Genomic DNA, 115,343 nt, shown 5'->3' on the forward strand with positions numbered 1-115,343 from the left:
AAGAAGAGATGAACGCGGGGCCGCTAACGCCGATTGCATAGGTGACATGAAAATCCTTAGTCCCTCTGCCTTCATAGAAGACAGACCAGTGGATCCCTGCTATGTCACCTCGCAGGGATAGAAAGAACGATCTTATCCTAGCGCAGGTTTCGACAACTTAGCCAATACCGTCAACACTCGCTCAAACTCTTCGTGCGCAGCATCAATATCCACGCTTTCGACAAGGCGAACCGACGGATCTCTCCCCCAATGCCCACGTAGATCCGCTACCGTTGTCCCCCGCATCATGCCCTCACACTCAACATCCACAGTGCTCAGCCTCCAAGTGGTTTCCACCTTACCTAGGGCAACCATCACAGTGAGCAGATCGTGGACCTGAGCCAGATACCCCTCACCCTGAGCCTCGTGAAATTCGAAATAGAAACGCAAGGCCTCTCTCAGCACCTTGGCAATGGGGTGCGAACCCACAATCTCACCATAGCGATCCAGTCGCTGCGGGGTAATAACCATCTGCTCAGTGACACCAAGCGAACACACAGTCACCCGCTGGTCTCCGGGGGCCAGAGCAAAAACATCTTTAGCAGCATGCGGATCAACCCAGGTATTCCACTCAGCAGTAGGAGTCGTATTACCAGGATAAAAATACGCCCCGCCCATAATCGTCACCGTGCTCGGCCATGGACGATCGGCCAACCACGTAGCAAGATTCGTCGCAGGACCAGTCACAATCACATGCGCACAAGAATCGACCGCCTTTTGCCACAACTTTCTCCACGCAGCGGGAGCATTTTCGAGGGATATCCCTGGGTAGGACGACTCCGCGGGCTTCGAGGTCTCCGAAACATCTGTGATGTATCCAAGCCCGCGGGGACCATGCGTTTCTGGGGTGGTGACCAGATCAACTACCACGGGTTGATGCTGCCCAACCGCTATGTCGACCCCTTCGACTCCCACGCGGGACAAAATATACGCGCTATTTTCAGCACATAGGTCAGCCTCTGCATTACCGGCAGTGGTGGTCACTGCCTGCAATTCGATCTCACCTGCTCGGTGTAAAGCTCCGAGATAGATCAACGCTAGAGCATCATCGATACCAGTATCACAATCAAGGAGAACCCGAGGAACAGATCTGAGCGCGTAATTCATACCTTAAGCCTATGGCCTACACGTTCTAGCTCACAAGGAAAGTATGAATCCTAGTAGTTGGGAGCGTCGGGATCGTCGATATCTTCAACCTCTGCTTCTGCTTCGATATCATCGTCATCTACATCGTCGACTGGATCAGTAGTGTCGTCTTCTCCCAGTTCATCCTCGTCGTATTCATAGAAGAAATCATCATTATCATCGTCGTCTTCGCCGAAAAGATCGTAGACCTCTGGCTCGTCGTCCTCGCCTTCGAGAGCTCCTAGTTGCTCTTCCCAAGCCTCAGCTTGATCGGCGGCAAGCGAGATAACGTCGAATAGTCGATCGAAGTCCACGAAGGACCCCAGTTCCAACACTTCTTTATGCTGATCAACTACCGCGTCGAGGTAATCTTCGAGGAGTCTGGAGATTTCATGTTCGGGAAGATCTGAGTTTTCGGCAAATTCGAGGAAAGAATTAGTGGCGTGGTCGAGAGTATTGCCAAATCCGGCACCCACAGTGATAAAGGCCACGGCAGCTGAGGGAAGGCCGCCTTCAACAGAGAAATCGACGCGCACCAATCCACCGTCTGTCAGAGGAGCCCAAACAGCGTTCTCTTCCTCGGGGTCTTGTTCGAATTCGATATCTTGTACGCGCTCATCCGCACCCTCCATAAGGTCGCGCATTACGGTGATGATACTATCCGTCGCAACGTTTTGAGCGATAGTGTCCACAGCATCCTCGACGGAGAACACTACGGAAGTGAGCACAGCGTCAAAGTCATCATGGTCATCGGCGGTGGCTATATAAACATTGGCGGCGGGCATATGGGGATCGATCTCCACAAACTGAACTTCTAGCTCCGAGGAGATAGGAACGAATAGGATGTCATTGTGGACCCTGGACTCAATGCCTTCAGCGTCAAGTGCAGCTGCGATATCTTCAAAAAATCTCAACGATTTTGTCCTTTACCTCGATTAACTCGAAAAGGGTGAGCGGCACCCACCTCCAGATTAGCGCTAAACAGGCATCTTAGCCGCCAAAAGTCTGCATATTTTGAGCGCCAGCTAGAGTGATCTGCGGCTCAGCCTGCACCACTGATGCCTTTTCTGCCCCTTTTTAAGGGTCGACGGTTAGAAGAACTGCGCACTTGCAACGATGGCGGCATCGCGTTGCGCTCGAGGTCTCTTAGGGCACGATACGCAATAGTCAGAATGCGGGGAGCGATAGATCATGCAGCAGCTACTGCGATATGCAGCAAGAAATTCGGGCTCCTGTTTGGTGGTGAGATCCAACGGGACAACGTCCTCGTCAACAACGTCAACAAAGTGGGGTCTCGGAATTTTCACCTCAGCAACTTCGCATATACCTCGGTGGAGTTCTCGGGCGATATGCAGTGCCTTTAATTGCTCAAACTCTTCATTACCGGCGCTCATGGCTGGTTGCACAAGACCATCTGCAACGATCGCCCATAAGGGCGCTGGCCGCATTGCATAAACTTCACAGAGCTTGTTAATTAAGGGTTTGAGATTGCTCGCTAAGTGACGGGCGGAAGCAGCGTAGGACTCTGCTGGGTTCTGGGGTCGGAAACCAAACCAATACGTTGAATCTTCGCGTCTAAAAAGTGTGCCGGTCCTCAAATCAAGATCAATGATATCGTCGCCGTGGATCATCGCTGCAACTGCTGGATTACACACCGATCCCATGAGGGAAAAGAGCCAGATCCTAGCAGCATGAGAGTGCTTAGCCACCCCATATTCCTGCTCGCTTTGAGAGATCGCTGCGGTAATAATCGACTCATCGCACAGATCATCTGGGCTCATAATTAGTGCTTCGTCAGACGGCTCTACACTAATGGCATAGCGTGGGGTAGCCGAGACTACCTGGGCCAGAGATCCAGCTACACTCACAGGTTTCTCCTTTAGAATTACGAGGCTCTTGATAAGAACAAAGCACTCGTGGCCAACGACCTAAAAAATCAGAGATGCCTCATCATTATCCTTCGTAAAAATCCTAGTCGAGGACTCCAAAAACCGCAGTGTCCTCGACTTCGCCTTACTTTTATCCGCTGATTTCTGGGAGCCTTATCTGTAAGGAACTCTCGAGTCGATATCACCTACAGTGGACGTATGGATTCCACTCGTACATTGACAGTCAACCGTGAAACTACCTTGTGTATCTCCCTAGCAGCACGCCCATCCAACCACGGTGTGCGTTTTCATAATTACCTTTACCGTCGACTCGGATTGAATTTTTCTTATCATGCCATTGCTCCTCAAGATATTGATCACGCAGTGGCAGGAATTCGTGGGCTTAATATCCGTGGAGCTGGGATATCTATGCCGTATAAGCAGGCTGTAATTGACCTCATTGATTCCCTCGACCCATCAGCCGAACGTATTGCGGCAGTCAATACCATCGTTAATACAAATGGGCATCTGCGTGGCTATAACACCGATTATCTTGCGGTCTCTCAGCTGCTTCGCACCCACCACGTGGATCCCAGCCTGAAGGTGAGTATCTGCGGAGCCGGCGGGATGGCCAAAGCTGTCGTAGCGGCTCTGGCTGACCACGGATTCGAGGCTTCACGGTGCACTGTGGTCGCTAGGCGTGCTGAAAAAGCCAAGGAGCTGGCCGAGAAATATCGGTGGTCTTACGCTACGAGGGTCCCGAGGGATCAGGATATGCTCATCAATGCCACTCCCCTGGGCATGGAAGGCCCGCACCGCCAACAGTCTGCCTTCGACCACTCCGATATAGCTCGGGCGGCAGTGATTTTCGATGTCGTGGCTCATCCTAGTGAGACACCCCTTATTCGGGCAGCTCGCGGGTCGAGCCCAATATCTCCGCGGACGGTTATAACCGGCGACGAGGTCATTGCCTTGCAGGCGGCGGCGCAATTCACACTCTATACTGGGGTAACTCTCGATCCCAAGCTGGTTAACGAAGCCGAAGCTTTTGCTCGTGGAAAAAATAGCCCCACTATATAGCCTCGTAGATTTTCTGGGCTCGTAGGATGAACGTACCCCAGAATAATTGTAGCGGAGGTGCTCAATCTAAAAGATTTTGTGCTCCGCGGATCTTGGTTCACCTCTACACTCCCTCAGGGCTGCACCACGAACGGTATTGGGCCGAAGATTGTGCTATGGGCCTATCCCAAGCTTCGCATCGTTTAAGCGGGATGACAATGGTCTGTAGGCCTAGCGATGAGGCAGCTGAGCGGAGGTACTATAAGACAATATTGATCATCCTATTAGGGAGACAGGTTCAGATGCCCTCGACTCATATCCGTCAAGCGACCAGCGCCGATCTTGAGCGCGTCACCGAGCTTTTTATTGCCTATCGCGCTTTTTATCGGCGCTGCGACGATAAGGAGCAGGCGCGCTCATTTATGACCGAACGCTTTGAGCGTGGCGATTCACTCATTCTCGTAGCCGAAGATGACACCACGGTGTGCGGTTTTGCCCAAGTGTTCTATCACTTTTCTTCCCTCCAACTCCGCACAATTTTAACGCTGAATGATCTATTCGTTGATCCGCAGTACCGCAATAACGAATCGGGGCGCAAGCTCGTCGACCGCGTCATCCACGTCGCCACTGCTCAGGGTGCCTATAGCGTGAGAATTGAAACGGGTACCAATAATATTATCGCCCGCGGGCTTTACACCTCCCTCGGTTTCGTAGAAGTTGATCATGACGATGAGTTCATGGTGCTAGAGCTCGTGCTGGAAAAGTGATAACCGAGTCTGGTAGGCGCGACATAAGCGCGAGCATTTACTGCGAATATACGGGCAATTGAGCGCGATGGATAGCTTCATACTAAAATTGCGAACACATCAATAGCTCTTAGTTTGTCTACTCTGCCGCAGAGGTATTGTGCCCCTCAAATATCGCTGCGAAAAGCGATACCAGCATTTCTGGGCGAGAGGTAGATACAACCCCGAATGGTCTTGAAAGGATCACCTGTAAATATATGTCTCCCGAATTACAACACACCCACGACCGCGATCTCGATAGAACATCCGATTCTGCGGATTCCACCCACGAGTTACTCAGCGATCTCTCTGAAGCCGATCGCGGCCCCATGGCCACTGTGTTGGTGACAGTTCTCGAAAAAGTTTCCGGAATGACCAGCGGAGTGCTGACGAATTATGTGGATAATCTCCGCGAGAAGAACCCGGAGTTTAACAACCACGATATTCAGAAAGCATTGGATAAGAACTTCTTGCGAGCGGTTACTGGCAGTGGCGCGAGCGCTGGTATGGCCTCCGCGATCCCGGGTGTTGGTTTAGTGGTGGGGTCGGCTGCGATTGGGGCCGAGAGCTTCCTTTTCCTAGATTTTGCGGCCTCCTACGCTCTCTCATCGGCTTATGTGCGCGGTATCGATATCGATTCACCCGAGCGTCGGCAAGCGATAATTTTGGCCGCGGTTCTCGGTTCGGAAGGCAATGCCCTCACCGATGCTACGTTCGGCGGGGCCTCTATTACCCAGGTAATTAAGGGTGCCAATGCTCAGAATATGGGCTACCTCAATAAGATTATGATGCGCAGCGCTGTAAAGAGGCTCCGCAAGTCAGCTCTATTTTCGTGGATCGGGAAACTGCTCCCCTTAGGTGTCGGCGCCATGATTGGTTCAGTGGCTAACCGCAAGCTAGGGCGCAAAGTCATCACCCACGTCGAAAGTACCCTAGGCACCATCTAAGCCTTGAGCCTCAGGCTAGTAAAGCGACAAGGAGCGTATTCATGCGGATGAAGTTTAAAGATTCCCCCTCCTACAAGCTCATTGCAACGCTCTGGCACACGCCCGTCGCCTTAGTGCTCACTCTAAGCTGTACGTTTCTTATTACGCTTTTCGACGCCGCTATTCCCCTCCTGACTGGCTCCGCGATCGACCAGGCAATCGCCTCCGATCGAAGCGGTATATCCGCTATCATCATCACCTTGGTCGTGGTGAGCCTGGGTCGCTACCTGTTTCAATTTGGGCGGCGGTTTTTTGCCGGTTATATCTCCAACCACCTTCAGCACCGCCTGCGGGTCGGTATATTAGAAAACCTGCTTCACCTCGACGGCCCCGCCCACGATCGCCTCCGTACCGGCCAGGTGGTTTCCAGAACCATTTCTGATCTGAACACGGTACAGATCATGATTGCCATGCTGCCGCTGATGATCGGCCAAGCCTTTAAGGTCATCCTTTTCACCGGCATCCTCATGTGGATCTCCCCCGTACTCAGCGTGTTGGCTCTTATCACGATTCCAATTTTGGTCTGGCTAGGACAAAAATCTCGCAAAACTCTCTTCGCGGCCACGTGGGCGGCGCAGCAGAAGATCGCCGATATGAGCACTCATATCGAGGAGACGATCCAGGGAGTTCGGATAGTCAAAGCCTTTCACCAAGAAAATCGCGAAATTGATACCCTACAGCAGCAAGCCACCGAGGTATACGGTCACAAGCTTCGTGTCGCTCGGTTAAGCGCCCGCTTTAAACCCCTGCTCCAAAATATCCCGACCGTTACCCTCGTCCTCAGCATTGGTATCGGTGGTCTACTCAGTCTCAACGGTGCCATTACCATCGGGGAATTTCTTGCCGCGAGTGTCTACCTCTCCGCACTCTCCAGTGTGATCTCCATGCTCGCCGCCATGTCCGTTCAAGTCCACATGGGCCTATCGAGCGCCGATAGGATATTCGAAGTTTTAGAGCTTCGACCTGAATATACAGAGCCTGAAAAACCTCAAGAGCTTAACCCTCATGCTCAGGCTTTAGGCCTACGCATAAGCAATCTTCATTACTCAGATGTCCTCAACGGGCTCGACCTCGACCTAGCGCCTCGAAGCTATACCAGTTTGGTTGGTCCTGCCGGCTCTGGTAAATCCATGCTCATTCAGCTTTTGGCGGGTTTCTATCAACCAGATAGCGGCAAAATTTCCCTGATAGAGGAAGGGCCTAACCCTGCTACTCGTAACTATACTGACCTTTCTCTATCTAGCATTCGCTCCTCTATTGCTTGTGTATTCGATGAACCTTTCCTCTCCCACGCCACGATCAGGGAGAATATTGATGCTGGCCGACATCTCAGCGATGAGGAGATTCTATGTGCCTGCCGTATGGCCTGTATCGATGATTTCATTGAGCGCGCACCCAACGGTCTGGATAGTCTCATCGGCGAACGCGGGCTGACCCTTTCGGGAGGGCAACGGCAACGGGTCGCTCTCGCGCGGGCTCTAGTCGCTCACCCTAAGGTGCTACTCCTCGACGACACCACCTCTGCTATCGACAGTGCCACCGAGGCACGCATCTACGCCAATCTGCGCGAGCACTTTCCTCATACCACGGTCCTGGCTATTACTCACCGCCATTCCACCCTCGCCCATTCGGATTATGTGGGCTTGATTCACAAGGGCCATATGGTGGCTATTGACTCCCCCGAGCGTATTGCGGACAATCCTCAATTCTCGGAACTTATGGACGTGGAATTGGACACCAACGACCTTGATCTAAGCGCGACGCCTCAGCTAACTGCCCCTCCTGAAGGACTTATCGCCGAAGCGATACGATCACCTCAATTGAGCGAGACAGAGGAAACCACCGGTCTCGATTCTCTTAGCGACACAGAATTGGAGGAGCTTTTGTGGTCGAGTCGGTCTTATGATGAAAAAGAAAGCTCTAACCGAACTACCACTAGCGGGGCTTTAAAAGCCGCGGCCTCTCTTGCCGGCGCTAAGGGGATGAGTCACGGCGCTGCTTTTGCGGCCATGGCTGGAGCCACTCCTGCGACTAAAGATCTCCTCGCACGGGTCGATCGGCTTCCTTCAATCAAGGATCTGCCTCCCCGAGGCGGAGCAGATTCTTTCCGGCAGAAGATGCGCGTCGTTAATGCTCGCACTCTCTTCTTCTCAGTCCGCTACTACCTTATGGTACTCATCGCCCTGTATATCCTCGGGGTTATTGCGAGTCTCGCTATCCCTACCCTGATCGGGCGAGCTATCGACGAGGGCATTAAGCAAAATAATGTCTCCACCTTATTAACCCTCACCGGGATCGGTCTCCTGGCGGTGGTGATGAGCTGGCTAGCCACGATAGCATCCGAATTTCTCAGCGCTCGTACCGGCGAAAGCTTATTGTACGAATTGAGAATCCGCAGTTACAGCCACCTCCAGAGGCTTTCGCTTGGGTTCTACGAGAAGGTCATGTCGGGAGCCATCATTACTCGAATGACTACTGATATCGATGCCCTCAATGGATTCCTGCAGAATGGCTTCACCGTCTTCGTCGTCTCTTTGAGCACAATCGCCGGTATTGTTATTTTGCTCGTGGCCACATCGGTCAAACTCTCGCTGATTGCCGCTATTGGTATTCCACTTATTGCGGTAGCGACTGTGGTTTTTCGTTCCATCTCGTCCAAGCTGTACACCCAAGCACGGGAGGAAGTGTCGACGGTAAATGCGCATTTCCATGAGTCGATGTCAGGGTTGCGCACCGCCCAGCTTTTTAATCAAGAAGCTGAAGTTTTAAAGGATTTCGAACGCCAGGCCGCTCACTATCGGCGTACTCGCATCAAAGCCCAGACTGCGGTAGCCGTTTATTTTCCAGGTATTAACGCCACCACTGAGATCCTCAGTGCGAGCGTCCTTGGCGTGGGGGCTCTCATGGTTGCCGATCAAACGCTCTCAGCTGGTGTCCTCGTTGCTTTTCTGCTGTACTTGGAGCGCCTTTTCGGCCCCGTTCAGCATCTCTCGCAAGTATTTGATGCTTATCAACAAGCGGCGGTGGGTTTCCGTCGTATTTCTGATCTCTTGTCCACCGAAAACTCCGATGCGGCCGAGCAGCAAGAAGAGACGACTGATGCTCACCGTACCCTCCAGGTACAGCGATCGTACTCGAGTACAGATATCCGCCGTCTGGCTCGCGAGGCAATCGATTTTGAGCAGGTGAATTTCCACTACCGCGATGTTGACGAGGCCGCACTTAGCGATATCAATCTCCATATCGAGCCTGGAACCACCGTTGCCATCGTGGGGCCGACGGGGTCGGGCAAATCAACTCTGATTAAATTGCTTCTTCGCTTCTATGATCCTATCTCCGGGAGGATCAAGGCGGGAGCCCAGCCGCTTAGTGATTTACCCGTGGGATTGTGGCGCGAGACGATCGGTTTTGTGCCGCAGGAAACCTATCTATTCCACGGGACCATTGCCTCCAATATCGCCTACGGCAAGCCACAGGCCAGTCGCGCGGACATCACTCAGGCAGTGAAAAATGTTGGCGCCTTGAAGATCTTTGCCGCTCTTCCTGATGGTCTTGCTACCCCGGTGCGCGAGCACGGTCAGGGCCTGAGCTCCGGGCAACGCCAATTAGTGGCTCTGGCACGAGCAGAACTAGTCCAGCCCTCGATCCTCGTCCTCGATGAAGCTACAGCCACCTTAGATCCAGCCACCGAGAAGGTCATCGTCGAAGCCTCGCACCATGTGGCGCATACCCGCACTGCTTTTGTGGTAGCTCACCGGCTTGCAACTGCGGAGAATGCCGATCGAATCCTTGTGGTGGATAAGGGGCGTATCGTAGAAGACGGGAGCCATAACGAACTCCGCTCATCTGGGGGTACCTATGCCACACTTTGGAAGGTTGCGCGTTCTCAGAGTGAGCCCCCACTAACCCCGAAAGTGAAACCGCGCACATTGTAAGAAAAAAATAGCTATCGTCTATTAAATACGTTCCAGTTACAGTGACGAACGTGGACAATACCCCTAAGAATTCCTTAACTAAAAGAACTTCCCACAGAAATGAGGCGAGTACCTGCCGTGAGCAGCGCTAGTACTTTTGGCCAGAATCAATGGCTGGTCGATGATATGTTCCAGCAGTTCCAACACGACCCAGAGTCAGTTGATAAGGAATGGCGTGAACTATTTACCAAACAGGGTGGCCCCCGCCCTCAGACCGCTTCAAGTTCGCAGCGTACCTCCGACCAATCGAAGGTGACCGCACCCGATACACCTGATTCAGTAGCGACGAAAGCTGATCAGCACCGCGAAGCGGAGGTAAGTAAAGAGGCTAAGGATAAGGCCACCGCAAAGAAGCGCTCTCAATCCCCACTAGCGCGCGCCGCTGAGATGCCTACAGCGGGAGAGAGAACCCTCAAGGGCATATTCAAAGCGATTGCAAAAAATATGGATGAATCTCTAACGATTCCCACTGCCACATCGGTACGCGATATGCCTGTGAAGTTGATGTTCGAGAATCGCGCGATCATCAACGAGCACCTGCAGCGCACCCACGGCGGCAAGGTTTCGTTTACCCATATCATCGGTTATGCCCTCGTGAAGGCGATTATGGCTCACCCTGATATGAATAACTCCTATGCTGAGATCAATGGGAAACCCACCGTTGTCACCCCGGAGCATATTAATCTCGGTCTAGCTATAGATCTGCCCCAAAAGGACGGTTCCCGCGCACTTGTGGTCGCAGCCATCAAGGAATGCGAAAAGCTTGATTTTTCCACCTTCGTGGAAAAATACGAAGATATTGTCAAGCGAAGCCGAACAAATAAGTTAGGGATGGATGATTTTTCGGGAGTCACCGTTTCCCTCACAAACCCAGGCGGTATTGGCACTCGACACTCCGTCCCTCGCCTCACGCAAGGTCAAGGCTCCATTATCGGTGTCGGCTCGATGGACTATCCAGCAGAATTCGCAGGCGCATCCGTAGATAGGCTTGCGGAATTGGGTGTTGGCAAATTAGTGACCATCACCTCTACCTATGATCACCGCATTATTCAGGGCGCCGAGTCTGGTCACTTCCTCAAGACCATGAGCCAGCTCTTTATCGATGATTCGTTCTGGGATGAGGTTTTCTTCTCCCTCCACATCCCATATACCCCTATGCGCTGGGCCCAAGATCTACCCAATACTGGGGTGGATAAAAATACCCGCGTGATGCAGTTGATCGAAGCCTACCGTTCACGTGGACACCTTATCGCCGATACAAATCCCCTGCACTGGTCACAGCCTGGTATCCCCGTGCCAGATCATAGTGATCTTGTCATGGAATCCCACGGTCTAACTATTTGGGATCTTGATCGTACTTTCCACGTAGGCGGCTTCTCGGGTCAGGAATCCATGACTCTGCGCGAAGTGCTCTCGAAGTTGCGCAAGGCCTACACTCTAAAGGTCGGTGCGGAGTATACCCATATCTTGGACCGTGACGAGCGTACTTGGTTGCAAGAACGCTTGGAAAAGGGTATGCCTAAACCCACTAGTGCAGAGCAAAAATATATTATGCAGCAGCTCAATGCCGCCGAAGCATTTGAGAATTTCCTGCAAACTAAATATGTAGGCCAGAAACGCTTCTCTCTCGAGGGCGCCGAGGCGTTGATTCCGCTTATGGATTCCGCCATCGATACCGCTGCGGGCCAGAATCTCGACGAAGTGGTTATTGGCATGCCGCACCGCGGCCGGTTGAATGTGCTCTTTAATATTGTAGGCAAGCCATTAGAAACTATCTTCTCCGAATTTGAAGGAGATATCGAGGCCAAAGCAGCTGGAGGTTCCGGCGATGTGAAGTATCACCTGGGAGCCGAGGGCACACACTTACAAATGTTCGGCGATGGCGAGATCAAGGTAACCTTGACTGCCAATCCTTCCCACCTTGAAGCCGTTAACCCCGTGATGGAGGGTATTGCGCGCGCTAAGCAAGATTTGCTCGATAAGGGGGATCAAGGGTACACGGTTATGCCGCTGCTTCTCCACGGCGATGCTGCTTTTGCAGGCTTGGGCATTGTGCCAGAAACCATCAACTTAGCGCAGCTTCGCGGCTACACCGTCGGTGGCACCGTGCATATTGTGGTCAATAACCAGATCGGCTTCACCACTACCCCAGATTCCGGCCGCTCCTGCCTCTATTCAACCGATATGGCTAAAGCCTTTGGTTGCCCAGTCTTTCACGTTAACGGCGACGATCCAGAGGCTGTGGTGTGGGTCGGTACCCTCGCGACGGAATACCGGCGTCGATTCGGAAAAGATGTCTTCATTGACCTCATAGCCTATCGCCGCCGAGGCCATAATGAAGCTGATGATCCATCAATGACTCAGCCAAAGATGTACGAGCTCATCGACGGCCGCAAGACCGTGCGCGATCAATATATCGAGGATCTGCTCGGCCGCGGTGAACTATCAAAAGAAGATGCCGAGAAAGTCTCCCGCGACTTCCACGACCAAATGGAATCGGTCTTCAATGAGGTCAAAGTGGCCGAGAAGAAGGTCTTTACTCAGCAGGAGGGCATTACCAAGGCCCAGGAACTCCCTCGCGGGTTAACTACTAATATCTCCAAGGCAGAATTTGCCGAGATAGCAGAAGCCTACGGGCGCCTCCCTGAAGGCTTCACCCTGCACCCTCGAGTGGCGCCGGTAGCCCACAAGCGCGTGGAATCTATCTCAACCGGTGGCATCGACTGGGGTTGGGGCGAACTCATTGCCTTCTCCTCCTTGGCTAACTCCGGCAAATTAGTCCGTCTAGCAGGTGAAGATACTAGGCGCGGCACTTTCACCCAGCGACACGCGGTGGTTTACGATCCCCGGACCGCCGCGGAATTTAATCCTCTGCATGAATTGGCAGAATCCAAAGGCAACGGCGGTAAATTCCTCGTCTATAACTCTGCGCTCACCGAGTATGCTGGCATGGGTTTTGAATATGGCTACTCGGTTGGCAACCAAGAGGCCGTCGTGGCTTGGGAGGCGCAGTTCGGTGATTTTGCCAACGGCGCGCAGACCATCATCGACGAATATGTCTCATCTGGCGAAACAAAGTGGGGACAGACTTCCTCTGTGATCCTGCTGTTGCCCCACGGCTATGAAGGTCAGGGGCCAGACCATTCGTCTGGCCGGATTGAACGCTACCTGCAATTGTGCGCTGAGGGCTCCATGACCGTGGCCCAACCATCGACTCCCGCTAACTACTTCCATCTATTAAGGCGCCACGCCTTGGGTGGACTCAAACGCCCGCTCGTTGTATTCACTCCCAAGTCGATGCTGCGCATGAAGGCTGCAACCTCTGAGGTTTCTGAGTTCACCGAGATCACCACTTTTAAGTCAGTCATCAACGACCCACGTTTCTTTGATAAGTCCGGATCAACAGTCGGTGACACCTCGAGTGTGAAGACGATCTTGCTGGTATCCGGAAAGCTCTACTATGAGCTGGCGAAGCGAGCTGAGAAAGAGAGCCGCAATGACGTCGCTATTATACGTTTGGAGATGCTCCATCCCATCCCATTCAACCGTCTCAAAGAAGCTTTCGACGCTTATCCTAATGCGACTGAGATTCGCTTCTGCCAAGATGAACCCGCCAACCAGGGGCCATGGCCCTTCCTTAGTGCCCACTTACCTGACCTTATCCCAGGAATGTTGCCCTTGAAACGAGTATCGAGGCGCGCACAGGCATCGACCGCCACAGGCTTGTCAAAGGTGCACCAAGTAGAACAACAGGAACTCGTTGACTCAGCCTTCAGCGAATAGATCCGTCAGCAATTAAGGTGAGGGTGCCGTAATAAGCGGCACCCTCACCTTTTTGAATGGATTTTTATAAGTTGAAGTCGCCGCTATATCTATCTAGAAATTCCTCAGCCGCTTGGTGAGCAGAACCAACCTTCTGGGCGCGCTCGATGATGTCCTGCAAAGAATCGGTTGTGAGGACCCCAGAAACTGTATTGATTGCTCGCCTACTGCGACGATCTAAGTCCGAGGTTCGGTAGATCGGCATAATGTGCTCGGGCAGACCCGAGTCGGAGTCGACACATCCGAGCGCATTGGAGGGGTCTGTGGCAGTTGTATTATCAAGCAAGGTAGACATGGCTGCGGCGTAAACTATTTCCCGCTGCTCGTGAGGGTCAGTTATATCCCGCGCGAAACGCTGCCGTAAATCCTCTGCTAGACCTGAATTCCGCGCCTGGACTAGTGTTCCGGTACAACTAATCACGAGGTCTGCTGAGCCATAGCTGAGCCGATCCACGCCACTATAATAACCCGACTGATCCAAGCTTAGGATCGCCTGATGGCCGGCCCGTTCGAGGGCTTGTTCGTATAATTCTGCCAAGACCAGTGCCTCAGTGGTGTGGGGCTGGACGGCAACGATAATCACCCGATCGGGGCTCGCAGCCTTATTATTCGTAAAGTCAAAGGGATCGAGGTAACCATTACCGACCACATATCCTGCGCCTAGGGTGCTGAGCGCCGCGATCGCCGCAATCCCACGCTTAAGAGCTGCAGAGGGCACGATGGGGTCCTTTCCCTAGTTCGGGCGCTTATGAGTGAATTCGCTGATGAGATCACGTGCTTGGGGGGCTGTTGCCGGATCGCATAGGATATCGTATCTGCTGGCTACTATTTGGGTGGTAGACGCAAAGTCACGTTTGCCCCTTGAGGCCGCGTACTGGATGGCTGCCGCGCTGGTATAGAACACTGAACCTAGGAGGACGCCGAAGATTAGCGAGCTCGACCAATCGCCCGTGACCACTCCTAGAAGCGTTCCCATAAATAGGCCCACCCAGCCACCTGAGGCAAGACCGCTCAATAAAACTTTCGGCCATGTCAGGCGCCCCAGCACGTTTTCGCACTCCATTAAATCAACGCCGACGATTGAGACTGCACTGACATCGAACTCTTTATCCGAGAGCATATCGACGGCTGCCTGTGCCTGCGCATAGGTGCTAAAGGAGCCGACTGGCCACCCCTCGGGGATAATTCTTTGCCGCCCATTCAGCTCAGGGTTGGGCCTCGAGAAAAAAGTCATACCTGTGTTCCTTGTCAGTTCGTTCAGGTCTAGAGTGGCTTGCGCAACACTCAAATACTGTTCACTATATCGCAGTTGTTCAGCGCCAGGATACGTGTTAGGGAGTGCCCTGGAGAAACAGCTACACTTATCAATTATGAGTGAAGTTACCCGAGTTTATGCTGGGCGCCTAGCGGGCATGATTGTTCGCGGTCCCGAAACTGATGCAATCGGTCGCGTGCGTGATGTCATTGTTAATATCCGGCCCTACGGACATACCTCCCGAGTGCTTGGTCTCGTGGTTGAAATGACCAATAAGCGCCGCATTTTTCTTCCCATGCTCCGGGTGGCCTCCATCGATCCTCATGAGATTATGCTGGTCTCTGGTTCGGTCTCACTGCGATCGTATAAGCCTAGGGCCGGTGAACTCGCTATCGTCGGCGATGTGATCGGGGCGAAGGTCCACGTGGATGATCCTGAATTGGAGCAGCTGCACTCTAAGCCGGTCGAGATTGCCGATGTGGAATTAGAGCGTACCCGTACTCGCGACTGGGCCATCTCTGCGGTGGCCGTGCTCAAGGAACGTGCCACTTTCGCTCGCCGGCCGGAACTGTTTGTGGTGCCGTGGAAGCACGTCCATGGTATCAGCGCTGCGGGTGTTGGTATGTCTGATGCCTTTGCTGAGTTGTTGGCGGAGTTCGAGGATATGCGTCCGGCAGATATCGCCTCGGTGCTCTATGACTTGCCCGAGAACCAGCGCACCACGGTCGCTACGGAGCTGGACGATGAGCGCCTCGCCGATATTCTCCAAGAGATGAGTGAGGATCGCCAGGCCGAGCTATTAGAAACTCTTGACATCGAACGTGCAGCTGATGTGCTCGAGGAAATGGATCCTGATGATGCTGCCGATCTGCTTTCTGAGCTCGACGATGAAAAAGCCGATGTCTTGCTCGAACTCATGGATCCTGAGGAATCAGCCCCAGTGCGGCGCTTAATGAGCTTTAGCCCCGACACGGTAGGTGCGCTGATGACTCCAGAACCTTTGATCCTCAGCCCTCAAACGACCGTCGCTGAGGCGCTCGCCCAAGCCCGCAACCCTGATCTTCCTACCTCCCTATCCTCTATGGTCTTTGTGGTGCGACCGCCCACCGCCACCCCGACGGGGACTTATTTAGGTTCTGTGCATTTGCAGCGGCTGCTCCGTGAACCCCCGTCGATGCTCGTTTCTGGCATTTTGGATCCGGATCTACCGCCCCTTTATGCTGATGATTCCCAGGAAACTGCGGCGCGCTATTTTGCTACCTATAACTTGGTCTGCGGACCTGTGCTGGATAACGATAACCACCTACTGGGAGCGGTGGCAGTTGATGACCTTCTCGATCACTTATTGCCGGAAGATTGGCGTGATTCGGGTATCCGCCCCGATTCGACCATTGTGAAAGGAGACCTAGCGCATGGCTGAGTTAGATACCCCACGGCTGCCCGGGAAAAAGAGGCTTTTCAGACTTGATGACGATTCCATTGGCGCCTACGCTGAGCAGGTCGCCCGCTTTTTTGGTACCGGCAGTTACCTGATGTGGCAGACGGTTTTCGTCGCTATCTGGATCGTGCTGAACCTCGGCGCCTTCTGGTGGCAGTGGGATCCCTATCCCTTCATCTTGCTGAACCTGGCATTTTCCACACAGGCAGCCTACGCGGCGCCGCTGATCTTGCTGGCACAGAACCGACAAGAAGATCGTGATCGTGTTTCTCTCAATGAAGATCGCCGCCGTGCTTTTGAAACCAAATCGAATACCGAATATATTACCCGCGAGCTCGCTGGCTTGCGTCTAGCGCTGGGTGATATGGTCACTCGTGATTATCTGCGGCACGAATTGGAAGATCTTCACACCATGATCGAACGCATTGAAGCTAAGCTGGACGATGAAGCCGCTGAACGGACTGCATACCGCCATCAGCAGGGACTCGATGACGCACACCACGATCTTAGTGACCCGATTCAGGGACGCACGAGTGAGCGTCGTTAAGCAAAATACGAGGGGAAGTACTTAGAAAAATAATGACCACTATTACTGAGCATGACGTGCGGCAGGCGCTCTCGCGCGTAGAAGATCCAGAAATTGGTAAGCCGTTAACAGAACTCGGCATGGTGAAATCTATCGCCCTCAGTGGCGTAGATGTTGAGGTAGAAATATACCTCACGATTGCTGGGTGTCCGATGAAAAACCTGTTGGTGGAAAACTCACGCGCTGCCATCGCAGATCTCCCGGGCGTTGGTGAGATCACCGTGACTACCGATGTCATGGATGATGAACAGCGCAAGAGCCTGCGGCAGCAGTTACGCGGCGATACCCACGAGCCGGTGATTCCCTTTAGCCAACCTAACTCCACAACCAGAGTCTTTGCCGTCTCTTCTGGCAAGGGGGGCGTGGGCAAATCCTCGATGACCGTTAACCTTGCAGCCGCACTAGCTGCTCGCGGATTGCGGGTCGGGGTGCTTGATGCCGATATATACGGGCACTCAATACCGGGCATGCTCGGGTGCACCGATCGTCCTCATGCCGTAGACGAGATGATCATGCCGCCCATGGCTCATGGCATAAAACTCATTTCGATTGCACACTTTGTTGAAGGTAATGCCCCTGTGGTGTGGCGCGGCCCGATGTTACACCGCGCCATTCAGCAGTTCCTTGGAGATGTATTCTGGGGTGACCTCGATATTTTGCTTCTCGACCTTCCCCCTGGAACTGGCGATATCGCCATTTCGGTAGCCCAACTCCTCCCCAATGCCGAGCTCCTCGTGGTGACGACCCCACAGAGCGCCGCGGCTGAGGTGGCCGAGCGCGCCGGGACTATCTCGTTGCAAACCCAGCAGAAGCTCGCGGGTGTCATCGAGAATATGAGTGCCATGATTTTGCCCGATGGATCGACGTTAGAAGTCTTTGGCTCAGGTGGAGGCGAAGAGGTCTCGCAGCGCATCTCGACGCTTACTGGAACGAAGGTTCCGCTTCTCGGATCGGTTCCGTTAGATCCTCAGCTTCGCGAGGGAGGCGATCACGGCACCCCCATTGTGCTTGCCCACCCCGAGTCCCCCACTGCGGTAGCGATCAAGGCTATTGCAGATCAGCTCGTTCTTCGACCTGAATCACTTGCCGGTAAGCCCTTAGGCCTTGGGGTGACTCGGCACGACTAGAAATCTCCTATCCCCTGCCTGATTGGATAGGGGCTATAGGACATCATCCCAGCTAAAGTCCCGGTTTCTCGGGCCGGATACCGCGTTATTGGGTATATCGGCCTGGGAGGCTTGACGGTCGGGACTAAGTTCGGTGCGTGCGGCACTAGTTGGCGAATCAAGCTCACCGAGCTGTTTCTTCAGGTCGAGAGAATCGATGGCCTCAGAATCTCCATCAAAGAGCACTTTAGTTAATGCGGCTTTGGGACCCATTCGCTGCAAACCAGCGATCTGGTTAATGGGAGCACGGAAATCTTCGAATTCCTCCAGGTACTCCCCATTTAGTTCAGCTTTAGCATTATTGATGGCGCGGCGAGCAGCAAAAATAGCAGCACGGGCATCCTCAATGACGCCAGGGAGCTTTTCGGGGCCAATGAAAATCATAGCGAGGATGAGAATCCAGAAAATTTCTCCCCAACCAATTGAGCTAAACACTTAAATAACCTTACCCTGCATGTGCGCTATTTCCATCTCATCAGCCGAATCTTTGACATCTTCGATCGCAAGGGATGCTGATCCGACTCTACACAGTCAGCAATTTGATGCAGGCGTCTCATTAGCTCCGAGCTGGCTTCCAATGATTGGCAACAAGAATTGCGTAGGCGCTGCGATGCTAGCCGTTGTTTCTCTACCTCGAGACGACACTCGTGGCAGTGAACTAGATGTATATGGGCTCGGTGTGTGGCAGCGGGACACAACTCGTTATCTGCCAAGGCAGCTATGGCCTCAGGATTGAGATGGTCAATCGCTGATAACTTTCGGACTTGGGAGGAAATATCAAATGTTCTGGAACGCTGCGGCTTGTCTCGTTGCGCCATAGCCCACCAGCTTTCTCGATTCGAATCACAGGTTTATAACCTAGAGGTCATAAGTGGAACGAACCGCATATGCCGTTAGTTCCCCACTGTCCACTATAAGAGAAAGACTCGCCATATGGTTGTGGCGAGTCAGTGTTTAGAGTTTAGTGTTTAGCATTAGCTGCGAATGAGCAATTGCGCATCAGCGTCAACTTCAGCCTTCGCCTCCAGCATCGCTCGCAACTGACTCCTGCCCCGGTGGATACGCGAACGCACAGTGCCCATCTTGACGCCCAAAGTTGCGGCTATCTCCTCGTAGCTCATACCCACCACGTCGCAGAGCACTACTGCCACTCGAAAATCGGGGGCCAGTGCGTCGAGCGCTTCCTGCAAAGCTGGGTCAAGGTTGGCCACGTTATAGGCTTGTTCAGGGGTCATATCGGTTCCCGGAACTCGCTCGTAGTCCTCTGGTAGAGCTTCCATGCGGATTTTCGTGCGGCGCCGCACCATATCTAAAAAGAGGTTAGTAGTAATACGGTGCAACCAGCCCTCAAAGGTACCAGGTTGATATTTATCCAGGGAACGGAAGACTCGCATAAAGGTTTCTTGGGTGAGATCCTCAGCATCATGTTGATTGCCACTGAGTCGAAAGGCGAGCCGGTATACGCTGTCCGCATGCTCAGAAACGAGATCGCTCCAATCTGGCATGGAACCTACGCCTGCATCAAAGGCCGCGGTTCCGGAAAGGTCCGCAGCATAAGCGCCGGCATCAGTCGGGCGAGGCGTTGTGGTCATGTGGTCTATTGTTCCCGAACTGTCTTCAAAAAGCCAGAAAGAACTCTGTGAATTAGCTGGGAGAGCGAGAATATCTCGGATGTGGAGAAAGGGGGTGACTATATCAACACTCCATCGAAGCTCCGAGGGGAAGTTGAACTATAGAGTATCGGTGTTTTGCGAAGGATAAAACAGTCGAGAAACTCTATGCTTAGAGGTGTGACTGAAGAACTACGCTCCTATATCGAAGCCATTAGCCCTGCCGATACTACTCTCGAGCTAGCCTACGAGACGGCCGAGGAATTTGGGCTCAGTGCGCCCGATATCCACACCGGTCAATTATTGAGCACCCTAGCAGCCACGAGTAAAGCTCAAGGGGCCATCGCTATTACCCCCGCGAGCGCGGTCGTCGGTTACTTCTTGCTGCAGGGAATGAATTCTCAGGGCACTCTCACCTGCATCGACCCGGAGCCAGAATATCACCGGCGCTCCGCTGAGATCTTCCGTAATGCATCCTTCTCCCCCACTAGAGTGCGCTTTTTACCATCCCGCCCTCTCGATGTCATGGGGCGCCTAGCTAAAAAGTCTTATCAAATTATTTACGGAGAAGTATCCCCCATTGATGCGAGAGCTCTTATTAGTGCCTCGCTCCCCCTTTTAAGTGCAGGTGGGAGTGTAATCATCCCCGATATCCTGCTCGACGGTACCCCCAGCGACCAGACGCGACGCGACCGAGAAACTGTAGCTGCCCGCGACCTGCAGGACTACCTCAATTCGCTGGAGTCAGTTCAGGTCACCAGGCTTCCCCTAGGTGCCGGCCTAGTCATCGTGACTGTGCAGTAGTCAAAAAATCCCGCCCCCCAAATAATTTTTGAGTGGGGCGAGATTCCTCTTCTCATGTGATCTTTAAACGACTACATTCTTTCCTACAACAACAACCCCGCCGGGACTAATGGCGAAGCGCTCTGCATCCCGCTGATGGTCCACACCAATGAGCGTTCCGTCCGTAACTACCACATTCTTGTCGAGGATAGCGTGGCGCACGACAGCCCCCTTACCGATGCGAACTCCCGGCATCAGAACCGAACCCTCCACCGTGGCTCCCTCCTCGACTATGACACCGGTCGATAGCACCGAGTTGCGAACCGTAGAGGCCGAAATAATGGAGCCCTGGGCCACCATCGAGGATTGCGCAATGCCGCCTTGCACAAATTTAGCTGGAGGTAATTCCGTCAGGTCAGTTGAGCGGATCGGCCACTGCTGGTTATACAGGTTAAAGATCGGGTGAACCGAGATCAGATCCATATGAGCCTCGTAGAAGGCATCGATGGTACCCACGTCACGCCAGTATCCCCGATCACGATCCGTGGATCCTGGAACTATATTGTTCGTAAAGTCATAAACGTGTGCATCTCCGCGCTCAACAAAATACGGGATGATATCCCCGCCCATATCATGCTCGGAATTTTCGTTGATACCGTCCTCCCGTAGAGCTTCAACGAGGGCGTCCGTAGTAAATACATAATTGCCCATTGAGGCAAAGGTGACGTCTGGATCGTCGGGTACAGCTGGAGGGTTCTCGGGCTTTTCCAGAAATTCCGTAATATTTCCTGCCTCATCGGCTTGAATGCAGCCAAAAGCACTGGCCTCAGATCGGGGCACCCTGATACCAGCTACAGATACAGCTTTGCCGGAGGCGATATGCTCGTCGACCATTTGCTCCGGATCCATGCGATAAACGTGATCAGCGCCAAATACCAGCACATAATTAGGGCGTTCATCGTAGATGAGATTCAGTGACTGCAAAATTGCGTCCGCTGAGCCCCGGTACCAGTGCTTGCCTCGACGCTGCTGCGCCGGCACCGACGCAATATACTGAGCGGTCGGGCCATAAAATTGCCACGCTTGTGAGATGTGACGATCTAGCGAATGAGATTTGTATTGAGTAAGAATGCAGATCTTCATATAACCGGCATTGACCAAATTGGACAAAACAAAATCGATCAATCGGTAAGTGCCGCCGAAGGGAACGGCAGGCTTAGCGCGGTCTTCAGTCAGAGGGAAGAGACGTTTCCCTTCTCCGCCGGCCAAGACGATGGCAAGGACATTATTTTGACTTTTCACAGTGTCTAATTTAATGCGAAAGTTCTACCACCGTTAGGGTATTGAGAAAAATGCGATCCACGCCACCTTTCAAATACTCAGCGCCCTAGCCTCATTGCCACTACCGTTATCTTTATGAAAGTCGCACTATTAACTAAAGAATATCCACCAGAGATTTATGGAGGTGCTGGCGTCCACGTAGCAGAGCTCACTCGCTATATGCGAGAGATCGTACCCGTAGACGTACACTGCATGGGGGCACCCCGTGACGAGGACAATGTTTTCGTCCACAGCGCCGATCCTGGCCTGCGTGATGCGAATCCGGCTATCCAGACCCTTTCGACAGGTCTCTATATGGCCGAAGCCTGCCGCGATGCTCAGGTCGTACATACTCACACCTGGTACACGGGTTTAGGAGGACATCTCGCTTCCCAGCTACACAATATTCCCCACGTTGTCACGGCTCACTCACTCGAGCCCGATCGCCCGTGGAAACGCGAACAACTCAATGGTGGATATGATATTTCGTTGTGGTCCGAACGTAATGCGATGGAGTATGCTGATGCAGTCATTGCGGTGTCACAGAAGATGAAAGAAGCTGTCCTCGAAGCGTATCCGCGTGTCGATGCCGCCAAGGTTCACGTGGTTCTTAACGGAATCGATACCACTGTGTGGCAGCCGCGCCCAGCCTTTGAGGGTACTTCTGTTCTACACTCCTTGGGTGTCGATCCTACTCGCCCGATCGTCGCCTTTGTGGGGCGCATAACGCGGCAAAAGGGGGTGGAACATCTCGTGCGGGCGGCGGCCCACTTTGACCCCGAGATTCAGCTGGTGCTCTGTGCCGGTGCCCCCGACACCCCCGAGATAGCCAGCCGGATTTCCACTCTGGTCACTGAATTACAGCACCAACGAGCTGGAGTATTTTGGGTGCAGGAAATGCTGGACAAACCTAAAATTCAGGAAATTCTAAGCGCTGCTGACGCCTTTATTTGTCCCTCCATCTATGAACCCTTGGGAATTGTTAATCTTGAGGCGATGGCCTGCGGTACCGCCGTGGTGGCCTCAGATGTCGGCGGCATCCCCGAAGTCGTAGCCGATGGTCAGACAGGCCTCTTAGTGCATTACGATCCAGCCGATACCACGGCCTTCGAGCGCGATCTCGCCGCAGAAGTTAATGCACTCATAGCCGACCAAGAGCGGGTCAAAGCCTTCGGCCTGGCGGGGCGTACACGCGCCGTGGAGCTTTTTTCTTGGGACAAGATAGCCACGCAGACGGTGGAAATCTATCGCTCCCTCCTTTAGTGTCGATATCTGCAGTCGTGGGCTTTTGCTACTACGCTGGGAGGCATAACAGCCTTCGTCAACTGGCAGGAGCCCACAACAATTATGTATCGCCCCGAACTGCATATCCACCCTGATCACGGCATTCTGGACGCCCCCGCTGGAGCGCTGTACGACGGCACCTACTGGCATCTTTTCAACCAATACCGTCCAGATCCCACCCAACCCTCTAGGTGGGCCCACTTAGTTTCTTCCGCCACAGCTTTCGATTTCGAAATCTGCACCGATGTACTCGCCTCCACCAAAGACCACGAATCCATCCGGGCTGGCTCGGTAGTAACAACGGGCGATTCCACCACCTTCTACTACACTCACGTGGTGGGCAATGAGCGCACTATTAAGGCCGCCCGAGTCGATGACCTAGGCGAAACAATCGCGGACTTAGATGATGATGACCTCATCCTGGACGAGCATATTGTTGATATAGGAACAGTTGTCGCTAACCAGGAAGGGTTGTCACGTTTTCGTTCTCCCTGCGTGATTCCGGTGGATAGTGGATATCTGATGGTCGCGGTGGCGGGTTCATCCTCAGATCCTGTACTCGTCGTTCTAGATTCCGCTGATGGCCAACACTTTAAGATGCGCGGGCCGTTGACGATTCACGGCGATTCTGGCATTGCTTCCACATTTGTGGTGGCGCCTCGTATTTTCCAACTTCGCGATGAAATAGATCAGCATCTGTACGATATCCTGCTCGTCACGATCGACGAGAACGGCAGAGATATTGCGGGCTGTCTTGTGGGAAAGCTCAATGGTACCTCGTTCGAGGTGGCGAAGCCTTTCCAGCGCATGGATTATGGACACGATTTCGGACGCCCCCGAACTGTAAACTGGGCACCCGATGCCGACAATAAAGAGCACACTGTGATCTTTGGCCTTCTCAATAGTGCCTCCCGCCAGGATGACGGGAGCGCGCACCTGAGTTTCCGCGCTGAAGGGTGGGCGAACTGCCTCAGCCTCGCGCGCGAGATTACCCTTCAGGGGGGCCATATTTACCAGACCCCTACGAGCGGCATCATCGCTGCCATTGAGGAATCAGATCGTGCCTCTATGTGGACGGGTATTAGCGAGATTCCTCGTGGCGAACATCAAACCATCACCGTTCTAGATATTAACGATCAGATTATATGCACGATCACTCATTATGGTGATCACATCACCTTAGATCGCTCGATGAATCCGAACCACGCGGGCGATGCAGTCGCTAGCGCACCTCTTCTTTATGATGCAACGAGCTCGATGACAGTCATCATTGATGGCTCAACAGTGGAAGTATTCGGCAACGGTGGACAAGTAGCCATGGCTAGCCGAGTTTACTTTGACGGACCCACCACGCGATTCATTCTCCACAACTCGGAGCAGGTAGAGGTAGAGAGATCCACCCTTATTAAACCCTTGCCAGAGATCTTTCCGGCTTAGGGCTGTATTTTTCGAAGCCGTGTGATGGTTGCGCTTGCTGTAACCATCATGACCGGGTCTAAAGAGGAGATGCGCGCTTCTAAATCTGCGGGTGGAATATGACGTGCTGATGGACTCATACCAATCTGGGCAGCGATGCACTCCTGGTCTAGACGCATCGAGAATTCGACCTCGTGGCCTTCATCCGCCACGTCAAAATATTTAGCTGACTGTTCGAGCATCCGATGGATTTTATCTTTTTCCACTCGCAAAATCCCGAGCGGTTCTCGCAGTTCCTGCAAATGATTCGGGTTAGGGCTTAAAATCACTACTTCACCGTTAGTCTTAAGTACACGCGAGAACTCCTGGGGGTTACGCGGCGCAAAAACAACGGCGATAGCGTCAATACTCTGTGGTCTGATAGGCAGAGTTTTCCAAGCATCAGCCACGACGGCACCAACGCGAGGGTGACTCTTCGCCAGTGCCTTAGCCGCGGGGGTGGAAATATCGAGACCCACCCCTCGGGAGTCGGGGATCGAATCTAAGATATGGGAAAGGTAATAACCGGTACCCGCTCCAATCTCGAGAATGACTGGTTCACGAGCTTCAACTCCGGATAGGGCTTCGTCGATCCCGGTCGACACCGTCTCGACGAAAGGAGCGAAATGGCCTAACGCGAGAAAGCTTTCACGGGCTCGCACCATCGCTAGATCGTCTCCATGGTGTCGAAGACCAGATCCTCCAACTAAGGAAACATAGCCTTGTTTGGCCACATCATACGTGTGTCCGCTCTCTGATGATAAGTAGCGACCGTTTTCGCTAAGAAATAGTCTGGTTCCATCTTCTGGATCGGCGAGAACGTCGACGATATGGGAGAGCATTGCAGTATCCAGTCTGAATAAGAGAATGTTGCTAAAGAAATGAGGTTCCGCTTCCCCTGTTAGCGGAACCTCTAGGTGGGATGGTCTAGCTACCTACTGCGGCTAGATGTTCAGCGAGCTCTGCAGCCTCACTGTCATTGAGCTCGATAACAAGACGCCCACCACCATCGGTGGGAATTCGCATGACAATCTTGCGATTTTCTTTGACTACTTCCATCGGACCATTACCCGTACGGGGTTTCATGGCTGCCATATTCTCTCTCATTCTTTTTTATTTCAGTCCTAGTATTTAAGTCTACCTTAAAGGTCAATACAAAATACAGATCTCACATGAAAATACGGAGTAAAGAGCAGGTTTAAATTACTCTGGTATATCTTTATCGGTTGCCTGCGGGAGCTCTGTTAAGGAAGAAGTGTGAGATAGCTGGTCAAATAGCTCCCGTAATACCGCGTCAACCTCACGCTTGTCGTAGCCCGGAACCCCATCGTGGAACTGAAGACCTGCAGGATTACGCTCGCCAATAGCGCGCTTATTTACTGCAGTGACATCAACTTCAATAGGTTGCGGCTTAAAGGCTGCGCCGTCGCGTTTTTTCAGAACCAGATATATGATTCCCGAGGCGGCAATAGTCAGGACCAGCAGCAGTGCAACCATGATAATAACGGTGGTAACAGCAACCATGTTCATAGTTATATCCTACCCCTCGTGCCCTGCCAGTTCGCATAACGTGTCTACAGCCACAGAGGCTTAATCATAATCATTGAGAGGGGGACGCATATCCACCTCACAGAGTCCTGCCTTGGCCAAAATAGCCTGTGCCACGTCCTCAGCTACACCTTGCACTTGCTCCAAGGGGCGGTTTCGATGAACGCGCGGAGGCAAGGCTACTTCAACGATATGGGAAGCGTCTATAAGCAGGCCTATCTCCACCCCGTAGCCTGAAATAAAGGAAACTCGGCGGACAAAGTCCCGCCGCACCGCGTACTCCCCGGCCAACGGCTGGGCAATATGAGCTAGATGCGGGAAAAGGATACGCATCAAAGGTTTTGCACACAGTTCCGTTACCCGGCCTCCCCCGGTAGAATAACCGAGGTAAGTACGCTGATAGTTGGCCTTAACGAGGTCTACTGATGGATCGGCGAAAGGTTTAGCTAGCGAGTTCACTGATTCTGAGGTGAGTCCTCGGACATCGGCATCGACAAAAACGATGACAGGACTTAAGGCGGCCGCCACCCCACGCCATAAAGCCTCCCCCTTGCCTGGCCGCGGTGGGATATCGCTGAGAACCTCACGCCAATTTATCACCTGCGCACCAGCTATCCGCGCACGCTGGGCGGTCTCATCGGTGGAATCTGAGTCAATGACGAATACATTGCAAGCCTGCGAGCCGAGGGCAGCACCCACCACATCAGCAATGGTATCTTGCTCATTCAGGGCGGGAATTACTACATCAAAGTCACTCATACCAGGCCTCTCGTCGCGCGTAACGGCGGCTGTATGCCCGCAATGGCTGCGGTCATACGTATAGTATCAATGGTTTCAGCTACCTCATGGGCCCGAAAGCAGGCTACTCCCCGCTCTGCAGCCCATGCTGTTGCAGCTAGAGTCCCAGCGACTCGCTGTTTAACAGGGCGATCTAGAGTTTCTCCAACAAAATCTTTATTACTCAAAGCCATAAGTACCGGCCAGCCTGTTGCCACGAGCTCATCAATGCGGCGTAGTAGCTCCAGGCCGTGATAAGTATTTTTACCGAAATCATGCGTGGGGTCGATAAAAATTTTGTCCTCGGGAACCCCTAAATCTACTGCCCTCGTTGCCAGCGAGGTAGTTTCAGCGATGACATCGGATACAAGCTCATCAAAGTGCACGCGGTGAGGGCGCGTGCGCGGGATAGCCCCACCTGTATGGGAGCATATATAACCTACTCGAAAGTGGCCTGCCACCTCGATCAACTCAGGGTCGTGGCCCGCCCACGTATCGTTGACCAAAGTAGCCCCATTTTCGATCGCAACCGCAGCCACCTCAGCTCGCCACGTATCCACGGATATGGTGATATCTGGAAACCGGTCATGAATCCTCGCAATAAGCGGTACCACGCGGTCAATCTCTTCAGCAGGACTGATCACCGCCCCTGGCCCCGCCTTGACTCCCCCTATATCCACAATGCGCGCACCCTGGTCGACCACCATAAGGGCACGATCAAAGGCACGATCAACATCGTGAGTTGCTCCTGCATCATAAAAAGAATCGGGGGTGCGATTAATGATGGCCATGACAATGGCGATGGACGAATCGCGGGGCGCAAAAGCACTGCGTATTGGAGGTCGAGAAGCCGAAATCACAATTTACTGCTCCGCAGCAGCGTGGTATGCACGGATATGAGCGACAGCTTCAGCAACCGAATCCGTTACTAGGAAGAGATCCATATCCGATTCACTAATGACTCCTGCATCAACCATGCGGCTACGCATCCAGTCCACTAAACCAGCCCAAAATTCCGTCCCGAGTAGCACAATAGGATAGTTCGTTACCTTGCCAGTCTGCACCATGCATAGAACTTCAAAAAGCTCATCCATTGTTCCCAAACCGCCTGGCAGGCATACAAATCCTTCAGAGTACTTCAGAAACATAGTTTTGCGGGCGAAGAAGTACCTAAAATGAACACCCATATCTACATAGTCATTCATGCCCTGCTCATGGGGAAGCTCGATACCCAGGCCCACGGATAGACCCTCGGCGTCACTGGCACCCTTATTGGCTGCCTCCATGAGGCCTGGGCCGCCACCAGTGATGACGGCATAGCCGGCCTCTACTAATTCCTGGCCAACTTCTTCGCCCAGGCGGTACCACGGATGCTCGGCCTGCATCCGTGCAGAACCAAATACAGCTACTGCCCGGGGAAGCTCACTAAGGACATCGAAACCAGTGATGAATTCACTCTGGATACGCAAGACCCGCCACGGATCGGCGTGTTTCCAGTCGTGATTTGCCCCGACCTCAAGGAGCCGCTGATCATAGGTAGAACCAGGCTGGTTCATGGAGTTCTTCAGCAGCACTGGGCCACACATCATACGTTCTTTTTTTTCCATGTCGTCCAGATTAGATGAGGCTTTATAACTTTGTCGCACACTTAGGCCACCAAATAGCGCCTCAGCACCTCAGCAAGTTCAGTAATCATCTCCACTGGGCATTGTTCATCCTTCTTGTGGCAGAAACTGGGGTCGCCAGAACCAAAATTCACAGCGGGTATCCCTAGCTCGCTAAAGCGTGCAACGTCTGTCCATCCGAATTTGGCGCGCGGTTCTTGCCCCGTGGCAGCGATAAGGTCTTGGACCACATGCTGGTCCAAACCTGGGCGTGCACCAGGAACGGCGTCGTCGATCTCGTAGTCCACAGAATCTGGGAGATCTAGAACCTCAAGGAGGTGCGCCATTGCTGCATCAAGATCACGGTGCGGAGCAAATCGGTAATTGACGTATAGCCACGCTTCATCAGGGATCGTATTGGTAGCCACCCCCGACTCACAGTGCACGATATTCAGACCTTCGTGGTAGTAACACCCATCAACGTCGACCTCGCTGGCTTTATAGGCAGCAATATTTGCAATCACGGGGGCTAGAAGGTGCATTGCATTCAAGCCTAACCAGCTCCGTGCAGAGTGCGCGCGCACCCCTCTCGCGCTCACCTTAAGCCGAATCGAGCCCTGGCAACCTGCCTCAATAATGGCTTCTGATGGTTCTCCCAAAAGCGCGAGATCACCTCGTAGCCATTCGGGGTGCTGCTCGGCGATAAACTTTAGGCCATTGTAGCGCTCCGCTACCTCCTCGGCTTCGTAACAGACCAAGGTCAGATCGTATTTAAGATCAGGTGATTGGCTGAGGGTGGCAAAAGTGTGGGCATACACTGCTAGCCCCGATTTCATATCGACACTGCCTAAACCAAAGAGGGTATCGCGGCCGCGTGAGTCCAACCCCCTTCGTGCGGGTAGGTTCTCGGCTGGGGGCACAGTATCTATGTGGCCGGCGAGGATGACCCTCGCCGGTAAACCGCGATTGGTACGTGCCACGAGACTGTTACCTAAGCGCAAAACTTCAACGTCTGGCAGTTTCCGGAGAGAACCTTCTAATTCATCTGCGAGAGCTTCTTCGTGATGGCTGGGGCTCGGAATATTCATCAAAGCCTCAGTTAATTCGACAGGGTCCATGCTGAGATCAATCATAGGTTTTAGTGTAGACCGTCATGAGTGGGAGGCAGCTGAGACGGTTTTATTTCTCAAGCTTTCAGCCACTAAAGTTAGGCGCATGCTAAAACACGGTGCAACGGGCGTTGGTATCGCAAATATTTCGATGGATGGGGATGTCTTAGATGTTTGGTTCCCCTCTCCGGCACTTATCGATCCTGCTTCTTATAGCGCTGGCACGGAACGTCTTGGAGCCCAGGATCTCCCTGTGCGGCTGCTCAATCTGGTGAAGCTTGATAATGACCGCATGGTTGAGCAAGTAGCTGTTCGCACTGTCATTCGCGATCTCAGTTTAGAACCTCAAGATCCTTATGACGTGTATCTGCGGCTGCATCTACTCTCCCACCGCTTGGTCGAACCCAATACGATTAATATGACGCAGGCCTTGGAAAAGCTCTCCGTGGTGGTGTGGACTAACAAGGGTCCGTGTCTGCCCGATAATTTCGAATTCATGCGCACCTCACTGCGCTCTCGGGGTTTGATCCACGTCTACGGTATCGATCCTTTGCCGCGCATGGTGGACTATGTGGTGCCATCCGGTATCCAAATTTCGGAGGCAGAGCGGGTACGTTTGGGGGCTTACCTGGCCCCTGGAACTCGCGTTCTGCGGGAGGGCTTTGTCTCCCATAACGCTGGTACGCTCGGCGCGTGCACCGTTGAAGGGCGCATCTCCTCAGGCACTGTTATCGATGCTGGGTGCACGTTAATGCTCTCGTCATCTCTGATGAGCTCCAAGCCACAGCCCATGCGCATTGGAAAAAACTGCACCTTCGGAGTAAGCAGTTCGGTTCTGGGTCTCGACCTTGGCGATCGCTGCCATATAGGTCATAAAGTCGTCCTCGAGCCTGGCACTCTCCTCCGCTTTGCCGATACTGGTGGCATCGCACCCGCTCAGGTCATTGCCGGGCAATCCGACTGGTCGATCACCATGCATCCGGACTACCGGGAACCATTTGCGGAAAAAATCGCCTCCTAAAGTATTTTCGGTTCGGATTTATTAGTCTCCGCAGCAAGCGGGATACTAGAGTATTCCCTATGGAAAATCCCCCTTCAATAACAACGACAGCGACCAAGAGTTTAGGTAAAGGCTTAAAAACCCGACACCTAACCATGATGGGTCTAGGATCCTCAATCGGTGCCGGACTCTTTCTTGGTACCGGCGTAGGAATTCAAGCCGCCGGGCCCGCGGTTATTCTCGGCTATATATTTGCAGGCATCATCGTTGTGCTTTTCATGGAGATGCTCGGCGAGATGGCCGCCGCACGCCCGACCTCGGGATCCTTCTCTGTCTACGCCGAACAAGCCTTCGGACACTGGGCTGGATTCTCCTCCGGGTGGCTCTACTGGTTTATGCTCACCATGGTTATGGGGGCAGAAATGACCGGGGCCGCGGCAATTATGGGAGAGTGGTTTGGAGTCGCCCCGTGGATTCCTGCCCTGATCAGCGTGGCTATCTTCGCTGTCATCAACTTGGCGCACGTGAAGGGATTCGGTGAATTCGAATTTTGGTTTGCCCTCATCAAAGTCGCCGTCATTATACTTTTCCTTATTGTGGGCGTACTGCTCGTATTTGGGTTACTACCTGGTACTGAGTACGTGGGCATGCGCAATATACTTGGCAACGGTTTTATGCCTAATGGCTTCGCCGGGGTAGCCACAGGCCTTCTAGCTGTAGCCTTCGCTTTCGGTGGAGTAGAAATTATCACAATTGCAGCGGCCGAATCCGAAGATCCCGCCTCCTCCATATCGACCGCCGTCCGCTCCGTCATCTGGCGTATATCCTTATTCTATCTCGGCTCGGTGCTCGTTATCATCGCCTTATTGCCATTTGAGAGCATTACTGGAGCTTCTAACGCAGCCGAATCACCATTTACCATTATTCTGGGCCTGGCCAATATTCCCTATGTTGTAGGTTTCATGGAGGCCACGATCGTTTTGTCGCTCCTGAGTGCCTTTAATGCGCAAATCTATGGGACCTCCCGCCTCATCTTCTCCCTCGCGGAACGCGGCAATGCACCTCGAATCCTTGGTGTTATCAGTAAACAAGGGGTGCCGATGAACGCGGTGATCCTCTCAATGTTCTTCGCCTTTGGCTCTGTCGGTTTGCAGTTCTGGAACCCGCCAGGATTGCTCACATTCCTGCTCAATGCCGTAGGTGGCTGCTTGATCGTCCTCTGGGTCATGATCGCAGCCAGCTGGATGAAACTGCACCCCGAACTAGTTCGAAATAATGAAATCACCAAAGTGCGGATGCTAGGCCACCCGTGGAGTGCGATTATCTGCCTGGCCATGCTAGCCACACTCGTAGGATTAATGCTGATAGACGAAAGCGCACGAGGACAAATTTGGTCCGTCGCTATTATCTTTGCGCTGACAGTCCTCGCGAGCTTTATCACTAAAAAATCATCAGCTTCGAAAGGACTCTAGCACCCATGACTGCATTCACCGCTACTGGTTTAGCCACCATCTATGAAGACGGAACCGTCTTAGATGCTTGGTTCCCCAACCCAACCATGACCGACACACCTGAGTCACCGGGTACGGTCCAGCTTGCTGATGCCCCGGATGAATTTACTAATCTTCTTGTTTTTGATCCAGATCGTCGTACCACCCGAGTAGCTATCCGTACGACGATTGAGAACCTCGACGAGGCACCAATCGATGCCTATGATGCCTATCTGCGCCTGCATCTGCTCTCCCACCGTTTAGTTAAACCGCACGGACAAAACCTTGATGGCATTTTCGGTCTCCTGGCCAATGTGGTGTGGACTAATTTTGGCCCTTGTTCTCCAGAGAATTTTGAAATGACGAGGCAATTACTCTCCCTGCGCGGCCCCGTCACAGTGTTCTCGGTGGATAAGTTCCCCCGTATGGTCGATTATGTGATGCCCAGCGGTGTACGCATCGGCGATGCCAACCGTATCCGCCTCGGCGCTCATCTAGCCGAAGGTACTACCGTCATGCACGAGGGCTTTGTGAACTTTAATGCTGGCACACTCGGCGCCTCTATGGTGGAGGGCCGTATATCGGCTGGGGTTGTTGTTGCAGATGGCTCTGATATCGGTGGTGGAGCCTCGATTATGGGTACCCTCTCGGGCGGTGGCAAGCAGGTCATCTCGATTGCTCAGAGATGTCTGCTGGGTGCCAATGCGGGACTAGGAATCTCTCTTGGCAATGACTGTGTTATTGAGGCGGGCCTTTATATTACAGCCGGCGCCAAGATTATCGTGCGCGGCGACGTGGCTCGTGCCCTCGAGCTTGCCGACGGCGATACCATTAAAGCCGTCGAATTATCGGGAGCCAGCAATATCTTATATCGCAGAAATTCCCTGAGTGGCGCGATTGAAGCGGTAGCCCACGGTAAAAATCCTATTGAGCTCAACGCCGCACTGCATGCCAATTAAAAAAATATCCTCTCACAACGAGAGGATATTTTTTAATTCAAAGCTTGGGGGTCAACGTCCTTGATGATCGTTATTGGTTTGGGCTTAAAAGTCCAGAGCTTGTTAACGACGAAGTTAACTGGCATGCTCAAACCGATAGCGATGATCAGCGCCCAGTAGAACTTGGTCCGCAGCCCGGAGGAATCATCGAAAATCTCGGTGGGAAGAGCCACAGGGCTCAGAGGATTCATCAATAAGGTGGCCACCACTTGGCTGACCAGAAATGCCAAAAGGCCGGTGGCGAGAAAAGCAAAAAATCCCCTCCACCACTTGGATAACCGGTCTGATTTAAAGGTCCACATTCGATTGAGTTGATAATTCCACGTATTGGCTACAAGGAAGGCTACCGTCATAAAGACGTGGTACCAGCGAATGTGGTAGCGACTGCCCAAAAGATTCAGAAAGGCATCATGCTCGCTGATATTAAAACCATAGGCAGCGCATTTCTTGGCTATATAGACAACGACCAGGTTGACTACGATCCCCGAGCCTCCCACCAGTCCAAACTGGAGGAATTGCCGAAGATGTGAGCCAGCCTCGCTCATAGTGATAGCCACTAGACGTTACGCTCCCTTATTCTTTGTTAAAAACAGATTTTCCCTATACTACTCTGCTGCAAAGTTTCTAAGCGAATTAAAACGTGCCGTTAGTTTATCTCTCATCAACACCAGTAATCACAAGGGCCTGAGGTCGGGATGCATCGGTAATATCCGTTTGCACAAAAGCGCGGACAATTTCACGGATATAGGAAATTCTTGGGTACTCTCCACTTCCCCACCCCACTAATAGCGCGCGCTTATGCATCTAGGACATCAGCTGCAAAAACAGACCCAATTAGTTTTATTGCCGGAAGCAGTAGAGCACTCAGAATTCTCCTACTCAAGAGCATTCGCAGCACATAGCTTCACACGCAGGCACCATAGCCTGGGTCGACTCCACGTTTGCGATCCGATGAATGTAATAAGAGTGGCACAACTGGCTAGGAGGCGATATCTAAGCGCCGCGCAGCACTGTCGATATCCTGATCGGTCGCAGTTAAAGCAAGACGGACGAATGGCGTGGCTGTAGGGCCATAAAAAGAACCCGGCGCTACAAGAATGCCGCGCTCGGCAAACCATTCGACACTTGTCCAGCAGTCCTCTCCGCGGGTGGCCCACAGGTACAGCCCAGCAGAAGACTCCTCGACTTGGAACCCAGCGTGAAGAAGCGCAGTAAGCAAGACTGTGCGGCGACGGGCGTAGCGCAGTTTTTGCAGAGCTTCTTGGTCATCGTCGGCAAGCGCAGTTACCATCGCAGCTTGGATGGGTCCGGGTACCATCAATCCCGCATGTTTGCGAGTCTCGGTGAGCTCCGCGATGATATTATCCGCTCCCGCTAAAAACCCGGCGCGGTAGCTTGCAAGGTTCGATGTTTTTGAGAGCGAATGGATGGCCAAGAGATTGCGGTGATCGTTATGGGAAATCCGCTCATCAAGAATGGACATGGCCTCGCCTTCCCACACGAGCCCTAGGTAACATTCGTCAGAGGCCACAATAATATCGTGTGCTCTAGCGAAAGTGATTAACTGTCGGAGTTCCTCAGGGCTAAGCACACGGCCAGCGGGATTCGACGGCGAATTAATGAAGATCAAATCAATAGTGTCAGGGTCGTCTACATCCCACGGAGTATCGCTGCGTATTGGTTGCGCTCCTGCGAGCAGCGCCCCTACCTCGTAGGTGGGATAAGCAACAGTCGGAATCACAATCTTTCCACGACAGCCCAGCAGAGTGGGCAACCATGCTATTGCCTCTTTAGTACCCACGACAGGCAAAATACCCTCGACTTGAGGGATATTATAACGCCTGGCTAGAGACTCTTTGATAGCTGCACGTAGCTGGGGTGTCCCCACCGTCTGAGGATACCCGGATGCTTGACCTGATTCAGCAAGGGTTAATTGAATACCGGGAGCCACAGGATCGACGGGCGATCCAACCGATAAGTTGATGAGCCCATCAGGATGGGCGCTAGCTCGCTTCTTTGCGGGGAGTAATGAATTCCAAGGAAAATCTGGAAGGACTTCAGCGAGTGATTGACGGGCCATGGGAATATCCTTGATCGGGTAAGAGTAGGGGCGAGAAAATTCTCACTTCAACAGTTTAACGGATGAAAGGCTAAGGCCCCTGGGTCGAAACCAGGGGCCTTAGCGGACGATCTATTGGTTTTGTGGAGGCAATTTTTCAACCAGCGGTGGATCGAAGTCTTGGGGGCCAAGACCCATCGCCCCGCCAGGTGATCCGAGATCATCAAAGAAGGCGGCATTGGCCTCGTTATAGTCGATCCATTCATCAGGAACATCATCTTCATAGAAGATTGCTTCTACGGGACAGGCGGGTTCACAAGCCCCGCAGTCCACGCATTCATCTGGGTGGATATAAAGCGAGCGTTTGCCTTCGTAGATGCAGTCAACTGGGCATTCTTCAACACACGCTTTGTCCATCACGTCAACGCATGGCTGGGCAATAGTGTAAGTCATTACTTTCCAACTTCTTCTCAACTAACCATTCTTGACTTCATCAAAGGCAGAAAACCCCCGATTAGTCCCGCAAACATCAACACTATACTCCGAATACTCGAGCCTACCAACTGATCCCCTGTTAGGTTCGGCGCCATCAGCATGAGGAAATAGCCAATCGTCCAAGCCCATAGTGGAATCCCAGCGATCGCTAAATTCTTTGACCACAAAAGGGCCGTATTACTGAGAACTCTATTAAAAAAGAACGCGATCACGATGGTATAAGGCACCGGGACCCCGAATATCCAGACACCTAGGTAAATCACTTCGAGGAATACGGACAAAAGCGAGGCGAGTGCGAGCCACATGAGCCCGAAGGCCGCCTCCGCCTTGGAGAAATTCGAATAGATATAACGCTGAGGATTCTCGGAGCTCATCTTTCGATACCCTCTATCAGGCTCACAATCTCGCGTAGTCGTCGGGGATCGGAGAACTCAGAAAATTGATAATGCTCATACCGGCTTAATGGCTGAGCAATCATATTAGACAAGCAAAAAGTGAAGGGCGCTCGCTCTGGATCGGATTGCGGGGCATAGGCCGCAACTGGTCGGGTTGCGCAGCTGCTTCCATCAGCCACCCAAATTTGCGTAGCGTGGGCTTTCATAGCGCCCACTTTCCTCGCTAGCACATCATCGCTGAGCCGCAGCGCAAAATCGGAGTAGTCGACACAGGCCAACTCTCCGGCCTTAGGCATACGCCATCCCGCTGGGGCCGATATGACTTTTAGGCCGTCGGCGAGGTGCTCTTGATGGGTCACGCACCATAAAACTGGGATATCTAGATAACGAGCGGCTGCCTCGGTGATCTCGTGAGCTCGGATATGGTCCGGGTGACCGTAGCCCCCATCGGGGCCGTAGCTGATCAGCAGCTGCGGCGGATGATCGCGCAGTTGCTCAATGAGTTGTTTCACAGCCTTATCCGCTGAGTGGATAAAAGCTCTAGGGTGTTCATTCGCAGCATCACCGACCATCCCGGAATCGCGCCAGTATCCCGGGGCCCGGAGAAATTCTCCGCGTATTCCTAGATGCGTCAACGACTCACTAAGTTCAGAAATGCGGAATCCGCCTAATTGGTCGGCGGCGACCAGATTCTGGTAGCGAGAGCCGATAACTTCTCCCTGTTCACCCAGGGTGCAGGTAATAACTTCAACGTCTGCACCGTGTGCCGCAAGATGAGCTAGGAGCCCGCCGGTCCAAATGGCTTCGTCGTCAGGATGGGCATGCACTGCGACGACGCGCAGGTTAATCATATACTCTCCAGGTATCCAAAGATGTTGTGCCTCGAGGGTCGTCTCCCTCAATCGGTTCAGGACCTACAATACCCCTGCCCTTAACCTCGAGACGCGTACCCCGAGCAATGGACGTTCGCAGGGTTTCTTTTCGCTCAATTGCAGCAATATCGTTGAGGAGTTCATCATAGGGGTAACGCCCGGCGTAATAGGCATCGATCCGCTGTTGCAATTCCCTGTCGCAAAAACCCGAGATATTGGAGCCCAACAATCCTTTTGCAGGGCAGGCATAGCGCTCGGGTAACTGTGCACTCGTGCGGTGGACAACCACATCCACCTTACCTTGCGGAATCAGTGCTCCGACAAGGGTGGTCATATCAGCTTGAACGATCGTAGCTGTAATGTTATGGCCCTGTAGAAGAGCCATGAGGGCCTGAGCAGCATTAAAGTCTAATTCTTGAGAGGGATCAACCCCGATTCGCACCGGCGAGATTAGATGCTTGATATGCAGTGTTTGCGGCGTCCGTTCAGTAGGGTCGATATCAAGGTGATTCGTGCGCTCGTAGGCCAATCTTGCGATAGTGGGCGCATCGATTAAGGACTGCAATTCCTGCCGCACAACTGGTTGCAGCTTTGTATTAGCTACGATTTCGAGTTCCAGTTCATCGGACTGTTCCCACACTTGGGTGCCTGGAACTAACTCATACGCCTCGCGCGAGGTCTGGGTGGGGTTGAGATCCAGAAAACTAACTTGTCCGCTATTGAGCATCTCTATGCCCTGAGCCGTGCTGCGAATTTCTCTGAAGGAAAGTGTTTCAACGCGCGCGGGCTCACGCCCCCACCACCGATCATTACGCTTGAGGATAAAAACACCCCGCTGCCGATCGATCGTCTGAACCGCAAATTTTCCTGCTGCAGCGGGCACCCCTCTTGCTAGCACCTCGGAAAAAGGGTCCCCGCGTAGAAGGTGAGCGGGCAAAAGAGCCGAAAATAACGACGTCCATTCATCGTAGGGTTGGGCGAAATCAACGTAGACCGTCTTACCGCCGTTGGCGGAACGGATAGCAGAAATTGCGCGATAACCGCTGGGATTAAGGGTAGCGGGAGTAGCGATGATTGAAGACCACAAATATTCAAAATCCGCGACAGTGATTGGAGTTCCATCACTCCATTGTGCTTCTGGGGCGATATCGTATCGCACAGTAAATGCGAGTGGTCGCTCGCGCTGAAGATCGCCTTGAGTTCTTTCTTCCACACCGCGCGGAATTAAGAGGTCGGCCTTCGTGGCAGAGGTGTGTACAGGCAGCACGTAGGCGTTAGTCAGCAGATCTTTATTTCGCTTTCCGTCAACGAATGCGCTGGGGAGAATAAGCGATGCGAGGGTTCGGGTGAACCTCGAATCGTCGACAAGTAGGTGCGGATTAAATCCGGTTTGCACTTGATCGATCCCGATAACAAGTTCTGTCTGTTGGAGAGTGGGTTGGCCGGTGGTCGTACTGGTAGCCACAGATATCTGGGAAGCCAGCGGATCCTCAACGGGAGGGGGGCCGGGCGAAGCCGAACAGCCCGCCAGAGACACGACGAGGAGTATCCCCCAGTTGAGATCGAAAGCTTTCATACTACAAAGTCTACTTGGTCGCCTGATTCCAACCGAAACAAGCAACCGTGTATGAAACAATTACGAAAACAGAGCTCTAGCCCCCTGCGGGAGGACTAGAGCTCACTAGATTGAAAATACGGTTTTAGAATCTTGGGAGAGGGAGCGAATCAAGGAAGGCGTTGATTCCAGGGATTCCTTGGGCTAGCACTGCCAGCAAGACGCCCAGTATCGCGACAACCGCGGTTACGATGCCTACGATCGCACCGGTACTGAGAGTGTCTTTTTCTTTTTCCTTTTCTCGTTCTTTCTTAAAGGAATCAAGTGCTCGCTCGACGGCGTTAACCTGCGACTCTAGGGCCCTCACCGCACTCACTGATGCTGCTGCATTAACCTCAGCCATCACAGCCTCAGCCTGCTCCACCACAGCATCAGCGCCCACAGCCACAGCACCCGACTTCGCAGCCTCCAACCGCTTCACCAACGGAGCACGAGCAGCATCAACCTTCTCAGCCACAGCATCAGCAACAGCCCGCTCAACCTCTACAACCTGAGCCACCAACTGCTCAAGCGCCTCCACACTCGCAGCAGCATTAACCTCAGCCATCACAGCCTCAGCCTGCTCCACCACAGCATCAGCGCCCACAGCCACAGCACCCGACTTCGCAGCCTCCAACCGCTTCATAAGTGCAGCGCTCTTTTCGGCACGGAGGTTGGCTGAGAAATCCTGAACATCCTGCTCCACCTGCATGATCTTTGCTTCGATTGGTGCTAGATCCTCTGAGTTTTGAGCTGCAGAGAGATCATCGGTAAGCGTGTCAATCTGAGCGAGTATTTCGGTAGCGTTCAGTTTGATCGCTTGCGCTTTTGCACTTTCAAGACGCACAATCAATGGTTGACGTGCAGCGTCAAGCTGGGCCTCGATAAGCTGGGCCTCAAGAGCCGTGACCTTAGATTTTAGGTCTTTGATAGTGTGCACTGTTGAAGAGCCGACTTGGTTGAGGAGATCCGCGGCTTGGCCCTTGAGCGTTTGATTGTCAAGCTGGGTCGCTTTATCAAGGATGGCTTCCAGCCGCTCGGTTAAAGAGGTTTGCGCAGTCGCGAGATAGTTTTCTTCTACGCGAACCTTAATTGCGAGAACACTTTCTTTGAGCTCGCTAGCAGCCACTTTCTTGGTCACAAGTTCTGGCAGATCAGCTTGGGAGAGTGCGCCCAGCATTTGCGTTGCCTGAAGTGCTTTAGCCTGCAATAGGCTCGAGTCTGCTCCCTGGGCGTATACCTGCGTGGCGTTGGCTACTTTAACGGTTTCGCGTAGGATTTCTCCTACTTTTTGATTGAGGCTTGACTGTGCTTCGGCTTTGAAGGGCTCGATCTCCTCGGCGATCCTAGTTACTCCATCGAGAGATACGGCATCGAGTAGCCTGCTGCGTATATCCTCGGCCTTGTTTGAGATCGCATCATCACCGATGGCTTGTACAGCAGCATCAGTAGTAGCTAGTTCTCTTAGAGCCTCGGCTCGATGAGTGTGCACCGAAACATTCAATAAGGCTGTTTCAATCGCGCTGCTCAAACTCTCGAGAGCTGCTCGATCGGTCGCGTCAGCCACGCCTCGTTCAAGTTCGTCAAGTTCATTTAGGATTCGAGTGCGCGTATTCTCGGCGATCTCCACTGCCACGAGCGCGGTGATCTGAGCCCGAGCCTCCTGCAACTTAGTTGTATACACTTGCTTCTGTGCAGCGAGTTCATCGCTAGCAGCTTTCTCGACGGAGCGGGCAAACGCGTTGACTTCTTCGGTGGCCTGCTGTAGCTTCATCTCGGAATCGATGGCTTCGACGGTGGCTGTTAATTCCTCGGCTTTGCTCACAAATTCTTGAGAATCAGCAAGGGCCTGGGCCCGCTCAAGGGTATCGGCTATTTTTTCCTTGAGGTCAGACTTTTGTCGGTCGAAATCAACTTCACCACTATCGGCTGGTTGCAGGGGACCGTGGGCGGCCTCGAGGACACCAGTATTCGTCTGCGCATTCGCTTCTGCGGTCTCGGTAACGAAGTTCTGATCCGCTTTCGACTCGTTGTACTCTACCTTGTATATCTCGAGGTCAGCGAAGTCCTCTTTTTTCGCCCGTTGAGCCGAGTCAGTGGGATATTTATCGGGTACGCCCCAGTCGATGACCGCTGCTATTGGAATGCGCTTAACCTCGACGATTCCATTTGTGTAGGTTTCTAAGATCGCAAGGGATCTCACGATGTCGGTATAACGGGTCTGATACCACGCTTCGGCATTCGGTTGATCTTTGAGTTCCGCAAACTTTTTCTTCGCCTCTGAGAGGATCTCTTTAGCCTTGAGGTCGGTCGCTTCTTTGTATCCAAGCGTTGTAAGATCGAGGGCCCGCGCTTCGGGGAAATCCTCGGCTTGCAGAAGCACGAAAGTGCGGGCAGCAAGGGCTATTCGAGCGTGTTGCTTGGCCCATCCTAGTCCCTTCCAGGAAGCGCGTGGACTGTCGAAAGCGTAGAAGTCTTCGTTCCACTCGGTAGCCGAATCGGCGTAATATTGCCGTGCACGGTAGATGGTATCGAAGCTCGTGAATGCACCTTCGTAACGTGCGGCGTCGGCTGGGGGGTTCAGCAGCTGATCGCTGGGGAGTGATGCAATCTCAGCTGCCTGAGCTGCTACTACACTTAACGCTAGGACTGATGGCTGAGTGACTGCAACGCCTTGCAGCGCGAGGGCTGTGGTTAGGCCAAGGGCGGTCAAACGGGCTGGATTGTGCATCTAAGAAGATCTCCCTGATCGATCGGCAAATGATAAAATTTTCGAAGTTACCATATCTCGGCAACTTAGCCTTGCCTAAATCCTATACCCTCGGATACCCCCGTGAAGGTCCACTCCCTGCCATCGGTCTAGACAAAGCAACCCCCCTTCCACTCTGCTGTGGAAGGGGGGTTCGAGAAGCTACTTATTGCGGTTTTTTTCCCGAGAACGCGAACGAGCTCGCTCTGTAGCATTGAGGTTCACCTTGCGCACGCGCAAGATATTCGGAGTAACCTCAACACACTCGTCTTGACCACAGAACTCCATGGCCTCATCGAGCGATAGCACGTGCGCTTTAGCCAGAGTCACCGTAGCGTCGGCTGTTGCCGAGCGCATATTGGTGAGTTTCTTTTCCTTGGTAATATTGATGTCCATATCTTCATCGCGGTTATTGGCACCAACGACCATGCCCTCGTAGGCTTCCATGCCAGGTTCGACGAAGAAATTGCCGCGATCGGACAATTGCTGAAGGGCATAAGCTGTAATTTGACCGGAACGATCGGCCACGAGGGAGCCCGAGGCGCGACCCTTGATTTCCCCCGCCCATGGGCGAGCTTCGATCGAGTACGAGTTGGCTATGCCTGCACCACGGGTTTCCGTGAGGAAGGTGGTACGGAAACCGATGAGACCACGAGAGGGCACGTCGAATTCCATCCGGACCCAATCGCCCGACAGGTTAGACATTGACGTCATCTGCCCCTTGCGGGCTGCGAGCAACTGAGTTACTGCGCCTTGATACTCTGATGGTGTGTCGATAACCATATGATCATGGGGTTCGTAGATTTTGCCATCGATATGCTGCAGCACAACCTGGGGTTTGCCCACAGTGAGCTCAAAGCCTTCCCGACGCATGGTTTCTACCAGCACAGATAGCGCCATTTCGCCACGCCCCTGCACCTCCCAGGTATCTGGACGCTCGGTGGGCAGTACCTTGATGGATACGTTACCAATGAGCTCCTGGTCCAAGCGTGCCTTGACAACACGCGCCGTGAGCTTGTCGCCTCCGCCTTTACCAGCTAGTGGTGAGGTATTAACACCAATGGTCATAGAGATTGCGGGCTCGTCGACGGTAATGCGAGGCAGCGCAACTGGATGTTCGATATCGGCGAGGGTATCACCGATCATAATATTGTCGATACCTGAGATCGCCGCGATATCGCCAGCGACCATCTCATCATTAGTGGATTCGCGGGACACACCCACGGTGCGCAACAGTTCTGCGATTTTAACGGTTTTAACGTGCTGGTTACCCTCGTCGTCGTAATGGATCCACGCCACCTGTTGGCCCTTTTTCAGGTGGCCGGAGTGAATGCGAACGAGCCCGATACGCCCTAAAAAGGAGGATGAATCCAAGTTTGTCACGTGGGCCTGGAGTGGCGCATCGATGGTTGCTGATGGTTCTGGGAGTGCCTCGTAGATGACATCGAAGAGTGCTTGAAGGTCTGGAGCGTCTGGCACGTTTCCATTCCCAGGATTCTTGGTAGAGGCGCGGCCTTCACGTCCGGAAGCATAGAGCACCGGGAGGTCGAGCAGCTGCTCGGCAGCCTGCGCAGCCTCGGGATCATCAAGAGAAGAGGCCAGCTCGAGGAGCAGATCCTGAGACTCTTCCACAACTTCGTCAATACGAGCATCGGGGCGATCGGTTTTATTGACCACGATAATGACGGGCATTTTGGCGGCGAGCGCTTTGCCGAGCACGAAGCGAGTTTGTGGTAGTGGCCCCTCAGAGGAATCAACGAGGAGAACAACGCCGTCAACCATGGATAGGCCACGTTCGACCTCACCGCCGAAATCGGCGTGACCTGGTGTATCGATAACGTTGATAACGAGGTCTTGGCCGTCTTTGCCTAATCCTTTGCGACGAATGGCAGTGTTCTTTGCCAGGATGGTGATGCCCTTTTCTTTCTCAAGGTCACCCGAATCCATGACCCGATCGGTGACCTCACCGCGGTCACCGAAAACGCCGGACTGCTCTAGCATGGCGTTCACGAGGGTAGTTTTGCCGTGGTCGACGTGTGCGACGATGGCAACGTTGCGAAATTCTGGATGACTCAAGAGGTGCTCCCACTATAAAGGAAAGAAAAATAACGGTACAACCCTACTCCACCACGGCCAATCATGGCTACTTTCGGCCCCATTTAGGTTCCAGCGTGCACCTTTACTTCGCAATGATCGATCGCTCTAGTCACCTCAATCCGCTACTGGAAAACAACCGATCCCTGTTATAAGTGGGACAATTGTGCTAGAAAAGTATTAGATTTGAGAACTTTATCTGAGAGGCCTAGGGGTGAATCCCACACTGCTCAGCAAAGATTCTTCGGACACAATATTCTAAGTCACGGGAAAGGCGATCGACCTTTCCTATCGCTTCCAACCTTTGGCACCTGCAGGAGACGGCCCCACTATGTTCAGAAAAAAAGCTGCATCATTACTAGTTGCCACCGCAGGCCTTCTCATCCCTGCTGCTTTGAGTCCGGTCGCTCACGCCGCGGAGCCCGCCTTATCATCGCAGTCACATATCACTGTGCCTCCAGCGATTGATTTGAGCCAGTATCCCGCTTGGCCCATCGATAATCTAGGGCGCCCGAAGGCTCACCTCCTCGACCAAGCTGCAACCTTTGCACAATCCGCGCCGTTGCCGGATATGCTTCGCACCGCCATCATGGCTGGGGTGGGCTTCTTTAAAGGCGAGGGGGAACCGGGCGTAGATCTTCCGGCTGACGGTCCCCGCTTCTTCCAGTTTGGGTGGCCCACCGTTGCCCGTAGCTGTATAGGGGGAGAGCTAGACTCGGTCGGTAGTGCCATCGCAGTGCCAGGACCCGCCTCGCTCCCCCTACCGGGAGTGGCTGATGGGGAGACCGCTTTCGTCTTTACAGCATTAGGAACTGGCACCTTGGATCGGTCTGATATGCGAGTACGGTGGTTTAATCTCAGCACGCTCACCAGCGGAGAGATCATCCTTGACCAGAAGGGTATCAACCCAGAGGGGCCAGCGACCGCAACTGCCACTGCTCCAACGGGACGCGGGCACATTGTAGCCGTAATGGATGGAGGGATGAGCACGATAGAAGGGGAAAGTGCAACATATTGCACCTTTGCCCCTACTAGCGTAGCTTTCGAGGTTAAATAATGGTCGATCTCCATCCCATCAAGGAAGAAGTATTTGATCTGGAATCCAAGATCAATATCGACCCCAAGGGTTTTAGTCGCGCTGTAGATTCCTACCGCACGACTCCATGTGGACTGTATATGGCTCGCGGCGCCGATCACCCTCAGTTTGGTTACCTAGAATCGTGGTTATTGCCAAAAATAGGCCTACGGGCAAATAAATTTCACTACCGAGACTCGGTTAAAAAGCGTGAAGATATTTATATCGACGTCGTGGACATAGATATCAAAGCGGATACGTGGACCACGCGCGATCTCTACGTGGATCTCATGTGGATCCGTGGCAATAGTATCGAGGTTCTTGATATTGATGAGCTCGCCGCCGCGACGTCGGCAGGGCTAATTTCCGCTGATGATGCTGAGATGGCAATCGAGTCCACGCTGAGAGCTGTAGAGGGAATAACCCGCTATGGGGATGATCCAACACGGTGGATGTACTCCCAGGGGATAGATATTCGATGGGCCAAAGCGGTTACCTTGTCCCCTGCTGCGAATTCCTAAGATCCCTGGAGTCACTTCCTTCACTTCTGAACCTCTCGCGGGTAGACTCCCAGCTATGCTCACCGATATTCGCCGGTTAGACCGCTCGAGATTCCGAGTGAGCTTTAGCCACCCCCACAAACATGGAGCCACACGGCTCCACGAGACTAAAGATGATCCTAACCATAACGACACCCCGACTGGGCCTATGTTGAAGCACTACCGTGTGCGTCCACATGCACGCGAAAGTGCGAGAAAGATAGCCTCCCTCTTTCGGCTGTGTGATTATGGGCGCCACAGAGAAGAAGCCATCAACCTAATACTAGAGCGCGAACTCGTTTCCTAAAGCACCCTAGTTTCACAGACAACCTGGGCGTAGCACTGTCTTGCCCTATAGATAGAGATAGCAGATACTTACTCATGAAAATTATTCGTTTGCTCAGTACCACTGTCATGCTGGGGATATCACTATTATTTGGCTCTAGCCTTGGATCTGTACCAGAAGCGCACGCGGTCATGGGTGGGCGTTATATACCCAACGAATCGGTAGCCTTAGTCGTGCTCGGTCACTCACAATGCTCGGGCACGGTAATCGCCCCAACGTGGGTACTTAGCGCCAAGCATTGTGTGCATCAGGGACCCTCGTTGATCCGAATTAAGGGGGAGAATTTTTATCCCACTGAGGCAGTGCTGCACCCTCATGATGATCTAGCTCTGTTGCGGCTTCATCGCCCTACCTCAGCGCGAGCGGTCCCGCTGTCATCATCCCACCTCCTCCCTGGTGAACATGGCATCCTCACCGGCTTCGGTGCTCACCCCAATGGTCAGGCAACAACCGCTGACGCCCATATCACCCGGCGTGTGCACCGTCTTCCAGCGCCCCTAGATACGGTCACAATTATAGAATCGAACTTTACCGGCGGACGTATTAGCCAGGGAGATTCTGGCGGACCTCTCTTCGACGACAGCGGAGCACTCGCGGGTGTTCAATCCGCCATGACCGAACCTGGCACGGTGGGTTTTATTACCCCAGTGGCCGAGCATAGTTCGTGGATCAGCCGACACGCAGGCATCCCAGCTCCGGTGATCATCGATCGACCTGCCCCGCTTATCGACGCCAGCCAGTCGCCTACTGTTGTTCCTCTCCCCGCGGTCCCCCCGGTGGGCATCTCAGCTATCGAGAGTTTACTTAATTACCAATTCGATATCCGCGTACTCACCCCAGGTGCGATCCTGAGTAGTTAGAGTAGGAAAAAAAGCCCCTTTTTATCAGGGGCTTTTCTCTACCAAGGCGATGGCTTATAAATCGACACCTAGTTCGATACCTAAGCCCGGAACCGAATCGATAAGATCGCGGGTGTATTCTTGCTGTGGATTAAGGAATAGTTGGTCGGCGGTTCCTTGTTCGACTACTTTGCCCTTCTTCATGACAACCACCTCATCAGCGGTCTGGCGAACCACCGCGAGATCATGAGTGATAAATAGATAGCTTAAGCCGAGGTTTTCCTGCAAATCTGCGAGTAATTGTAGGATTTGATGCTGGACCAACACATCCAATGCCGATACAGCCTCGTCCAGGACCACAACTTCAGGATTGAGGGCGAGTGCGCGAGCAACGGCGATACGCTGGCGCTGGCCTCCCGACAATTCATTTGGATATCTGCGCATAGCCGATCGAGGCATTGCCACCATGTCGAGGAGTTCCGCGACTCTGTTTTCCCGCTCCTGTCGATTCCCTACCTTGTGCACGATGAGAGGCTCTTCGATACACCGGTAGATGGAGTACATGGGGTCCAGGGAACCATAGGGGTTTTGGAAAACCACCTGTAGCTTCCGGCGCATGGCGAAAAGTTCCTTCTCGTTGAGAGTAGAAAGATCAGTTCCCTTGTAATAGATTTTACCGGAGCTGGGGTCTAAAAGATTGAGTACCACATTCGCTACTGTCGACTTCCCAGAGCCCGACTCTCCTACGAGGGCGAGGGTCGTACCCTTTTTCAAGCCAAAGCTCACATTATCTACAGCTTTGAGTATCGATTTACTCCCACGCGCGCCGCGAACTTTGAATTCGCGCGTGAGATTCTCCACTCGGATGATCTCCTCGTGGTCATTCTCGCGCTTTCGCCTTAACAGCTCCTTTGGAGTGAGCCCTCGCTTTTGGGCAGACTGGATGCGCGCTGAGGCTAGGGACGGAGCGGCATCCACTAAACGCTGCGTATAGGGATGCTGCGGGTTCTGGAGGATCTCAATAGAAGAACCTGATTCAACTACGCGACCGCGGTGCATAACCACGAGGTGCTCCGCACGCTCGGCAGCCAAACCTAGGTCGTGGGTGATAAAGAGTACGGCGGTTCCTAAGTCTTTGGTGAGATTTCCCAGGTGATCGAGGATACGTTTTTGCACGGTTACGTCAAGCGCAGAGGTGGGCTCGTCAGCAATCAGCAATTTAGGACGAGCTGCTAGGCCCATGCCTATGAGCGCACGCTGGCGCATACCGCCAGAAAATTCGTGTGGAAACTGCTTGGCGCGGCGTTTCGCATCCGGGAGTCCGGCCTCTTTTAAGAGCTCCGCAACCTGCTCGTCCATTTCGGCCTGTGGGACAACTTTGTTTGCTTTGAGCGACTCTTTGATTTGAGTACCCACGCGCCATACTGGGTTGAGGTTACTCATGGGGTCCTGCGGCACCAGGCCAATATCGGAACCTCGGAGTTCATTGAGCTCTTTCTCGGACAGGTGCGTGATATCGCGACCTTCAAATGTAATGCTACCGCCAGTCACTTTTCCTGACCCTGGTAGCAGGCCAATGATGCTCATAGCGGTCGTGGATTTGCCGGAACCAGATTCTCCCACAATGGCCACAGATTGGCCGGGATAGATTGTCAGGTTGATCCCGCGCACTGCCTCGACTGTTCCAGTGGTGGACTCGAAGGAGATCTTGAGATCCTGCAATTCCAGCAACGGGGCGGGCAGGGTTGGTTGTGGTTGGGTCATCTCTTTGTTCTCCTACTTATTACGGGCTTTAGGATCGAGTGCATCACGGACCACATCGCCCATCATGATAAAGCTCAAGACGGTAGCCCCGAGGGCCACAGCCGGATAGAACAACACCATTGGCTGGGTGCGCAATGAGGCCTGTGCCTTGGCAATATCGCCGCCCCAGGAGACAACGGTGGGCGGCAATCCTATGCCTAAAAAGGACAGGGTTGCTTCGGCCACGATAAAGGTACCTAAGGCGACCGTGGCATAGACAATGATGGGAGCAGCGGCGTTGGGGAGGATATGTGAGGTGAGAATTTTCCACCGAGAAGCTCCCACGGCACGCGCCGCCGTCACGAATTCCTCATTTTTAGTTTCCAAAACGGCACCGCGGGTAATACGACCAATTGATGTCCAGCCGAACATGGTGAGTACTAAAACGACGGTGATGATCGTACGATATTCTTTGAACATTTGCATCACCACGATAGCAGCAAGAACGAGAGGTACTGCATAGAAAATATCGGTGACTCTCGACAAAATAGCGTCAATAATTCCACCGAAATAGCCGGCTAGGGCGCCCACCGTGGTACCGATCACAACGACAGCCAAGGTTGTCAAAACCCCCACGGCCACGGAAGCACGCGCCCCGTAGACAACGCGGGCATAGATATCACAGCCCTGTCGGTCAAAACCGAAGGGGTGTCCGGAGCGCGGACTATCTAGTGAGTTAGCCAGCTGACAGAAAGTGGGATCCGTTGAGGTGAAAAGCTGTGGGATTGCTGCGAGAGCGAGAGCTATCAGGATAAGGGACCCCGCGACCCAAAATAGTGGTCGCCGGCGCAAGTAGCGCCACGCTTCACCCCAGACGGAAGTAGGCGCAGATTCATCGGCAACTGCGTCAACGGCGCCAAGGCCTGTCTCATCAGTGTGAGCAATAAAACGCTCTTGGCCTGGAAGAGTACGGGGATTATGAGAATTATGCATAGCGAATCCTTGGGTCCAGCACAGCGTAGAGAAGATCTACGGCGAGGTTAGCGATGATATATACGATCACCAGCACGGTGGTAAAGGAAACGACAGTCGTGGGCTCGCCTTTCAAAATTGCTTGATAGATCGCTCCACCTACTCCGTTGATTCCAAAAATGCCTTCGGTGATAATGGCCCCGCCCATGAGCGCGCCTAAGTCGGCGCCGAGGAAGGTTGCCACTGGTATCAGCGAGTTACGCAGCACGTGACGTCGCGTTACCGTACCGCTGGCAAGTCCTTTGGCCCTGGCAGTACGCACGAAATCTGCGCGGAGGTTTTCACTCACGGATTGTCGCGTGAGTCGCACAACGTAAGCGAAGGATAAGGCACCTAGCACCGCCGCGGGCATGAGGAGGTTGACAAAGGTTTCGCGGGCGCCGACGGTGGGCGGCAGAATCCCCCACTTGACGCCGATGAGAAATTGAAAAAGAAAGCCTATGACGAAGGAAGGCACTGCAATCACGATAAGTGAGGTCACAAGAACCGTGGAATCGAAAATTCCGCCACGGCGCATACCAGCAACAACGCCGAAGAGGACTCCGAGGACGGCTTCAAAGATCAGTGCCATCATGGCCAGTTTGATAGTGACGGGAAAGGCATTTGCCATCGCTTCGGCTACGGGACGTCCGGAGAAGGTCGTTCCGAAATCGAGCATGAATACGCCCTTGATATACAGCAAATATTGGATGATGAAGGGCTTGTCCAGATTATATTCGGCGGTAATTCTCTCGCGGGCGGCGTCAGTGAGCCCGCGTTCGCCCCCTAAAGCCTCTACGGGATCGCCAGGCATGAGAAATACCAAGGCATAGAGCAGCAGGGTGGCGCCAAAGAATACCGGAATCATCTGTAGAACGCGGCGGCCAATATAGCGCAACATTGGATTAGTTCCTTATGAATTGAAGTATTATAAAAGGACTCTGGCCCCGCGCATGTGAGTACGCACGGGGCCACAATCATGAGCTACGAAGGAGCTCTAAGGTATCTAGGCCTTTTTCACCATGTAGTAAACAGGCTGGCTATTCCACCCGAAGGCAACATCTGTGACTTCTTCGCTATAACCAGCGGTGACGTTGGAATACCACAGGGGCAGGACAGGCAAGTCTTGGAGCAGGACTTCCTGTGCTTCCAGGAAGTAGGACCGTCCGTCTTCTACGGTGTCTGCCCCATTACCTAAGGTTAGGAGAGCATCGAACTCGGGATTAGAATATCCGCCATCATTCGACGATGCACCCGTGGCGTACAGTGGAACCAGGAAGTTCGCGAGTGAGGGATAATCTGCCTGCCATCCGGTGCGGTAAGCGCCGGTGACATTGCCAGAGGTGACATCGTCACGCAGGGATTTGAAATCTGGATACGGGGATCCCACCGCCTGAATACCGAGCGTATTCTTGATTTGGTTAGCTACCGCGTCCACCCATGCTTGGTGTCCGCCATCGGAGTTGTAGGCAATAGTAAATTCGCCCTCATAGGGTGCGATTTCATCGGCTTTGGCCCACAGCTCCTTGGCCTTTTCTGGGTTGTATTCCAGCACCTCGGAGCCTTTAAGAGAATCGGAGTGGCCTGGAATGACAGGAGACGAATAATCGGTAGCTGGAGTGCGAGTGCCATCGAAGATAGCTTTGGTCACTTCTTCACGATTAATCGACAGCGAGATCGCTTCGCGGCGTAGCACGCCCTCTTCTCCGGTGAAGTGCTCGAGGCTATAAGGAATGGTAACAGATTGGAAGATAGCCGCAGGTTGGTTGACAGCCCGCTCGCCCAATTCGGATTCGAAGGAAGCAAAGGCGGTGTCGGGGATGGCGTCTAAGATATCAAGGTTACCGGACAGCAAATCAGCATAAGCCGCGTCCTGGGAGGCATAGAAGACAAATTTAATGCCGTCATTTAGTGCCTTACGGGGGCCGTCGTAATTCTCGTTAGGAACAAGAAGGGCGTCTTGGTTGTGATTCCACTCCGCGAGTTTATACGGACCATTACCTGCGGGGGACTCACCGAAAGCCTCGATATCATCGAAGGCAACGGCAGGCAGTGGGTAGAAAGCAGAGTAACCTAAGCGAGAGGGGAAATCGGACTCGGGCTGATTCAACTCGATCTTAAAGGTCTTCTCATCAACTACTGTCAAACCCTCGAGTGGCTTGCCTTCTTCAAAACCCTTGATGGGTTCGAAGAAAAAGGCGTTGCGGAGAGAATTTTCCACACTATAGCTCCAGGTATCCACGAAATCTTGGGCAGTTACTGGAGTGCCGTCCGCGTAGCTGATGTCGTCTTTCAGAGTGACTACATAGGTCTTGTCGCCTTCAAGCTCAATGGATTTAGCCATATCGTTGTGCGTTTCACCCGCCGCGTCATAGTAGAGCAGACCCGAGTAAATAAGCTCGACTATTCGGCCTCCACCAGTTTCGCTGGTATCCGCCGGGATGAGAGCGTTTTGAGGCTCAGTACCAAAAGCGGTGATGTAATTCGTGGCGCTCATCTTTTGATCGTCGGATGCGGAGTTTGAATCGGCGTCGGTAGCACACGCTGCAAGGATAAACGCAAGTGATGTACCTGCGCCTACCGCGATAGTTTTCTTGAGAGACATTAAGCAGCCCTTTCGTTGAAAATAAAAAAGACGAAGCGTACTTCGTCGGTTGCTTATCATCAACCCTATAGGGTGATCTATCTCATGCAAAACAATCAAAAGTTACCTAGGGAACAATTTCAGCTTATACCCCCTTCCATTTCGCTGTGTGCTGCGAAAACATCGTGAACGAGTAGGGGTAATGCTACCCCTACCCCCGGCGATCTTTGTTCGACGAAATTCTTTCAAACGATTGGTATTAGGTGACGCTAGAGAGAGTCTCGGATCCTCGATAACCGTCTCCCCCTATCCCGCTTATTAAAGCGTGTTGCTAAAATCGAAGCCGGCATTGCTGCTATTCTCTCAACCCCGTATGCGCTGGAGATTGGAGAAGTACTGGGCATGAGCAGAGGTAGCAATGAGCTTCTCCAGCTCCTCGAAGTGTTCATCCTCTTGGCGTGCCCACAGATCCCAGTAAGGGGCATAGTCAGGATCACGGTCTAAGGCGCGCTTTTTCCTTTGTTCGGTCTCGAGTTCCAAGAGAATAAGGTGCGTTCTACAAAAACGGCGAGCAGCTTTAATTGCTTCCAGACTGATGGCACCGACCCCTTCAACAATGAGGCCTCGTCGAGGATTTTTCAAGGCGCTCATATCCACTGGTACCCACTCCCCGCGCTTATTCTCCTCCCAATTCCACCGGAAGTAGCCGGCGCGGTTCGCTTGGAGAATTGATCGTGCCACTATCTCTCGACCAGCCGCTAGGCCCTCCCATCCCGGGTAAAAATCGTCTAGGTGAATAACCTCGTAATCTAAAACTCTAGACAATGTGGCAGCTAAGGTTGTCTTCCCGGATCCACTGCGACCATCGATGAGAATAATCATGCGCCAAGAAAATGGAAGGATCCGGTATAGATAGCTACCCCGAGACTCATAAGAGATGCAACGAAGCATCCAACGAGCAGCAGAGTATCTCGAGGGTTCCATGAGGAGACACGGGCCTTGGTGCGCTCAGGGTAGCGGCCGAAACCGCGCGCCTCCATAGCGGTTGCCAATTTAGCACCGCGCCTAAGAGCGAGCACGAGGAGTCCGAATGTTAAAGCGATCGTGGTTGTCAGCACCCCTCTATTATCGATGCCTCGAATACGGCGTGAGCGCCGCATCGTTTCCAAATCTCGCTGGAAGAGGCTGATCAGTCGTCCACCAGCGACCGCCGCGATCACAAAAGTGTGCGGCAGTTTTAAGTTTTGGGTTAAGGAGTCCCCTAAAGCCGTGGGGTCAATTCGACCCATCATAACCAAAACAGGAAGCGCAACCGCGAGGACGCGCACCATAATGGCAGCAGCGAGCTGGAGGGAGTTGTCGGTCACATGAGCGAAGAAGAAAGAGAAATATTCTCTACCCTCAGGCCTTCCGTATAGCGCCATCGATATACCTGCGATGGGAGTGAGGAAGAGAATGGGACGGGCATTTTTCAGCAGAGTCAGTAGCGGCACTCCCAAAAATGGCGCAGCGATCAAGGTGATCAGGAGCGCCACTGCGGCGCTAACAACGTCAACGCTTAGCAGTAAGGGAGTGGTAAATACCGCCACAGCTGCGATACGCGCCACCGGGTTGAAGCGTGAAATCAGCGTGTCGTGATTTTTGGTGGTTGTGGTTGTCATAGTTTGACCTCTTCATCGGCCATCGCCTCAACGAAAAGTCGATCGTGAGAAATTGATACCACGGTGACTCCGTGATCCGTTAGTTCCCTAAGCAAAGTAACGAGCTCTATGAAAGTATTGCGATCTTGGCCGAAAGTCGGTTCGTCGAGGAAAATCAGCTGCGGTGATTTGACCAAGGTTGTTGCTACCGAGAGACGTCGCTTCTGTCCTCCTGAAAGCGTAAAAGGATTAGCCTGAGCAAGGTGATCTAAGCGTAAGCGTTGCAGAATCTCGTCGGCTCGATCATACTCAGCCTGACTAATATCTTTACCCTTACCGTTGCCTGCTCCCACGAGGAGTTCTTCGCGCACGGATCGGGCAACGAATTGGTGCTCTGGGTCTTGGAAGACGCAGCCAATGCGTTGTGATAGTTGTTCTGAACTCCACTGAATAGGCTGCTTTTTCAGGCCGCGAGCAATTTGCTCATGAAAACTGATCGTTCCACCCAAGGGTTTGAGAAGTCCGGCGAGAGTGAGCATGAGGGTCGACTTCCCAGCTCCATTAGGGCCGGTAATCACTGTTGATGACCCTAGGCGTATACGAACATCGCGCTGTGAGAGTGGACGATCCCATCCAGTGACGAGACCTGAGGTCTTTATCGCCCATTCCTGTTTATCGAAGGTGCAGGGGCTTTGTGCTGGTGGCAGCTGTGGGTCGTGTCCTGGCATCCATACCCCTTGCTCGGCGAGCATGCGCCCATGAGAGGTAGAAATTTCGTGAAGTGGTGCATCAGCTTGCAGGATACCGTCGACAAGCACGAGCGCTCGATCGACAGTTCGCGCCCAGGTGTGCACGCGATGTTCGACAATGATGAGGGTGGCGCCGGTTTCCGCGATGACCTGATCGACAGCACGCACGACCTCCTCCACTCCCTCGGGGTCAAGATTCGCGGTGGGCTCATCGAGGAGGATGATATCTGCGCCCATGGCAAGAACAGCTGCTAAGGCCAGACGCTGCTTTTGCCCGCCCGATAACTCAGCCGTAGGGTGGTCTAAGGGAAGATCTAGGCCAACCATATCGAGGGACTGGCGCACTCGAGGCCAAATCTCCTCGGCTGGAACCTGCAAATTCTCGCATCCAAAGGCAATATCGTCTCCGACCTTGGAGGCGATAACTTGTGAATCTGGATCTTGGAGCACCATGCCTACGATCCCTGATACCTCAAGGTGGCCACTTGTATCCCCTTCATCAGCACCGAGTACCCCGGCTAGGGCTGCCAGAAGGGTCGATTTTCCCGACCCAGAGGCCCCAAGTAGCAGGATCTTCTCGCCAGCCTTTATGCTGAGACTTAATTGGTTAAGCGCTGGCTTTTTTCGGCTTGCGTGACGGAAACTAAAGCGATCGAGTTTAATCTGTATATTCACTACTACTGGTCCTCAAGGATGTTCTCACTTTTACTATCTGCGCTTTTCTTCGGAGTTACCGCTGGTTTGGTTGGAGCGGCCACCAGCCTCCTCATCGAGAATATCGCGTGCCTTAACCCGATCTTGCTTCTTCCCGCCGGGGTGGTGGCGGCGGGTGCGTGGCTGATGATCAGCCGCCGTTGGAGTATTAGTGTAGCTTCAGCGATAACTACTGGAGGGCCGCTGCCAGTAGTGCCCACTCTTATCGATGCGACCATGCAACTCCTTCTTGTTGGTCTCGGTGCGTCATTGGGTCGCGAACAGGCGCCTCGGCAGGTAGCAGCCGCGCTGAGCTCACGTATGGACAGGGTCGTCATCGCTGGCGCCGCTGGAGGTGGTTTGGCAGCAGTCTACAATGTGCCACTAGCTGGAGCACTCTACGCGTTTTTGTTGCTCCCTATAACCCGAACCGTGCGGAATTTTCTGGTATGCGCTCTGATGGCTGGCGTAGCCACCCTAACCTCGTGGCTAGTTCTTGATGTAGGAACCATCTATTCAGTTACCGAATCTCCAATCAGCACCGAAGACCTGGGAGCATATCTTTTCACCGCACTGATGGCTATGACGCTGGGATTGTTATTGCGTGAATTAGGCTCGAGGTCACTCCGTGCCACCAGCTCCATCACGCTCCTGAGCATCCCACTAGCTTGCGCAACTGTGTGGATAACAGCAACCTATATTCCCCCGGTAACCGGTAACGGGCAGCTCATTGTGGAACAAGCCTTACTCGGTCTCGACCCCACATATGCTCTGATATTAATTATCGCCAAACTTGCACTAACGCTAGCAATGCTATCGTCGGGCGCTCGGGGCGGAGTGCTCACTCCCGCTTTAGCCTTGGGCGCTGCCGGGGGCGCTATGACCGCCTCATTGTGGAATACCAGCCCTGTGGCTTTGGCCCTATTCGGCGCTTTCTGCGCCTTGGCAATAAGCCAGCAGAGCTGGATTTTCGCGGCTATTTTTGTACTGGAACTAAGTCGACCTTCACTAGCACTCTCCGCAGTGATAACACTCAGTGCCCTTACTGTAGTGACAGTAGGAACCTTCGCTAAGAAGCGATATGCCCGACCTCCGAGATCAGCCACTCCCCCGGATCGGAGCAGCTAATGGCGGACAGCTAGACGAGATTCTGGCGTTCGCGTCCTGCAGCGAAACGATCCAGCGCTCCGGTAGCAGCAAGGGCCTTGACCAGATAGAAGGACAGAACGCCCGCGAGAATGGCACCCGAAACGGACATGGACGCCAAATAAATGAGGTTGAACTCGAAGGTCTTGGCAAGGTTTCCGGATAGGAAAAGTTCTAGAATAAAGGCTCCAACTGCCGCACCAATACCCGATAGTGCAGCTACCCCTAGGCCGAATCGCTTATACACAAAAGCGGCAAAGATGAGTTCTGCTCCGATGCCTTGGGCGAGACCCGAATAGACGGTCTCGATTCCCCACTGGTTACCTAGGCCGGCAGATACACAGGCGGCCAGTACCTCAACGAAAATCGCAGCGCCTGGCTTACGAATGATCAACCCACCGAGGACACCACCCATCAACCAGATACCCACGGAAATTCCGCCGAAACCAGGGGTCAGTGCGTTGGCAGCCTCGTACCAGGCATAACCGATGGAATTCCAGACCCAGAAGATGAGTCCAGTTGCGACACCTAGAACGGCCGCGATGACAATATCAATAACACGCCAATTAAGCATGGTTAGTCTCTCTTTCTCCCTAACGCTGGCATTACACACAGATCAGGTTCAATCGGTTTGATCTCAGCACCTCTTCCTCCGTTTGGCGGCGGAAAAGAGCACCCGGGATACGCTCATTATTATGGCGTACAGCTAGTGATACTAACGGATAAAACCGATGAAGACTACTCATCAGAAGTGGCCAACCTTATCTCTACCCCCACCCGCCCGCGCAGTTAGATTCGCTATAGTAACCACGTAAGTACCACAAATCCCATATATATAAGGACAATTTTATGGCTGGCGGACTCGCTGCACTTCTCGACGATATCGCACTCATCGCAAAAACTGCCGCCTCGAGTGTGGATGATATTGCTGCCTCGGCAGCCAAGACCTCCGCCAAGGCGGCAGGTCTTGTCATCGACGACACCGCTGTTACTCCGCGCTTCGTGGAGGGTGTCAGCCCTGCCAGGGAGCTTCCCATAATCTGGCGAATCACCAAGGGGTCGCTATTTAACAAACTCATTGTTATTTTACCGATCGCCCTGATCTTGAATACCTTAGCGCCATGGCTCCTCGTACCCATTCTAATGCTCGGTGGTTTTTATCTTTGCTTTGAGGGAGCAGAGAAATTTCTAGAGATGATCAGTGGTCATGAGCATCATCAAGAAAAGGCCGCACTCAAGGATGAAAAGGCTCTTGTTCGCGGTGCAATTACCACAGATCTCATCCTTTCAGCGGAAATTATGGTCATTAGTTTGAATGAGGTCGCAGATCAACCTCTCTGGAAAGAAGCAGCCATTCTCGTAGTCGTAGCGCTTGCTGTTACCGTCGGCGTCTACGGGTCGGTGAGCCTCCTTGTGAAGATGGATGATCTCGGCCTTAGCCTCATGACTAGGGATTCTCTTTTTGCCCAACGCACTGGCCGGGCGCTAGTCGCGGGGATGCCCAAGGTACTCGACATCATTTCTGTCGTGGGCCTGTTCGCCATGCTGTGGGTTGGAGGACATATCCTGCTTGCGGGCTTTTCTGACCTAGGATGGTCAGCTCCAATTGATTTTGTCCACCACTTAAGCCATCAAGCCTTGGCATGGGGTGGGTTTGTATCATGGTTGACCGATACATTCTTTTCCTTGGTTGTCGGTCTCGTAGCAGGCACGCTGATCGTCGGAATTTTTAAGGCTTCCAAGAGAGTCATCAACCCTCCCAAGGACTCCGCAAATCCGCGCTTATCTGGAAATTAGTGAATTCTCAAAGACGAGCGTAGGCTAGCCTATATTTGAAATAGTCCTGTCGGAAGGTTTATCTATGTCTGCAGTCGGATGGCGTCGCGCCATTATCGCTGGAACCACCGCTTCCAGCCTCCTTTTCACTCTGCCCGTAGCCCAGGCAGTTCAGGCAGTTCCCAGCGAAAGCACAGTGGAAAGCCCAAGCGATAGTAATGAAACCCCCGAGGCAAGCCGCCCCCGCGTGCTCGCTGACGGTCCAGTTGTCCGCGTGTTTTGGGACGCTATCCCAGGGGCCAAAGGCTATACCGCGACTATCGTTCTACCTTCGAAATCTGGCGAAGTTGTTTCCCCCAAGCACGGTGTATTCACTCAGACTGTGTTTACGGAAGTTCCTGCCGGCACGTACAGGGTGAAGGTTGAGCCCTTGACCAATAACCCGGGCGCCGATACCCCGATTTTCTCCGAGGAGTTTACGGTTTCGCACGACATCACGGTGCCCCAGAAGCCCAATGAGCCGCAGATTGAACTCCTCAAGGGCTCCAAAGCGCGTGTCTGGTGGTCACGGAATTCCAATGGCGGCGCTCGAGTGGAACACAGCATGGTCACACTGATCCCGAACGATGGCTCTCAAGTGATCACCGCCAAAGCTGACGGCGAGCTTAACGAAATTGAAATCGGTGGCCTGAAACTTAATACCACATATACAGCCTCAGTGGCGGTCCATAACGAAATTGGCGACTCTGAGCCGGCCAAATCCAGCGATAGCATCACTGTCACAGCTGACCCAGGTGATATATCCCTTAACCTCAACCCCCCACTGATTGATCCCACCAAAGAGAACACCTTTGTTTTAAGCGGCAGTGGTCTAACCGGCGGCGCTGTGGAAAAAGGCTTCTATGTGGTGGTGTGGAATACCAAGCAGTGGGAGCCAGGATATCGCCCCTGGCTGACCGAGGATGACACTCAACTCAGTTATAAGATGTCAGCCAGTGATATCACGAATGGGACGTTCACCAAACAGATCACAATTCCTGCCGATACTTTCGATATCTCCAAGGGCGACCGTTATATTGTCGGCATTACTGCGGAGAATTTCCGTAATGATCGGCGACTTGACCGAGCCATTGAGATCATTTTCACCCCCCTACCCGTCACCAACGTCACCGCGGAAGCCTCGGATGCTTCAGTTTCTGTCTCATGGGCTCCTGCTAGGGATCACCGCGTTAGAGAATACGTAGTCAAACTCTTTAACGCCGAGACCAATGAATTGGTCAAGAGCATCTCGCGGGGTAAAAATATTACGTCGACCTCTTTTGAAGGCCTCAAGGCCGGTCGCTATTACGCCAAGGTAGTCAGCAATATTCAGAGCGATTCTTCTGGCCAAGCGATTTACTCGCCTGAAGCTCGATCGACAGAAGTAGAGATTGCCAGCTCTAAGGTTAAAACAGTTCCTAGTGCGGTGCAGAGCGTCATCCTCGGTGACGGGAGAGCAGCTGGATCTTTAAAGATCAGCTGGATCGATGGGCCCCGTGAAGCTGGACAGGCCAAGATTACTGGATACCGTATCATCTTCACCGATGGAACTAAGACAGTCACCAAGACTGCTGAGCCATTAGATTCCTTGCTCGAATTCAATGGTTTCACCCAGGGCACCTGGACCGCAACAATCATTGCCGAAAGTGCTGCTGGTGATTCCGCCGCCAGTGCTGTCTCTAATTCTCACCAGATCACTGAGAAGGCCATCGAATTCACTCCTGAATTCCTGCTTTCTAATAATCGCATCAATGCCACCCGTGACACTACGATCAGGCTTAACGGCAGTGGCTATTTTGAGACGGACTCGGTCGATGTTGAGGTGCTTGACCTCGAGGGCACTACCTCGCTGCTAAAAGTCACAGCTCCAGTGTCTGGTGGCGAGTTGAACTATGAGTTGCGCATATCGGCTGGCACCCTAGAACCAGGAAAGAAATACCGCGTACGCACCCAAAAGGGCGATAAGTACCGTGCAACGCAGCTATTGAGCACCGAAGGAACCGAGGTAGCCAATCCACAGATTAGTTTCGATCAGCGGCCGCTTGATCCGACCATGGACAATGTAGTGCGCGTAAATGGCTCTGGATTCTATGGCGACGGCACCGCTAAAGGCGTCTACGTCACAATCCAGCCCCAAAACGCATGGCGTCCAGGCACTCCCGCTCACCGCAAGGGCGAAATTACAGCGCAACATATTTCTGTCGATCAATTGCGCGATGGACGTTTCACCGTTGATCTCATCATTCCAAAGGGTGTTCTAACCTCAAGCGATGCTCCGTATATGGTCAACACCTTCGCAGCCCATGCGCTTTCCCAGACTGACCGTAGCCTGGATTCCAGCACCCCACTTCCCGTCGATTTCGGCTCTGCTGCAACCCCGGATCCAGAAGTTTCGCCTACCCCCACACCGAAGCCCGATCCTCAACCGGCTCCGGAACCTACCCCAGACGACAACTCCGAAGGGTCGAGCCCAGGGATTATTGCGGCTAGTGTCATCGGATCGTTGACTGCATTGGCAGCAATCATTGGTGCTGTGATCAATTTCTTCCCTCAGATCATTCAGACTGTCAAAGGTTTCCTACGGCTGCCCTAACATATCCGACCTGTTCCTATAAAGCGCGTCGCCAAGCGCGACGCGCTTTATCTTTCGTCCCTTAAGGAAGTATCCTCCATGCGATTTTCTCGAGCACTGGCATCAGTTGTTGTCTCTTTCTCCCTGCTCAGCACCGGAATTGCTCACACCCAAGAAGTGTCCGCCTCGAAGCCCATCATCAATCAGGGCGATGCCATTAAACTCCAGGAGGGACCCTCCACATTCACCTGCACGGTTGGCTTCGTTGATAGAGAGAATCGGCGCATCTGGACTGCAGGTCACTGCGCCAGAGATAACTCTTTCGTTTTCACGTCAACTGGAACCGAAATTGGCGTGATAAAACATCCCTACGACGTGGATCCAACGATCGATCCGCGGGTGTCCGAACTCGAACGAAGAAAATTAACTGCCGACTACTTCTTCCACGATATTGCCTATATTGATCTCTCCGATAAGGTGACTCCAGGAAGCAATAAATTCTCTGGTGATCGCTATTACCAACCGAGCGTGGGCGACGACATTTGTCGATTTGGAGCCACGACTTTCGACCATGTTTTCTGCAGCAAAGTGCTACATATTGACGATCACTTAGCCTACGCTGCCGATCTTGGTACCAAAGGCGGCGACTCGGGTGGTCCAGCGTGGGTACCAGGGAAAGGCTATGTAGGCCAAGCAGTAGGTGCTTTTAACTTAGTGAGTGCCAGTGGCGCTCCCGCAGTGATGTCGATTATTCACCGCGCCGACTTTAATCAACAGATTCCGCAGCGCACCAAGGCTGAGGGTTTCGATCATTACTTCCCCTCGGCGGATAACCTGCTGCTCCAAAAAGCGACGTTGAAGGAGGTAATGGGAAACCACTTCGGGAGCGATCTTCCTAGTGCGGCGGAATACAACCGCATCCTGCGCGACAACGAGCTCAAGCTCAATAGGGCGAAAAGAGATCTCGATCTAGCTCAAGAGCGCTTCAATAATGCTGTGAATGATCGCAATCAAGCGCAGCAGAAACTCAATGAGGCTAAGGCGGACCTGGAGAAGCTGCGCCAGGAGTTCGACGGCAAAAACACCCAAGATCTTTCCCAGTTGCAAAAAAAATACGACAAGCTCCAAAAAGATTCCACAATTGGAATAGTGGTCGCTATTATCTCCGCTGTCATTGGATTATTTGCAGCGGTGGCTAGCTGGTTTGCTCCGCACGCCGGCATCCGGATCTAAACTCTTCACCCCAGTCTTAGTACTGGGGTTTTCTTATAGCAGTCTAAATCCTCTTTCCTCAGCGATCTTAAAATACTGGTTGCGCTGCGGTTTGTAGGTGCTAGAAATGTGCGTAATATGCTCAAAGAAAGTCGTCGTCACTCTCGGGCCCGACCGCTGCGCATAGTACTGCTCGACCAGCTCGTTGAAAGCACTGAGATGTTCTCCATAGTCTTCCGCTAGCGTATAAGCATCGTGGAACACCCTTAGTTGCGGACCTAGCTTGGGTTTTTTAACCTCGCGGTGATCATATGGGCCCCACGCCAATCCCACAACGGGCATGGTTCGAGGGGGAAGCTGACATATCTCGATAATTTTGCGGGGATCGTTGAGAATACTACCGAGGAAGACGCTGCCCATATCAAGCGATTCAATAGCGATCGCTGCGGTTTGCGCCATCAGTAAAGCATCGGTCATAGCTTGGAGGAAAATACCGACATCGAGGCGCTCCTGGGGGATTTTTACATCGAAACTTTCGGCAATCTCACGATTGCGGCAATCATCTGCAATAAAAATCCACAGCTCCGGTGACTGAGCAATAAAAGCTTGACCGGACATAGCAGCAATTTCACTCTTCTACTCTTGTGAGGAGATACGGATCATACAGGCGCGCATACCATAGTTGCTCGACGCGGTATTACTCATTGCGGAGAGGATAATATCAATGTCTTTGTCCTCAACTGGCTCGTTACGAAAGGCGCGCACACTAGATCGATTGTGTAGTAGCTCAGTGAACATTGGTCTCCTTAATTGTGATCTTTCGTCTTTTACAATATGCCATTCCACTATCTTGTTAGCTTTGAAGAGTTTGATTGTCTGCAGAGCTGGTGGAATGTGATGAGGTCGCTTTTAGCCATTCGCGAACCATGAGGGGCGCCTGGAGGGCACTAATCCTTGGGTAGCCAGATGGACTGCGCAAGGGTAAAAGTCTGTGTCCGGTCTGGATCTCACCATATATTTTGCGGATTTCTCTGAGATCGGGTCAGTGATCGTATTGTTCTGCAATTCCCATAACTTTTTTCATGAGCTGGCACCTCCAGGAAAGACACCGGCTGCCTCCACGACTATTAGGCTGCGAAGTGAAGATACCGAGGTATTAAAGTGCACCCCGTTATGGCCGCGGGCACTCCCCGGCAATAGCTCTTCATTCGGGCATACTCGAAGCAGGAGGTCTTGTTTTCACCCTGAGGTTTTAACTCAAAGGCTCTCATACTAGGGGTTTCACACTAGAGACCGTTTCTCCGACTCCGGAAATTGCCTGCACACCTGTTCGCACTGGCAGCATACGGTTGGCACCCGCGCGTATCGCTTTCCGGGATCAGCGAGCTGCCGCAATGCGCGGGGCGTTCGACATAGAAATATGAGGTTGTGCGAAAATTCTGATGTGATTGTGCTTCCCTCTTCGTTGTGCCCCCTTAAAGAAGACTTGGTGGAGGTAAGGGAAAATTCGTGCCATTGCACACACGGCTTGGAGGCACGTATAAGTACCCTTGAGTAAGGGGGCAGAGCTTGTGTAAGTACTTTTTCCAGAATCGGCGGCACTCTTGATGGAACTACGCTTCATTCGAGGCGTATTAGATCTGCTTGCGTAGGCTTGGGCACTCGTGGGGCTACCTATAAATCGGTGGGTTAGGAGATAATTTTCCACCCCCACTCAAAAAAGTAATATATATCACAATTTTACAGTGTTGGTTGTTTTAGCCTCGTTATTCCACTAAGCCCGTCTACTTTTCCAAGCCACATAGCCGAAAGGGGGAAATTTACAGCTCAACACATATTTAAGCAGTACGGATCAACTCAATAAAGGTTGGGAAATCTTAGCTAACTCTTAAAGTGAGCCCTCTCACAGAGACCGCATCTTATATGGATTAGCAGCTCCACTCGGGCACAAAGCAAAGCCAGGGGCTCTACCCCCGGCTTAGCTGATTTAAGCTGTGCTAGCCTGAGGATGTTCAGCTATCACACCCGCCAAGGTCGATTGGACATCACTAGAGGACAAGTAGCATCAGCAGAAGTTCAGACCCTTTTCGCAGACCTGTCCGCGACTTATCTTTCATTTCCCGCTATACCGCCAAGTAATAGCGCGGGCTTTAAGTCGCTACCAGCATTGCTAAAAGATCCTGACTACTCCTGACACTACCGCTTTTATAGTGGATAATCAAATTTTTGTTTGTTTTAACCATTGGAAGAGACCAACGTTTTCTTAGCTAGGTCTCAGCTTAAGGTCTATATCTGCCTTGAGCTGGCAGTCCACCCGTGTTTTCCGATCGACAAAACCCAGCCGATAGCCCCGAACGACGATCATCGTTGCATAAATGTCATCCACTCTTATCGGAGGTTGTTTTGTTCTCTACTACACGCCGCAAGGCTCTTATTATCGCCACTGCTTCTCTCGCAGCAAGCCTTGGCTTAACTGCTTGCTCCGAAGGCGGAGCAGGCGGCGAGGATGCAGTTCAGGTGCAGGGTCTTAACGAAACCACAGGGGAGCTCAAAGGCGAGGGCGCCTCTTCACAGGACAATGCCATGCGTGTGTGGGCTCCACTCTTTGAGGCCACCGGTTCCGCTCTCTCCTACAACCCGACGGGGTCCGGCGCAGGTCAAAAACAGTTCTTGGCTAGCGTGGTGGCTTTCGCCGGCTCTGATTCGCCACTCCAAGACAATAAAAAAGGCATCAACCAAATTGAAGAAGCTCGCACCCGTTGCGGTGGCAACGACGCCTGGCACCTGCCTATGGCCATCGGGCCGGTAGCCATTGCCTACAACCTTCCAGGAGTCGATATAACACTTTCGCCTACCTTAGTTGCAGAAATCTTCGATGGAGCCATAACCAAGTGGAACGACCCTAAAATTGCTGCACTTAACCCAGACGTCGCCCTTCCTGACACCGGTATTACGGTCGTCTTCCGCGCCGACGAGTCTGGTACCTCCGACAACTTCATGAAATTCTTAAGCGCCACCGCGGATGCTGCATGGCCTCACGAGCCTTCTAAGCAATTCCCGCAAGGAGTTGGCCAAGGTGCCAATAAGTCCTCGGGTGTAACTGATGAGGTTTCGGCTGTCGAAGGTGCCATCACCTATGTGGAATCAGGCTACGCAAAATCCAAAAACTTGGGAGTGGCGAAGATGGACTTCGGCTCCGGAGCAGTAGAACTCAACAAGGACACTGTCGGTAAGGCACTCGACTCCGTGGAGTTCAAGGGTGACGGCCACGATATGGTTGTCGATGCGAAGACCCTCTTCGCTATGAACGAACCTGGCGCCTATCCGCTGGTGCTCACCACCTACGAGATCGTCTGCTCCACATACCCCGACGATCAATCACACGATCGCGACCTTGTAAAGAACTTCCTCACTGTCGTGCTTGACCAAGGTCAGGGCCAAGCGCTGGAAGACGCGGGCTATATCCCGGTTCAGGGAGAATTCAAGACCAAGCTCGCAGCTGCCGTAGAGGCTATCCAATAGCTGTTCCCCCAGACTGAATTCCCGGTGCGGACTATCGTGTCCGCACCGGGCAGATCAGTTCATATCAAGGAAAGCACCTATGCCCCTTTCGACTTCTACTCAAGAAAAATCCATCTCGATGAAAACTTCGGCTGCGCAGATCGCTCCCCCACAGCAGGATCCTGCCGAGCCAGCCCCAAGATCTTCAGTCATCCGACCTGGCGACCGCGTATTTCAGATCCTCTCCAACGGTTCCTCGATATTGGTCTCGTTGACTATTTTTGCCATCGGAATTTTTCTCATGCTGCGGGCTGTTCCATCCTTAGCCCGTAATGAGGAAAATTTCTTCTTATTCAATCAGCGTTGGGATCTCAGCGATGTCAGCGCTATGCACTTTGGGATCCCCAATCTCTTCCTCGTCACCGTCATGGTGTCCCTCGTGGCACTCTTGCTCGCCATGCCTGTGGCGCTGGGAATTGCAATATTCCTCACGTCCTACGCCCCTAAGCGTCTAGTGCGCCCCTTAGGGTTCCTGGTAGATCTTTTGGCAGCAGTACCGTCCATTGTGTACGGTCTGTGGGGTTTTATGGCTCTCGGGCCAGCTCTAGGATCCTTCTACGAAAGTCTTAGTACCCGCCTCAGCTTCATACCATTATTTGCCGTCTATCCCAACTCGCCCTCCTTTGATACCGGACGCAATATTTTCACCGGCGGCATCGTCCTGGCGATTATGATTTTGCCTGTGATCGCAGCGACAACCCGAGAGGTTTTCGTACAAACGCCGCGAGGGAATATTGAGGCAGCCTTGGCTTTAGGCGCAACCCGCTGGGAAACTGTGCGGCTAGCAGTGTTACCCTTCGGCAAATCGGGCTTTATATCAGGCTCCATGCTCGGCCTTGGGCGAGCGCTGGGTGAAACTATGGCGCTCTATATGGTGATGTCTCCGTCAGCAGATTTCAATGGCTCACTTTTCGATGGTGGAGCTACCTTCGCCACCTTAATTGCCAATGCTGCACCTGAGTTCAACGATAATCTCAAAGCGGGCGCCTATATGTCAGCAGGGCTCGTGCTGTTCGTCCTCACCTTCGTGGTCAACACCGCCGCCCGTATGGCTGCCAAGAAGAAGTACTAAGGAGTGCTGAGAATACTATGACTACCTCAACTTCCACCCCATCGGTGGTTTTTACAGAAATCAAAGGCAGCCGTAAATTCGCAGATAAGGTTGCCACGACGGTGATATACACCAGTATGGTTCTCGCACTTATACCGCTGATGTGGGTTTTATTCGAACTCATCGTGCGCGGTACCCCAAGTCTGCTGAGCACCCAATGGTGGACTCGCTCCCAAATGGGCGTAACCCTTGGCTCAGCTTCTGGCGGCGTAGCCCACGCCATCATAGGCACGATAGTCCAGGCTCTCGTGACCGCAATTATGACGGTACCGCTTGGAATTTTTGTGGCTATATACCTCGTGGAATACGCTGGGAATTCGCGACTGGGCAAGATGACAACTTTTATGGTGGACATTCTTTCTGGTGTGCCATCAATTATTGCTTCCCTGTTTATCTACTCCATGTGGGTCGTGATGTTTGGCATGAACCGTTCGGGATTTGCCGTATCGCTGGCTTTAGTTCTCCTCATGCTGCCCATCGTGATTCGCAATACCGAGGAAATGCTGCGAGTAGTACCTAATGAGTTGCGTGAAGCGTCTTATGCTCTCGGAGTTCCTAAATGGAAAACTATTGTAAAGATCGTTCTCCCAACTGCATTGTCTGGAATTGTTACGGGCGTCATGCTTGCTATAGCTCGCGTCATGGGCGAATCAGCTCCCATGCTCATCCTGGTTGCGGCGTCCCGCATCATTAAATACAACCCCTTTGGTTCTTCTCAATCCTCTCTCCCGCTCTATATTTTGGGCGAATATGGAGCTGGTAACACGGGAGCGTCGGTACAAAATATGTGGGGCGCCGCTCTCACCCTGGTTCTCATCATTGCCACGATCAATATCGTTGCACGCATTATAGCTAGCCGCTTTTCTGTCAAGGCTTAGCCACACACTATATTTCTCAAGGAAGGTTGTCTCTCTATGGCTAAGCGCCTAGATCTCAAAGATGTTGACATTTTTTACGGTGACTTTCACGCTGTCCAAAATGTTAATCTCCATGTTCCCCCGCAGTCAGTTACCGCTTTTATCGGCCCTTCCGGCTGTGGTAAGTCAACAGTACTGCGCTCGTTGAACCGGATGCATGAAGTCATCCCTGGCGCCTACGTAACGGGCGAAGTGCTTCTTGACGGCGAGAATATATACGCCCCTCAGGTCGATCCCGTCTCAGTCCGAAATACTATTGGTATGGTTTTCCAGCGACCGAATCCATTTCCCACTATGTCAATCGAAGACAATGTGGTCGCAGGACTGCGGCTATCAGGGGTTAAGAACAAGGCACGCTTGAAGGAAGTAGCCGAAAAATCACTCAGAGGTGCCAACCTATGGGACGAAGTCAAAGATCGCCTGGATAAGCCTGGCTCTGGACTTTCGGGTGGGCAACAACAGCGCCTGTGTATCGCGCGCGCCATAGCTGTCGAACCCGAGGTGCTGCTCATGGATGAGCCATGCTCCGCCCTCGACCCTATATCGACCCTGGCAGTTGAGGATCTCATTCATGAGCTTAAAGAGCAGTTTACAATCGTGATCGTCACCCACAATATGCAGCAGGCAGCACGCGTCTCGGACCAAACCGCTTTCTTCTCTCTCGAAGCAACGGGAAAGCCTGGACGTTTAGTAGAAGTTGGCGAAACTAAGCAACTCTTTGAAAAACCAACGCAAAAAGAAACCGAAGATTATATCACCGGACGCTTCGGTTAAAACGAATAAATAATTGCTCTCATTCTTATGACGGAATGAGAGCATTTAACTTTCTACAAATATCCTCTAACTAGTCATCAAATGTACTAGCAATATTACGGAAGCGTGCCTGCAATACCCTTTCTTTCTCATCAAGATCACGCATATCCAAATACTCCTCAAGCTTGTATCCGGTCGCCATATAAACCATTCGTGCACCCACCGATACACAGTGATCTCCGAAGCGCTCGTAGTACCGACTCAGTAGAGTCATACTTACTATCTGCCTGTGTCCGAGCTCTCGATCACCGCTGGAGATAATTCGATTTATACTCTCGTAGATATCATCAATAGCTTGATCGTCACGCCCCATCTGCACGGCTCGATCTGCATCACGTGAAACGAGAACTTCGTGCGTGGACTGGGTCATTTCATCGCACAACCGCCCTATCTCCTCGAAATAGGGCGCCATAGTCTCATCGATGGCCGCTTGAGGCTGAGCTCTTAGCGCGATCCCTGCAATATGGCTACTCAGTGCACCCATGCGAGCCAAGTCTTGGCAGATATAAATGCCCGAGACCACCTGGCGTAGATCTCGGGCCACCGGCGCTTCCCTCGCAAGTAGTTCGAAGGAAGTATTCTCACAAGAGATTCTCAGTTGCTCAAGATCCACTGCGGATCTCTTCACATCTTGAGCCTTCTCTAGATCGTTGTGAACAAGAGCTTGTGTAGCTGCGCGAATCATATGATTAATCTGATCGCACATGAGAATCATATCATGGGATAAATTGCGAATTTTCTCTCTGTAAACAGTACGCATAAGCCCTAAGTCTACGTGATGCTTTCCCTAAATGCACGGGTAATTTAGCCCAAAAATTTAGAGATTATGGCGAGAGATAAAATCTATAATATCGGCCGTGACTTCGTCGCGATTAATTTCATTAAGGATCTCGTGGCGTGCCTCAGGGTACAGTTTCAACTCGACATCATTGAGGCCTACGTGCTGATAACGTGCGGCAACAGCTTGCGGACCTAGAGCCTGAGGGCCGGCGACCGGATCGTGATCTCCGCTAATGACGAGGATAGGCAGCGTTTTTTTGATAGCCTGTACCCGCTCGACCTCAGATGCGACCGCTAGGTGTTCGATCCCCTTGGGGGGAGGCGCTGACCAACCGTTCGCCGGGTCCGCCACATAGGCATCAACCTCGGCGGGATCTCGTGACAGCCACTCAAAACCGGTGCGGTGCTCGAAGGGTGCGTTAAAGGCCGCAAGATCCGCCTCTCCACCGGAAGTAAGGGCGGAGACGATCCCGGCAGCATCAGTTGTACCGCTTAATATCACTGCGTCCGCTAACTCAGAATGGTCGAGGAGGAATTGCTGGGTAGCAAAAGAACCCATGGAATGCCCGAAGATAATCAGCGGAAGTCCGGGGTGAGACTGCTTGATAAACGTAGTCAATCGAAAGACATCGTCGACCCATCCAGACCAGCCGTCCGGTCCAAAGTCACCGTATTCTCCGGCGGCGCTTTTACCTGAACCGCGAGCATCAGCCGCATAGACCGCATAACCCTCAGAAGTGAGGGCTCGAGCGAATCGCTCGTAGCGCCCTGCATGCTCGGCAAGACCATGCTGTATCTGCACAATCGCCTTTGGGGCCACTTCGGGAAGCCATATATACCCAAATAATGACAGACCGTCACGCGTGGGGAGTGTGAATGTTGTATTTTCCATATCGCTATTCTATCAGGTGTCTGGTTACCACCCCCCGAAGGGGTATAGCCCTGGATGGATTGTCGCCTATAATTAGTTCATGCACATCTCAGAATTTGGCCAACATCTCACCCGACTATCCCTGGGTGGATTTATGGCTTTCGCCGGCGTCGCGCACCTCACGATTGCTCGCGAAGAATTTCAAGCTCTGGTTCCACCGTGGGTACCTTTTCCAGCAGATCCCGTAGTTGTTGGGTCGGGGATTATTGAGATCGGTTTTGGCGCTCTGCTCATTGCTTTACCACGGTACCGGCGCCCCATAACCGCCGCGCTCATAGTCTTTTTCATCGCGGTCTTTACTGGCAATCTTTCTCAATACACCGGCAGTATCGATGCTTTCGGACTCGACACCGATGCCAAACGGCTTGCTCGCCTGTTCTTCCAGCCCATATTTGTTCTCGCGGCTCTCTACGCCGGTAACTGGTTTGGCAGGAGAGATCGCGTTTAAGTTGTGCACAAGTCCCCCTATCCGTCAATGATATAAGTCTTGGCCTTCTGCCGGTTATCAAAGGGGCCAAGCGGGAGCTCAGATTCGCCGAAGCTACGGACCACTATGCGGCGAGGTTACCTAAAAGGGGCTATGCCTCAACCTGGTTAAATATAATAAGCTCGGCTTAGACCCCGAAGCAGTAGAATCCTGACCCGTCTAGTGCGGTGACAATTATCAGTCTAAACAAGGCCTCAGAGCGGTCGTGTACGCATCTCTCAGCATCCGACAGTGAGGTGACCACTGGTCTAGTGCACCGCAGATCGACCTTTTTTACGTGGGTCAGAGCTGGCCGAAGCAGTAACATTCCCCTCAGTCCGCACGGCAATGAGAAGCGCAATGCGGCTATGCTGAAAAGCCGAAAAGCTTGGCGCATATGGTCTAGCCTCTGCAAATCTTCGACGACACCGCATTGTAAACCGCGCGGCCGAGGGATTCCGGCGCGACCTCCGGTTCTCTATTAGGAGGGGAGGTCGGTAGCTGTAAGTTCAACAGCACTATCCCATAATTTACGGGATAGATAGGGATCTGAGGCCAGGGCGGCCCGTCCGATTAGGGTGGGGTTACCTCGCAGTGCCCCGAAACCGTCTGGGCCAACATAGCTCCCCGAGGGTATATCTGCGACGGCTGCCCATAAGACCGATTGCGCCCCATCAGCCGCAGATTGGGCGACAAGGCTTGAAACCGCAGTAATCGCGGCGTTAACAGGAGCCGAGAAAGCATTTTGCAGATTGGTCATTGCCCACCCAGGGTGAGCTACAGTTATATCAACGGGGCCCAATCGGCGAGAAAGCTCCAAACCCCAAAGCATATCCGCCAATTTCGATCGGCTATAGGCGGCTAAAGGCCACCACCCGTTGGTAAATTGCAGATCACCTAAATCGAGCCGAGCTTTTTGATGGGCTTCCGAGCCCACGATGACAACCCGGCGTTTAACGTGCCCAGCGATGAGGTTGGTAAACGCGAAGGGGCCGAGAAAATTCGTCCCCATCATCATTTCAAAACCGTCGACAGTCTCTTCTCTTTTGGGAGTAACCACACCAGCGCAGTTGATTAGCACGTCAATAGGCTCATCCACAGAGGCAGCAGCCGCTCGGATACTTTCGAGATCAGCTAAATCAAGATTTATGAGGCGGATGGCATCAAGCTCTCTCTGTGCCGCCAGGCCGCGACCACGATCCCGGGCGGTGATAATTAAACGCGCTCCGGCTTTGCGTGCCGCCCGTGCCACTTCTTGTCCCACTCCATTTGTGGCGCCGGTGACCAGCCAGGTACTGCCGGTTTGATCGGGTAGTTCAATTGGTTGAACACGATTTTTCATAGTGGTTCCTTAAGCTAGGTTTATGACCAACGGTACCCGTCATTGCCCTTCTCCGTGGCAGCATAGGTTCGAACCACTCTGTGAAATCATACTAAAAAGCCGGAAGCGGAGGTCTGAGGACTCTGACCGCAGCTAGCACTGAAGACTTAAAATAACGCGTCATTCCTCCGCACTGGGATCTATTGGCGGAGGATACCGCTTGTCTACGAGGAACCGCGTTGATAGTACACCACTCACCCATCCACGAACCCGTTAGGAGAACACAAACACCGGGACAGTCAATTACTCAGCTTAAAAACCATAGACTGTTGATGTCATTAAACGGCGCTTCCTAACGCCTGGAGCAGGCAGGTGCGCTATGCCGGCTAGACATTATCCCCACGGATGTGCTGCTGGCACCATAATATGCACTAATTGTTATAAAAGGTCTCAAGCCTGGGTGTTTCTAGGAGTGGCGAAACTCCACGACGTCACCATCAGCCATGATGTATTCTTTGCCCTCGATGCGAACCTTCCCCCGAGCACGTGCTTCAACCATAGACCCCGCTGCATCGAGGTCATCGAAGGAAACGACCTCGGCTTTAATAAAGCCACGCTCGAAGTCGGAGTGAATGACACCGGCAGCCTTGGGAGCTGTGTCCCCCCTATGGATGGTCCACGCACGCGATTCCTTGGGGCCCGCAGTAAGATAAGTTTGCAGCCCAAGGGTGGCGAAACCTGCCTTGGCTAAAGAGTGTAAGCCCGGCTCGGTCTGCCCAACGGACTCGAGTAGCTCTAAAGCTTCATCGTCATCGAGTTCAAGCAGGTCGGTTTCTGTTTTAGCATCCAAGAAAACACAATCTGCTGGGGCTACCATGGCTCGTAGTTCTTCTTTGCGCTTATCATTGCTCAGAACGTCCTCATCGGAGTTGAAGACGTAGAGAAACGGCTTTGCCGTCATGAGATGCAGATCACGGACCAAAGCTAGATCAACCTCGCCGGCTTTAGAGGCACTAAACAGGGTACGCCCATCTTCGAGGATGCTTTGCGCGGTTTTGGTAGCTGCCACATGGTCGGCCAAATCTTTATTTTTCTTGGCTTCTTTTTCCAGGCGTGGCAAGGCCTTTTCGATAGTCTGCAGGTCCGCCAAGATGAGTTCAGTATTAATAACGTCAATATCCGAAGACGGGTCGACCTTGCCGTCGACATGGATGACGTTATCATCGGCAAAAGCGCGCACAACCTGGCAGATAGCGTCGGCTTCGCGGATATTGGCTAAGAATGCATTCCCCATTCCTTCGCCTTCAGAAGCTCCCTTGACAATGCCAGCAATGTCAACAAAGGAAACGGTAGCGGGCAAGATGCGCTCGGATCCGAAAATTTCGGCGAGGCGCTTCAGACGCTCATCTGGCAATTCAACCAATCCGATATTGGGCTCGATAGTTGCAAAGGGATAATTCGCAGCCAGAACATCGTTGCGGGTCAGGGCATTAAATAGCGTCGACTTACCCACGTTGGGCAGTCCTACAATTCCTAAAGTTAAGCTCACGATTGCTAATGGTATCACCTGAGAAAAATAACCCCATACCACACCCCCATATCCCACTATATGGGATAGTAATTCCTATTTTCTAAAATCGCTGCGCTAGAGTTTCTTTCTACCGATAGAAAACCTTTCTGCAAGGACTGTTTTCTTGATTATTAAAAAAGGTATGCACCCTTAGGGCTGTTCAAAAAGCGCGAGGGACACTTCTTTTTTGCTTCACAGTCGTTGCCGCCACCAGCGGTAATGATCACTACCACAGAAAGGCGTTCTTCTCATGGCAACAGAAGTAGATACCAGCCAAAGGAGGGAGACCTTCTCCACACGCTGGGTGTTCATCCTGGCTGCGATTGGCTCAGCCGTTGGACTGGGTAATATTTGGCGGTTTCCCTACGTAGCATTCGAAAATGGCGGTGGGGCATTCCTTGTCCCCTATATCATCGCGCTACTTACCGCGGGTATTCCCCTCCTTTTCCTCGACTATGCCCTCGGCCACCGCTACCGCGGCTCCGCACCTCTGGTGTTCAGGCGCATCAAAAAGTGGAGCGAGCCAATCGGATGGATCCAAGTAGGAATTTGCTTTTTCATCACGATTTATTATGCCGCCATTATCGCGTGGGCCGGCCTCTACACGGTGAAGTCCTTCAACCGCGTCTGGGGAGATGATCCGAATACCTATTTCTTCGAGTCATTCCTTCGCATGGATGCCTCTGCGACATTCTCCTTCGACTATGTCGGAGAAATCGTCATCGCACTCGCCTTCGTATGGATCGCCGCCATTATTGTGCTTGCCATGGGAGTCGATTCAGGAATCGGCCGCATCTCTAAGATCTTCATGCCACTACTCACGGTCCTTTTCATCGTTGTGGTCGTGCGGGCTCTCTTCTTAGACGGGGCTTCTAACGGCCTCAACACCTTCTTCACTCCTCAGTGGGAAGCCCTTGGAGACGCCAGCGTGTGGATCGCCGCCTATGGGCAGATCTTCTTCTCTCTCTCGGTTTCCTTCGGCATTATGCTCACGTACTCCTCCTACCTCAAGCCTCGTACCAATCTAACGGGTACCGGCTTGGTTACAGCCTTTGCCAACTCTTCATTCGAAGTGCTTGCCGGCATCGGAGTATTTGCTGCATTGGGATTTATGGCTGTGCAGCAAGGTGTTTCCGTTGAAGATACGGCCTCGGGTGGTATCGGCTTGGCCTTCATTGCCTTCCCCACCATTATCAATGAGATGCCTTTGGGTGGTCTGTTTGGGGTACTTTTCTTCGGATCTCTAACCATCGCTGGATTCACTTCCCTCTTCTCTCTTTTCGAGGTTGTTGTTTCTGCAGTCAAAGATAAGCTCAATATGCCACGTAAGCGTGCCGCTCTCAGCGTTGGCATCGTCATGGCCACGTTGTCGGTGCTGCTTTTCTCCACCACCGGTGGCTTAATCCACCTCGACATTATGGATAAATTCACCAATAATATTGGCATCGTCCTCATCGCGCTGATTATCATCGTGTGCTACGACTGGATCCTGCGGCGAATCGACGAAGTTTCAGCACACCTCAATGTGGTTTCATCCTTTAAAGTTGGTGTCCTTTGGCGAATCAGCATCGTAAATCTCACCGCGATTGTTTTGAGCTATACTCTGGCCAAAGAGCTCCTTGATCTCATTAAGGAACCATATGGCGGTTATACGACTATTCAGGTGGCTCTCTACGGCTGGGGCGTTTTAGGTTTCATATTTGTGGCATCAATAGCAATGAGCTTTATCACCTGGCCCAGCAAGCTCCCACTCGACGGCCCTCCAGGCTCAGATTTCGGAATTGCACCAGAACTCAACCGCATTCCGCAGATCCCCAAACAATTCGATCCCCGTGAATCCCGCGTGGCTGGTTTTGCAATCGAACAGTACAAATAGAAAGGAGTGCTGATTTACATGACTGGTATCGCAATTTTTATGATGGTCTTGTTTATGGTCGTTATTTGGGGAGGCTTTGCTGCTACCCTCATCCACCTACAACGCCACCCCGACGAAGTTTCAGGTGATTTTGGCACCGCTGAATTTGCCACCGACGATGTCTTGCTAGCTCAGGAGATTCGACAGGACTCCGCTTAGTAGACCTCAGCTTTCAATACACGCAAGGGCCGGATCGACATCGAGTCGAGCCGGCCCTTGCGCTATCCGTAGAGAAAATGTGGAAAGATTGTCAATGTGAGCACCCCTCCCCCGTATCCCGATCGCGCCACGGTTATCGCAAGTGGCATTAAAATCCTGGCGGCGTGGTGTCTAAGACTCATGATTATCGTTGCTGCCACTTACTTAGTGGGGATTGTATTGTGGCAAACGTGGCGTGGGGTCCTTCCCATCGCACTGGCGCTCATTGTGTGTACAGTTCTATATCCACCGTTCGTCGTTCTCCGAAAACTCGGGGTTCACCCAGGTTTAGCAGCTTTTCTCACCATAGTGGGATCTTTTACCGTCATCGGTGTTCTCCTTAGGATTATGGCCCCACAGGTAGGCCGTCAGTCTCAAACTCTCTACTACCAAGCTTTCGAAGGAATCCAGAGACTCCAGCTGTGGTTACAGGGCCCGCCTTTTAATTTGGATGCCGAAGATCTGAGTGCCCTCATTAATCGGGCGGTTAACTGGCTTCAGGAAGGCGGCCTATTATTTTCTGGACTCGGCTTCGCCTCCTCTGCACTGATAACAATTGGCATAATCGTGGTGCTTACGTTCTTTTTCCTCAAGGACGGCGACCTTTTTCTCCCGTGGTTATCTGGGATCGTCGGCCCGCGTATCGGCCTCCACCTCACTGAAGTTCTCCACCGTTGCTGGGCTACCTTAGGTGGATTTATCCGCGCTCAAGCAATCGTCTCTCTCGTCGATGCAGTTTTTATCGGTTTGGGTCTCGCAATACTCGGGGTACCCATGGCGCTGGCGCTCGCAGTTCTCACTTTCGTTGCTGGCTTCATTCCCATAGTGGGAGCATTTGTCGCAGGTGCCCTCTCGGTTCTAGTTGCTCTAGTGTCCTTGGGTTTTACCGAAGCCCTGATAGCTCTCGCAATTGTGCTCGTAGTTCAGCAGGTTGAGTCCAATATACTGGCACCTCTTTTACACTCGCGAGCGATGAATCTGCACCCGGTGGTAGTCCTCGTCTCCATCACAATCGGCGGTAGCCAATTTGGCATGATGGGCGCTTTCTTGGCTGTACCTGTAGCTGCCATGGTGGCGGTTCTTATGCGCTACCTCAACGAAAAAATTGCCCAGCGAACAGGTGAATACGTAGCGCCGCAGCAGGATTCGGCAGGGAGCAACCCTGCGGTTGACGATTTCGGTGACAGCGAGAATATCGCTCGTTATATTTGTTCCTATGTAAGTTTGGCGCCCAAAAAAGTGGCGGACATCTTTAGTCGCTGAAACTGATAGTAGGATAATTATTTGTGTCTACCGCTACCAGCAAATCGTCTTCCGCGCCCTTTTATGGCTTTTCCTTAAAGATCGCGCTACTCGGCCTCGTCGCTGGCTCTCTGACCGCAGTCGGAGCAACCTTAGTAACGGGAACTCTCGGGGTGCCCTTTCTAGCTATTTTCACCTTCAGCGCTCTGCTGGTTACTATCCTCACCATTCCGAAAGCCCTCTTTATAATAGTGAGTTGTGTACCCGTGTGCTTTGCCACCTCGAGCGCTATAGCGGGATGGCTCATCGTGACTGATAACCAACCAGCCCAAAATCTCAGTACTACAGAGATTATCTCGGTCTTTTACCCCCTCATGCAACACTTCCCCGCACTCCTCACCGCCACCCTTCTATCTGGATTCATCGCGGTTTTGCGAGTAAGCCTCTTGCGCCGCCGCACTCGAGTTATTGAGCGCCGAGTGAAGAAGACCTTGCAAGAAACTAGGGCGGCCAACGCCCGCACCACAATGCAAGCTAGCCAGGCTCGTTCGCGGGTGCGACGCAGCTCTGATAGAGGCACTGTGACGGTAGAAGAATTATTGCGCCGCAATGCGCGATCACGCCCCCCATCGGTCCTTGAACGTGACCCAGAATCGCGTAAACCTCAGACCTATGCTTTACGACCCGTTCGTTCGGTGCGGCCGCCTGAAGCGTCTCCGCCGCAGCCAGCGGCTAGCGAGCAGGCTCAGGCGACTCCCAACCCGCGTCTAGATAAGCGTACCCTGCCTCGACTTGGCTCCCTCGATGACGATTTGTATAGCTAGCAAAAACCTCCCAGCTGGAAAGGTTTTATGAGGTTCGTGCTGGTCGCAGGTCGCGCGGAAGGGCGAAGACGATCTTTTCAGCCGCGGTCCGAACTTCTTCAACGTCGTTATAGCCGTTTTTAGCCAAAAGCTCCAGCACCCCATCGACTAAGATCTCGGGAACGGATGCTCCGGAGGAAATCCCCACTGTATCCACACCGTTGAACCACGCTGGGTCAATTTGATGGGCGTAATCAACAAGATAGGCGGCCTTCGCGCCCGCTTGTAGCGCTACTTCCACGAGCCGTTTGGAATTTGAGGAATTTTGCGATCCCACCACAATGAAAAGATCAGCGCGAGCACCAATCGCTTTGACGGCAACCTGACGATTTTGGGTTGCGTAACATATGTCATCGCTAGGGGGATCGATGAGCTGCGGATACTTCTGATGCAGCAGATCCACAATTTCCATGGTTTCGGTAACTGACAAGGTAGTTTGGGATAGCCAGATCAGCTTTTCCTTATCGGCCAAGAACTCGGGAAGGGTGGATACCCCGCCGAGGCCATCCACGAGGTGTGTGACACCCGGAGCCTCTCCTACAGTGCCTTCGACTTCTTCGTGGCCTTCGTGTCCGACAAAGAGGATATGATAGCCATCTCGGGCAAATCGTTTAACCTCGTTGTGCACCTTGGTCACGAGCGGGCACGTGGCGTCGAGAGTTGTAAGGTTAAGCTCCGCGGCTTCCCGATGCACCTCGGGGCTAACTCCGTGGGCTGAGAACACCAGATAAGCTCCGTCGGGGACCTCAAAAGTTTCATCAACAAAGATGGCGCCCCGTTCAGCGAGCGTATCTACGACGTAGCGGTTGTGTACGATTTCTTTACGCACATACACTGGTGCGCCATACTTGTCGAGAGCACGCTCGACTGTCTCAACCGCGCGGTCTACTCCTGCACAATAACCGCGCGGTGCGGCCAGGAGCACTTTCTTAGTTGATGTCATAATCTACGAGCTTAATACACATAGGGGGTCGAATTCTATCGTGGACGCAGCACACTCTCCGGAAAACGCGTGGCCAGTCAGGGAATTTAACAATAAAGTTAAAGGTTGGATCGAACGCCTAGGAACAATTTGGGTTGAGGGCCAAGTCACTCAACTCAAAGCCAACCCTCGCTGGCGCTATGGATATCTCACCCTGCGCGATGTCGAAGTTGAGGCCAGTGTGTCGGTCACGTGTCCGCACGAGCTATTAGCCACAATCCACGATGGTGACAGAATCGTTTGTTTCGGTCGACCGCAATTTTACGAAGGTCGCGGCAGCTTTTCACTTCATATAACCAAGATCGAACACCTTGGTCTCGGAGCTATGCTTGCCCGTATTGAAAAATTACGACAACAATTGGCAGCCGAAGGCCTCAGCGATCCAACGCGTAAGAAACCACTTCCTTTTCTGCCGCGACGCATCGGTTTGATAACCGGTCGCGGCTCAGCTGCCGAACGCGATGTCCTCTCGGTAGCACGGCTACGGTGGCCCGAAGTAGAATTTGAGGTTATCAATACCGCCGTGCAAGGCGCACGGGCGGTCCCTGAGATTATTGCAGCCCTGAAAACTCTTGACGAGCATCCCGATGTTGACGTCATTATTATCGCGCGTGGCGGTGGATCTGTTGAAGATTTGCTCCCCTTCTCTGAGGAAGCCTTACAGCGTCAGGTGGTGGCCACCCACACTCCGGTGGTGTCGGCAATTGGGCATGAACCGGATCGCCCCGTACTCGACGATATTGCGGATTTGCGGGCCGCTACTCCCACTGATGCGGCCAAGAGGGTAGTTCCTGATGTGGTGGCCGAACGCGAGCTGATTAAGGAGCTTCGTTACCGTAGCTCGCAGGCGTTGCGTGGCTGGGTATATAAAGAATCACGGGCCCTGAGAGATCTGCGGATGCGACCTGTATTGGCTCGACCGATGAGCCTCGTGGACCAGCATGTTCGGGATCTTTCACTTATTGCAACCCAGTTGGATGGCACCATTCACCGCTATATCGATGGCCTTAACAAAGAGATGCTAATGTTGCGCAAGCAGGTCTCGACTTTAGGCCCTGCAGCTACGCTTGAGCGCGGTTATGCTGTTGTGCAGGTATTACCCCGGGATGGAACACCACCAGAGGTAGTAACTTCAATCCAGCAGTCTCCCCCGGGTTCGCAGCTGCGCATCCGCGTGAATGATGGGTCAATTACCGCGGCAGCCATGCAGAATAAGCCCGCAGACTAACCACAAAGAAAAGGAAAACCATGCCCCACGAGACAATTGGCAGCGGCCAAGGACAAGCAGACTTCGCACCGATAGAATCCCTGCCTTACGAGCACGCCCGCAACGAACTCATCGAGATTGTCAAGATCTTAGAATTAGGTCAAATGAGTTTGGATGAATCACTACGGTACTGGGAACGTGGCGAGGCTCTAGCCCGTTACTGTGAAGAGCAACTCAGCCGTGCTGCCTCGAAGGTTGCGGAGGTCACTGGCCAGCAGGAAAACAGCCAGGATTAACCTTCAGAGATGACAGGATCCGTGAGGATTGTCCCCGCGATAATCGTGTCGAATTCTTGATCGTTGGCGGCTCCTGAGAAGAGAATGCGGACATCACCCAAGTCGATCAAGCGCACCGCGCGAACCCCCTTGTCAGGAGATTCGTACAGCTTCACGGGCGTGCCCTGAATCTGATAGCGAGCGACTAACTCACGGGGATTATTATCGTATTCTGCGATTGCTATGTCAGCCGGCAGACCCGTCTGGGTCATTTTAATATATCCACTCTCGGCAACTACCCAACCCACGACAGTTGCCGGCTGCCCATCGATACTCGAGCGTCTGGCAGAATTAGCAACCCAGTCTTGGGGAGCTTGAGGCAAGCGGAGGGGATAAGGCATAGCCCGAGACTCAAGGCTTAAAAAGGCGCGCGCATCCACTTCTTTCACGGGCCCAAATTCAGGAGCACCAACGGTGGTCGAGCACATGCCAGTTGGCGCAACCGCAACGACCATGACGATGAGGATCGCCCCAAGTGAAAGCGTGATGTCGCGGCCCGATTGGTAGATCCGTGGTTTCTCTTCAGCCATGTGTATGAGTATGTCAGTTGGCATACCGGTTGCAAAGCCTATCTACACTCTGCACCGTCCCCGATTCATACAGTCACCCCTCGTTGAGGGTAAACCCATAGCAAATACCCACTAAATGGTGTCACAATGGTGAATGTCTAGGGATTAAAATGTGGGATTGACGCAAGAGGGTCCCCCTCCCTGGACAAGTGTTGATAGCCTCCACGCCCCTGACCTACAAGGAGATACTGTGACTTATACCTCGAGCAACGAAGTACATACACCCGACCGCAATCTAGCTCTCGATCTTGTTCGGGTGACGGAAGCCGCAGCGTTAGCAGCAGGACGTTGGGTGGGACGGGGCGAGAAGAATAACGGTGATCGAGCCGCGGTGGACGCCATGCGAACCCTTTTAAATTCTGTCCCCATGAAAGGAGTCATTGTTATTGGAGAAGGGGAAAAAGATCACGCCCCCATGCTCTTTAACGGCGAAAAAGTAGGCACCGGCGAAGGCCCTGAGGTTGATATCGCCATCGACCCTGTCGACGGCACCACGCTCATGGCAGAGGGGCGCCCCAATGCTATATCGGTTCTCGCTGCTGCCGAGCGCGGCACGATGTATGATCCGTCGGCAGTCTTCTATATGAAAAAAATCGCAGTAGGCCCGGACTGTGTTGGAGCCATTGATATTAATGCCCCGGTCTCCACCAATATTTCCGCAGTAGCGCGAGCAAAGGGAATTAATAAATCCGATGTCACCGTGGTGGTCCTCGACCGCCCCCGACACGCCGAGCTTATAAGAGATATTCGGGAGGCTGGAGCTAAGGTGCGTTTAATCAGAGACGGCGATGTTGCGGGCGCCGTCGCCGCGGCTCAGATGCGTCGTTCGGTCGATATAATGATGGGTGTTGGCGGAACCCCCGAGGGAATTATTACCGCCTGCGCGATGAAATGCATGGGTGGAGAAATTCAAGGGATTCTCGCCCCCCAGAACGACGCCGAGCGCAGCCGCGCTCGAGCAGCGGGCCACGATCTTAATCGGGTGTTGGGAACCGATGACCTAGTCCGTGGAGATAACTGCTATTTCGTTGCTACCGGCCTGACTAATGGAGATATGCTGCGCGGAGTGAGCTATCGCCGAAACGGCGCCACAACGCGTTCGCTGGTGATGCGTTCGCGCAGCGGCACGGTGCGCTATATCGAATCCGTGCATCAGCTTGCAAAACTACAGGAGTATTCCGCTGTGGATTATCACGCCGACCTCAGATAGCGGGAAAGGGTTGGTGAGGTGATTCATGCCACGAAGCTAGGCCTTCTTGAGCGCTTTAACTCCCGCTGCCCTCGTTTTTGAGCCATACTAGGTTAAGCGCTGGGATTGCTCGTGCGCCTGCCACGCCGAGTGCCCAGTCGACCCAATTTTCCGCAGAAAGTTCTTTTACTTTCACATATTTAAAAGGTTGGAAACGTATATGACTGAATTCCGCATCGAACACGACACTATGGGTGAAGTGAAGGTTCCCGTTAAGGCTCTATGGCGAGCCCAAACCCAGCGTGCTGTGGAGAATTTCCCTATCTCTGGTCGCGGCCTTGAGTCCGCTCAAATCCGGGCCCTCGGCTTACTTAAAGCGGCCTGCGCCCAGGTCAATAAAGACCGTGGTTTGCTCCCTACCGAGCAAGCTGAGGCCATCATCGCGGCTGCTAAGGAAATTGCCGAGGGGAAGCACGACGCTGAATTCCCCATCGATGTATTCCAAACTGGTTCGGGTACCTCATCGAATATGAATACCAACGAGGTCATTGCCTCCATTGCGCATCTCAATGGTGTCGAAGTCCACCCCAACGATCATGTGAATATGGGCCAGTCCTCCAACGACACCTTCCCCACTGCTACCCATATTGCCGCGACTGAGGCTGCGGTGCGCGACCTTATTCCAGGCCTGAAGGTACTGCACGCCTCTCTTGCCGCTAAAGCTAAAGAATGGGAGAGCGTTGTTAAGTCTGGCCGTACTCACCTCATGGACGCGGTCCCTGTGACCCTAGGCCAGGAGTTCAGCGGGTATGCCCGCCAAATTGAGGCTGGTATCGAGCGCGTTGAGGCTTGCCTCCCACGCTTGGGCGAACTTCCTATTGGTGGTACCGCTACCGGCACCGGCTTGAATACTCCCGCTGATTTCGGCGCAAAAGTCACCGCTGAACTAGTCAAGCTCACTGGAGTTGAGGAGCTGAAAGAGTGTGTTAACCACTTCGAGGCGCAGGCAGCCCGCGATGGGTTGGTGGAATTCTCAGGAGCTATGCGCACGATCGCCGTTTCTTTAAACAAGATCGCTAACGATATCCGTCTCATGGGCTCCGGCCCACTTACTGGTCTCGGTGAGATTCACCTTCCTGATCTCCAACCAGGTTCTTCCATCATGCCTGGCAAGGTGAATCCAGTGCTCTGCGAAACTGCTACCCAGGTGGCAGCGCAAGTCATTGGCAATGACGCAGCTGTAGCATTTGGTGGCTCCCAGGGGCACTTTGAGCTCAACGTATTCATCCCGGTGATGGCACGCAACGTCTTAGAGTCGGCTCGCCTGCTCGCTAATACTGCGCGCCAGTTTGCTACTCGACTAGTGGATGGAATCGAGCCCAATGTCGAGCGCATGAAGACACTTGCTGAGTCCTCCCCGTCTATTGTGACCCCGCTGAACTCCGCTATCGGCTATGAAAATGCCGCGAAGGTGGCAAAGACCGCACTCAAGGAAGGCAAGACGATTCGGCAGACCGTTATCGATCTAGGCTTTGTTGACGGAGAAAAACTGACCGAGGAAGAACTCGATAAACGCCTCGACGTTTTGGCGATGGCCAATACTGACCGCGATCACTAATCTCCGCTATCGGCTGCGCCGCTTGTTGTGCTTTACTGGCACGCGTTTCGACGCCAAGCGGCGCTTTGCTTTATCTCGAGCTTTTTGTTGGGCGGATCGTTGTGGCTGCGTATGCCGCGAGGAGTTACTCGTTCTCCCTTTAGCAATGCCTACAAAATCCTGAATATCGTCACTGTCTTCGGATTTCAACCATACTAAGGCGATGGTGGTGGGGGGAGTTTCACTCTCGATTAATGGACGATGTGCTACTCGTGCCCCGCTGAGAGCTTTGAGCATAGGACGCGGAGCAATAACCACACCTACATTGGCTGCCACAGTGTGTAGGTGCGTACGAATCTCCTCGATTTTGAGGGCTTCGGTATACCGGGTATGAACAATTTCGCCGTCTAGTTCCGCTGGCGTGACTGCGTCTAAAAGATTTAAAGGATGGTCACTGGGGAATGCCACTCCTACTTGCTCTTGGTACAAGCGGACCACATGGTAGGTGTCATCGAGACGCGAATCTGGAATCCGAGTGAGCGCTAAGACAACCTCACCCCTGATTAACTCGGCAAGCGGATCATCGCTGGCGTGAACCTTAAGCTCGGTCTGAGAGGTGCGATCTCGGAAGCGTCGAAACCACTTATCGGGTTCGGTTCCAGTGATAAAACTTAAGGTGAGCATGAAATAATGGTACCGTCTACTACGTGAATGAAGAATCTGCACGCAAACCGTCTGGGATTTATATGAAGCCCCAGACAGCCGCTAAGAAGCTAGGCATCTACTTGCCCGCCGCCCCAGAGGAGTTCCAACATACTGCGCTCAGTCACGAAGAATTTGTGGCTTTGCAAGAGGAAGCCCCTCATTGGTTGGAAGAGTTACGCCGCACTGGGCCGCATCCTCGCCCAGTGGTGGCTCAGAAACTGGGTATCACCATCGCCGCTCTGAAGCGCAATGACATGGATAAGCCCTTAACTACTGCCGAGATTAAGGACTTGCTCAATAACCAGCCGGAGTGGCTGCGCACCGAACGAACTAACCTCGCGGAAAACCGCGATTCACACTAGGTTTAAGCTCCCCACGCTCTATTTGCTCGCTCGAGCAGGTTGACATTCTGCGGGAGGATCAAGGTCTGAGCCTCGTCGTTCACGATGCTGCTCAGGGCTGTCCATCCATGAAGAGCTGACCCGACCATGGCGACGTGCTTAGCGAGCGTCGCCACAGTTATATCCTTGCGGATTATAGGTATGTGGGTAGCAGTTCTTTTCAACGTCGTGGAATTCACGATGCCCAGCTCGCTCCGCGGGCTACAAAGCTGTTCTCCTTCCCACCAAGCAACAACCGCATATCCGGCCTCTTTAACCAAGCCGTCCGGATTGAGGAAGAGAATATCGTCGCACCCGTAGCCTCCAGCCCTCAAGGAATCAATGAGACCAAGGTCCCACCCCTTTATCTCAGGTCGCTCACGGGTGTCGGTGACACTAAAGAGTGAGGTCTCCGTACGAATTGGCCGCATGGATCGTAACCTGAGGAATATCTGGCCAGTCTTTACCTCGTATTCGAGGCGGGGAAATCCCCACATAATATCACTGAGTGCGGCCTCGAGGATCTTCCTTGGAACACAAATTCCGCAGGCCTGAGAAAAACGCTCAAGGTGCAGATCGAGATGGGATGTGCGGCCGAGCTCCACAGGGAAGGAATCTATGATAACGCGCCCAGATACTTTGTGGGAGGTAGGAACGAATCCCTGAGCGGGATCGAATACCAACAGATCAATGTCCACGAGGGAAATCCTGCGCCACACTGTCGGTTAGGGGTCGGGCTTTGGTCATAATCTCAGCATATTCCGCTACGGGATCAGACTGGGCAACAATCGCCCCTCCCACTCCATAGCGCGCCTGGCCACCTGAGATAACTAAGGTTCGAATCACCATGGAGAGATCAAACTGGCCGTCGCAGCTAAAATAGCCCAGCGCACCCGAATAAATACCGCGTGGCCCCTTCTCCAGTTCTGAGATAATGCGCATTGTTCGCTCTTTAGGTGCGCCCGTCATCGAACCGCCTGGAAACATCGCTCGCATAATCTCAGAGATACCCACTCCCGGCGCGCGCTGTGCGCGCACAGTGCTCACGAGCTGATGGGTACTCGCGAAACTCTCCACTTCAAAAAGAGGAGCCGCTACTACCGTCCCGGGCTGGGCAATGCGAGCGAGGTCATTGCGTACTAGATCCACAATCATAAGATTTTCGGCACGGTCTTTTGGGTGAGACAGTAAATCGTTTCTAAGGGCTTGATCCTCCCGCGGGTCGTAGCTGCGAGCCCTTGTCCCTTTGATGGGGCGAGACTCTATCACGCCATCTTGATCGCAGTGGAGGAATCGCTCAGGCGAACTTGACATTACTTGGGTGTTGGAAAAATTGAGCCAAGCTCCTAGCGGAGTGCGGTTGCGAAATTGTGCATAACAACTCCTCGGGTCGAAACTATCGATAGTTGCCGTAAGTTGCGTAGTCAAACACACCTCATAGGAATCTCCCGCCGCAATATACTCTTGGGCACGCTGAATGGCAGCTAGGTATTCAACTTCCGAATGCCAGGCTGTGAGTTTTCCTATGCTCGTTGGAAAATAATGAGGTGATGTAGCGCTCACTGTCTGCGCCATTCTGCGTGCCCAGTGGTGCTGAGCGAGATTCGCCTTGGCTGCACCCTCTTTGATGAGATAGAGGATATGAGTTTTCTTACTTCGATGGTCAAACGCTAGAGCTCTGTCACTGAGTACAAAGTGCAGGGCTGCTGGATGATCCTCGGGATTGAGCGCGTCATGAACCTCGTAGCCAAAATAGCCCACGAAGCCGAGGCTAAAGCTAAGTTCTAGGTCTCTGACCGCGGAGGTGTCTGCGTGAATCAGAGCATCTTCCAAAAGCTCGATATTACCCAGCCCTCCGGGATTTCGGGCAGCACCCCACCCTTGGACTTCTCGGGCGAAAGGACCGCCCTTGATACCGAGATAACTCCAGCGACCATCACGGTGGTGCGGATCGGTGGAATCGAGAAGATACACAGGATCAGCTGTTATGTTGAGAGGATCCACGCAGCCCTCGATAGTCTTAACCTCTACCCGATAGCCTGAGTGTACTTTGGCTATGGGCTTTGGTGGGGCGGGGTGTGCGACCATGCATTGAGATGAGGAATTTTTATGGTTTTTCGCGAGATTGAGAAAATTCTCGATCAAGCGGTGTCCGTCGAAACCCCCAATGGATTCGGGGTGGAATTGGACACCCCATTGGGGTTTGCTGCGATGCCTGATTGCCATGATCGTGGTGTCATCGGCGCGCGCTGTGATGTCAAATTCAGCAGGAATATTAGTGATGGCTCTGGAGTGATAGCGAACTACTTCCAAAGGGGATGTTAAACCGGCAAAGAGGTCTTGGCCATCATGCTTGATCCAGCTCGTGCGGCCGTGCATGGGCGTGGGGGCCAGTATTGACTGGGCTCCGTAGGCGAAGCCTAGCGCTTGGTGCCCCAGACAGACACCAAGTAATGGGGTTATACTGTGGCGGATAATCTCGAGGCTATTGCCAATATCTTGCGAGTTCTCGACTGCTCCAGGACCAGGCGAGAGAATGATGGCATCTGCCGTATCTGCCAGCGCCACCGTCATATCTCGAAAATCAATGACATCGACACGGGCGCTGGGGAGAATATCCAGGATATACGTGTGCACGTTATAGGTAAATGAATCTTGGTGATCGACGATAATGATATGCACATCAGCTAAGGTAGACGAGGTCCACGGGTTTTGACAATAAAGCCCCGCTGCCCGAGGTTTAACTTTCTCTAGGCAACGGGGCTCGGATTTTCAGAGATTTTTAAAACATCTTCCAATCTTCTAGACCTGGATAGAGGGGGAATTTCTTCGTGAGAGCATCAACTCGCTCGCGTAGGTTTGTGAGATTTTCCGATCCGGTTAGAGCCGCTGCGATGATGTCTGCTACCTCCGCAAAGGCGTCGTGGTCGAAGCCGCGCGTAGCTAGGGCCGGGGTACCAATGCGCAGGCCGGAAGTTACCATCGGTGGGCGCGGATCGAATGGGACGGCATTGCGGTTGACGGTAATTCCCGCTTCATGCAGCAGATCCTCGGCTTCTTGCCCATTGAGCTGAGAATTGCGCAGATCCACAAGTGCAAGGTGGACATCGGTTCCACCGGTTAATACATCGACTCCCGCGCGGGTGCAATCGTTTTGCATCAGGCGTTCGGCTAGAACTTTGGCACCATCGAGCGTGCGATGTTGGCGCTCGGCGAATTCAGAAGTGGCCGCAATCTTCATGGCTACCGCTTTTGCGGCAATCGCGTGCACCAAAGGGCCGCCCTGCTGTCCCGGGAAGACGCTGGAATTTAGAGCCTTGGCGTAGTCCTGTTTGGCTAAAATAATACCGGAGCGGGGTCCGCCCAAAGTCTTGTGTACTGTCGTGGACACCACGTCGGCATAGGGCACGGGGCTCGGGTGAACGCCTGCTGCAACGAGCCCAGCAAAATGCGCCATATCGACCCATAATTTGGCCCCTACTTCATCGGCGATATCCCTGAAGGCGGCAAAATCGAGATGTCGCGGATACGCAGACCAACCAGCGATGAGAACCTGAGGTCGCTCCTTGAGGGCCATATCGCGTACTTGATCCATATCCACTCGGAATGTGTGCGGATCGACCCCATAGGCTGCAACCTCATAGAATCTGCCGGAAAAATTGAGCTTCATGCCGTGCGTGAGGTGACCACCGTGCGCTAAGGACAGACCCATGATCTTATCCCCTGGCTGAGCGAGCGCCATGAGCACCGCGGCATTGGCCTGGGCACCCGCGTGGGGCTGGACATTGGCAAATTCTGCACCAAAAAGGTCCTTAGCTCGTGATCGGGCTAGATCTTCCACGACATCGGCGTGCTCGCAGCCACCGTAATAACGGCGACCTGGATATCCTTCGGCATATTTGTTAGTAAAGACAGAACCTTGCGCCTGCAGCACGGCACGGGGAACAAAATTCTCTGAGGCAATCATTTCGAGGGTGGAGCGCTGTCTCGAGAGCTCTCCCGAAATCGCCTCGGCAATATCTGGATCTAATTCAGCAAGGGATTGGTAGCGAATATCATTAGACATGAGGGCTTTATGGAACCTTTCTCTTTCAATTGAGCTCTTCTTTATCGTGATCCAACCTAAGAATTCAGGGTACCAGCGGTCAGTGATGGAAAGGGTTGGGGATCTTTAAGGCTCAGATCTAAGAATATACTCACGTTCCCCTGCGACGGGAGCGCTTCGTATTTTTAGTTTCAACCAGTTTGCCCTTCTTATGCTGTGGTTGGCACAATTTAGGTTTATGTCCCGCGCAAAAATAGGTAGTCCCTATCTGGAATTCGATCGCGAATCCTGGCGATACCTGAGAAAGTCTTTTCCCCAAGTTCTCAGCGAACACGAGGTTGAGCAACTTCGAGGCATCGGAGAAAACCTCGATATCGAAGAGGTCGCCGAAGTCTACCTTCCCATCTCTCGTTTGATCCACCTGCAGGTTGCAGCACGCCAAGGGTTGCACGCAGCTACCCATACCTTTCTCGGCGAAGGTCCAGAACACGTCCCTTTCGTCATTGGTATCGCGGGGTCGGTAGCCGTCGGCAAATCGACGACTGCGCGATTATTGCAAGTTCTCCTGCAACGCTGGCCCAACCACCCACATGTAGATCTTGTCACTACCGATGGATTCCTTTATCCAGCCCGTGAGCTAAGGCGGCGCGGTCTCATGGAACGCAAGGGCTACCCCGAAACCTATGATCAACGCGCGCTCTTGCGTTTTGTGAGTGATGTGAAAGCGGGCAAGGCACCTGTGCATGCACCGGTTTATTCGCATACTCTCTACGACCGAGTACCCGAGACCTACCACGTAGTTTCACGTCCCGATATTCTTATTGTGGAGGGGCTCAACGTTTTACAGCCGAGTCCGAACCTAGCAATATCCGACCTATTCGACTTTTCTGTCTATGTGGACGCGGAGAGCGGGGACATCGAACAATGGTATATCAATCGTTTCCTGGAGCTGCGCTATTCCTCGTTTAAAGAGCCTGACTCCCACTTTCGGCATTTTGCTGATCTTGGCGATGAGGAAGCCACCGCTCAAGCCCGCAGTATCTGGCAAACGATTAACCTGCCCAACCTGGTAGAGAATATTCTGCCTACCCGTGCGAGGGCTTCACTGGTGTTGGTCAAGGGCGCCGACCACAGTGTGCAGCACGTGCGCATGCGCAAAGTCTAGAAAGAATTGATCCACTGTTCGATGGGGTCTAACTCCGCGAAGTTAACTAGATCGATATCACGTCCAAAGGTATCCAATATATTTTGCTCGGCCGGGTTCCTCAGGGGTTTGAGAGCAATGCCTGCTGCTAGAGCTCGCATCATAGTTTTGTGCTTGGTGGAAAGTTGAGAATAGATCAGCCTACCGGGAAGGTAAAAACGTTGATAATGCGGGGCGAGACGTGCCAGGCTGTCTTTTTCCCGCGCATAGTCAACGGGAGACATACCGACCACAGCGAGCGCAATCGGGGGCTGGTACTCGCCTAAAGCCGCGGCCCCCTCCACGGCGGGGATCACCGGCCCGTGAATAAAACTGAAGAAGACGACCGGCTGGCCGTCCTTCGGCACGGCTGCATCTAAGGTGTGAGCATGGGTACTCAAACGCTGAGCTAATTCCTCGGCGTAATCCCTGCTGGATCCGTATTGGGAGTCATAGCGGATATGGGCTACGGGTGTGGTCAAGAGCTGCTCACTCCTTCGAGTGTTGTCTACTTAAAGAATGTTATTTTCCGAAGCGGCGAGAGCGTTTGGAGTAGTCACGCAATGCTCTTAAAAAGTCGAGCCGTCGGAAGGCAGGCCAATAGGTATCGGTGAACCAAATCTCGGAATACGCGGACTGCCACAGCATAAAACCAGATAAACGTTGTTCACCGGAAGTTCTGATAACCAGGTCAGGATCAGGCTGGCCTGAGGTATACAGGTGAGAGGAAATGGATTCAGCACTAATCTGTCGAGCCATCTCAGCTGCGGATATTCCCTGGGTGGCGGCATCTGCGATCACAGCGCGGACCGCATCCACAATCTCTTGGCGCCCACCATAACCCACGGCCACATTCACTGTAACCCCACAGTGTTCCAAAGTTTTATGAGATGCTTTTTGCAACCGCGCTGCAATATGCTCTGGCAGTAAGTCGAGGTGTCCCACCAGGCGAACGACACAGTCACGCTGCGGGGCGGCTAGCTCATCGACAACATCGCCAATGATATCGAGCAGTAACTGCAATTCATCAGGGCTGCGCTCCAGATTTTCAGTCGATAGGAGGTAGACAGTAACCGATTTGATTTTGGTTCCCTTGCACCAGGACACTAGCTCACCAATCTTCTTAGCGCCCACTCGATGCCCTTGGCTGACATCAATGAAGCCGGCTTCCCGCGCCCACCGTCTGTTTCCATCGCACATGATGGCGACATGGCTTGGTTGTTCCACATCGGCGATTTCACACAGGAGGCGGCGTTCGTATAGAGGATAAAGGAGCGAGGGGAGAGAAAATCTCATCGACCCTAGAACCAATGCTTTTTGCGCTGGTCAAGAAGGCCGGCTTCTGCCATCGCTCGATCCAGAGCGCCAGCATCAAATGGATCAATTTGGTGTTCCTCAGCAAAAAGCCGGCGTCGATTCAGGCGTGAGTAGCGTCGATGAAAAGCCCAACCGATGAATAGCACCGCGACGACTAGAGCTACCAAAACGAACCAGCCGATTGGTGATGCCTTGCCAAATTCGCTGCCGACGGGTCCTGGACCCTGCTGCGCTAAAAAGATCACAGATGAAAAATCCACCGGATATACTCCCAAAGTCTGTGCTGGTATTGAGACACTTAGTGTGAGGCATCGCAACTAATGCTGTCTTCAGCGATTTAACTGCCCGCCACTACCCTATCGAGCATTAAGTATATCCGCACACCCGCCCGTGGTGGGTATCCTCATCTCAATGCAGCTCTCAAACGAGTGCGAGAGGTCCCTCTCCGCCGCAGCTCACCGCGTTGGGAGCATCAGACATGAATCCTGTCACGTTGATGATTCCGGGCCATAACTTATTGCCAAGGGCTCTCTTTATAGTTAGTTTTGACTATCAAGTCCAGCGAATAGATCGGTTTCGGGAAGCGAACTGGGCACACGGCTAAATGCCAACTCGAATTCTTCGGTCGGCCAGTATTCGCGTTGCACGTCCACAGGGGTAAAAAAGAAGAGACCATCCGGATCGATCTGAGTCGCATGAGCGCGCAGTGCGGCATCGCGAGCATCGAAGAAATCGCTGCACTCCACTCGTGTGGTCACGCGCTTCATGAGGTCGGCTCCGTTTTCTTTAAAGTGCTCCAAAATGTCACCATAGGGGCTTTGGGCCCCGTCACGCGAGGCAAGCTCGTGGAAAAGCTGCAGGCGTTGAAATACAAAGCCGTGCGTATAGTACAGCTTCAGGGGGGTAAAGGGGGCTCCAAGCTCGGGGTGATATTGGGGGTTTCCAGCATATTCCCAGGCCATGAGCGAGACTTCATGCACTTTCAGGTGATCGGGGTGCGGATAGCCGCCGTTTTCGTCATAGGTCAAAATCACTTCAGGTTTAAATTCACGAATAATTTTTACAAGCTTTTGAGTTATCTCATCGGAGTCGACGAGCGCAAAGCAGCCCTCTGGGAGAGGCGGCAATGGATCGCCCTGAGGGAGACCAGAATCTTCGTAGCCCAACCAACGATGCTCAACCCCTAAAACCGCGGCCGCTTTCGCCATTTCGTCCTTTCGGACTTCGCGAATATTTTCTTTAATTCCAGGCCGATCCATCGCTGGATTAAGAATATCTCCGCGCTCGCCGCCCGTGCAGCTCACCACCAATACCTCGTGTCCTTCCGAGATATAACGGGCCATCGTGGCAGCCCCTTTACTCGATTCATCATCAGGATGGGCATGGATGGCAAGAATTTTAGGAAGGCAATGGGTCATCGGTTGTCCTTTTAACTATACTTTTGCTGGTGAGTTAGTCCCTCCAAGATTGTCATAGAGGAGACCAATCCACCTATTTTATCTATCAGGTAGAAGTTGACAAGTCCCCAATTATATACGTATTTGGCTATACGCCTATGGATAATGACGGCTTCTGCAACGAAAACGTCTACACTATGAGCTAACCCCGGATTTGTTAACCACGGACGGCTGGATCCTAAATCCTAACCTTGATCACAGCCGTGGTGAAGGAGAATTTAGCTGTGACCATGCGCAGTAGATATGCCGCCGAGCCCAAGGAATCGCAATCGTCGATGACAGGGAAGCTCATGGCTATTGCCATTTTGGTTTTAGTTATCGGCTTCGCAGTCGCTTTCGCCAAATACCTCCAGACTGCACAATCGCAACCAATCACGATTCAATTTGTCAACGCCGAGCCCATTAATGATGAGAATATAACTGTCATCGCTGATATCACCCGTAAAGATACCTCCCAACCCGCCTACTGCATTGTGACGGCACTCAACTTTGATATGGCCGAGGTGGGCCGGCGCGAAGTATTTGTTCCCGCTGGTGGGCAAAATATCGCTCGGTGGAATATCAATATTCCCACGCGCGAGCGCGCAGTAGCAGGAGCCGCCTATGGCTGCAGTGACTCTATTCCATTCTACTTAGAGCAGAAAGCACCCTAATACTCGCGACAGCACTATTCCGCGTCAATATTTGGTAGAATCTCCTCCGACTACTTAGACTACAGAAATCCTAGGCCCCGCATCGCTCCTCAAATTTTTGGGAGTTGGGGCGTCTCTATTTATCACTATGCAAAGGTTCGTGTGACATGGCAGAGCAGCAGAAGCAATATATCACTCCGGAAACTAAGGCCAAGCTCGAGGAAGAGCTCAATGCCCTGATCGCGCACCGCCCTATTGTGGCTGCGGAGATCAACGAGCGCCGCGAGGAGGGCGATCTCAAAGAAAACGCCGGCTATGATGCCGCTCGCGAAATGCAGGATCAGGAAGAGGCTCGCATCAAGCAGATCTCCGAAATCCTCGCGAATTCCACTACCGAGCGTTCCGCCGTTGTCGAAGGTGTAGCCGCCGTCGGTTCGGTTGTACACGTTTATTATAACGGTGATGAAAATGATAAAGAGACTTTCCTCATCGGTACTCGTGCTGCCGCCTCCGATAATAAAGATCTGGAAACCTACTCCGAACAGTCCCCTCTCGGAGCCGCACTTATCGGTGCTCAAGAAGGAGAAACTCGCGAATACACTGCTCCTAGTGGATCAACCCTCAGCGTGACTCTCGTATCTGCAGAGCCTTATGACTCCACAAAGGCCTCGACTCCGCGCCAGGCCTAATATTCTTTATGAGAACTTCTCTACAACGGTTAGGTATCTGCGGATATCTAACCGTTTTCTTATCCGTCAGCGCGTGCTCCACCCCGCAACCAGACCCCCCGGAGCTACCGTTGAAAGTGCTATCGTCTCTCGATAGCACTATCCCCCTAGTACGACCCGTAGCAAAAGATCCCCTTGATCGGCTCATCAATCAGGTAGATAGTGGTTTCCATCCACAGCAGAACAAACCTGGCTATATTGATTGCCTCGGACCAGCTCTCATTCAACCCCGCAGCATAAAATTAAGCTGTACTTCATCGAACAGCATCACTTCGATCACATGGACCCGGTGGGCTAAAGACACAGCGATAGGCTCAGGCAATCTGCGCGATGGCAGTAGCGTTAGCATAGTGCTCTCTGACCCTATTGATACGCAGCAAGGATGGGCTTTTAGTCAGGTATTTGTTGACGATATAGCCCTGCTGTTCTATCAGCTTACGGGTTAAAAAAATCCGGTTACACCCCATCACGTGGTGTGCAACCGGATTTCTATTTGGTTTTAACGATTTGAGAAATAGCTCAGCAGCCGCAAGATTTCGGTGTAGAGCCAGACCAAGGTCACAGCTAATCCGAGAGCCACACCCCACGCCAACTTTGATGGTGCTCCCTGACGGATAAGTTTCTCGGCGACATCAAAGTCCTGTAGGAAGCTCATGGCAGCAAGACCGATACACACGAGGGAGAAGATAATGGCAATCGGTCCACCATCACGCAATACATTGGACACGCCCAAGATGGCGAGCATGAAGTTACCGAGCGCCAGTACCAGAACACCGATCATAGCCCCAGTGAGAATCTTGGTAAATCGCGGGGTCACCTTAACGGCGCCAGTCTTATACGCATAGAGCATGCCCAGGAAGACGCCTAGGGTTCCCAGAACGGCTTGACCGATCATAGCCCCAGCGTTATTTCCTCCCACGAGGAAACCAGAGAATAGAACCGAAATACCTCCAACGAAAAGTCCTTCGAAGGCTGCATAGACCAAAGCCACTGGTGCAGATCCAAACTTTTTGCCGAACGTGGCAATAAGAACAGTGACCAGACCGCCTATGGCACCAACTGCCGTAAGTCCCATGCTAAGGGCTGGACTTACCAGCGCAATGCCAAAGTTAACAGCGGCTAGCGCCACAATAATCGCCAAAACGATTCCAGTCTTGGTCACCACATCGTCGACAGTCATAGGACGCTCAGTGCTAACTGGCGCGGGAGCAAAACCGTCTAGACCCGTCGGGGCCTGCTGGTAGTCTCCGTAATAATTCGTCGCCTGTCCTTTTGCGGGGAGAGAGGCGAGCACTGGATTGCTGCTACGCATAGGTAGTAACACTGTCCTTTCGCTACTTTTCTACTTATATAGTCCTGCGGATCAATTATCCCCAAGACCAGGTACATCCTTCTAACGTGACCGCACTAACAATAGTTCCCGCGCCTCTTTTATGCGGGGGTTAGTGCCTCTTGGTCACTGCTATCTGTCAACCCCTCAAGGAAAGTATCGCCTTGAGTATCCAAAGCTCGAGAAAGAGCATCTACGGCATGTTCGTTGAAACGCGGGCTGACCGGCAATGCGATTGACCCAGAGGCGATATCCAGGCGAGTATGAGTTCCGGAGAGAATTGTCACTGTCTCTCCTTGCGCCAGAAACCGACAGTAGCCTGGTGTGGTTACGGTGGCGGATCCATGAGCAAGCCACAGGACGAGATCAGTTCGAGCGCGTGCGAAGACGGTCAGAGGATCGCTGAGTGGAACATGAACAGATTTAAGATTGAGAAAACTCGCGGGCGTCTGACCTGTGTGGCGCTTAAAAGCTCGTGTCAGACTACTCGTGGCCGAGAATCCTACATGCTGAGAGGCGAGTTTAATACTCATCCCCCGACTTATGAGATCGGCAGCGCTGGCTACCCGACATGCGGCTCGCCATTCGGAAAACGGTAATCCTGTGGATTTGAGAAATTGTCGCTGGAGAGTTCGAGCACTGATGCGGTGGGATTGGGCAAATACCTCAAGTGAGGTCGTGCAGCTCGGTTGCGCTAATAATTCGCTAGCAACACGGCGTGCGGCCTGTTCTACTGGCAGCGGAGGACATTGAAAACGGGGTTGATGAAGAGTTGTAAGGAATCCCTCACTGCAATGCTTCTCCCCGAGCCGGGCTCTGGCATATTCAGCTATTATGCGTCGATCCCAGTCCGGACCCAGAGAGATTTTTCGAGTAGGCCCAGGGAGCATATCAGTAAATTTGAACGAGATAATGCTCGCCTCGGCGCTATCGATGACCGTCGCACTTTCCGGAGCGATGACGAGATCGCCCGCGACAATATGAAGCATCCGGTCGGGTGCCTTAATAATGGCTTGCCCGATGCGGCACCACATGAAAGTGGTCGTACGTGTTTTGGTGGTATCTTTGATCACAATTGCGCTCATTCCCATTAGGTTAGCCTAAGCAAAAAGCCAGTGAGCCCATTGTAAAGGTCACACCGGCTAAAAGCTAGGCCCACACCACCAAAAGTTTGATTTATAAGGGTATCTTAGGCGCGAGCGCGTCGCTGGGCATACGCATAGCCACAACCATGCCGCATACTCATTTCCACAAAAGCGCGTCCTCCGGTCGATTGATTCTCGCGCACATAGTAGGAGCTGTTGAGATCATAAGGGTTACATTGACGAAGGTGATAGACCACAGTATCGTCAACGTCGCGCGTGACAAAAAGGTCTGTTGAATCTGTGTGCTGCATGGTGGTGGTTGCCATCAGGGTGCTCCTTAAAAAGATTATGTCCTCGTTGCGTATGGTTGCGTGTGCAAATTACTTAATAAGCAATCTATGGGGCTTATCTGAAGAAGGGGTCGACCCAAGCTGTCAAATTGCTGTGAGTTACTAAATGTCCCTCTAAGCTGCCATTTAGGCGATGAGTAAATTCGTCGGCGTGTTTGAATTCCACCCACTTTAGGGGCTAGATTCCACTGCTTCTCAACTAAAAGATAAAGACCTTGCGATTTCTCGCAAGGTCTTTATCTGTGCCCCCAGTGGGACTCGAACCCACACTGTATTGATTTTAAGTCAACCGCCTCTGCCGATTGGGCTATGGGGGCAACGAGTAATTATCTTAATGTAGATACCCGTTATTTTCTAAATGAAGATCTCACCAGCGCGAACACGGTGTTTTATGGGGAACTCTTTGAAGAGATCATGCCCAGAATGATCCCGTCTAAAATATCCTTTTCACTAATGGTGATCTGTGAAATATTGGTGATATAGGCGATCATGTCGATTATGGCATTGACTACTAATCCCCCACCGGCGAGAACATCCGCTCGTCCTGGATGAATCACAGGATTCATGCGCCGCTCAGCACTACTGAGCCCGATGAGCTCCTTATTCAACACTTTTAAGGCGGGAAATCTTAGCGTTGTGTTATGAATTTTCGTAGCATCATAGGTCTCTAAACCCAGTGCCAAGGCAGCGAGTGTGGTAAACGTGCCGGCGCACCCGACAAATGTGCGAGCCTGGGAAATAGGTACTGCGTTTTGCACGTCACGTAGCTGTTGGGAAATATACTCTGCGGCCTGAAGCTGTTCCTTGTCAGTTGGAGGATCCGTGTGAAGGATGCGCTCGCTCAGCCGCACACACCCCATTTGTGCCGAGTAAGAACCGAGAATCTTGCCATGAGGATAACCGACTACAAATTCGGTGGAGCCACCGCCTAAGTCGATGACGCAGAAGGGTCCTCGATCAGGGTTCAGATCGGCCACGGCCCCGGCAAAAGAAAGTTGTGCCTCCTCGTCCCCACTAATAACCTCCGCAACCGCTCCCTCCCTAATTGGAGCGAGCTCAGTACGCGTCATATCAAAGAAAACCTCGCGATTTTTTGCATCCCGGGTCGCAGATGTCGCCACCATACGGATATCGGCAACCCTCTCGGCGCGCATAATATCGACATAGCGAGCGAGTACGAGACGTGCTCGCTCGATTGCTGCTGGATCAAATTCACCTGTCGCATCCACTGCGGCTCCCAGGCGGACGATTTCCATCTGACGCGCTATTTCTTTGATGTCGCCATCCCGGGTGCACTCTACAATAAGAAGCCGTAGGGAGTTCGTCCCACAATCAATCGCTGCATATCTAGTCATGCGCGTGGCGCCTCAGCATGAGTGAAGTCGAAGTGCTCCATATCGATACCTAAATCATCAACCGTAGGCCAGTCTTCAGGAATAGCGGTTCCGCGCAGGTTAGCGTGTTGGGCAGCAATGGCGACGGCCTCGGTCCCCAGTTGGACATGTTGCGGTCCTTCAGCCAGGGCATAGGCGATAAGAACGTGAAGGCATTTTACTCGATCTGGCATTCCCCCACCAGAGAACTCGGTTCCTAGGTCCTCTAAGCTATTGCGCTTATCAAGGAAATACTCGTGGGCTCTTCGATAGTCCGCCGCGAGCTCGTGATCTTTGGATAGACGCTCAGTCATCCATTTCATAATATGAGCGACCTCCAAGCGGGATGCTTCGGCCGTTAACCGCGGGTCTGTCAGATAGTAGAGAGTGGGAAAAGGCGTTCCATCCTCTAAGCGAGGACGCGTCATCACGACGCCAGGTGCACCGTCCGGGCATCGATAGGATATTTCAACGACTCCACGCGGACTGCGACCAAGTTGGCGGGCTACGGCAGCTAGATCTTTTTCGTCGACACTCATATCTGAAGATTTTAGACTATGCCCGCCCTCTCACCTATCTTTCACCCTCCTCGGGAGCCGATGGGACGGGAGCCTGCAGATCGCTCAAAAGAGGAAGCTTATTTTCTCGCGGCGGCTGTTCATCCTCCTCGGGGATCACAGTCACTGAATCCCAGAGGGTCTCGTACCAAATACGAATTTCTTCATTTTTCGGGCTAACTGCTTGCGTATGACGGGAGTTCTCAAGGCCAGGGTCGATGATCCGGAAGGCACGTTCGCCAGGGGCAATGACCCCTAATCGAATTCGTGCTTGCTCGCGAATATACTCCTCGGATTGATAATGGTTCAGATCGTCTTGGAGCTTATCTTTTTGCTTGGTGAGCTGAGAAATCGAGACCTCTAAGCGGTCTATCTCAGAGCGCTGCTCCATATAATCGCGCACCGGTACGTAGATAATGACTATGACGAAAGCAACGGCAGCAATTATGGCTGCATAGGCTTCAAGACCGAGCCGCACGGGTGTGCGCTTCGGACGTGTAGCCCTTATTTCTTTCTCACGGTTGAGAACCGGAACAGCTCTATTTTTACGTTGCATAGGATTCTAAATTTTAGCACCTTCACGCCCACAGGTATCTAAAGCCGCACGGGGGGTGGTACCCGTAGAAATAAACTGAACTCGCACCTTCACGTTTGAAGGTGCGAGTTCAGTTAGTCAATAAGGGAGGGGAAACGGCTAACTTCTAGCCTAGACCCTAGCCCTGGAAACGTGGGAATGCAGAGCGCCCAGCATAAACTGCTGCACCCTCGAGTTCCTGCTCAATGCGCAGTAACTGGTTGTACTTCGCCACCCGCTCAGAACGAGCAGGAGCACCGGTCTTAATCTGACCGCAGCCCAACGCCACAGCAAGATCAGCAATGGTGGTGTCCTCGGTCTCACCGGAGCGGTGAGACATCATGCAACGGTAACCATTGCGGTGAGCCATCTCAACGGCATCGAAGGTCTCAGTCAAAGTACCGATCTGGTTAACCTTAACCAGGAGCGCGTTGCAGGCCTTCTTCTCGATGCCTTCCTTGAGGCGAGCTGGGTTGGTAACGAAGAAATCGTCGCCCACGAGCTGTACCTTGTCACCAATCTTAGCGGTGAGGTTGGTATAACCCTCCCAGTCGTCTTCCTGAAGAGGATCCTCGATAGATACGATTGGATAAGCGTCAACGAGTTCCTCGTAAACCTTGGCCATCTCTTCTGCGGTGTGCTCGCCACCTTCGAAGTGGTACTTACCATCCTTGTAGAACTCCGAGGATGCAACGTCTAGGGCCAAAGCGATATCGGCACCTGGCTTCAGGCCAGCCTTCTCAATGGCTTCTACAATGAGGTCAAGAGCGGCACGGGTGGACTCAACCGAAGGAGCAAAGCCGCCCTCGTCGCCAAGGCCAGTAGAAAGCCCCTTGGACTTAATAACGGACTTGAGGGAGTGGTACACTTCCGCACCCATGCGCAGTGCTTCGGAGAAGGATTCAGCGCCAATAGGAGCGATCATGAATTCCTGAACGTCCACACCGGAGTCTGCGTGTGCGCCGCCATTGACAATATTCATCATCGGAACTGGCAAGACGTGTGCGTTCGGTCCACCGATATAGCGATAGAGGGGTAGACCAGCTGACTCGGCTGCCGCGTGAGCAGCGGCCATAGATACACCCAAGATAGCGTTTGCACCGAGGTTCTTCTTGTTCTCAGAACCGTCGAGCTCGATCATGGCCTGGTCGATCAGACGCTGGTCATCGGCTGGGATACCTGCGATAGCATCGGCGATCTTTTCGTTGACGTTCTTTACTGCCTGCAAAACTCCCTTGCCGAGGTAGCGGTCGCCACCGTCGCGCAATTCGTGTGCCTCGTGGACGCCGGTGGAGGCGCCTGATGGAACGCCGGCGACGCCGTGAGCGCCATCGTCGAGGAAAGCCTCAACTTCAACGGTAGGGTTACCGCGTGAGTCAAGAATTTCGCGTGCAAATACATGCATAATATCAGCCACTGTAAAACTCCTCTGTGGTTAAAGGTAAGTGTTCTCGTATGAGGACTCGTCTTACGAGCTTATATAACAAACGCACTTTTTTTAAGTGTCCGCCTTGGCTTTCTGTGAGAGCATGTTTGGTTTTGTGGTTTTTAGCCTAGATATTCCTCCCCCACCTTGTCGTAGAAACCGGCGCTGAACAGCGTTTTCCGAGCAATATCAAGTGTCGGTGTCGATCCTTGATGGCCGTCGAGATTAGGTTGTGAGTTTCTGCACATCAACGATCTTCACACGAACAGTTCGTTCCGCTTGGTTGAAAGTGCTCTCTACCGCATCGCTGGTTGTGAGAGCGCATAGGAATTAGCGGCGTTGCGTACTTTAATCAGATAGGCTTGCGAGCTGTTATAGGACAAAACAGCACGAGTCCACCCCTCTGGCGTGGCTAGGTCGCCCTGAGAGCACAGTAGGTTGGCTGCTCCTAGAGCGGCATCGTCGATATTATTGGGATCCGCCACCCCATCCCCCGAGGCGTCACGCCCGTATCGTTGCCAAGAGGTCGGAATAAACTGCATGGGACCAATAGCTCGATCAAATTCCGAATCTCCGTCTAATTGTCCTTGATCGGTATCGCGGATCTCGGCGAATCCGGGCGATCCATCAAGTTGGACCCCGAGAATGGGAGGCAAAACGTTACCGTCTTCATCTATATCACGCGAGTTGAAGAGCTGTCCTGAGTAGGTTCCGTGCCTAGTTTCGACATAACCGATTCCTGCAAGTGTCGTCCACGACAGATGGCACTCGGGCCACGATTGCGCCGCGATGAGTTCCGCATTGCCATAGGCACGCAAAGCGGCCGAGGATACCCCTGTCTCGGCCGAAATTGGATCGGCCCAAAAGCGCAGTTTATCCGAGGTGCGTCCCGGCGCGTTGACATCAATGAGGGGAACCTCTTGGCCTCTGGCTGGTGGAATATTCTCAGGGATAGGTGCTAACTGCCTCACCGCTGGCCCCTGGTCGAGGAAGGACAGGCTCCATCCGACTACTGCTATCACCGTGATCACAGCAAGCAGGACACCCACCGCGCAACCCGACACAATTTTTACTCCACCGCTCATGGGGTGTGATTCTAGCAATCTTTGTGGTGAGCAGAATTTCCTCCAACGCGCCGGCTCGAACGATCCCCTACCAATTACCCCCGACCCTTATATATCTATGCAGTAGGTGGTTTTTCTATTATTGTTGCTCTGTCGTAATTTATTTTTACTGGAAGGACACGTAAATATGCGTATTCGTCGCGCCATTGTTGCTGTAGCCGGCACTGCCCTCTTGAGCTCTGGCATTACGGTCCCAGCCGCCAATGCTGCTGGTTTAGGAACCATTCTCACCGCTATTAAAGCTCTCGATTCCTTCGGCACTGTGAGCCAGAAGGCAGTGGATTTCTTCGTCTCCAATACCCCGTGCTCACTGCTAGGTTCCATGCTCGGTGACAACGTCAAACCTGGCATGACTCGACAGCAGCTTTCAGACGTCCTTTACAAAGAGGCTACGAATACTAATGTTCCCTCCAAGATCCGCGCTATCGCTCTCGAGCCAGTGCTCAACCGCGCACTGACGTGTGAAATTGTCTCTCCGGATGCCCCTTCAGCGTCGTCCAACTCAGGTTCGTCTGATTCGGGCTCCTCGAATTCCACCAGTTCCCTGGGCTCTTCGGCCTTATCTTTACTGAGCTCATAGATCAACGATGAAGAAGCAGGCGTAACCCTATGGTTGCGCCTGTTTTTCACTTTCCATTAGCTTTGCCTTTTGCCATATGTCCTGCTGCTTTTCGGTAGGAATGGTCTCAGTGGTTCCATCGAAAAGATAAGGTGCACGCCGACGCATTTTCGCCGTAAAGCTTGACGCTATATCGGCGAAGTCAAAAGCTCCGCGTCGGGCGGCTATTTCGGCGTGGAAAAAAACCTGCAAAAGCACATCCGATAACTCGTTTCGAATCTGGTCATCCCCAGATTCTGATTCAATGGCCTCGATGACTTCGGCCGTCTCTTCACGCAGGTAAGGAATCAGAGAACGATGAGTTTGGGCTCTCTCCCACTCTCCTATCTCCAAAGCTCGTCTCATTGTCTGTACAGCTTGATCAACAGGATCCTCCAGCGAGGGAGCGCAGATTAATACAGCATCCTGATCCATAAAGGTTTTGACCGCAGGATGGTTGGGCTGGCTGCTCACTAGAAGTATCTCAGGCCCAGCGGGTATTAGATCTTTGAGCAAGGAAAGCAGCTGCTCTGGAATATCCTCGGTCACTTCAATCGACCCTCGAAGGCCTTTGAGGATATTAAGAGGGACCATAGTGGGCCAGCGCGGGTCGAGGATGAGCACAGTGAGATGGGCTTGAGTCATGAGATCATGCTAGCCCACGTATGGCCGACACCCCTTATATGGTGGGTATACGTGGGCTAGCGGACAAGCGCTTCTAGTCGTCTAAGGTCTGATTAAGAAATTCTTCCAGGCCTTTTTCACGTGAACGCAGGGCGCTTGGGACAACTGCTGCCTGATCCATAAACGTTCGGGCCTCCTGCAGCCGAGCCCGGGCCTCCACCCACCGTTGCTCCCCCGCGGCGACTTCGCCAAGTGTCAGCGCACAGCGTGCAGCCTCCGGGAAGAACCGATACTCCGCGAAACTTTCAAGGGCATTTTCCATATGGAGAGTAAAATCCATGGAGCGCGCTGACCGTACCGCACCTAGGGCAAGGTCCTCGTTGATATCAGCGAGAGCCCCTGCCAGTCGACGCTCATCGTCGTTTCTCTGCTTCGCTATATCGCGACGCTCCTCGGTGAGCGATTCAACCACGGCAAATTCCGCATCGTCAAGAGTGCCAGGTGCTGAAGTGCGTGCGAAGATGGATCGGACCAGGGCGGAGTCGAGTTGCGCTGCGTTGTCATCTGTTGGATTATCACGATAGCTAACGCGGGAGATCTGAGCGATTTCATCAGCGATAGAAATCGCTACGTCAAATTCGCGCTCTTGATAAGCGCTCTGGAAGGCTTTTTGATAGGCATCAACGATGACCTCGCGATCTTCGCTATTCTTCGCTAAGTCGAAAGCAGCGCTGCAGGCAGCCCGCGCTAGGTCGAGCGCAGTTAGGCTGGTTACGAGCATGGCGCGAAGTTTGACAGCAGGTCGATCGCTGAGGGCGTCGAGCGTCATCGAAATAACCTCGGCGGCCTCCGAGTATTGCTTGGTGGCGATGAGGGCATCGGCAAGCGCTGTTGCGGCTGCTTCTCGCTGCCAACTTAATTCATAAGCGGCCACCAGATTCAACCAGTGACGCAGTGGTTCAATCGCCTCGCTGGCATATCCAGCGTGCATGGCTGCAGCGCCTAGCAGGGACATACCAGTCAGACGCACTCCGATAGGCTCAGCAGTTGGGGTGCGCATAGCCTCGTCAGCCTGGATTGCCGCGGAACGGAAATCGCGCTCGTTAAAACTGGTAATAGCGTTCGCAAGAAGTTTCCGAGCTGGGTCAGTTTCGGTATCAAGCTGCTCCGGCCACGTAAGGCCACGCTTGTGCTTTTCGGCCTGCACCATAGTATAAATGGTTGGTAATTGTGTCTGCAGAACCTCATGACGTGCGTCCAGTTCCTCGTCACTTAATTCTTTCCAGTCTCCGTGTAGAGAAATGAGCGTGAGAGGCTGCTCCTCCGATTCCTCAGCAGCGACCGTCAGTCGTTCCATATCCGAAAAATTGCCGGTATCTACCCGGTAGTCAACAGTGTCTACCGTTGTGAAGCCGCCTGCTGCATCGTGGACGACGGGATCAGGAAGGGGATCAATACGAGGTGGGGAGAAGATGATCTCGCGCGTTGCCTCCACGTGGTGGGGACGCACGATACCGGGTCTTTCATCGAATTCTTGGGCTAGGGTCACAGCGATATCAGTGCACCACTGCGCTGCATCTGCAATAGTGGGATCCTTAATATCGGGGGCTTTTACCCATGGCAGTAAACTGCCAGGAAGATCTACCCCGAGAGCGACATCTTGTTGGGGGATATGGCGTAATAGCCCAGCGAATGAGCGTGAGAGAAGAAGTAACTCCGCGGGAGATTCCGCTTCTAGCCACCATGGCAAGAAACGGATGAAATATTCTAAACCGCGCTTTAATCGTTCCGGCCGATTAGCGAGACCTGAGATCACTAAGTAGTTGATGTGGACTGCAAAATCGGAGAGAAAGTGCTTGTCGTAACTAAAGCGCTGCATACTGCGGGTATGGGCACGCCATGCCTTATCGTCTCTACCGGTCATTAACCACGGTATGAGCAATTCGGTATAGAGCGACTCTGGCTGGGAAGGGCAGGTCTCCTCTTCCCCAGCCAAAGCTCTCTCGCCCACCTTCACTGCTGATTCATAGTCACCGTTTAATTCGTGGTAGCCCACCAAGTGCGAGGGATCGCAGCCAGCGCAGTCGGAGAGTTCACTCCCCTCAGCAGCCTGCCACTGGCTGAAGGATTCTTCCGCTTGCTCATCCATACCTAGCTCTTTGTATAGGTAGTATTCGCGCATATAATACGCCTTGAGCGGGTCTCCCATGTCAAGGTAGAGCTTTTTCATCTCGGCCAAGCTGTCTAGGCATTGCTGGGCGCTAATCGTCGGCACTGCACGCACTGCCGACATGAGGTATTTATACGACCATGCAAATGATTCTGCAAGATCCGGGGTGAAGTACTCTGGATGAACCTTGCGTGTCTTATCCACCCACAAAAACGGGGCAATCATGCGAGTGATCTCCCCACCTTGTCCAAGGGATGATGCTAGATGGACATAGCACTCGAATTCCTCTTCGCAGCGCCCCTCATCGTGAGCTAGCTGAACTGCCTCAGCCCACAAAGACGAACATGACTTACCATAAGGAGCAGCATAGGCGCGCTCCATCAGGTCGCGGAGTTCATCGGTTTCAAATTGACTGCTCATATACTACTTTCTATTTAAGGTCGCACTTTGCTTGGTTATTTTTTAAAAAAGAGTGCTTCCCCCTCAACTCCTACACGTTAAGGCTGTGACCACAGTATGAGATCACCTAGGAAGCACTCTATCCTTTTTGAGAAAACTCTAAGCGCCCTTAGGCGTCATCACTGGGCGGTTCCACCGGTGGCTGTACACCAAATTGTTCACATAAAGCCATGGCATGACCGAGCTGAGCGGAGATGCCGGCGTCAATCCACTCATCTATTTGCTCGTCCGAGGCGCCTTTCACCGTAATGAAAGAGTGATCGGACACGAAGTCTACGTGGCCCTCGTTTTCTTTGAGGTAGCAAATGCCGAGGCTACCTTCTCGATTGCGCGTTTCGACAAAAGATGTGAGTTCATCGATACGCTCTGGCGGGATAGGCAATTCAGGGTAGTGGACGCCTACCGTTGTCAGAGCATCATGACCGACATCGAAACGAGTATAGAAACCGTCGAAAATGGCATATGCAGTGTCGTCTTCCCAGCTCATCGAGTATCCTCTGGAACTAAACCACTGTTCGAGTCGATCTTTGGTAACGGGAGTAGTCTCTTCAGTCTTTTTAAACCAAGCCATTATTATTTCTCCTCACCCGTAGCAGGTGCCAAGCTGGGCAGTTCCTTAGCGGCATTAGTGAATACGCTGTGGCCTGCAGTGAACATTGCGTCAATAAAGGAATCTATCTGTTCATCACTAATCCCAGCTGTGATCGGTAGACAGTGCTCAAACTGCAATACTGTGACACCGTTGTCGAGTTCAAGGGGATAGTGCTTAAACAGATAGCTATCAGAGTTAAGGTGCGCGGCTAGTTCGCGTAGCGTGGCGATATCATGAGGTTCCTTCGCCTCACCGAACCAGCGTCCGAAGCAGCGCAAGATTTGACTCTCACCGAGAATATCGAAGCCGAACCAGCCTTCATCGAAGCCGACTCCGATAAACCCTTCTTGTTGGTCGAAGAGCAGATTAGCTCGTTCGAGAGCGGCCTCCAGCCGCTGGTGATTATATTGTGCTAAAGCCATAAAATTTAAGCTCCTTCATTGTTTTAAACTAGGATTAGTCCAGATATGATATGGAGGACTTGATTCCGCCCTCTCTTCAACCGAGCACCCTCTAGACCCGTCAACTAAGTGTAGAGGAATTATTTAAGATTGCGGCCTGAATCTCAAAGTTCAGCTCTCTCATCAGCGCTATGAGCTGCACCCAAGCGTGTTAATTCGCCTGAAACTTTTTCGTTTGTGGAATAGGTATGTACTAGACTCAGCGCGGTGAATAAATCTGAGCAGCGGCAACCTAATACCGTTCGACTCTGGGCGCTCGTTGCCATCATTGTTGGATCGACTGTAGGTTCGGGGATTTTTGCTTTACCCCAAAATATCGCCTCTGTGGCGGGTCCAGGCGCAATGCTCATCGGCTGGATAATCGCCGGCATCGGTATGCTTTCGGTAGCTTTTGTTTTCCACATCTTGGCTTATCGCAAACCGCACCTCGATTCTGGTGTCTATGCCTACGTACGTGCTGGGCTGGGAAATTATATAGGCTTCACGTCGGGCTGGGGCTATTGGCTAGGCTCAGTAATCGCCCAGGTAGGTTATGCCACTTTATTTTTTGGTACGCTGGGACACTATTTTCCGGTCTTCAGCAGCGATAATAGGCTCTTCCAGGCTATATGTGTCTCTGCGATGACGTGGATAGTCTTTGCAGTTCTAGCTCGCGGTATCCAACAGGCAAAGATAATGAATGGGGTCACTACTGTGGCCAAATTACTTCCCATTCTCGCTTTTATTATCCTCGTACTTTTCCTCGGTTTTAGCTGGGACACATTCACTGTTGATTTTTGGGGCCACGCTGCAGCTGGATCGGTATTTGAGCAGGTTCAGGGGATCATGCTCTTTACAGTGTGGGTGTTTATTGGTGTCGAGGGGGCCTCGGTCTATTCCAAGCAGGCGCACTCTCGCGCTGATGTCGGCCGCGCCACAGTCATTGGATTTTTTACAGTTCTTTTACTCCTCGTCACCGTAGCAACTCTCTCTTTTGGTGTTCTCAGCCAAGAGGAACTTGCGGCCCTACCCGATAATTCAATGGCGGGAGTTCTCGAAGCTGTGGTGGGACCGTGGGGCGGCGCGCTGATTTCCGTCGGTCTATGTCTTTCAGTCTTGGGAGCATATATTTCTTGGCAGATGCTCTGTGCTGAACCACTTGCCATGATGGCTTATGATAGGCTACTGCCGCGTAAGATTGGTTCTCTGACTAACCAGGGGGCCCCATGGTTGGCGCAACTGATCTGCACCGCCGTTATTCAGATCTGCATCATTGTGTTCTATCTCAATGAGACGACCTATATTTTCATGGTGCAGTTGGCTACGGTGCTCTACCTAGTTCCCTATATTTTTTCCTCGTTCTACCTCATTTTATTGGCGGTGCGTGGGCGCGGCTTTAGCGAAGACGATCTCGCGCCCTCAATTGGATATGACACAGTGCAAATCTCAGCACAACTTAATCGTAGGCATTTAGGGGTTGGGATACTTGCCCTAACGTATTCTCTTTGGTTGGTTTACGCTGCAGATCCAGTATTTGTCCTTTTTGGGGCATTAGCGGTCCTTCCAGGTCTTATTCCCTATATCTGGACTCGATGGCACTACAGAAAGAAGATTTTCAATTCTTTCGAAATAGGAGTGGTTGGGATTCTTGTTATCTTTTCAATCGCAGCAATAATAGGGCTCTACACTGGCTCTTTGAGCCTATAGGGAAAAACCACACCGTAAATCGCGGTGTGGTTTTCGCTTTAAGGTTCGCAGAGCAGGGGTAAAGCGAATCGTGGGTGCGGAAACGTTTCTACCGCAGCCGGTAGCGGCGCCGCCTTTCCTCGCGGCGTTCGTCATCATCCATATCTGATAGGCGCCGTCGACCCGCTACTCGAGTGCTGGGGCGGCTAGGAGTTGAGACCTTAGAGTGAGGTTCTTCCACAACAGATATAATCTCTCCTGCCAGCTGATGCCCATTCGAGACATCGATGCGTTGACTATCCCACATGGCCGCCAAGAAATCAGCGCACCACTGCACCAGTGGGAGATCACGCAGGGGTGGATCAGTGAACTTCGGCCCCGCCTTAGGCAGAGGCACCGTAATAGCTTGGGCTGCCGGGCGGTGTGTCGCTCCTGGGTAGAGGCGCTTGAGGCGGAGTTGTTTCGAATCAGCTAACTGCACGGGATGAATTTTGACCCTATTTCCCTGCATGATCATCTCACCGATCCCGAGCGAACGACATATATGGCGTAGGCGCGCCACCGCTATGAGCCGTTTGACCGGATCTGGCAGCGCCCCAAAACGGTCGGTCATCTCTTCCATAACGGCGCCTAAATCCGCTTCATTAGCGCTTGCTGCTAGCGATCGGTAGAGCTCTAATCGCAGCCGCTCCACGTCAATATACTCCTCGGGGATATGAGCATCCACGGGGAGGTCAATGCGAATTTCCTTAGGGCCTTGGTCGGAGGCGTCTACCACCTCTCCGGAGGCTAGAGCTCGATACGCTTCCACAGCTTCGCCTACGAGTCGAATATAAAGGTCGAAACCAACTCCGGCAATATGGCCTGATTGTTCAGCTCCAAGAATATTGCCGGCACCACGCATTTCGAGATCCTTCATAGCCACTGCCATACCAGCTCCCAAATCATTATTTTGGGCGATAGTTGCGAGGCGATCATAGGAGGTCTCGGTCAAGATTGCTCCTTTGGGGTACAAGAAATAGGCATAACCCCGCGATCGTGAACGTCCCACACGTCCACGCAATTGATGGAGCTGCGAAAGGCCCATATGGTGTGCATTTTCTACAATCAAGGTATTGGCATTAGCAATATCGAGCCCAGTTTCTACAATGGTCGTGCATACCAAAACATCGTATTCACGATCCCAAAAACCTTGGACAGTCCGCTCGAGGAGCTCCTCATTCATTTGCCCATGAGCGACCACCACACGAGCTTCTGGAACTAAGTCTCGCAATTCCTGAGCTCGTTTTTCGATATCGGCGACCTTGTTATGCACGAAGAAAATTTGACCATCGCGCAAGAGTTCGCGCCGGATGGCAGCTGCTACTTGTTTGTGCTCATATTGGCCTACGTAGGTCAAAATGGGATAGCGGTCCTGCGGTGGCGTTAAAATCGTCGACATTTCTCGAATGCCCGCCATCGACATTTCGAGGGTGCGTGGGATCGGGGTGGCCGACATCGTCAGCATATCCACGTGCGCCCGCATCGCCTTGATATGTTCTTTGTGTTCCACGCCAAAGCGCTGCTCTTCGTCGACAATAACGAGGCCGAGATTTTTCCACTGCACACCCGTTTGCAGCAGTCGGTGGGTTCCGATGACGATATCGACTCCGCCGTCGGCAAGGCCCTGGATGATCTCGCGCGATTCTGATGCTGAGGTAAATCTCGATAGCCCTCGCACAGTTACGGGAAATCCTGCCATTCGTTCGGCAAAAGTGCTCAGATGTTGTTGGGCAAGCAAGGTTGTGGGAACCAACACAGCCACCTGTTTGCCATCTTGCACCGCCTTGAAGGCCGCGCGTACCGCTACCTCGGTTTTGCCATAGCCGACATCGCCAACAATCACGCGATCCATGGGTACAGCTTTTTCCATGTCGTTCTTCACTGATTCAATGGCGAGTAGCTGATCCTCGGTTTCCGCAAAGGGGAAGTTATCTTCCATTTCACGCTGCCACGGGCTATCGGGGGCGAAAGCATGACCCGGTGATGCCTGGCGTTTGGCGTATAACTCTACAAGCTCGCCAGCGATCTCTCGCACCGCATTGCGTGCTTTTTTCTTGGTATTTTTCCAGTCCGCACCCCCCATCTTCGATAAGCTGGGTTTCTCTCCACCGACGTATTTGCTGAGCAGGTCGAGGGAATCCATGGGAACATAAAGTTGATCGGCTGGCTGCCCGCGTTTCGACGACGCGTATTCGAGCACAATATACTCGCGCCTGGAGGTTTCGTCCCCCACCACCACGGTTCGCTCTGTCATGGTGAGGAATCTACCAATGCCATGAGTTTCGTGAACAACATAATCCCCCACCGTGAGCGCCAGCGGATCCACCCGGTGCCGCTTTTTGGAGCGCTTATGACGTTGACCAGCGATATCACCGACTCTATTACCTGTGAGATCGGTTTCGGTAATCACCACTAACGGTAAAGCCTCAGCATCGCGATGCTTACGCACTCGAGGAAAAACCAAACCAGCATGGCTTAAAGCCTGGTAGAGGGTAATTTCTCCGGGATTCGGTTCCCACCCGGGGCTGGCAACCCTATGAGCAATACCATTCTCTTTAAAGCGGGCGACCATCCGTTTGATCGCCCCTTCTGCTGGTGCAATAAAAGCGGCCCGCCCACCACCAATCGTATGGGCACGTAATTTAGTCATCATCTCGGCGATCTGATCAGCATCGCCGCGCGGGGTTGGACCCTGCTCGAAATTGAGCTCTAGGGTCTGCGTTTCTGCCGCTTCAAACATGCCCTGAGGAGCACATGTCCACCACGCATGTCCAGCTTGATGCGCGGCTATCTCTAGCGCCTCGTAACTGCGGTATGTAGATCCCTCGAGATCGAGCTCCGGCACCGAAATCGGACCATCTGCCCCCATGGCGGCAGCTTCCCAACTGGCGAGGAGAAATTCCTTATCGGTGGATTGCAAATCTGCGATCCTCGATCGCGCTTTCTCGGGGTCTAGAACCACGACGTGGGTGCCTTGGGGCATCATCTCGGCAAGGGTAACCAGAGACGACTCCACCAGAGCTGGGATCAGAGCTTCCATGCCATCGGAGGGCATCTTATCGGCAATCTTCACAAGGAGATCTTGCAGGATGGGGTGAGATTCAAAGGTCCTGCCAAGTTCCTGGGCTCGCTGGGCAATCTCGTCTGTAATGGGCAATTCCCGCGCAGTGTAGATCTCCAGCGAAGTGATATCGCCATCGAGGTAACTGCGCTGATCTGCTGGAGAAAAGGGTTTCATCTCCGAGATCTCATCACCCCAAAATTCCACGCGCACAGGATTGTCCATGGTGGTGGGAAAAATATCTACGATACCACCGCGTACCGCGAATTCCCCTCGCTTGGCCACCAGGTCAACGGGTGCATACGCACGGAATACTAGACCTTCCACAACCTCATTGAGGTCATATTCTTTTCCACTTTCGAGAATGAGAGCCTCGCGCCCCGCGACGGATCGGACAATCGGCTGGCAAGCACCGCGTGCAGGGGTGACAATGATCTTATAAGTATCGAGGTTCTCGAGCACCTGTGCGCGTCTGCCCGCAACATCACTGGCGGGGCTCAATCTCTCATGAGGGAGAGTTTCCCACGCGGGGAAGAATCCCACTTTGTCACCGTACATGGCCACTAATTCGGCGTGGATATCTTCCGCCTGCCGCCCAGTTGCCGCGATGACGAGGGTAGGAACGTCTTGAGCAATGGTTCCAATCGCCCACGGGCGTGCCTGGGTGATCCCCGTTATGTGCAGGGACTTCTCCCCAATTGATGAACGTAAGCCCTTCAGCTTAGGATCAGTTGCAGCTACTTTGAGTAGGCCGGACAGCATGAGCGGTTGGCTCGACATTAATATTCTCTCCCCTAGATTAAACTCAACCTAGAAGAGTCTAGCCGATCCCTATTGCCTCGATTCTAGAATGCCCAGATGCGGATCTCGCTCAATGCCGGCAAGTCCATTCCAACATAAATTAACAATATGCGCGGCCACGTCTTCCTTGGCAAGAGCGTTGTCGCCGCTACGCTGATCGAGCCACCATTGAGCTGTCATGCTGACCGTTCCAACTAAGGCTTGACCATAGAGTGTGGCTAATTCGGGGTGGAGGTTATTGCGTTCGAAGGCTCGCCCCAGGATATGGGACACTTGGCTGACCGCATCGTTGAGCAACGTCGAATAACTGCGTTGGGAGCCCGGACGCATATCGCGCACGAGGATTTGAAAACCATCGGTCTCAGCGTCTACGTAACTCAGTAGGGCCAAGGTTGCTTGCTCGATGCGTTGGCGAGATGTGCCTGAGGTAAGGGCCTGAGTGATCACCGTCTCCAGCCTCGTCATTTCGCGGTCAATGACAACTGCGTAGAGACCTTCTTTTCCTCCGAAGTGCTCATAGATGACGGGTTTAGAGACCCCGGCGCGCGCCGCTAATTCTTCGACTGCGGTGCCTTCGTAACCGCGCTCGGCGAAAGTACTGCGCCCAACCGCAATGAGTTGTTCTCGGCGTTCTTTTCCGGTCATACGTGTCATGGCAGTCTTTAACCCTTCGAGGATGGGACACCGAAAACAATATCCCCACCCCTGATACTACCAAGGGGTGGGGATAATAATGCTTCCCTGCAAGGACTCGAACCTCGAATGACGGTACCAAAAACCGTAGTGTTGCCGATTACACCACAGGGAAAAATCCAAACAATGTCGCGATTGGACTTCCTCATTATACATAGCTTGAGCCCGGAGTGCCAATTATCTCTCCTGGTTCTTTGAGCAGGGAAAAGTCTCCACTCAGGCACGCAAGCTAGAGCTGAGGTTTTTGGTCAACCGGTAGAGGATCAGCAGAGTGTGAATCTTACCGAAGCCAGTCCGACCCGACTACAGTGGCACCATAGACATATTCGCTATTTTCCTCAAAGGAGTACCTCGAAAGTGAATGCGCATAAAACCGCCGTCATCGTTCTAGCTGCAGGCGCTGGAACTCGAATGAAGTCCAAGCTACAAAAAACGTTGCATACGATTGGCGGGCGCAGCTTACTCAGTCACTCCCTCCACGCCGCTGCTGGAATCGACCCAGATTATATTGTTGCCGTCATTGGCCACTGTCGCGACCAGGTCGGCCCCGCCATTGATGCAATCGGTATCGATGTCGTCCAGGCTATTCAGGAGGAGCAAAAAGGCACCGGGCATGCAGTGCAGTGTGGTTTAGATGCCTTAGATGAGCTGGTGAGCGCAAGTGACATTAGCGCCTTCCAGGGCACCATTGTCGTGACCAATGCCGACGTGCCTCTCCTACGGCCAGAGACGCTCAACGCTCTGGTCAGCGCCCATAATCAGGCTCCTACCGCGGTCACAGTTCTTACCATTGAACAACCCGACCCGACTGGCTACGGCCGGATCGTACGCGATGGCGATGGCAATATCACTGCAATCGTGGAGCAAAAGGACGCCGATCCACATACGCTTGCCATTACTGAGGTGAACTCGGGAGTATTTGCTTTTGATGCTCGTTTGCTTCGTCATGCTCTCAGCAAACTTACAACCCATAACGCCCAGGGCGAACTGTATCTCACTGACGTCTTATCCATTGCTCGATCGCAAGGGTATCCTGTACGCGCCCATCGTGCGGCAGATCCTCAGGAGCTAGTAGGTGTTAATGATCGCGGCCAATTAGCTTATGCAGGCAAGGTATTAAACCGCCGCCTCCTAGCTGCCGCAATGCAGGGTGGGGCAACAATCATTGATCCAGAAACGACGTGGATCGATGTCGACGTGCAATTGGGCCAAGATATAACGATCTATCCTGGGACCCAGCTCCTGGGAAATACTCGAATAGCCGATGATGCGGTGATCGGCCCTGATACCACTGTGCGCGATATGATTATTGGTGAAGGCGCGCACGTGATTCGCACCCACGCCATGGGCTCGGAGATCGGACCTAAAGCCTCAGTGGGGCCTTTCACCTATATTCGCCCTGGCACCTATCTCGGCGCAGGTGGCAAACTGGGCGGCTTCGTGGAAGCAAAAAACGCCACAATCGGACGTGGTTCGAAAGTTCCTCACCTCAGCTATATCGGTGATGCCACAATCGGTGAAGAATCTAATATCGGAGCTTCCTCTGTTTTTGTCAACTACGACGGCGTCAATAAGCATCACACCACGGTGGGTTCACATGTGCGCACTGGTTCGGACACCATGTTCGTTGCTCCAGTAACCGTGGGCGATGGCGCCTATTCTGGAGCGGGTACGGTCATTCGCGAGGATGTTCCAGCAGGTGCTCTGGTGGTATCGGGAGGCCGACAGCGCACTATTGAAGGCTGGGTAGAAACTCATCGCCCAGGAACCCCATCAGCCAAGGCAGCTCGGCGGGCACGAGAATCCTCATAATCTCGCGTCAAGCTAAGAAAAGAAGTACTCTAAAAGACGGTAGTGCCAGATTAACCCATAGTTGACACTCACCCACTTTCCTCATCTAATTACTCACCTTAAAGGAAGGTTAGTTCTCGAATGACCGCCACCAAGTGGAGCGAAACCAAGAAGAACCTCATGGTCTTTTCGGGGCGCGCACATCCGCAGCTGGGCGAAGCTGTCGCCCGCGAGTTAGGTATCGAACTCACCCCCATGACCGCCCGCGACTTCGCCAACGGTGAGATCTTCGTTCGTTTCGAAGAATCAGTTCGTGGTTCGGATGCTTTTGTTATCCAGGCCCACAATCAACCACTGAATAAGTGGCTCATGGAGCAGCTCATTATGATCGACGCCCTCAAGCGTGGATCAGCCAAACGCATTACGGCAATTGTGCCCTTTTATCCTTATGCCCGGCAGGATAAGAAGCACCGCGGCCGTGAGCCCATTTCGGCCCGTCTCATCGCTGACCTCCTCAAGACCGCTGGTGCCGACCGCATCGTTTCGGTGGATCTACACACCGATCAGATCCAAGGTTTCTTCGACGGTCCGGTCGATCATATGCATGCAATGCCTATTCTCACGGACTATATCAAGTCGAAATACTCCCTTGAGAATATCGTGGTGGTCTCTCCCGACGCTGGTCGAGTGAAAGTCGCTGAAAAGTGGGCTAACACCCTTGGTGGAGCACCTTTGGCCTTCGTTCATAAGACCCGCTCGACTGAGGTGGCCAATGAGGTTGTATCTAACCGGGTGGTTGGCGAAGTTGCTGGACGGACCGCGGTACTACTGGACGATATGATTGACACTGGTGGAACAATCGCTGGAGCCGTAGGCGTTTTGCGCGATGCCGGCGCTAAAGACGTTATTATAGCCTGCACGCACGGCGTATTCTCTGGCCCGGCTCGCGAACGGCTATCGAAGTGCGGTGCTCGAGAGGTCATTACCACCGACACGCTGCCGCAAAATCATCAAGATTGGGACAATCTCACGGTTTTATCTATTGCCCCACTGCTGGCACGTACCATCAATGAAATTTTCGAGAATGGCTCGGTTACCGACCTCTTCGAGGGCGAGGCTTAGCCACGCCGATATTTAGACTGGCCACGAGCGTTGATGCTCGTGGCCAGTTCTGTTGAGAGAGTATATTTTCTATGTTAAGATTTCCTAGTCTCGGCGAGGGCGAGCTCGAGGATTCTTCTTTGAGTGCG

General features: G+C 52.9%; 107 protein-coding genes, 1 tRNA gene and 1 riboswitch (1 of these 109 only partly in view). Of the genes, 44 read left to right on the forward strand and 64 right to left on the reverse strand.

Annotated features, from left to right (window positions below; genetic code table 11):
• The 4 genes from NXT01_RS04515 to NXT01_RS04530 all read right to left on the reverse strand — a co-directional run.
• Positions 1-48, reverse strand: partial view of an ECF transporter S component gene (locus tag NXT01_RS04515; protein WP_396124735.1) — the 5' portion only. The gene continues 720 nt to the left of window position 1, outside the view; 48 of the gene's 768 nt are visible here — the first part of the coding sequence; it begins with the start codon at positions 46-48; its stop codon lies off the left edge, out of view.
• A gap of 84 nt (positions 49-132) precedes the next feature.
• Positions 133-1,146: a nucleoside hydrolase gene (locus NXT01_RS04520; protein WP_259078041.1), complete on the reverse strand. Its 1,014-nt coding sequence runs from the start codon at positions 1,144-1,146 to the stop codon at positions 133-135.
• 50 nt (positions 1,147-1,196) lie between these two features.
• The gene (locus NXT01_RS04525) at positions 1,197-2,078 is read right to left on the reverse strand and encodes a hypothetical protein (protein WP_259078043.1); all 882 of its coding nucleotides are present in this window, start codon (positions 2,076-2,078) and stop codon (positions 1,197-1,199) included.
• Positions 2,079-2,255: 177 nt separating this feature from the next.
• Positions 2,256-3,032 carry a (2Fe-2S)-binding protein gene (locus NXT01_RS04530; protein ID WP_259078045.1) on the reverse strand — a complete coding sequence of 259 codons (777 nt, stop codon included), beginning with the start codon at positions 3,030-3,032 and terminating at the stop codon, positions 2,256-2,258.
• Positions 3,033-3,251: 219 nt separating this feature from the next.
• Between NXT01_RS04530 and NXT01_RS04535 the strand changes: the two genes are divergently transcribed.
• From NXT01_RS04535 to NXT01_RS04555, 5 genes are all read left to right on the forward strand, one after another.
• Complete coding sequence (locus tag NXT01_RS04535; protein WP_259078047.1) at positions 3,252-4,112, forward strand: shikimate 5-dehydrogenase; 861 nt, start codon at positions 3,252-3,254, stop codon at positions 4,110-4,112.
• Positions 4,113-4,393: 281 nt separating this feature from the next.
• A complete protein-coding gene (locus NXT01_RS04540; protein ID WP_259078049.1) occupies positions 4,394-4,858 on the forward strand; it encodes a GNAT family N-acetyltransferase in 465 nt (154 codons plus the stop codon).
• A 236-nt stretch (positions 4,859-5,094) separates the two neighbouring features.
• Positions 5,095-5,823 carry an EcsC family protein gene (locus tag NXT01_RS04545; RefSeq protein WP_259078051.1) on the forward strand — a complete coding sequence of 243 codons (729 nt, stop codon included), beginning with the start codon at positions 5,095-5,097 and terminating at the stop codon, positions 5,821-5,823.
• Positions 5,824-5,864: 41 nt separating this feature from the next.
• Entirely contained in the window at positions 5,865-9,797 is a 3,933-nt protein-coding gene (locus tag NXT01_RS04550) for an ABC transporter ATP-binding protein (RefSeq protein ID WP_259078053.1), read from the forward strand.
• A gap of 165 nt (positions 9,798-9,962) precedes the next feature.
• Positions 9,963-13,619, forward strand: a complete 3,657-nt coding sequence (locus NXT01_RS04555) for a multifunctional oxoglutarate decarboxylase/oxoglutarate dehydrogenase thiamine pyrophosphate-binding subunit/dihydrolipoyllysine-residue succinyltransferase subunit (RefSeq protein ID WP_396124747.1) — start codon at positions 9,963-9,965, stop codon at positions 13,617-13,619.
• A gap of 64 nt (positions 13,620-13,683) precedes the next feature.
• Here the strand turns inward: NXT01_RS04555 and NXT01_RS04560 are convergent, their stop codons facing one another.
• The gene (locus NXT01_RS04560) at positions 13,684-14,376 is read right to left on the reverse strand and encodes a hypothetical protein (protein WP_259078056.1); all 693 of its coding nucleotides are present in this window, start codon (positions 14,374-14,376) and stop codon (positions 13,684-13,686) included.
• Positions 14,377-14,391: 15 nt separating this feature from the next.
• On the reverse strand, positions 14,392-14,892 hold the full coding sequence (locus NXT01_RS04565) for a general stress protein (RefSeq protein WP_259078058.1): 501 nt from the start codon (positions 14,890-14,892) through the stop codon (positions 14,392-14,394).
• A gap of 136 nt (positions 14,893-15,028) precedes the next feature.
• Here NXT01_RS04565 and NXT01_RS04570 point away from each other — a divergent pair, with 136 nt between their 5' ends.
• The 3 genes from NXT01_RS04570 to NXT01_RS04580 are packed head-to-tail and all read left to right on the forward strand — an operon-like array spanning position 15,029 to position 18,064.
• Complete coding sequence (locus NXT01_RS04570; protein ID WP_259078066.1) at positions 15,029-16,333, forward strand: magnesium transporter MgtE N-terminal domain-containing protein; 1,305 nt, start codon at positions 15,029-15,031, stop codon at positions 16,331-16,333.
• Positions 16,326-16,898: a DUF1003 domain-containing protein gene (locus tag NXT01_RS04575; RefSeq protein WP_259078068.1), complete on the forward strand. Its 573-nt coding sequence runs from the start codon at positions 16,326-16,328 to the stop codon at positions 16,896-16,898. Before NXT01_RS04570 ends, NXT01_RS04575 begins: the two co-directional genes overlap by 8 nt.
• Positions 16,899-16,930: 32 nt before the next feature.
• On the forward strand, positions 16,931-18,064 hold the full coding sequence (locus NXT01_RS04580) for an Mrp/NBP35 family ATP-binding protein (RefSeq protein WP_259078070.1): 1,134 nt from the start codon (positions 16,931-16,933) through the stop codon (positions 18,062-18,064).
• A gap of 33 nt (positions 18,065-18,097) precedes the next feature.
• Here the strand turns inward: NXT01_RS04580 and NXT01_RS04585 are convergent, their stop codons facing one another.
• Together NXT01_RS04585 and sigE are read right to left on the reverse strand one after the other, a co-directional pair.
• The gene (locus NXT01_RS04585; RefSeq protein ID WP_259078071.1) at positions 18,098-18,538 is read right to left on the reverse strand and encodes a twin-arginine translocase subunit TatB; all 441 of its coding nucleotides are present in this window, start codon (positions 18,536-18,538) and stop codon (positions 18,098-18,100) included.
• Between the two features lie 539 nt (positions 18,539-19,077).
• Positions 19,078-19,695 (reverse strand): RNA polymerase sigma factor SigE, encoded by a 618-nt coding sequence (gene sigE, locus NXT01_RS04590; protein WP_259078073.1) that lies wholly within the window; start codon positions 19,693-19,695, stop codon positions 19,078-19,080.
• A gap of 186 nt (positions 19,696-19,881) precedes the next feature.
• On the opposite strand from sigE, the gene NXT01_RS04595 reads away from it, so the two are divergent.
• Positions 19,882-20,517, forward strand: a complete 636-nt coding sequence (locus NXT01_RS04595) for an O-methyltransferase (RefSeq protein WP_259078075.1) — start codon at positions 19,882-19,884, stop codon at positions 20,515-20,517.
• Between the two features lie 63 nt (positions 20,518-20,580).
• Here NXT01_RS04595 and glgC read toward each other — a convergent pair whose 3' ends face one another.
• Positions 20,581-21,798 carry a glucose-1-phosphate adenylyltransferase gene (glgC, locus tag NXT01_RS04600; protein WP_259078080.1) on the reverse strand — a complete coding sequence of 406 codons (1,218 nt, stop codon included), beginning with the start codon at positions 21,796-21,798 and terminating at the stop codon, positions 20,581-20,583.
• A gap of 114 nt (positions 21,799-21,912) precedes the next feature.
• Between glgC and glgA the strand changes: the two genes are divergently transcribed.
• Positions 21,913-23,079, forward strand: a complete 1,167-nt coding sequence (gene glgA / locus NXT01_RS04605; RefSeq protein WP_259078082.1) for a glycogen synthase — start codon at positions 21,913-21,915, stop codon at positions 23,077-23,079.
• Positions 23,080-23,163: 84 nt separating this feature from the next.
• On the forward strand, positions 23,164-24,537 hold the full coding sequence (locus NXT01_RS04610) for a GH32 C-terminal domain-containing protein (protein ID WP_259078083.1): 1,374 nt from the start codon (positions 23,164-23,166) through the stop codon (positions 24,535-24,537).
• Here NXT01_RS04610 and NXT01_RS04615 read toward each other — a convergent pair.
• The 7 genes from NXT01_RS04615 to dapE all read right to left on the reverse strand — a co-directional run bounded on the left by NXT01_RS04615 (position 24,534) and on the right by dapE (position 29,617).
• On the reverse strand, positions 24,534-25,397 hold the full coding sequence (locus tag NXT01_RS04615; RefSeq protein ID WP_259078084.1) for a methyltransferase domain-containing protein: 864 nt from the start codon (positions 25,395-25,397) through the stop codon (positions 24,534-24,536). The two genes, NXT01_RS04610 and NXT01_RS04615, sit on opposite strands and share 4 nt — an antisense overlap.
• A gap of 85 nt (positions 25,398-25,482) precedes the next feature.
• Positions 25,483-25,650 carry a DUF3117 domain-containing protein gene (locus NXT01_RS04620; RefSeq protein ID WP_259078086.1) on the reverse strand — a complete coding sequence of 56 codons (168 nt, stop codon included), beginning with the start codon at positions 25,648-25,650 and terminating at the stop codon, positions 25,483-25,485.
• Positions 25,651-25,758: 108 nt separating this feature from the next.
• Positions 25,759-26,085 carry a hypothetical protein gene (locus tag NXT01_RS04625; protein ID WP_259078087.1) on the reverse strand — a complete coding sequence of 109 codons (327 nt, stop codon included), beginning with the start codon at positions 26,083-26,085 and terminating at the stop codon, positions 25,759-25,761.
• Positions 26,086-26,145: 60 nt separating this feature from the next.
• Positions 26,146-26,862, reverse strand: coding sequence for a glycosyltransferase (locus tag NXT01_RS04630; RefSeq protein ID WP_259078089.1), 717 nt, complete (start codon positions 26,860-26,862; stop codon positions 26,146-26,148).
• A complete protein-coding gene (gene folP, locus NXT01_RS04635) occupies positions 26,859-27,671 on the reverse strand; it encodes a dihydropteroate synthase (protein WP_259078441.1) in 813 nt (270 codons plus the stop codon). The genes NXT01_RS04630 and folP overlap by 4 nt, the downstream gene beginning before the upstream one ends.
• A 72-nt stretch (positions 27,672-27,743) precedes the next feature.
• On the reverse strand, positions 27,744-28,487 hold the full coding sequence (locus NXT01_RS04640; RefSeq protein WP_396124736.1) for a TIGR00730 family Rossman fold protein: 744 nt from the start codon (positions 28,485-28,487) through the stop codon (positions 27,744-27,746).
• 41 nt (positions 28,488-28,528) lie between these two features.
• A complete protein-coding gene (dapE, locus tag NXT01_RS04645; RefSeq protein ID WP_259078091.1) occupies positions 28,529-29,617 on the reverse strand; it encodes a succinyl-diaminopimelate desuccinylase in 1,089 nt (362 codons plus the stop codon).
• An 82-nt stretch (positions 29,618-29,699) separates the two neighbouring features.
• On the opposite strand from dapE, the gene NXT01_RS04650 reads away from it, so the two are divergent.
• The 3 genes from NXT01_RS04650 to dapD are packed head-to-tail and all read left to right on the forward strand — an operon-like array spanning position 29,700 to position 33,042.
• Complete coding sequence (locus NXT01_RS04650; protein WP_259078093.1) at positions 29,700-30,614, forward strand: DapH/DapD/GlmU-related protein; 915 nt, start codon at positions 29,700-29,702, stop codon at positions 30,612-30,614.
• Between the two features lie 59 nt (positions 30,615-30,673).
• Entirely contained in the window at positions 30,674-32,065 is a 1,392-nt protein-coding gene (locus NXT01_RS04655) for an amino acid permease (RefSeq protein ID WP_259078094.1), read from the forward strand.
• A 5-nt stretch (positions 32,066-32,070) separates the two neighbouring features.
• Positions 32,071-33,042 (forward strand): 2,3,4,5-tetrahydropyridine-2,6-dicarboxylate N-succinyltransferase, encoded by a 972-nt coding sequence (gene dapD / locus NXT01_RS04660; RefSeq protein WP_259078096.1) that lies wholly within the window; start codon positions 32,071-32,073, stop codon positions 33,040-33,042.
• 32 nt (positions 33,043-33,074) lie between these two features.
• On the opposite strand, the gene NXT01_RS04665 is transcribed toward dapD, so the two are convergent.
• The 8 genes from NXT01_RS04665 to typA form a co-directional block, all read right to left on the reverse strand.
• Entirely contained in the window at positions 33,075-33,626 is a 552-nt protein-coding gene (locus NXT01_RS04665) for a GtrA family protein (protein ID WP_259078444.1), read from the reverse strand.
• Between the two features lie 434 nt (positions 33,627-34,060).
• Positions 34,061-35,161: a succinyldiaminopimelate transaminase gene (gene dapC, locus NXT01_RS04670; RefSeq protein ID WP_259078098.1), complete on the reverse strand. Its 1,101-nt coding sequence runs from the start codon at positions 35,159-35,161 to the stop codon at positions 34,061-34,063.
• Between the two features lie 111 nt (positions 35,162-35,272).
• A complete protein-coding gene (gene fdxA, locus NXT01_RS04675) occupies positions 35,273-35,593 on the reverse strand; it encodes a ferredoxin (RefSeq protein WP_259078099.1) in 321 nt (106 codons plus the stop codon).
• Positions 35,594-35,610: 17 nt separating this feature from the next.
• Positions 35,611-36,009 (reverse strand): hypothetical protein, encoded by a 399-nt coding sequence (locus NXT01_RS04680; RefSeq protein WP_259078102.1) that lies wholly within the window; start codon positions 36,007-36,009, stop codon positions 35,611-35,613.
• Entirely contained in the window at positions 36,006-36,881 is an 876-nt protein-coding gene (gene mshB / locus NXT01_RS04685; RefSeq protein WP_259078105.1) for an N-acetyl-1-D-myo-inositol-2-amino-2-deoxy-alpha-D-glucopyranoside deacetylase, read from the reverse strand. Before mshB ends, NXT01_RS04680 begins: the two co-directional genes overlap by 4 nt.
• Positions 36,874-38,478 (reverse strand): ABC transporter family substrate-binding protein, encoded by a 1,605-nt coding sequence (locus NXT01_RS04690; protein ID WP_259078106.1) that lies wholly within the window; start codon positions 38,476-38,478, stop codon positions 36,874-36,876. Before NXT01_RS04690 ends, mshB begins: the two co-directional genes overlap by 8 nt.
• A gap of 124 nt (positions 38,479-38,602) precedes the next feature.
• Positions 38,603-41,227, reverse strand: coding sequence for a hypothetical protein (locus tag NXT01_RS04695; RefSeq protein WP_259078107.1), 2,625 nt, complete (start codon positions 41,225-41,227; stop codon positions 38,603-38,605).
• Between the two features lie 180 nt (positions 41,228-41,407).
• Positions 41,408-43,321 (reverse strand): translational GTPase TypA, encoded by a 1,914-nt coding sequence (typA, locus tag NXT01_RS04700; protein WP_259078113.1) that lies wholly within the window; start codon positions 43,319-43,321, stop codon positions 41,408-41,410.
• 349 nt (positions 43,322-43,670) lie between these two features.
• Between typA and NXT01_RS04705 the strand changes: the two genes are divergently transcribed.
• From NXT01_RS04705 to NXT01_RS04720, 4 genes are all read left to right on the forward strand, one after another.
• Entirely contained in the window at positions 43,671-44,396 is a 726-nt protein-coding gene (locus NXT01_RS04705) for a hypothetical protein (RefSeq protein WP_259078115.1), read from the forward strand.
• Positions 44,396-44,935, forward strand: coding sequence for a DUF402 domain-containing protein (locus NXT01_RS04710; RefSeq protein WP_259078116.1), 540 nt, complete (start codon positions 44,396-44,398; stop codon positions 44,933-44,935). The genes NXT01_RS04705 and NXT01_RS04710 overlap by 1 nt, the downstream gene beginning before the upstream one ends.
• A gap of 55 nt (positions 44,936-44,990) precedes the next feature.
• On the forward strand, positions 44,991-45,260 hold the full coding sequence (locus NXT01_RS04715; protein ID WP_259078117.1) for a hypothetical protein: 270 nt from the start codon (positions 44,991-44,993) through the stop codon (positions 45,258-45,260).
• 74 nt (positions 45,261-45,334) lie between these two features.
• On the forward strand, positions 45,335-46,159 hold the full coding sequence (locus NXT01_RS04720) for a trypsin-like serine protease (protein WP_259078127.1): 825 nt from the start codon (positions 45,335-45,337) through the stop codon (positions 46,157-46,159).
• A 54-nt stretch (positions 46,160-46,213) separates the two neighbouring features.
• Here NXT01_RS04720 and NXT01_RS04725 read toward each other — a convergent pair whose 3' ends face one another.
• The 7 genes from NXT01_RS04725 to NXT01_RS04755 form a co-directional block, all read right to left on the reverse strand.
• Positions 46,214-47,902, reverse strand: a complete 1,689-nt coding sequence (locus NXT01_RS04725; protein ID WP_259078129.1) for an ABC transporter ATP-binding protein — start codon at positions 47,900-47,902, stop codon at positions 46,214-46,216.
• Positions 47,903-47,914: 12 nt separating this feature from the next.
• Complete coding sequence (locus NXT01_RS04730; RefSeq protein WP_259078131.1) at positions 47,915-48,874, reverse strand: ABC transporter permease; 960 nt, start codon at positions 48,872-48,874, stop codon at positions 47,915-47,917.
• Entirely contained in the window at positions 48,867-49,793 is a 927-nt protein-coding gene (locus NXT01_RS04735) for an ABC transporter permease (RefSeq protein ID WP_259078133.1), read from the reverse strand. Before NXT01_RS04735 ends, NXT01_RS04730 begins: the two co-directional genes overlap by 8 nt.
• Positions 49,794-49,898: 105 nt before the next feature.
• Positions 49,899-51,497 (reverse strand): ABC transporter substrate-binding protein, encoded by a 1,599-nt coding sequence (locus tag NXT01_RS04740; protein ID WP_259078135.1) that lies wholly within the window; start codon positions 51,495-51,497, stop codon positions 49,899-49,901.
• 342 nt (positions 51,498-51,839) lie between these two features.
• On the reverse strand, positions 51,840-52,358 hold the full coding sequence (locus tag NXT01_RS04745) for a hypothetical protein (RefSeq protein ID WP_259078143.1): 519 nt from the start codon (positions 52,356-52,358) through the stop codon (positions 51,840-51,842).
• The gene (locus tag NXT01_RS04750; RefSeq protein ID WP_259078144.1) at positions 52,355-53,137 is read right to left on the reverse strand and encodes an energy-coupling factor transporter transmembrane protein EcfT; all 783 of its coding nucleotides are present in this window, start codon (positions 53,135-53,137) and stop codon (positions 52,355-52,357) included. Before NXT01_RS04750 ends, NXT01_RS04745 begins: the two co-directional genes overlap by 4 nt.
• Positions 53,134-54,540: an ABC transporter ATP-binding protein gene (locus NXT01_RS04755; protein ID WP_259078146.1), complete on the reverse strand. Its 1,407-nt coding sequence runs from the start codon at positions 54,538-54,540 to the stop codon at positions 53,134-53,136. Before NXT01_RS04755 ends, NXT01_RS04750 begins: the two co-directional genes overlap by 4 nt.
• A gap of 18 nt (positions 54,541-54,558) precedes the next feature.
• Between NXT01_RS04755 and NXT01_RS04760 the strand changes: the two genes are divergently transcribed.
• Positions 54,559-55,686 (forward strand): chloride channel protein, encoded by a 1,128-nt coding sequence (locus tag NXT01_RS04760; RefSeq protein WP_259078148.1) that lies wholly within the window; start codon positions 54,559-54,561, stop codon positions 55,684-55,686.
• A 10-nt stretch (positions 55,687-55,696) separates the two neighbouring features.
• Here NXT01_RS04760 and NXT01_RS04765 read toward each other — a convergent pair whose 3' ends face one another.
• Positions 55,697-56,278 (reverse strand): ECF transporter S component, encoded by a 582-nt coding sequence (locus NXT01_RS04765; protein ID WP_259078151.1) that lies wholly within the window; start codon positions 56,276-56,278, stop codon positions 55,697-55,699.
• A riboswitch (TPP riboswitch) is annotated at positions 56,278-56,394 on the reverse strand. Its footprint overlaps the gene before it by 1 nt.
• Before the next feature lie 159 nt (positions 56,395-56,553).
• On the opposite strand from NXT01_RS04765, the gene NXT01_RS04770 reads away from it, so the two are divergent.
• The 3 genes from NXT01_RS04770 to NXT01_RS04780 all read left to right on the forward strand — a co-directional run bounded on the left by NXT01_RS04770 (position 56,554) and on the right by NXT01_RS04780 (position 61,324).
• Positions 56,554-57,501 (forward strand): DUF808 domain-containing protein, encoded by a 948-nt coding sequence (locus NXT01_RS04770; RefSeq protein ID WP_259078153.1) that lies wholly within the window; start codon positions 56,554-56,556, stop codon positions 57,499-57,501.
• A gap of 64 nt (positions 57,502-57,565) precedes the next feature.
• Positions 57,566-60,112: a fibronectin type III domain-containing protein gene (locus NXT01_RS04775; RefSeq protein ID WP_259078155.1), complete on the forward strand. Its 2,547-nt coding sequence runs from the start codon at positions 57,566-57,568 to the stop codon at positions 60,110-60,112.
• A 78-nt stretch (positions 60,113-60,190) separates the two neighbouring features.
• Positions 60,191-61,324 (forward strand): hypothetical protein, encoded by a 1,134-nt coding sequence (locus NXT01_RS04780; RefSeq protein WP_259078156.1) that lies wholly within the window; start codon positions 60,191-60,193, stop codon positions 61,322-61,324.
• 33 nt (positions 61,325-61,357) lie between these two features.
• Here NXT01_RS04780 and NXT01_RS04785 read toward each other — a convergent pair whose 3' ends face one another.
• Together NXT01_RS04785 and NXT01_RS04790 are read right to left on the reverse strand one after the other, a co-directional pair.
• The gene (locus NXT01_RS04785; protein WP_259078159.1) at positions 61,358-61,921 is read right to left on the reverse strand and encodes a hypothetical protein; all 564 of its coding nucleotides are present in this window, start codon (positions 61,919-61,921) and stop codon (positions 61,358-61,360) included.
• Positions 61,922-61,939: 18 nt separating this feature from the next.
• Complete coding sequence (locus tag NXT01_RS04790) at positions 61,940-62,101, reverse strand: hypothetical protein (RefSeq protein WP_259078160.1); 162 nt, start codon at positions 62,099-62,101, stop codon at positions 61,940-61,942.
• Positions 62,102-63,706: 1,605 nt separating this feature from the next.
• Between NXT01_RS04790 and pstS the strand changes: the two genes are divergently transcribed.
• The 4 genes from pstS to pstB all read left to right on the forward strand — a co-directional run bounded on the left by pstS (position 63,707) and on the right by pstB (position 67,666).
• The gene (pstS, locus tag NXT01_RS04795) at positions 63,707-64,825 is read left to right on the forward strand and encodes a phosphate ABC transporter substrate-binding protein PstS (RefSeq protein WP_259078164.1); all 1,119 of its coding nucleotides are present in this window, start codon (positions 63,707-63,709) and stop codon (positions 64,823-64,825) included.
• A 118-nt stretch (positions 64,826-64,943) separates the two neighbouring features.
• Positions 64,944-65,936 carry a phosphate ABC transporter permease subunit PstC gene (gene pstC, locus NXT01_RS04800; RefSeq protein WP_259078446.1) on the forward strand — a complete coding sequence of 331 codons (993 nt, stop codon included), beginning with the start codon at positions 64,944-64,946 and terminating at the stop codon, positions 65,934-65,936.
• Positions 65,937-65,953: 17 nt separating this feature from the next.
• Positions 65,954-66,853, forward strand: a complete 900-nt coding sequence (pstA, locus tag NXT01_RS04805; protein ID WP_259078165.1) for a phosphate ABC transporter permease PstA — start codon at positions 65,954-65,956, stop codon at positions 66,851-66,853.
• Between the two features lie 36 nt (positions 66,854-66,889).
• The gene (gene pstB, locus NXT01_RS04810; protein ID WP_259078166.1) at positions 66,890-67,666 is read left to right on the forward strand and encodes a phosphate ABC transporter ATP-binding protein PstB; all 777 of its coding nucleotides are present in this window, start codon (positions 66,890-66,892) and stop codon (positions 67,664-67,666) included.
• A gap of 70 nt (positions 67,667-67,736) precedes the next feature.
• Here pstB and phoU read toward each other — a convergent pair whose 3' ends face one another.
• Positions 67,737-68,465 carry a phosphate signaling complex protein PhoU gene (gene phoU, locus NXT01_RS04815; protein WP_259078168.1) on the reverse strand — a complete coding sequence of 243 codons (729 nt, stop codon included), beginning with the start codon at positions 68,463-68,465 and terminating at the stop codon, positions 67,737-67,739.
• Positions 68,466-68,522: 57 nt separating this feature from the next.
• Positions 68,523-69,377, reverse strand: a complete 855-nt coding sequence (locus tag NXT01_RS04820) for an alpha/beta hydrolase (protein WP_259078170.1) — start codon at positions 69,375-69,377, stop codon at positions 68,523-68,525.
• A gap of 79 nt (positions 69,378-69,456) precedes the next feature.
• Here NXT01_RS04820 and NXT01_RS04825 point away from each other — a divergent pair, with 79 nt between their 5' ends.
• The gene (locus tag NXT01_RS04825) at positions 69,457-69,864 is read left to right on the forward strand and encodes a hypothetical protein (RefSeq protein WP_259078172.1); all 408 of its coding nucleotides are present in this window, start codon (positions 69,457-69,459) and stop codon (positions 69,862-69,864) included.
• Positions 69,865-70,363: 499 nt separating this feature from the next.
• Here the strand turns inward: NXT01_RS04825 and NXT01_RS04830 are convergent, their stop codons facing one another.
• Together NXT01_RS04830 and ychF are read right to left on the reverse strand one after the other, a co-directional pair.
• Positions 70,364-71,224 carry an SDR family NAD(P)-dependent oxidoreductase gene (locus NXT01_RS04830; RefSeq protein WP_259078174.1) on the reverse strand — a complete coding sequence of 287 codons (861 nt, stop codon included), beginning with the start codon at positions 71,222-71,224 and terminating at the stop codon, positions 70,364-70,366.
• A gap of 445 nt (positions 71,225-71,669) precedes the next feature.
• Positions 71,670-72,752, reverse strand: a complete 1,083-nt coding sequence (gene ychF / locus NXT01_RS04835) for a redox-regulated ATPase YchF (RefSeq protein ID WP_259078181.1) — start codon at positions 72,750-72,752, stop codon at positions 71,670-71,672.
• Between the two features lie 271 nt (positions 72,753-73,023).
• Here ychF and NXT01_RS04840 point away from each other — a divergent pair, with 271 nt between their 5' ends.
• The 4 genes from NXT01_RS04840 (at position 73,024) to NXT01_RS04855 (ending at position 76,952) form a co-directional block, all read left to right on the forward strand.
• On the forward strand, positions 73,024-74,649 hold the full coding sequence (locus tag NXT01_RS04840) for a sodium-dependent transporter (RefSeq protein WP_259078183.1): 1,626 nt from the start codon (positions 73,024-73,026) through the stop codon (positions 74,647-74,649).
• 18 nt (positions 74,650-74,667) lie between these two features.
• Entirely contained in the window at positions 74,668-74,847 is a 180-nt protein-coding gene (gene metS / locus NXT01_RS04845; RefSeq protein ID WP_259078184.1) for a methionine/alanine import NSS transporter subunit MetS, read from the forward strand.
• Between the two features lie 96 nt (positions 74,848-74,943).
• Entirely contained in the window at positions 74,944-76,149 is a 1,206-nt protein-coding gene (locus NXT01_RS04850; RefSeq protein WP_259078186.1) for an AI-2E family transporter, read from the forward strand.
• 23 nt (positions 76,150-76,172) lie between these two features.
• Positions 76,173-76,952, forward strand: a complete 780-nt coding sequence (locus NXT01_RS04855; RefSeq protein WP_259078188.1) for a DUF6542 domain-containing protein — start codon at positions 76,173-76,175, stop codon at positions 76,950-76,952.
• Between the two features lie 25 nt (positions 76,953-76,977).
• Here NXT01_RS04855 and NXT01_RS04860 read toward each other — a convergent pair whose 3' ends face one another.
• Positions 76,978-77,934 carry a 4-hydroxy-3-methylbut-2-enyl diphosphate reductase gene (locus NXT01_RS04860; protein ID WP_259078190.1) on the reverse strand — a complete coding sequence of 319 codons (957 nt, stop codon included), beginning with the start codon at positions 77,932-77,934 and terminating at the stop codon, positions 76,978-76,980.
• A gap of 40 nt (positions 77,935-77,974) precedes the next feature.
• Between NXT01_RS04860 and xseA the strand changes: the two genes are divergently transcribed.
• The gene (gene xseA, locus NXT01_RS04865; RefSeq protein WP_396124738.1) at positions 77,975-79,201 is read left to right on the forward strand and encodes an exodeoxyribonuclease VII large subunit; all 1,227 of its coding nucleotides are present in this window, start codon (positions 77,975-77,977) and stop codon (positions 79,199-79,201) included.
• Positions 79,202-79,221: 20 nt separating this feature from the next.
• Complete coding sequence (locus NXT01_RS04870; protein WP_259078192.1) at positions 79,222-79,476, forward strand: exodeoxyribonuclease VII small subunit; 255 nt, start codon at positions 79,222-79,224, stop codon at positions 79,474-79,476.
• On the opposite strand, the gene NXT01_RS04875 is transcribed toward NXT01_RS04870, so the two are convergent.
• Positions 79,473-80,045, reverse strand: coding sequence for a DUF4245 domain-containing protein (locus tag NXT01_RS04875; protein ID WP_259078194.1), 573 nt, complete (start codon positions 80,043-80,045; stop codon positions 79,473-79,475). The two genes, NXT01_RS04870 and NXT01_RS04875, sit on opposite strands and share 4 nt — an antisense overlap.
• A gap of 229 nt (positions 80,046-80,274) precedes the next feature.
• Between NXT01_RS04875 and glpX the strand changes: the two genes are divergently transcribed.
• Both glpX and NXT01_RS04885 read left to right on the forward strand, forming a co-directional pair.
• Positions 80,275-81,294 carry a class II fructose-bisphosphatase gene (gene glpX / locus NXT01_RS04880; protein WP_259078196.1) on the forward strand — a complete coding sequence of 340 codons (1,020 nt, stop codon included), beginning with the start codon at positions 80,275-80,277 and terminating at the stop codon, positions 81,292-81,294.
• Positions 81,295-81,493: 199 nt separating this feature from the next.
• Positions 81,494-82,891: a class II fumarate hydratase gene (locus NXT01_RS04885; RefSeq protein ID WP_259078199.1), complete on the forward strand. Its 1,398-nt coding sequence runs from the start codon at positions 81,494-81,496 to the stop codon at positions 82,889-82,891.
• A 6-nt stretch (positions 82,892-82,897) separates the two neighbouring features.
• Here NXT01_RS04885 and NXT01_RS04890 read toward each other — a convergent pair whose 3' ends face one another.
• On the reverse strand, positions 82,898-83,554 hold the full coding sequence (locus tag NXT01_RS04890) for a LysR family transcriptional regulator substrate-binding protein (protein ID WP_259078201.1): 657 nt from the start codon (positions 83,552-83,554) through the stop codon (positions 82,898-82,900).
• 62 nt (positions 83,555-83,616) lie between these two features.
• On the opposite strand from NXT01_RS04890, the gene NXT01_RS04895 reads away from it, so the two are divergent.
• Positions 83,617-83,937 carry a DUF5997 family protein gene (locus NXT01_RS04895; protein WP_259078203.1) on the forward strand — a complete coding sequence of 107 codons (321 nt, stop codon included), beginning with the start codon at positions 83,617-83,619 and terminating at the stop codon, positions 83,935-83,937.
• A gap of 2 nt (positions 83,938-83,939) precedes the next feature.
• Here NXT01_RS04895 and NXT01_RS04900 read toward each other — a convergent pair whose 3' ends face one another.
• From NXT01_RS04900 to glyA, 3 genes are all read right to left on the reverse strand, one after another.
• Positions 83,940-84,653, reverse strand: coding sequence for an aminotransferase class IV (locus NXT01_RS04900; RefSeq protein ID WP_259078205.1), 714 nt, complete (start codon positions 84,651-84,653; stop codon positions 83,940-83,942).
• Positions 84,643-86,637, reverse strand: coding sequence for an aminodeoxychorismate synthase component I (gene pabB, locus NXT01_RS04905; protein ID WP_259078207.1), 1,995 nt, complete (start codon positions 86,635-86,637; stop codon positions 84,643-84,645). Before pabB ends, NXT01_RS04900 begins: the two co-directional genes overlap by 11 nt.
• Before the next feature lie 100 nt (positions 86,638-86,737).
• Complete coding sequence (glyA, locus tag NXT01_RS04910) at positions 86,738-88,021, reverse strand: serine hydroxymethyltransferase (protein WP_259078209.1); 1,284 nt, start codon at positions 88,019-88,021, stop codon at positions 86,738-86,740.
• A 217-nt stretch (positions 88,022-88,238) separates the two neighbouring features.
• Here glyA and coaA point away from each other — a divergent pair, with 217 nt between their 5' ends.
• The gene (gene coaA, locus NXT01_RS04915; protein ID WP_259078211.1) at positions 88,239-89,165 is read left to right on the forward strand and encodes a type I pantothenate kinase; all 927 of its coding nucleotides are present in this window, start codon (positions 88,239-88,241) and stop codon (positions 89,163-89,165) included.
• Here the strand turns inward: coaA and NXT01_RS04920 are convergent.
• The 4 genes from NXT01_RS04920 to mca all read right to left on the reverse strand — a co-directional run bounded on the left by NXT01_RS04920 (position 89,162) and on the right by mca (position 91,918).
• Entirely contained in the window at positions 89,162-89,665 is a 504-nt protein-coding gene (locus tag NXT01_RS04920; RefSeq protein WP_259078213.1) for a flavodoxin domain-containing protein, read from the reverse strand. The two genes, coaA and NXT01_RS04920, sit on opposite strands and share 4 nt — an antisense overlap.
• A gap of 40 nt (positions 89,666-89,705) precedes the next feature.
• Entirely contained in the window at positions 89,706-90,479 is a 774-nt protein-coding gene (locus tag NXT01_RS04925; RefSeq protein ID WP_259078215.1) for an isoprenyl transferase, read from the reverse strand.
• A 5-nt stretch (positions 90,480-90,484) separates the two neighbouring features.
• Complete coding sequence (locus NXT01_RS04930; RefSeq protein ID WP_259078217.1) at positions 90,485-90,760, reverse strand: hypothetical protein; 276 nt, start codon at positions 90,758-90,760, stop codon at positions 90,485-90,487.
• Positions 90,761-91,039: 279 nt separating this feature from the next.
• A complete protein-coding gene (gene mca, locus NXT01_RS04935) occupies positions 91,040-91,918 on the reverse strand; it encodes a mycothiol conjugate amidase Mca (RefSeq protein ID WP_259078218.1) in 879 nt (292 codons plus the stop codon).
• A 269-nt stretch (positions 91,919-92,187) separates the two neighbouring features.
• Here mca and NXT01_RS04940 point away from each other — a divergent pair, with 269 nt between their 5' ends.
• The 3 genes from NXT01_RS04940 to NXT01_RS04950 all read left to right on the forward strand — a co-directional run bounded on the left by NXT01_RS04940 (position 92,188) and on the right by NXT01_RS04950 (position 93,763).
• The gene (locus tag NXT01_RS04940; protein WP_259078449.1) at positions 92,188-92,610 is read left to right on the forward strand and encodes a DUF4307 domain-containing protein; all 423 of its coding nucleotides are present in this window, start codon (positions 92,188-92,190) and stop codon (positions 92,608-92,610) included.
• Positions 92,611-92,756: 146 nt separating this feature from the next.
• Positions 92,757-93,278: a transcription elongation factor GreA gene (gene greA, locus NXT01_RS04945; protein ID WP_259078220.1), complete on the forward strand. Its 522-nt coding sequence runs from the start codon at positions 92,757-92,759 to the stop codon at positions 93,276-93,278.
• An 8-nt stretch (positions 93,279-93,286) separates the two neighbouring features.
• On the forward strand, positions 93,287-93,763 hold the full coding sequence (locus NXT01_RS04950) for a hypothetical protein (RefSeq protein ID WP_259078222.1): 477 nt from the start codon (positions 93,287-93,289) through the stop codon (positions 93,761-93,763).
• A 53-nt stretch (positions 93,764-93,816) separates the two neighbouring features.
• On the opposite strand, the gene NXT01_RS04955 is transcribed toward NXT01_RS04950, so the two are convergent.
• The 10 genes from NXT01_RS04955 to NXT01_RS05000 form a co-directional block, all read right to left on the reverse strand.
• A complete protein-coding gene (locus NXT01_RS04955) occupies positions 93,817-94,629 on the reverse strand; it encodes a Bax inhibitor-1/YccA family protein (RefSeq protein WP_259078224.1) in 813 nt (270 codons plus the stop codon).
• Between the two features lie 119 nt (positions 94,630-94,748).
• Positions 94,749-95,732, reverse strand: coding sequence for an AraC family transcriptional regulator (locus tag NXT01_RS04960; RefSeq protein WP_259078225.1), 984 nt, complete (start codon positions 95,730-95,732; stop codon positions 94,749-94,751).
• Positions 95,733-95,836: 104 nt separating this feature from the next.
• Entirely contained in the window at positions 95,837-96,058 is a 222-nt protein-coding gene (locus NXT01_RS04965; RefSeq protein ID WP_259078226.1) for a hypothetical protein, read from the reverse strand.
• Positions 96,059-96,325: 267 nt separating this feature from the next.
• Positions 96,326-96,399: transfer RNA gene (locus NXT01_RS04970), tRNA-Leu, on the reverse strand.
• 72 nt (positions 96,400-96,471) lie between these two features.
• A complete protein-coding gene (locus NXT01_RS04975; RefSeq protein WP_259078227.1) occupies positions 96,472-97,437 on the reverse strand; it encodes a Ppx/GppA phosphatase family protein in 966 nt (321 codons plus the stop codon).
• Positions 97,434-97,994, reverse strand: coding sequence for a DUF501 domain-containing protein (locus tag NXT01_RS04980; RefSeq protein ID WP_259078228.1), 561 nt, complete (start codon positions 97,992-97,994; stop codon positions 97,434-97,436). Before NXT01_RS04980 ends, NXT01_RS04975 begins: the two co-directional genes overlap by 4 nt.
• Positions 97,995-98,028: 34 nt before the next feature.
• Positions 98,029-98,568 (reverse strand): septum formation initiator family protein, encoded by a 540-nt coding sequence (locus NXT01_RS04985; RefSeq protein WP_259078229.1) that lies wholly within the window; start codon positions 98,566-98,568, stop codon positions 98,029-98,031.
• A 157-nt stretch (positions 98,569-98,725) separates the two neighbouring features.
• Positions 98,726-100,003, reverse strand: a complete 1,278-nt coding sequence (gene eno, locus NXT01_RS04990) for a phosphopyruvate hydratase (RefSeq protein WP_259078230.1) — start codon at positions 100,001-100,003, stop codon at positions 98,726-98,728.
• 131 nt (positions 100,004-100,134) lie between these two features.
• Positions 100,135-100,260, reverse strand: coding sequence for a hypothetical protein (locus tag NXT01_RS04995; protein ID WP_259078232.1), 126 nt, complete (start codon positions 100,258-100,260; stop codon positions 100,135-100,137).
• Positions 100,261-100,308: 48 nt separating this feature from the next.
• Complete coding sequence (locus NXT01_RS05000) at positions 100,309-101,097, reverse strand: lytic transglycosylase domain-containing protein (protein ID WP_259078233.1); 789 nt, start codon at positions 101,095-101,097, stop codon at positions 100,309-100,311.
• 166 nt (positions 101,098-101,263) lie between these two features.
• Between NXT01_RS05000 and NXT01_RS05005 the strand changes: the two genes are divergently transcribed.
• On the forward strand, positions 101,264-101,716 hold the full coding sequence (locus NXT01_RS05005; RefSeq protein WP_259078235.1) for a hypothetical protein: 453 nt from the start codon (positions 101,264-101,266) through the stop codon (positions 101,714-101,716).
• A gap of 27 nt (positions 101,717-101,743) precedes the next feature.
• Here NXT01_RS05005 and NXT01_RS05010 read toward each other — a convergent pair whose 3' ends face one another.
• From NXT01_RS05010 to NXT01_RS05025, 4 genes are all read right to left on the reverse strand, one after another.
• Positions 101,744-102,379: a MazG nucleotide pyrophosphohydrolase domain-containing protein gene (locus NXT01_RS05010; protein ID WP_259078236.1), complete on the reverse strand. Its 636-nt coding sequence runs from the start codon at positions 102,377-102,379 to the stop codon at positions 101,744-101,746.
• 73 nt (positions 102,380-102,452) lie between these two features.
• Positions 102,453-104,948 carry a hypothetical protein gene (locus tag NXT01_RS05015; RefSeq protein WP_259078238.1) on the reverse strand — a complete coding sequence of 832 codons (2,496 nt, stop codon included), beginning with the start codon at positions 104,946-104,948 and terminating at the stop codon, positions 102,453-102,455.
• Between the two features lie 148 nt (positions 104,949-105,096).
• Positions 105,097-105,558, reverse strand: a complete 462-nt coding sequence (locus NXT01_RS05020) for a YbjN domain-containing protein (RefSeq protein WP_259078240.1) — start codon at positions 105,556-105,558, stop codon at positions 105,097-105,099.
• Positions 105,559-105,560: 2 nt separating this feature from the next.
• Complete coding sequence (locus NXT01_RS05025; protein ID WP_259078241.1) at positions 105,561-106,001, reverse strand: YbjN domain-containing protein; 441 nt, start codon at positions 105,999-106,001, stop codon at positions 105,561-105,563.
• Positions 106,002-106,247: 246 nt separating this feature from the next.
• Between NXT01_RS05025 and NXT01_RS05030 the strand changes: the two genes are divergently transcribed.
• On the forward strand, positions 106,248-107,726 hold the full coding sequence (locus NXT01_RS05030; protein ID WP_259078243.1) for an amino acid permease: 1,479 nt from the start codon (positions 106,248-106,250) through the stop codon (positions 107,724-107,726).
• A gap of 88 nt (positions 107,727-107,814) precedes the next feature.
• Here NXT01_RS05030 and mfd read toward each other — a convergent pair whose 3' ends face one another.
• Entirely contained in the window at positions 107,815-111,588 is a 3,774-nt protein-coding gene (gene mfd, locus NXT01_RS05035) for a transcription-repair coupling factor (RefSeq protein ID WP_259078245.1), read from the reverse strand.
• A 51-nt stretch (positions 111,589-111,639) separates the two neighbouring features.
• Complete coding sequence (locus NXT01_RS05040) at positions 111,640-112,254, reverse strand: TetR/AcrR family transcriptional regulator (RefSeq protein WP_259078451.1); 615 nt, start codon at positions 112,252-112,254, stop codon at positions 111,640-111,642.
• Positions 112,255-112,659: 405 nt separating this feature from the next.
• Between NXT01_RS05040 and glmU the strand changes: the two genes are divergently transcribed.
• Positions 112,660-114,114 carry a bifunctional UDP-N-acetylglucosamine diphosphorylase/glucosamine-1-phosphate N-acetyltransferase GlmU gene (gene glmU, locus NXT01_RS05045; RefSeq protein WP_259078246.1) on the forward strand — a complete coding sequence of 485 codons (1,455 nt, stop codon included), beginning with the start codon at positions 112,660-112,662 and terminating at the stop codon, positions 114,112-114,114.
• A gap of 120 nt (positions 114,115-114,234) precedes the next feature.
• Entirely contained in the window at positions 114,235-115,215 is a 981-nt protein-coding gene (locus NXT01_RS05050; protein WP_259078248.1) for a ribose-phosphate diphosphokinase, read from the forward strand.
• The last annotated feature ends 128 nt before the right edge of the window (positions 115,216-115,343 follow it).

Source organism: Corynebacterium sp. ES2775-CONJ (genome assembly GCF_024814515.1).
In the GTDB taxonomy this organism is placed as follows: Bacteria; Actinomycetota; Actinomycetes; order Mycobacteriales; family Mycobacteriaceae; genus Corynebacterium.

What these genes read in the sequence shown, in the direction of transcription:
- NXT01_RS04640 (WP_396124736.1), bottom strand. Translation starts at nt 28,487, where the DNA reads ATGGAAAAAAAAGAACGTATGATGTGTGGCCCAGTGCTGCTGAAGAAC.
- NXT01_RS05020 (WP_259078240.1), bottom strand. Translation starts at nt 105,558, where the DNA reads ATGGCTTGGTTTAAAAAGACTGAAGAGACTACTCCCGTTACCAAAGAT.
- NXT01_RS04790 (WP_259078160.1), bottom strand. Translation starts at nt 62,101, where the DNA reads ATGTTCACTGAGCTACTACACAATCGATCTAGTGTGCGCGCCTTTCGT.
- NXT01_RS04740 (WP_259078135.1), bottom strand. Translation starts at nt 51,497, where the DNA reads ATGTCTCTCAAGAAAACTATCGCGGTAGGCGCAGGTACATCACTTGCG.
- NXT01_RS04545 (WP_259078051.1), top strand. Translation starts at nt 5,095, where the DNA reads ATGTCTCCCGAATTACAACACACCCACGACCGCGATCTCGATAGAACA.
- NXT01_RS04895 (WP_259078203.1), top strand. Translation starts at nt 83,617, where the DNA reads ATGAAGCCCCAGACAGCCGCTAAGAAGCTAGGCATCTACTTGCCCGCC.
- NXT01_RS04595 (WP_259078075.1), top strand. Translation starts at nt 19,882, where the DNA reads ATGCTTAGAGGTGTGACTGAAGAACTACGCTCCTATATCGAAGCCATT.
- NXT01_RS04870 (WP_259078192.1), top strand. Translation starts at nt 79,222, where the DNA reads ATGCCCCACGAGACAATTGGCAGCGGCCAAGGACAAGCAGACTTCGCA.
- mshB (WP_259078105.1), bottom strand. Translation starts at nt 36,881, where the DNA reads ATGATTAACCTGCGCGTCGTCGCAGTGCATGCCCATCCTGACGACGAA.
- NXT01_RS05010 (WP_259078236.1), bottom strand. Translation starts at nt 102,379, where the DNA reads ATGACTCAAGCCCATCTCACTGTGCTCATCCTCGACCCGCGCTGGCCC.
- NXT01_RS04680 (WP_259078102.1), bottom strand. Translation starts at nt 36,009, where the DNA reads ATGAGCTCCGAGAATCCTCAGCGTTATATCTATTCGAATTTCTCCAAG.
- NXT01_RS04975 (WP_259078227.1), bottom strand. Translation starts at nt 97,437, where the DNA reads ATGACTAGATATGCAGCGATTGATTGTGGGACGAACTCCCTACGGCTT.
- NXT01_RS05005 (WP_259078235.1), top strand. Translation starts at nt 101,264, where the DNA reads ATGCGTATTCGTCGCGCCATTGTTGCTGTAGCCGGCACTGCCCTCTTG.
- NXT01_RS04630 (WP_259078089.1), bottom strand. Translation starts at nt 26,862, where the DNA reads ATGAGTGACTTTGATGTAGTAATTCCCGCCCTGAATGAGCAAGATACC.
- NXT01_RS04830 (WP_259078174.1), bottom strand. Translation starts at nt 71,224, where the DNA reads ATGAAAAATCGTGTTCAACCAATTGAACTACCCGATCAAACCGGCAGT.
- NXT01_RS04730 (WP_259078131.1), bottom strand. Translation starts at nt 48,874, where the DNA reads ATGCATAATTCTCATAATCCCCGTACTCTTCCAGGCCAAGAGCGTTTT.
- NXT01_RS04955 (WP_259078224.1), bottom strand. Translation starts at nt 94,629, where the DNA reads ATGCGTAGCAGCAATCCAGTGCTCGCCTCTCTCCCCGCAAAAGGACAG.
- dapC (WP_259078098.1), bottom strand. Translation starts at nt 35,161, where the DNA reads ATGGCCCGTCAATCACTCGCTGAAGTCCTTCCAGATTTTCCTTGGAAT.
- NXT01_RS04750 (WP_259078144.1), bottom strand. Translation starts at nt 53,137, where the DNA reads ATGACAACCACAACCACCAAAAATCACGACACGCTGATTTCACGCTTC.
- NXT01_RS04535 (WP_259078047.1), top strand. Translation starts at nt 3,252, where the DNA reads ATGGATTCCACTCGTACATTGACAGTCAACCGTGAAACTACCTTGTGT.
- pstB (WP_259078166.1), top strand. Translation starts at nt 66,890, where the DNA reads ATGGCTAAGCGCCTAGATCTCAAAGATGTTGACATTTTTTACGGTGAC.
- phoU (WP_259078168.1), bottom strand. Translation starts at nt 68,465, where the DNA reads ATGCGTACTGTTTACAGAGAGAAAATTCGCAATTTATCCCATGATATG.
- NXT01_RS04520 (WP_259078041.1), bottom strand. Translation starts at nt 1,146, where the DNA reads ATGAATTACGCGCTCAGATCTGTTCCTCGGGTTCTCCTTGATTGTGAT.
- NXT01_RS04570 (WP_259078066.1), top strand. Translation starts at nt 15,029, where the DNA reads ATGAGTGAAGTTACCCGAGTTTATGCTGGGCGCCTAGCGGGCATGATT.
- NXT01_RS05040 (WP_259078451.1), bottom strand. Translation starts at nt 112,254, where the DNA reads ATGACCGGAAAAGAACGCCGAGAACAACTCATTGCGGTTGGGCGCAGT.
- NXT01_RS04745 (WP_259078143.1), bottom strand. Translation starts at nt 52,358, where the DNA reads ATGATTATTCTCATCGATGGTCGCAGTGGATCCGGGAAGACAACCTTA.
- NXT01_RS04940 (WP_259078449.1), top strand. Translation starts at nt 92,188, where the DNA reads ATGCGCAGTAGATATGCCGCCGAGCCCAAGGAATCGCAATCGTCGATG.
- NXT01_RS04925 (WP_259078215.1), bottom strand. Translation starts at nt 90,479, where the DNA reads ATGAGATTTTCTCTCCCCTCGCTCCTTTATCCTCTATACGAACGCCGC.
- NXT01_RS04540 (WP_259078049.1), top strand. Translation starts at nt 4,394, where the DNA reads ATGCCCTCGACTCATATCCGTCAAGCGACCAGCGCCGATCTTGAGCGC.
- fdxA (WP_259078099.1), bottom strand. Translation starts at nt 35,593, where the DNA reads ATGACTTACACTATTGCCCAGCCATGCGTTGACGTGATGGACAAAGCG.
- NXT01_RS04655 (WP_259078094.1), top strand. Translation starts at nt 30,674, where the DNA reads ATGGAAAATCCCCCTTCAATAACAACGACAGCGACCAAGAGTTTAGGT.
- NXT01_RS04580 (WP_259078070.1), top strand. Translation starts at nt 16,931, where the DNA reads ATGACCACTATTACTGAGCATGACGTGCGGCAGGCGCTCTCGCGCGTA.
- NXT01_RS04950 (WP_259078222.1), top strand. Translation starts at nt 93,287, where the DNA reads ATGAGAACTTCTCTACAACGGTTAGGTATCTGCGGATATCTAACCGTT.
- dapD (WP_259078096.1), top strand. Translation starts at nt 32,071, where the DNA reads ATGACTGCATTCACCGCTACTGGTTTAGCCACCATCTATGAAGACGGA.
- mca (WP_259078218.1), bottom strand. Translation starts at nt 91,918, where the DNA reads ATGACCCATTGCCTTCCTAAAATTCTTGCCATCCATGCCCATCCTGAT.
- pstA (WP_259078165.1), top strand. Translation starts at nt 65,954, where the DNA reads ATGACTACCTCAACTTCCACCCCATCGGTGGTTTTTACAGAAATCAAA.
- NXT01_RS05025 (WP_259078241.1), bottom strand. Translation starts at nt 106,001, where the DNA reads ATGGCTTTAGCACAATATAATCACCAGCGGCTGGAGGCCGCTCTCGAA.
- NXT01_RS04965 (WP_259078226.1), bottom strand. Translation starts at nt 96,058, where the DNA reads ATGGCAACCACCACCATGCAGCACACAGATTCAACAGACCTTTTTGTC.
- NXT01_RS04985 (WP_259078229.1), bottom strand. Translation starts at nt 98,568, where the DNA reads ATGCAACGTAAAAATAGAGCTGTTCCGGTTCTCAACCGTGAGAAAGAA.
- dapE (WP_259078091.1), bottom strand. Translation starts at nt 29,617, where the DNA reads ATGATTGATCTCAGCATGGACCCTGTCGAATTAACTGAGGCTTTGATG.
- NXT01_RS04765 (WP_259078151.1), bottom strand. Translation starts at nt 56,278, where the DNA reads ATGCTTAATTGGCGTGTTATTGATATTGTCATCGCGGCCGTTCTAGGT.
- coaA (WP_259078211.1), top strand. Translation starts at nt 88,239, where the DNA reads ATGTCCCGCGCAAAAATAGGTAGTCCCTATCTGGAATTCGATCGCGAA.
- greA (WP_259078220.1), top strand. Translation starts at nt 92,757, where the DNA reads ATGGCAGAGCAGCAGAAGCAATATATCACTCCGGAAACTAAGGCCAAG.
- NXT01_RS04690 (WP_259078106.1), bottom strand. Translation starts at nt 38,478, where the DNA reads ATGAAAGCTTTCGATCTCAACTGGGGGATACTCCTCGTCGTGTCTCTG.
- NXT01_RS04995 (WP_259078232.1), bottom strand. Translation starts at nt 100,260, where the DNA reads ATGTGCAGAAACTCACAACCTAATCTCGACGGCCATCAAGGATCGACA.
- NXT01_RS04575 (WP_259078068.1), top strand. Translation starts at nt 16,326, where the DNA reads ATGGCTGAGTTAGATACCCCACGGCTGCCCGGGAAAAAGAGGCTTTTC.
- NXT01_RS04890 (WP_259078201.1), bottom strand. Translation starts at nt 83,554, where the DNA reads ATGCTCACCTTAAGTTTTATCACTGGAACCGAACCCGATAAGTGGTTT.
- NXT01_RS04825 (WP_259078172.1), top strand. Translation starts at nt 69,457, where the DNA reads ATGCACATCTCAGAATTTGGCCAACATCTCACCCGACTATCCCTGGGT.
- NXT01_RS04710 (WP_259078116.1), top strand. Translation starts at nt 44,396, where the DNA reads ATGGTCGATCTCCATCCCATCAAGGAAGAAGTATTTGATCTGGAATCC.
- NXT01_RS04610 (WP_259078083.1), top strand. Translation starts at nt 23,164, where the DNA reads ATGTATCGCCCCGAACTGCATATCCACCCTGATCACGGCATTCTGGAC.
- NXT01_RS04720 (WP_259078127.1), top strand. Translation starts at nt 45,335, where the DNA reads ATGAAAATTATTCGTTTGCTCAGTACCACTGTCATGCTGGGGATATCA.
- NXT01_RS05015 (WP_259078238.1), bottom strand. Translation starts at nt 104,948, where the DNA reads ATGAGCAGTCAATTTGAAACCGATGAACTCCGCGACCTGATGGAGCGC.
- NXT01_RS04875 (WP_259078194.1), bottom strand. Translation starts at nt 80,045, where the DNA reads ATGGCTGAAGAGAAACCACGGATCTACCAATCGGGCCGCGACATCACG.
- NXT01_RS05050 (WP_259078248.1), top strand. Translation starts at nt 114,235, where the DNA reads ATGACCGCCACCAAGTGGAGCGAAACCAAGAAGAACCTCATGGTCTTT.
- folP (WP_259078441.1), bottom strand. Translation starts at nt 27,671, where the DNA reads ATGGCCATCATTAATCGCACCCCCGATTCTTTTTATGATGCAGGAGCA.
- NXT01_RS04760 (WP_259078148.1), top strand. Translation starts at nt 54,559, where the DNA reads ATGTTCTCACTTTTACTATCTGCGCTTTTCTTCGGAGTTACCGCTGGT.
- NXT01_RS04885 (WP_259078199.1), top strand. Translation starts at nt 81,494, where the DNA reads ATGACTGAATTCCGCATCGAACACGACACTATGGGTGAAGTGAAGGTT.
- NXT01_RS04650 (WP_259078093.1), top strand. Translation starts at nt 29,700, where the DNA reads ATGCTAAAACACGGTGCAACGGGCGTTGGTATCGCAAATATTTCGATG.
- pstC (WP_259078446.1), top strand. Translation starts at nt 64,944, where the DNA reads ATGAAAACTTCGGCTGCGCAGATCGCTCCCCCACAGCAGGATCCTGCC.
- NXT01_RS04725 (WP_259078129.1), bottom strand. Translation starts at nt 47,902, where the DNA reads ATGACCCAACCACAACCAACCCTGCCCGCCCCGTTGCTGGAATTGCAG.
- NXT01_RS04665 (WP_259078444.1), bottom strand. Translation starts at nt 33,626, where the DNA reads ATGAGCGAGGCTGGCTCACATCTTCGGCAATTCCTCCAGTTTGGACTG.
- NXT01_RS04775 (WP_259078155.1), top strand. Translation starts at nt 57,566, where the DNA reads ATGTCTGCAGTCGGATGGCGTCGCGCCATTATCGCTGGAACCACCGCT.
- glgA (WP_259078082.1), top strand. Translation starts at nt 21,913, where the DNA reads ATGAAAGTCGCACTATTAACTAAAGAATATCCACCAGAGATTTATGGA.
- NXT01_RS04980 (WP_259078228.1), bottom strand. Translation starts at nt 97,994, where the DNA reads ATGAGTGTCGACGAAAAAGATCTAGCTGCCGTAGCCCGCCAACTTGGT.
- mfd (WP_259078245.1), bottom strand. Translation starts at nt 111,588, where the DNA reads ATGTCGAGCCAACCGCTCATGCTGTCCGGCCTACTCAAAGTAGCTGCA.
- NXT01_RS04715 (WP_259078117.1), top strand. Translation starts at nt 44,991, where the DNA reads ATGCTCACCGATATTCGCCGGTTAGACCGCTCGAGATTCCGAGTGAGC.
- NXT01_RS04960 (WP_259078225.1), bottom strand. Translation starts at nt 95,732, where the DNA reads ATGAGCGCAATTGTGATCAAAGATACCACCAAAACACGTACGACCACT.
- NXT01_RS04735 (WP_259078133.1), bottom strand. Translation starts at nt 49,793, where the DNA reads ATGTTGCGCTATATTGGCCGCCGCGTTCTACAGATGATTCCGGTATTC.
- NXT01_RS04770 (WP_259078153.1), top strand. Translation starts at nt 56,554, where the DNA reads ATGGCTGGCGGACTCGCTGCACTTCTCGACGATATCGCACTCATCGCA.
- NXT01_RS04785 (WP_259078159.1), bottom strand. Translation starts at nt 61,921, where the DNA reads ATGTCCGGTCAAGCTTTTATTGCTCAGTCACCGGAGCTGTGGATTTTT.
- NXT01_RS04625 (WP_259078087.1), bottom strand. Translation starts at nt 26,085, where the DNA reads ATGAACATGGTTGCTGTTACCACCGTTATTATCATGGTTGCACTGCTG.
- NXT01_RS04550 (WP_259078053.1), top strand. Translation starts at nt 5,865, where the DNA reads ATGCGGATGAAGTTTAAAGATTCCCCCTCCTACAAGCTCATTGCAACG.
- NXT01_RS04780 (WP_259078156.1), top strand. Translation starts at nt 60,191, where the DNA reads ATGCGATTTTCTCGAGCACTGGCATCAGTTGTTGTCTCTTTCTCCCTG.
- NXT01_RS04620 (WP_259078086.1), bottom strand. Translation starts at nt 25,650, where the DNA reads ATGGCAGCCATGAAACCCCGTACGGGTAATGGTCCGATGGAAGTAGTC.
- NXT01_RS04615 (WP_259078084.1), bottom strand. Translation starts at nt 25,397, where the DNA reads ATGCTCTCCCATATCGTCGACGTTCTCGCCGATCCAGAAGATGGAACC.
- NXT01_RS04555 (WP_396124747.1), top strand. Translation starts at nt 9,963, where the DNA reads ATGTTCCAGCAGTTCCAACACGACCCAGAGTCAGTTGATAAGGAATGG.
- NXT01_RS04820 (WP_259078170.1), bottom strand. Translation starts at nt 69,377, where the DNA reads ATGGAAAATACAACATTCACACTCCCCACGCGTGACGGTCTGTCATTA.
- glyA (WP_259078209.1), bottom strand. Translation starts at nt 88,021, where the DNA reads ATGTCTAATGATATTCGCTACCAATCCCTTGCTGAATTAGATCCAGAT.
- metS (WP_259078184.1), top strand. Translation starts at nt 74,668, where the DNA reads ATGACTGGTATCGCAATTTTTATGATGGTCTTGTTTATGGTCGTTATT.
- NXT01_RS04705 (WP_259078115.1), top strand. Translation starts at nt 43,671, where the DNA reads ATGTTCAGAAAAAAAGCTGCATCATTACTAGTTGCCACCGCAGGCCTT.
- sigE (WP_259078073.1), bottom strand. Translation starts at nt 19,695, where the DNA reads ATGACCACAACGCCTCGCCCGACTGATGCCGGCGCTTATGCTGCGGAC.
- NXT01_RS04565 (WP_259078058.1), bottom strand. Translation starts at nt 14,892, where the DNA reads ATGACTTTTTTCTCGAGGCCCAACCCTGAGCTGAATGGGCGGCAAAGA.
- NXT01_RS04695 (WP_259078107.1), bottom strand. Translation starts at nt 41,227, where the DNA reads ATGCACAATCCAGCCCGTTTGACCGCCCTTGGCCTAACCACAGCCCTC.
- NXT01_RS05000 (WP_259078233.1), bottom strand. Translation starts at nt 101,097, where the DNA reads ATGAGCGGTGGAGTAAAAATTGTGTCGGGTTGCGCGGTGGGTGTCCTG.
- NXT01_RS04840 (WP_259078183.1), top strand. Translation starts at nt 73,024, where the DNA reads ATGGCAACAGAAGTAGATACCAGCCAAAGGAGGGAGACCTTCTCCACA.
- NXT01_RS04860 (WP_259078190.1), bottom strand. Translation starts at nt 77,934, where the DNA reads ATGACATCAACTAAGAAAGTGCTCCTGGCCGCACCGCGCGGTTATTGT.